This is a genomic window from Myxococcus virescens, from assembly GCF_900101905.1.
GTDB lineage: Bacteria > Myxococcota > Myxococcia > Myxococcales > Myxococcaceae > Myxococcus > Myxococcus virescens.
In genome coordinates this window covers 738,906-854,248 of sequence record NZ_FNAJ01000001.1, presented here as the reverse complement: position 1 = coordinate 854,248, position 115,343 = coordinate 738,906, and the positions used below count along the sequence as shown (strand labels likewise).

Sequence of the window (115,343 nt, the reverse complement as noted above, 5' to 3'; positions counted from 1 at the left end):
CGGGGATGTCCGTCTCCAGCGTGACGCTGTTTCGCGCCGCCATGGAGCGCAGCAGCGACAGGGTGCGTTCGACCAGGCCCAGCACGTCTTCCGGCGCGCGGTGCGGCTTCCTCCGCCGCGCGAAGTCGAGGAGCTGACGGATGATGGCCGTCATGTGCTGGGCCTGCTGCGAGATGATTTGCGCGCACTCGCCCACTTCCTCGCCCTCCGCCTCGCCGGAGGAGATCATCTTCGCCCGGCCCATGACGACGTTGAGCGGAGTGCCCAGCTCATGCGCCACGCCGGAGGCCAGCTTGCCCACGGTGGTGAGCCGGTCCGCGTGACGCAGGTGGTCCACGGCGGACAGGCGCGCGGCCGTCTCCGTGGCGAGGCGCGAGCGCGTCTCCTCCAGTTGCTCGCCCATGCGGTTCATGGCGCCGGCCAGGGTGGTGAGCTCGTCGCCGCGGCGCTGCGGGAGCGGCACGCGGGCGGTGAGGTCTCCCTCGCCGATGCGGTGGGCCAGGGACACGAGCTGGTCCACCGGCTCGCCCACCAGCCGGCGGCCCATGGCCATGGCGGCTACGATGAAGCCGATGGCCATGGCGGCGGTGGCGGCGAAGGTGCCCATGACCACGGTGTTGACGTACTTCTGCTGTTCGCCCAGCGACTCGGTGATTTCGATGGCGCCCAGCCGGTTGCCGATGAGCACCGGCGTGTACGAATGAAGCAGGCCGGGGTCCACGGCGGGGTCCACCATGGAGCCGTCCTTGCCCTGGAGCAGGGTCGAGAGCAGGCGAGGCGGGAAGCCGGTGAGGGCCGGGGTGCCGGGGCCGCCATCGAGCCACACCCAGCGCAAGTGGACCTGCTCCTGGAAGCGGTTGGCCTGATGGAGCAGGGTGAGCGCCTCGCGCTCCCCGGCGAGCTGCCACGCCTTGCCGATGGAGCCAGCGAGCGTGTGGCCGAGCAACCGGTGGTCGTGCTGCATGTCCAGGGCGGAGCGCTCGAGCTCGCGGCGGACCTGGACGTACTGCAAGCCCGCCATGACGGCGATGGCGAGCAGGACGAGGGCGAGGGTGAACTTGCGGGCGAGTCTCACGGGCGGTTCGAAAGAGGCTGCTCCGGTCCGTGCGCCTCGAGGGGGAGGGAGCGCACGGACCGGAGGTGGGTTCTCACAACGTACCGCGAGTGCTGCAACAAGGAAGGCGGCGTTTGCCGCACGGGCCCGCGCCGGCTGTCGGGACGGGCGGGCCGTGCTTCCTTGGGCTCACGCAAAGCATCCACTGTGCCAACGGAGGCGGGGCGGTGCCTCACTCGGGGACGCGTGTGCCGTATCCCACCCTGAGCGGGGCAGATTGCCCCGGAGAGGGGCAGGATGCCCCGACGCCCCTAGAGCCCCTTCGTTTCGTAGTGGGAGGGGGCGTCGACGTGGAAGGCGAAGTCCACGGTCCGCTTCTCGCCTGGGGCCAGCTTCACCTTCCAGGTCGCGATACCGTCGTTGGACTGGAGCGTGTAGCCGGCCGTCGTCTCGGGTTCCAGCTCCACCTTCACGTCCTCCAACTCGGACACGGGGAAGTGCTCGGAGAGCTCCACCTCTTCCGGGTGCGCGCGCAGGTTGTTCACCGTGAACTGGTAGGCGTACCGGAACCGCTGCGTGTCCTTGAACAGGCCCTTGGGGCGTTGGAGTTCCTCCACCACGCGGCGCTCCACGCGCAGGCCTTCCTCCACGCCGAAGGTCAGCTCGAAGGGAGCACCTTGCGCCACGTGCTCCAGGGGCTGGCGGCCGATGAAGCCCGTGCCACGATAGAGGTCCACATCCCCTGGCAGCAGCGGGAACGCGGCGGCGTTGTTCAAGCGGGCCACGCGGAAGACGACGGGGGACAGCTTGGGGATGGTGCGCCAGTGGAACGCGGCCTTGAGCCGGGTCTGCGCCACCTGCACGCGCACGGCGCTGTCATCGCCAGGGATGCTCACGGGGGTCGGCGCCACCAGTTGCACGGACAGGCCCTGTGGTACGGATTCGAGTCCCTTCGAACGCGCGGTGGTGTCGGTACCTCCCGCGTGGGCGTGCTGTGGCTGCTCGTCGCGGCGCACCAACACCCGGCGCTCTTTCGCCCGTTCCTCCGCGAACACGGTCAGGGGCCGGATTGCCGGAAGCGTCGCGTCCCGTTGCGGCTGCGCCGTGGAGAGCACCAGCTTCGCCTCCGTCCAATCCTCGCCGGTGGCCTGGCGCACCGTGGCCAGCGTCGTCAACTCCATCGTCCGGGTGCTCTCGTTCGCGCGGGCCTCATAGGAAGGTGTCCAGGAAACCTGGCCCACCAGATAGGTCAGCTCCACGCGGGCCCGCGTTCCCTCGGGGCAGGACAGGCGCACCTCCACGCGGCGTTCCTTTCTTTCCGCGTCGAGCCGGAGCGTCTCCAATTCGACTTCCACCTGGGAGCGCCGTTTCTCGAGCGCACGCAGCCTGGCGCTCGCCTCCAGGTCCTCGGTCATCGCTCGCTGCCGCACGGCCAAGGCCGAATCGAGGGCGGCTGCCCAGGCACGTGGGTCGGGTTTTGAAGCCGTCAGTGCCCGGGTGATGCGGTCCACGGCGACATCCGTATAGCCATTCGCGAGCGTTCTCAGGTCGCTCACGTGTGCCACCGCGTCGTTGTGGGCCTTTTCCTCACGGAGGATGGCGTCCAGGCGGGCTTCCAGGCGGGCGCGTTCCTCGCGATGGGCTTCCTCGCGCGTGGACTCCTCGCTGATGAGGCCTTCCACGGTGGCGCCCATGGCGCGGGCACGCAGACTGTCGGGCGCGGCGGCCAGGGGGACGGCTTCGAAGAGGGCGCTGGTGGGACCCCGGCACGTTACGGTCTGCTCGCGCGTGACTTGCGCACGGTCCGGGTACACCACGACAGTGGACACCTTGGCGGACGCGACGAGCGCCCACAGCGTCAGGGACAGGGCAGGCATGGGGCGGTCCTCGGGCTACTTCTGGAACAGACGCCAGCCCTTGGGGCGGCTCAGGGTGTATTGGAAGGCGATGGTGGACTTGCTGGACGGGGGCACCGTCACGTTCCACTGGAGCTTCCCCGTTCCCGTGTCGGGCTGAACGGAGGGCACGGCGCGGACCAGCGCCACCTCCACCTTGCCGTCGGTGTTGAGCGGGAGTTGGTCCATCACGCGCACTGCCAGCGGGAAGGGATAGGGATTGGGAACCTCGATGGTGACTTCGTAGGTTCCCACCTCTTCCTTGGAGATGAAGCCCTTCTCCGCCTCGACGAGCCGCACATTGCGGGCGCTGCGCACCTCGCGGTCGATGCCCAGCGGCAGGGTGAAGGTGCCGCCGGGGACGAGCGTCTCCAACGTCGCGGAGCCGGCCGGGTCGGTCCCCACGAAGAGCGACGCGTCACCGCCGGGAAGCACGGTCCGGGCGGGGCCTTTGAGGGTCGCGACGAGGTATGCGTTCTGCGAGAGCGCGGGGAACACCTGTCGCTCCACCTGCACGGGCCAGGACTCGGAGACCAGGGGCAGACTGCGCTCGCCCTTGCCGCTGAGAAGGGTCTCCCGATGCCGCGAGGTGAAGGTGAGGTTGTAACCCCCCGCGACGGCGACGGGCGACTCCGGGTTGAACGTGGGGGGCCGCCAGGCTGGCGGTGGGCTCAGTCCCACGTCCTGCGGGATGGAATCCTTGTGGGCGAACCCCACGTCAATATTGACGCCCGCCATGGTGGAACCGACGTCGATGATGGGCCCGCGGCCATTGATTCCGATGGTTTCGCGCAGGGAATCGGAAAGCAATTCCACGTTGACGCGGATCGTACGGGCCGGACGGAGTTGGATGTGGCTGCGGGCATAGGGCTTGTTCGCCTCGCGTTCGAACCGCAAGGTGTAGAGGTCCGCGGGAATCCCGGAGATGAGGTACTCCCCCTTGGCGTTGGTCACTGTCAGGTAATCCCCCTCGAGCGAGGGGGCCGTCGCGATGACGACCACATCTGCAAGCGGCTTTCGGGACTGCGCGTCGGTGACGGTGCCCAGGATGGTGCCCCGGCCCTTTTCCCGCGGAGGCTCGGGGGCTTGGGGCTGCGTGGGCGCGGGTTGCTCTCCGGCCTGCGCGCCAGCCAGCAATAGCAACTGCGCGCGCAGTGCTTGGTCGGCCGATGCCGTGACCTTGGGCTGGCTGTCCGGAGCGCCTTGCGCGGGCCGAATGGACTCTTGATGGGGATGGGGCGTGGGAATGAAGCGCTCCCGGACGCCCAGCTTCCAGGTGCTGAGCTTCGGCATCGCGGTGGCATTGGAGGGCAGGGCGGTGCTGAGCGTGAGCCGCGCGCCCTCCCAGTCCTCACCCGTCTCCTGGCTGACGCGGCCGTAAAAGGCCATCTGCATCCGTTGCGACTCGGGTTGGAGCTGCAACTCATATCGGGGATACCAGCGGGCACCGGTGGTGAGGTACGTCAACGTCACCTTCGTGGCGCCGTTGCCCGTGAGCGTGGCGCCCACCTCGACCCCCGGTTCGCCAAACGTCTTGCCCAACGTCGAGGCGCGCTCCTTGTGCTGCTGCTGTTCCTTCTTGAGCGTCTCGGATTGTGCCTCCAGTTCTCGCATCCGAGCGTCGAGCCGCGCGATGTTGTCCACGAGGAAGGCCGCGGCGGTGCTCCAGTTGGAGGGGCTCGTCTGAGCCCGTGCCGCCTCGCCATCGCCCGGCACCGTGGGGCGAATACGCCGGAGCGCTTCAATCTGGATGTGATGGACATTGCGCTCCGCGGCGATGCGCGCGAGCGCGACGTCGACGTCTTCCAGCCTCGCGATGAGCTTCCGGGCTTCGTCATGGGAGAAGGACTCTCCCTTCACGATGCGCACGTCGACGTGGGACACCTCCGCGCCTTCGGCTTCGACGCGGATGGAGTCCGTATCCACGTTCTTGGGCAGCCGGGGAAACGTCACCCGCCGCGAGCCGGAAACCGTGAGGCTGCCGGAGCGAACCACCTGCGCCTGGTCGCTGTAGACCGTGACTGACGTGACGGGGGCGTCGAGCGACGCCCCCAGCACGCCTACTGCCATCAACCCGAGTCCGAGGATGAGCATGCGTCCATGCTGGCGACGGACGCATGGACAATCACGTCATGGTTCCCGCACGAAATCCTCACGGAGGAACCGGCGCCGGAGCGTGCGCGTGACCTCCGCGTCCCACCGGGCGGAGAACACCTCCACGAAGGTCCGGCGGAATCGCAGCGCGCACGCCAGACACAGCAGCGTGGTGGCCAGCCCGATGACCGCGTTCTGCCAGGAGGCGAGGTTCCACTGCCCCTCCCAGAACCACTCCCGCATGCTCGTGGGCCAGTAGTAGTAGATGGGCCAGCCCGGGCCGCTGCCCGCGAGGTCGCAGAGCAGGTGCAGGTGAAAGGTGAACAGGGACAGGGCCGCCACCCGCAGCCGCTGCCGCGCCAGCGCCGCGCAGGCCACCGCCGTGACGATGGCACCCACGTAGCCATGGAAGATGACGTGGTGATAGCGGAAGTAATACGCCTCGCCCGCGAGCAGCGTGAGTCCGTCCAGGTCCGGCGCCAGTCCCGCGCAGGTGACGAGGATGCGGTCCCTGCGCTCCTTCAGACCCTGCGCCGCGAGCCAGGCCAGCTCGGCATGGACAATGGGATTCATGCCCACAGCCTATGTCGCTGCCCGGCCTCACTTCACCTCACCCGACCACGGGCGCGCGCCGGGGCGTGCCGAGCAGCTCCAACGTGCGCATCGCCACGTCCACCAGGGAGGAGGCACACGGGTGGCAGCCTCCACCGCAGCAGCCCGGCCAGTCACCCTCCGGGTCGCGAAGGAGGGGATACACGCAACCCCGCAGCGAGTCCGGCAAGCCGACCTCCTCGCACGCGCGGCGCAGGGCCGTCTGCACAGCGGCGTCCTTCACATCCAGCACGGCCTGTTCATAACGCCCGGGCCAGCGGGCGCCAGCCCACGGTGCGGAGCGCGCCCTTTCTGATTGCCTAAAATCATTAGGAGCCTTACGAGGCCTGTGCCGTGCCTACTCGACCTCCCACTTCCCCGACGCCCGCGGCGATGCCGCGCTACGAGCGGCTCCAGCGCCTGGCGCTGCGCTTCCCCGAGCTCGACGCCAGCGCCATCGAGACGTGCATCACGTTGCTGCGGGCCTCGCACGACTTGTCGGGGGCCTATGAGGCGCACCTGGGCCGTCACGGGCTGTCGATGGGGCGCTTCATGGTGCTGGTCCGACTGCTCACCACCGAGGACGACGACGTGGAGCGCGTGAGTGGGCTCACGCCCGCGGACCTCGCGGAGAGCTCTGGCGTCAGCCGGGCCACGATGACGGGGCTGCTGGACACGTTGGAGAAGGATGCCCTCATCTCCCGCGAGGACCATCCGGAGGACCGCCGCATGTACACGGTGCGCCTCACGCCCAAGGCCCGGCAACTCATCGAGAGCGTGTTGCCGGACCACTACCGGCGGATTGCCGCGCTGATGGCGCCCTTGAGTGAAGAGGAGCGCACCACGCTGCGGATGTTGCTGGCCAAGGTCACCTCAGGGCTCCCCCTGCTCAAGGAGCCCTGACGCGCGACCTTGCCGCGCGGGGCCTGCCGTATCACCGACACGCCCCGCGATGCCGAGGCCGCTCAGCGCTTCGCGTGGGCGCGAGCCTGTGCTGGCTTGCGGCGGCGGGCGAACAGCGCGGCGAAGGAGAGCAGGCCCACCGCGGCGGTGATGGGCACGCCCGCCGTTCCGCCGCCGGAGGCATTGCAGCCCCGCGCCCCGTCGGCGCCCAGCGGACGCTCCCCGGAGAGGATGTCCTCGGGGGTGGTGACGCCCCAGCGGGTCTGCGGCTGCGTGTCGGGCGTCCGGGCGATGGGCACGTCGGGGAGCTCCTCGGACGGCGCGTCCTCACCTGGCTGCTCCGGCGCGGGAGGGGTGGGCTCGGGCTCCGGTGCGGGGGGCTCGGGGGCCGGCTCCGGTGTCGGCGGCGGCGGCATGACCTCCTCCAGCGTCGAGGCCATGGTGAAACCGTCGTGGTACACGCTGGCCTCGGGACGGATGGCGTCATCGCGGTACAGGCCCAGCTTCAGGTAGTTCATCTCCTTGCCGAACTGCGTCGCGACGTAGGTCTTCGGCACGACGACCTCGTTGTTGTGCCAGAGCTGGACGAAGCCCGTCTTCGCGTTGGGCGACCACTTCACCTGCAACACGAAGTCGCTCCAGTCACCGCGCTTGAGCGGGGCCGTCCACAGCACCTTGCCCTTCGCGCCGCCCACGCGCATGTGCATCGCTTCGCCGCGCACGTAGAACTCCAGCGGTGGTGAGCCGCAGCAGCCCTCCTGGTGCCACTGCGCGAAGACCTGCCAGCTGTCATCGAGCGGGTAGTTGGTGGGGAAGAGGGTGCTCCACTTGTAGTACCAGGTGGAGTCCGTCTTCTCCTGGCTGATGTAGAGCAGTTCATTGCGGTTGCCACTGGCGTTGATGGGGTCATCGCCCTGGCGCACCGTGGCCTTCAGCGCATAGCGGCCCTCGCGGACCACATCCGTCACCACCTGGAGACGGCTGTTGGAGACGCTCTGACTGCGCGTCCACTGCGAGGTATTGCCCGTCTCGAAGTCGCCTTTCCACGCCACGTCCGCGGAGGCGAACGAGGGAATCAGAGACACCAGGGCGGCGAGTCGAAGCAGCTGCGTCAAGCGAGGTCCTTTCGTTCCAGGTTGGCGCAGTGGGACACTCAGGCGGACGTGCTACTTCCCGCTCGTGCCCTCTCGTAGAACCCTCGGGCGGGCGTGGCCCCGCCGTCTCATGCGGAGGGCTGCCTGACGGGCGGGCCCCTGGCGTCAGGCTGGCTTTTTCCTCCGAGGAGACAGTGATTCCGGAGGGATGCGCGGAGGACCTGCACTCAAGGTTTTCGGCGCAAGCCGTCTCCAGGTCAGGCCGCCTGGTTCACGGCCTGACCACCTGGCGAATCGTGGGCGGGCAGTCGGGGAGGTGGGTTGGAAAAAGCGGGAGAAATGCCGCGGGTGGCGATGAGCCAGGCGTCTGTTTCTGGTTGCCCAGCCTCCGCTGGAAGTCGGTGGGGAACGGTGGATGGTGTACAACGCGGTAGTTGGGCGACTGCTTGGGGGATGGCGCCCGAGGGGGCAGTATGTTGAAGCCGGCGTACGACAAAGTCCTGGTCCTGGCGCTGGCCACGCCCGTCTTGGTGTTGACCGTCCTTCTTGCCCGCACGCCCTCCAAGGGAAGCGGGGCACCTGTATCCGCGCAGTTCTGGGCGGAGCGCCGCTCCGCGTCACGCATCGAGGCCCGGCTCACGCACCCCGAAGCGGACCGCTACCGGCCACGCATGTCGGCGGGCGGCTGCCCCGTCGCGCCCGAACCCATCCCGCTGCGAGACCTCGCCCGGCTTGAGGAAGCGGGCGACCTGTCCGGTATCGCCTCCGCGTATGCCCTTCAGGGCGAGTGGAACCAGGCGGCCTCGTTCCTGGAGCGCATGCCCGCCTCTCCGGACCGCGACAGTGATTTGGCCGCGGTGTACCTCGCTCGCGGCGCGCATGAGCAGGCCTTGCGGTTGCTGGACGGCGTGCTGAAGGCGCAGCCGAAGCATGCGCAGGCCATGTGGAACCGCGCGCTGGTGCTCCAGGCGATGGGGCTCACGATGAAGGCGGCGGACACCTTCGAACAGGTGGCGCTGATGGGTGAGCCGGGCTGGAGCCGCGAGGCGAAGGCCAACGCTCGCGAGCAACGCGACGCCACGATGGAGCGCGCCCGCCGGTGGAAGGAAGCACGCGAGGCCACGCTGGCGCTGGTGGATGACCCTCAGGCACCGCTCCCACTGGAGGCGGCCCGCAAGGACCCGGGCATCGTCCGGCAGGCTTTCTATGAAGTGGTCCGCGCGGCGCCGTCGAAGGAGCGCGTCCTGGCCCTGCTGCCCCTGGCGCAGGAGCTGGACCGCGGCCACGGTGGCTCCACGCTGGCGGACTACGTCAAGCGGGTGAGCGGCCGGAACTTCACGCGCCGCGGCGCGCTGTCGCGCGAGTACGCGTCGCTGGTGCGCGGCAAGCTGAACAAGCCGGACAAGCTGCTGGAGCGGGTGCTGGCGTCGGGAGAGGACGACCTCTTCCTGGGCACGGCCCAGCACACGCGGGCCACGCGCCGCATGTTCTCGCAGGTGGTGGAGCGGGCGAAGCGCCAGAACGACCCCTGGTTCAACCTCTACATCGAGCGTGAGGAGGCCATCCGCGAGACGGCCGAGGGCCAGTGGTGGAAGGCCGAGCAGCGCATCTTCAACGCGCTCCAGCGCTGCCGCGAGGGCGGCCTGTCCGCGCGCTGCGTGGACCTGGAGCTGCGCCTGGGCATCCTCTACGCCGACCTCCAGCGCCTCACCGAGGGCGAGCAGCACGCCCGCGCCGCCTGGGCCTGGGCGCGCCAGCTCCGGGAATGGGACATGGAGTTCACCGCCCTGGAGGCGCTGGCCGCCATCACCCGCTCACGCGGGGACTTCGCCAGCTCGCGTGCCTATGTAGAGGAGTGGTCCGCCCGCGGGCACGTCAACTGCGTCTGGCCCCGGGAGAACCTGGCCCATACGTACTACCTGGACAACCGCATGGACGACGCGCGCCGCGAGGTGGACGCGAACGCCGCCTGCAAGAACGAGCCGTTGAGCCTGCTGTTCGCCGTCAACCTCGCGGAGCTGTCACGCACCCGGCCGAAGCCTGGGGATGAGGCGTTGCTGCGGCAGGCCCTCACGTGGGCCGACCACAGCAACCCCATGCCCAGCGACGCGGTGTATGCCCGTTACGTGGAGGGCCGCTTCCTGCTGGACTCCGACAGAGCCCGGGGGCTGGCGCTGCTGCGGCAGACCATCACCGAGGCGGAGGCGTTGCCTCGGGGGGATTCACTGGCGCGCGAGGCCTGGGCGCTGAGCTATTCGTCGCTCGTCACGGACGCGGGCAGGGCGGGCGAGTACACCCAGGCGCTGGAGTTGATGGCCGCGCAGCTCGGCACGCCCGTGCCCCAGCGCTGCGCCCTGGCGGCGGCGGTGCATGGCGAGCGCACGGTGCTGGTGGCGCGCGGGACGCAAGGCCAGGTGCTGGGCCACTACGAGACGGACCGGCAGGGGCCATTCATCCGCGCGGACACCTCGCGGCTGGTGCCGGATCGGCTGCGTGAGGTGTTGCGTGGCTGCGAGCGCGTGGACGTGCTCGCCTGGCCGCCCGTCTTCGGCCGCACGGACCTGTTGCCGCCGGAGGTGCCGTGGAGCTTCCGGCTCGGCCGCACGGCCCAGCCGCGCACCACGCCCACGGCCCGGCGGCTCGTCGTCTCCAGCGTGGATGCGCCCGCGCTGCTCCAACTGCCGCGGCTGCCGCAGTGGTTGCCCTCGCAGGAGCCGGAGGCGGTGCCGCTGCAGGTGCTGTCCGGCTCGGACGCCACGCCCGCGCGCGTGCTGGCGGACATGCGGGACGCCACCGAAATCGAAATCCATGCCCACGGCATCATGGACCCGGCGCTCTCGGATGCGTCGCTGGTGGTGCTGTCCCCAGAGACGAGCGGCCGCTACGCGCTCACCGCGGACGTGGTGCGGCAGCAGAAGCTCACGGGGGCGCCCATGGTGTTCCTGGCGGCGTGCAGCGCCGGACGCGCGGCGAGCACCACCACCAGCCACGAGCCCTTCAGCCTGCCCGCGGCCTTCATCGACGCGGGCGCGCGGGCGGTGCTGGCCTCCACGGTGGACATCCCGGATGCCGCCGGCCGCTTCTTCGATGGGGTCCGGCGCCGCATTCGCGAAGGGGCCGCGCCGGCGGTGGCGCTGCGGGACGAGCGTCAGCGCTGGCTGGAGCGGGACAGCCGTGCCGGGTGGACCCGGCACGTCATCCTCGTGGAGTCATATTGAGCGCAGGCGGCCGCGCGGTGCGGCCGTCTACTGCGGAGTCCTCAGGTGCGTGTTGCCTCCCGGGAGCTGGAAATGATGGAACGTGACAGTGGCGCTCACGTCCAGTGCGCGCACCCAGTGCCACCACCCCACGGGCAGGAAGAGCAGCTCGCCTGGCTCCACGACGCCCTCCAGGACGGTGGCCTCGCCGTAGAGCGGGAAGCGCGCCGCGTCCGGGCTCGCCGCGTCCACGGAGCTGAAGGTGCCGTGGCGCGGGTAGACGAGGTGGCGCTGGAAGGACGGCACCAGCCGCACGTGCTTGCGGCCCATCACCTGGCCCAGCAGCACGTTCATGTTGTCATGGTGGAGCGGGGTGACGGTGCCCGGCGGTCCCAGCAGCAGCGTCGTCATGTCGGGACGCAGCTCCGGGTCGATGATGCCGGCGGGCGCGCGGATGTCCTCGCGCAGCCGGGCCAGTCCGTCGCGCTTCCAGTTCTCGTTGCGCGGCACCATGTAGAAGTCATTCGTCTCGCCGCCCGTCTCCATCCGCTGGACGTAGTCGCGCAGCTTCACCACCTGGCGGTGTTTGTCGGGCTGCGAGGCATGGTCCGGGTTGGCGTCGCGCCCGGACATGATTTCCACCTCCACGTCCCCGAAGCGCTCCCGGAAGTCCGCGAGCGACCAGCGGCGCATCGCCGGCCAGTCCTCCATGAAGCCTTGCAGCACCACCGGCCGGTGACCGAAGTAGTAGCGGGTGAAGAACTCCTCCGGGCTCACCCCTCGGCGCTTCTCCAGCGTCACCGCGCCGGACTGGCGGTGCAGCTCCGCGTAGAGGTCCGCCAGCGCCTCCAGCCACTCGTAGCGCCGGCCAATCCGCCGCGCCGCCACCACGTAGGGGTGCGCCTGTGCCGCGGCGATTTCCCGCTGCGCCAGCGAAGCCTCCACGCCCGCATCCACGAGCACCCGCTGCGCGTCCTCCGCGCTCACGCCCAGGGCGAGGTTCTCCGCCAGCCAGGTGTGCCACTCCAATGCCAGGCGCGAATCTTCCCTGCTCATTCAGAACTCCGTGAATTCCATGTCGCGAGTTGCCCCGTCAGATGCGCGGGGTTGGCGCGTGTCATGATAAGGACTGTACGTGTTGCCGTATCATCCATGTCTAGCTTTCAGACCATCCCCATCGCGAGGTGCGAGCGCTCATGACGCCCGTCGAATCCCTTATGGCCGGTAGCTTGGATTCCGAATCCGGTGAAGCCCATGTCAAGAACACCTACGTCAACTGCGACACGGCCAGCGTCGCCCCGCGCAAGCGGCTCCCGCTGCCGTCGCCGGCGGTTCCTCCCCTGGTCGGGCCGGAGCATCCGAACGCCAGCCAGGTCCGCTGATCTCCAGGCCCGGGCAGGGTTTTTCACCCTCCCGGGCATTTTTCTGTCCAGGTCCTTCTTTTTTATTCTCAAGGATTGGACGGCTGCGCGTCTTTGACTGGGTAACGCGCAGGCGCGCATGTGAGTGGGGCTGCATGTCCAACCTCTTCAACCGGGACCGGAGGCGCTTCGAAGCGTTCATCCGTCAGCATCGGCCCAGCCTTCTGGGGCTGGCCCGCCGGTTGTGTGCCCGCTCCAGCCTGGAGCCGGAGGACCTCGTCCAGGAGACCTTCGAGCGGGCGATGCCGGAGTTCGAGCATCTGAAGGACCGGACGGACTCCGCGGCGGCTGCGTGGCTGTGTACGACGATGACGAACCGCTTCCTGGACTACTGCCGCCGCCAGCGGACGGAGTCCCGGGGCATGCCGCACCTGGCGCTGGTCCAGGATTTGGCGGTGTCACCAGAGGAGACCCAGGAGAACTGGGCGCTGGTGAGCACCGACGCCTTCCAGAAGGCCATCGAGCGGCTGAAGCCGCACCTGCGTGACGCCTACCGCCTGCACGCGGAGGGCAAGCGCTACAACGCCATCGCCGAGCATTTCAATGTTCCCGTGGGCACCGTGGGCAGTTGGCTCACCCTGGCCCGTAGGGATTTGAAGGAACTGCTGCTGCCCCAGGTGGCGGTAGCCCGGGAGCAGGGGGCCACGAGCTCATGACGACGCCATGCACCAATCTGCACCTCTTCGTGGACGGAGAGCTGTCCGCTCCCGACGCGGAGGTCTTCCGCCAGCACCTGGGGCGCTGCCCTGAATGCGAGGCGGGGCTGAGGGAGCTGCTTCAGTTGGAGCTGCTGGCCTCGCGCGCCCTGGGGGGTAGCGCCAGCGTCGCCGAGCCGCCGCCCGCGAAGGTGACGCCGCTGCGGCCGTGGATGCAGCGGATGTCCCGCACGGTGGTGCCGGTGGCGTTGGCGGCGGGGTTGGCGGCGGTGGGCGTGTTCCGTCTCCAGACGCAGCCGGAGGCCCCCACCGACGTGTGGTTGGCGGGCGCGGACGTGCGGACCTTGGAGGCGCGGCTCAGCCACCCGATGGCGGACCGCTTCCGGCCCTACGAGCCGATGCGCGGCACGTCCGGCGCCGCGAACCCGCTGCCGCTGCGTCCCCTGGCGGAGCTGGAGGAGCAGCAGGACTTCCGGGGCATCGCCGCCGCCTATGCGCTGCGCGGGGACTGGCAGCAGGCGGAGTCCTTCCTGGCGCGGGCACCGGCCTCGGCGGACCGGGACAATGACCGCGCGGTGGTGGCCCTCAGCGGTCAGCGGTGGGAGGAAGCGCTGAACCTGCTCGGCGGCGCGCTGCGACAGGAGCCGCGGCATGCGCAGGCGCTGTGGAACCGGGGGCTGGCGCTGCGGGGGCTGGGCCTGCTGAAGCAGGCGGAGGCGTCGTTCCGCGACGTCGCGTCGCTGCCGGGCCAGGCGGCGGGCTGGCAGGTGGCCGCGGAGAAGCGCGCGGACGAGATGCGTGCGCTGCGTGACGCGGAGGCCGCGCGGTGGCAGCGCCAGGTGCGGGAGACGTGGACGCAGCTCACCGAGAAGACGGCGGATGCGGCGTACCTGGTGCGGCAGCAGCCCGCGGTGACGCGAGCGGCCCTCTATGAAGCGGTGCGTACGGCCACTTCGGCGGACGCGGTGGCCTCACTGTTGCCGTTCGCCTCGGCGTTGGATCGGCTGGGTGAAGGCACGGTGCTCCAGGACTACGTCCGGGATGTGGCAGCCCGCGACTTCAAGGTGCGTGCGCCGCTGGCGGAGGACTATGCGCGGCTGGTGAAGGGGGCGCTGGTTCCGGGGCTGCTGGAGCGACTGCGCGCCTCCCAGGAGACGGACCTGTACGTCGGCGCGTTGCTCCACACGGGCGAGGCCGCCCGGGATGCGGAGTCGCTCAAGGCCCTGCAGCGCTACGCCCACGGCTCCAGGGACCCGTGGCTCAACCTGCTGGCCGAGCGTGAGCGGGCCCGGAGCGAGGAGGCGTCCGGCCGCGCGGCCAACGCCGAGCACCTGCTGCTGGCCACGCTTCGCACGTGTGGTGCGTACAACACGCTCTTCCCGTGCGCTGAAATCAACTGAGCGCTCGCTTCGGATGACGTCGCGCGGAGGCCGGCCTGTGACAGGGCCGGCCTCTTGCTTTTGTGGGCTTCGTGCAGGCGCGTGTCCGGGACCGGGCGAACGCGGGACTCGTGAAGGACGTCCCTGGCGTGCCGTGGCAGGCTCTGGCGGTTGGTTTCTTCCGCCCAGGAGTCGGCCACCATGCCCCTGTCACCCCCTCGGAACATGAAGGACTACGAGGCCACCCGCCGGGACTTTCGCTGGGAGCGGCCCGAGCACTTCAACTTCGCGGCCGACGTCATCGACCGGCACGCCGCCGAGCGCCCGGAGGCGCTGGCCCTGCTGTGGTCCGACGAAGCGGGGCAGACGCGGCGCTTCACATGGGAGGACTTGCGGCGGCGCTCGCTGCACGCGGCCCGCTTCCTGACGGAGCAGGGGCTTCGCCGGGGGGACCGGGTCTTCATCATGATGCCGCGCGTGCCGGAGTGGTGGTTCCTGGTGCTGGGCTGCATTCGCGCGGGCATCGTCTTCATGCCGGGCACGCCCATGCTCACGCCGAAGGACATCCGCTACCGGTTGGAGGTGGCGGAGGCCCAGGCGGTGATTGCGGACGTGAGCTGCCTGGAGCGCTTCGACGGCCTGGTGGGGACGGCGGGCAAGGTCCGCACCTGGGTGTCGGTGGGCGAGGGCGCGCCGTCGCCGTGGGGGCGCTACGTGTCCGGCGTCGCGGAGGCGGAGGCGGGCGCGGCCTTCGAGCCCTCGCGCGCGGATGCGCCGCTGCTCATCTACTTCACGTCTGGCACCACGGGCATGCCGAAGATGGTGCTGCACACGCAGGCCAGCTACGGGCAGGGGCACGTGATTACCGGCCGCTACTGGCTGGACCTGACGCCGGAGGACCGGCACCTGACGCTCAGCGACACCGGCTGGGCCAAGTGCGCATGGGGCAAGCTCTTCGGCCCGTGGAGCCAGGGCGCGTGCAACGTCGTCCATGACTTCCGTGGCCGCTTCGAGCCCGCGAAGCTGTTGAAGGTGTTGGAGACTCAGAAGGTCACCACCTTCTGCGCGCCGCCCACCGCGTGGCGGGCGCTGGTGCTCCAGGACTTGAAGGACTTCGACCTGTCCTCGCTGCGGCACACGGTGAGCGCGGGCGAGCCGCTCAATCCGGAAGTCATCGACACGTGGAAGGACGCCACCGGGCTGCACATCCATGAGGGCTACGGGCAGACGGAGACGGTGATGATTGTGGGCATGTTCCCCTCCATGGCGCCGCGCGTGGGCTCCATGGGCAAGCCATCCCCGGGCTTCACGGTGAGCGTCATCGACGACCAGGGCCAGGAGGTGGCGGACGGGCAGGAGGGGGACATCGCGGTGCGGGTGGCGCCCGAGCGGCCCGTGGGGTTGTTCCAGGGCTATCTCGGGGATGACGCGGCCAACGCGGCGTGCCGGCGTGGTGACTGGTACGTGACGGGAGACCGGGCCGTGCGCGACGCGGACGGCTACTTCTGGTTCGTGGGGCGCGCGGATGACGTCATCAAGACGTCGGGCTACCGCGTGGGGCCCTTCGAGGTGGAGTCCGCGCTGCTGGAGCACGACGCGGTGGCGGAGTCGGCCGTCATCGGCGTGCCGGACGAGAAGATTGGCCAGCGGGTGAAGGCCTTCGTGGTGCTGGCCCCGGGGCATACGGCATCCCCGGCGCTCGCGCAGGCGTTGCAGGAGCACGTGAAGCGGACGACGGCGCCCTACAAGTACCCGCGCGAAATCGAGTTCGTCACCGAGCTGCCCAAGACGGTGAGCGGGAAGATTCGCCGCGCGGAGCTGCGCACCCCGCGGACGTAGCGGGCGCGCCGTCAGGCTTCGAAGAGGACGGGGAAGCCCAGGAGCGCGCTGCCTTCCTGGGTGAACCAGCCCTCCGCCACGGCCGCGTGCTGGGTGAGGGTGTGGATGTCGCGGAAACGGCGCTGGAGCGATGCGCCATCGCGCACAGACGTGGCGCCGCCCGCGTGGTAGCAGGCCGTCACGACCTCGGCGGCTGTCTCCACGGCCCACGTCAGGGTGGAGGACACCTGCGGCGCGAGGGCGAAGGCCTTCACCGGGGACTGCTGGCAGGCATCCCAGAACACCTCACCCATGCGGCGGAGGGCGTCGTGAGCGGCGCGGGCGCCCGTCTCCGCGCGGCCCAGCCGGTTGCGGAACACAGGGGAGTCCACGAGCGAGGTGCGCGCATACAGCCGGCGCTTGCCCGAGCGGGCCAGGGTGAGCAGGTCGTCCACCGCGCCCTGGGCGATGCCCACCGCCACCGCGCCGATGTGCATGGCGTAGTGCAGCACCGGCACCACGAAGTTGGCGCCCGGCACGGAGGGCTGGCCGGTGAAGATGTCGAAGGTGCGTTGCTGGGGGACGAAGGCGTCGATGGCGATGTCGTGGCTGCCGGTGCCGCGCAGGCCGAGCACGTCCCAGTGCTCGATGATGCGGACCTCGTTGGCGGGGAGCAGCATGGCGCGCGTCTCGGGCATGCCCTCGGCGGGGCCAGGGCGGGGCTTGCCGTCTGGGCCAAGGACGACACAGTTGCCGAACAGCCATTCACTCTGGCGGCAGCCGGTGGCGAAGTTCCAGTGGCCGGTGACGCGGTAGCCGCCGTCCACCTGCACGGCCTTGCCCTGGGCATTGAAGGCGCCGCCCACGGTGGCATTGGGCCCGGCGGCGTAGATGGCATCGAACTCCTCGCGGAGGAGAAGGGCGAAGAGTTGGGGGCTCTCCGTGGCAATCATCATCGTCCAGGCGGTGGAGGCGTCCGCGCGGGCCAGCTCGGAGAGCACGTCCAGCCCGGTGACAAGATTCAGCTCCAGCCCGCCATGGCTGCGAGGGACAAGCATCCGGTAGACGCCGATGTCCTTCAGCGTGGCGATGAGGTCCAAGGGGAGCTGCCGTGCCTGCTCAATCTCCCCACTGCGAGCGGAGAGGGCAGGGGCCAACTCACGTACCGCATGCAGCAGGTCCGCTCCGGCATCCAGCGTCATGGTCGAGGCTCCGGAAAGAGAGCTTCAAAGATGCCTGATGCTCGATGTCTGTGAAAGGTGCAGTGCGCTAAGGGTTTCTGGTTCCGCGCGCCAGGGTATTCAGTGAGCAGGAATTGCCGTGTCCGCGGCCCGGGCGTCCGGCTGCGCGCCCGGGTCATGCAGGCCCCTTGCTACTTGCCCCACTCCGTGTGGACGAAGCCCGCTTCCGGTCTGTCCTTGCGCTGATAGGTGTGTGCGCCGAAGGCGTCACGCTGTGCCTGGGTGAGGTTCTGCGGCAGCTCCGCGGTGCGGTAGCTGTCCAGGTACGCCAGCGAGGAGCTGAACACCGGCACGGGGATGCCCACGCGCGTGGCGACGCCCACCACCTGCCGCCACGCGGGGGCCATGCGCTCCAACACCGGCGCGAAGGCGTCGGACACCATCAGGTTGGGCAGCGTCGGCTGCTGCAGGAAGGCCTCACGCAGGGGCGTGAGCAGCTTCGCGCGGATGATGCAGCCCCCCCGCCAGATGCGCGCCAGCTCCGCCAGGTTGATGTTCCACTGATACTCCTGGGACGCCGCCTGGATGAGCCGCATGCCCTGCGCATACGTCACCACCCGCGCCGCGTAGAGCGCGTCATGTGTCCACGCCGCCAGCTGCGCCCGCTCCTCCTTGCTGAGCTGCCCCACCGGGCCGTTCAGCTTCGGCGCGGCGGCCACGCGTTCGTCCTTCATGGAGGACAGGATGCGCGCGTCCAGTGACGCGGCGATGGAGGGAATCGGGACGCCCAAATCCAGCGCCACCTGCACCGTCCATTTGCCGGTGCCCTTCTGGCCCGCCTTGTCCAACACCAGGTCCACCAGCGGCTTGCCCGTCTCCGGGTCCTTCTGGCGCAGCACCTTGATGGTGGTCTCCAGCAGGAACGAGCCGGCGATGCCATGGTCCCACTGGGACAGCAGGTCCGCCAGCGCGTCCGCGTCCAGCCCGAGCCCGCGGCGCAGCACGTCGTACGTCTCCGCGAGCAACTGCATGTCCGCGTACTCGATGCCGTTGTGCACCATCTTCACGAAGTGCCCGGCGCCGTCCGCCCCCACATAGGTGACACACGGCCCCAGGTCCGTCATCGCGGCGATGGCTTCGAACACCGGACGCACCAGCTCGTACGCCGCGGGGGCACCGCCCGGCATGATGGAGGGGCCGTTGCGCGCGCCCTCCTCGCCGCCGGACACGCCGACGCCCAGGAAGTGGATGCCCTTGGCCTTGCACTGCTCCTCGCGGCGGCGCGTGTCCAGGAACCACGAGTTGCCGGCGTCCATGATGACGTCGCCTTCCGCCATCAGCGGCAGCAGGCGCTCCAGCATGGAGTCCACCGCCGCGCCCGCCGTCACCATCAGCAGCACCTTGCGCGGGCGCTCCAGCCGCTGAACGAAGGCCTCCAGGGACTCGGTGCCCCAGACCTCGGGGTGTCCGTGCTTGCGGTGCATCTCATCGATGCGCTCCGCATGCCTGTCCCACACGGCCACCCGGAAGCCGTGGTCCGCGATGTTGAGGGCGAGGCTCGCCCCCATGACGCCCATTCCCGCCACGCCGAACTGCGCGCCCGTTGCCTCACTCATCGTTGGTTCCTCCTGGAAGGTTCGCGACTGGGAGCCCTCATCGCCCGGCGGCGGCGGGGTCCAGCATCCACTCCGAATTCGTCACCCGGGCGGCGGGGAGGCTCAGGTCCCCCGCCAGCGCCCGGCGCACCGTGTCCTGCTTGCCCGCCCCCGATACGAGGGTCAGCACGTGCCGCGCGGACCGCAATACCGGCAGCGTCAACGTCATCCGCCAGGGCGGCGGCTTGGGCCCCACCACCGCCAGGACGCGCTGCTCGGATTCCTCGAGCGCGGGGTGGCCGGGGAAGAGGCTGGCCGTGTGCCCGTCCTCTCCCATGCCCAGCAGCACCACGTCCAGGGCAGCGGGCAGCTTCGCCGCGTAGTCCTTCGCGGCGGCGTCCCGGTCCTCGCGCTCACCCTCCATGCGGAACACCTGCGACGGCGACAGCCGAAGAGGACGCAGCAGCGTGTCCTCCACCATCCGGTAGTTGCTGTCCGCGTGGTCGGGCGGAACGAAGCGCTCGTCCACGAAGTAGACGTCCACGCGCTCCCAGGGAAGCACCTGCGCCGCCAGCGCCCGGTACGCGGGGCCCGGCGTGCTGCCGCCCGACAGGGCCAGGCTGACGCGACGCTGGGTGGCGAGCGTGTCCTGGAGCGCGCGTGCCATCCACACCGCGGCTTCCCGGGGCAGGGACTCGGTGGGCACGACGTGCGTGCGCGCGGCGCTCATAGTCCGGTCCACCGGCGGCCATCCCGGGCCAGCAGCGCGGCCGCGGCATCCGGGCCCGCGCTGCCACCGGGGTAGGCGTGCGCCGGTCCGCCCTCGCCGGACTCCAGGGCTTGGAGGATGGGCGTCACGAAGGTCCACGCCTGCTCCACGCTGTCCTGCCGGGCGTAGAGGGTGGCGTTGCCGCGCATGCAGTCCAGCAGCAGGCGCTCGTAGGCCTCGGGGACTGGCCGCTGGAAGGTCTCCTGGTAGTTGAAGTCCATGGTGACGCCCGCGATGTTGACATCCTCGCCGGGCACCTTGGATTCGAAGGAGAGCGCGATGCCTTCCTGGGGCTGGATGCGCAGCGTGAGCACGTTGGGCTGCAGCCGCTGGCAGGTGGCGCCTTCCCCGGAGAAGAGGCTGATGGGCACCGATTTGAAGTGGATGGACACCTCTGTCACGCGCCGCTTCAGCTTCTTGCCCGCGCGCAGATAGAAGGGCACGCCCGCCCAGCGCCAGTTGTCGATGTTCATCTTCATGGCGACGTAGGTCGGCGTGCGCGAGCCGGCCTTCACGCCCTTCTCCTGGAGGTAGCCCTCGTACTGGCCGGCCACCACCGCGCGGGACACCTCGCGGCCCTCCATCGGGCGCAGCGCGCGGATGACCTTGTTCTTCTCATCGCGGATGTCCTCGGCGCCGAAGGACACGGGCGGCTCCATTGCGCACAGCGCGAGCACCTGGAGCAGGTGGTTCTGCACCATGTCCCGGATGACGCCCGTCTCGTCGTAGAAGCCGCCGCGCCCCTCCACCCCCAGCGTCTCCGCCGCGGTGATTTCCACGTGGTCGATGTGTTGCCGGTTCCACAGCGGCTCGAAGATGGCGTTGGCGAAGCGGAAGACGAGGATGTTCTGGACGGTCTCCTTGCCCAGGTAGTGGTCGATGCGGAATATCTGCCGCTCGTCCAACACCGCCGCCAGCTCGCGGTTGAGCGCGCGGGCGCTCTCCAAATCGTGGCCGAAGGGCTTCTCGATGATGAGCCGCTGCCACGGGCGCGGGTCGGCCTGTTCCTGGCGCTTCAGCAACCCCGACTCCGTCAGGCCCTGGAAGATTTGGGGGAAGGTGGAGGCCGGGGTGGCCAGGTAATAGAACTGGTTGCCCTGGGTGCCGAACTTCTGGGCGACCCGGTCGAGCTCCTCGCGCAGGCGCACGAAGGACTTCGGGTCGTCATAGCCGCCGGAGATGAGCTCCAGGCGCGGGGCGAAGTCCTTCCAGACGGCCTCGTCCAGGGGCTGGGTGCGGGCGAACTTCAGCAGGGACGCCTTCACATGCTCGCGGAAGGCCTCGCTGTCTCCTTCGGAGCGGCTGAAGGCGACGACGGCGAAGTTCTCCGGCAGCAGGTGGTCTCGCGCCAACTCGAAGAGGGCCGGGAACAGCTTGCGCTGGGCCAGGTCTCCGGTGGCGCCGAACAACACCAGCGCGCACGGGTCGGGCCGCCGGGCGCGAACCAGCGGGTCTCCTTCTCGAGGATGGGTCTCGATATGCAGGCCCTGATGCGCGTCCATTCGCTGCCTCCCTCCGGGTTGGGTCCGGCGGGCACCTTACGCCTTCCGCGCAACCACCGGGCAAGGGAGAGTGCGGGCAGTGACGCCGGTCCGACACGTTGGGGAGCGCGCCTGCTCCGCGCCCTTCAAGGCAGGCAGAGCAACTGGTACCGCTGGGTGTCGTGCTGCTTCACTTCGCGCAGGTCGACACGGCACGCCTGTTCAATGTCTTCGAAAGGCGACACCCGACCCCACAGGCGGCGCAGGTGGCTCTGCTTCGCCTTGAAGTCGTCGGGGGACACGTAGGCGCGGATGTTCCGGTAGTGACCTTCCAGCACCTCGCAGACGCGGCGAGGGTCGGCTCGCGCATACTCACCCCGTCCGTGGACCTTGATGTAGAGGATGGGCTTGTCCGGACGTTCGAGCGTGGCCCTCATGCCGGCCAGCACGTCCAGCTCGAAGCCCTCCACGTCGACCTTCACGAAGTCCACGCGTGACAGGCCCTGCTTCTGGACGAAGCCGTCCACGGTGACGACCGGGACGGTGATACCCCCCGCGCCCTCTTCGGGAACGTGTCCGTTGAGGCCCGTGGCGAAGGTGATGACGCCTTCCTGCGAGCCCACCGCTGCCTGGATGGCCTGGCAGTTGCGCAGGTGGTTGTTCTGGAAGTTGGCGTTCAGCTCCGCGTAGTTCTCCGGCTCGGGCTCGAAGCTGAAGAGCTGTCCCAGCGGGCCGATGCGGCTGCGCAGGTACATGGACAGGTAGCCGATGTTGGCTCCCACGTCGAAGGCCACCATGCCCGGCCGCAGATGGGGGGCGATGAGCGGGAGGTCCGACAGGAAGTCGTCGCCCTGCAGGTACAGCAGCATGTGCGTCGTGCTGCGGTGGGCCTTCAATGTCAGGTCATAGCCAAACAGCCTGCGCTGGACCTCGAGCGGCTGCTGACCGTTCAGCTCCAGCAGCAACCGCGCCGTGCGCAGCTGGCTGAAGGGGACGAACGTGTGGGTGAGTCGGGCGGCTCGGAGCGCGGGGGCGATGGGACGCATGGGAGCACTCCCGCCTTTATGGCAGCGGCAGGTCCACGGGCAAGGAGCGGCGAATTGCCCTTGGGGGCTGGTCTCCATGGCGCCCCCCGGGCCGGTCGGCTGGATGGGAGGGGCGCGGCCGTGGGAATGCAGGACCGTCAGGAGGGGAGCGTGGGATGGGCCCGAAGGTGGTATGCCTGGGGCCTCGCCATGAAGTACGCCGTCACGCTCTGGTTCTGGGTCGTCTTCCTGCTCACCGCCCCGGTGCTGTTCACCCTGGGCGCGCTGCTGCTCGTCGTCACGTACCCGTTCGACCGGGACCGGCGGCTCTTGCATTCACTGGTCTGTCGTTGGTGCTACGGCCTGTGGCTGCACGCATCCCCGGGCTGGCGCACGCGAATCGAAGGCCGTGAGCGCATTCCGCCCGGGCCCTGTGTGATGGTGGTCAACCACCAGTCCGCGGCGGACATCCTCGCCGTCATGGGCCTGTTCCATCCCTACAAGTTCGTGGCGAAGGCGTCGCTGTTCTCGCTGCCCCTGGTGGGGTGGATGATGACGCTGCTGGCCTACGTGCCCATCGTCCGGGGCTCGTCCACCGCCATGAACCAGCTCCTGGACCCGTGCCGGCGCTGGCTTCGTCGTGGCATGCCGGTGCTCATCTTCCCGGAGGGGACGTACTCCAAGGGCGGGCAGTTGCTGCCCTTCAAGCGGGGCGCCTTCCAGCTCGCGCTGGAGGAGCATGTGCCGGTGGTGCCCGTGGTGGTGGAGGGCACGCCCGGGCTGCTGGACGGAGACGGCCCCTGGATGAGTCCCACCGCCTCCATCCGCGTGCGCGTGCTTCCCGCGCTGCCGCCGGAGTCCTTTGGTCCGGACTCGCAGGCGTTGGCCACGCAGGTTCGCACGCTGTTCGAGCAGACGTTGGCGAAGACGGGCTGAGTGGCCCCACGCACGCGCCTGTCCACGAGCAAGCCCACCCTGGTGCATCCAATGGGGGGCGGAAACACTGACACAATCCAATACAGGATGGGTGCGCCCTCGCGAACGTCTCATGCGTGCTGAGGGGGGACATCGCGCTATCCTCAACACACATGCGCTCTATTTTGATGTTACTTGGGTTGTTGGGGCTGTCTTCGCCCGCCTGGGCCGCGGTGCCCTCCGGCTTCGTGGAGACGCCCTTCACCTCCAATACCCTCACGCAGGCCACGGGGATGGCATGGGCGCCGGACGGTTCAGGCCGCCTGTTCATCACCCTCAAGACGGGCGAAATCCGGGTGGTGTCGCTGAAGGATGGCCAGCCTGAAACGCAGCCAGGGAACAGCACACTGGTGACACAGGTGTTCGCGACGGAGGAGCAGTTCGTCTACACCCATAGCGAGTGCGGCCTCATCGGTATCGCGTTCGACCCGAACTACGCGGTCAATCGCTACGTCTATTTCTTCGTCACCGTCTCCGCGTCGGAGCAGCAGATTGTCCGTTACACGGATGCGGACGGGAGGGGCACGGCGCGCACCGTCATCGTCAGCCGGCTGCCCACGCGGGGCGCGAACAATGACGGCGGCGCCATTGGCTTCGGCCCGGACGGAAAGCTCTACTGGGCCATTGGCGACCTGGGCAACGGCACGGGCGTCAATGCGGACCTGACGTCGATGGCGGCCAAGGTGAGCCGCGCGAACCCGGATGGCACGCCCGCCAGCGACAACCCCTTCAACGACGGCGTGGGGCCCAACAACGAGTACATCTGGGCGCGCGGCCTCCGCAATCCCTTCACCTTCACCTTCCAGCCCACCACGGGCCGGTTGTGGGTGAACAGCGCGGGCACCGACTACGAGCAGGTCTTCGTCGTCAGCCGCCGAAGCCATGCCGGCTACAGCGACTACGAGAACAACCAACCCAGCACCAACGACTTCATCACTCCCGTCGTCAAGTACCGCACCAACGGCGCCGACACCCGCAACCTCGCAGCGGGCGGCGCGATGCGCAGCAGCGGGGTGGCCACCTTCACCACCACCGGGAACCATGGCTTCCGCAAGGGTGAGCGGCTCACGCTCAGCGGTGTGGAGGATGCGAGCTTCAATGGCCTGTTGCGGGTGGCCAGCGTTCCCTCCCCCACGACCTTCACCGTGGCGCAGCCTTCGCTGCCAGACGCGGCGAGCAGCGGGGGAACGGCCACGACGCAGGAGCTCGGTGGCTCCATCACCGGTGGCACCTTCTACGACGCGACCCTGTTCGACGAGGCGTACCAGGACAACTTCTTCTTCGGGGACTTCAACACCGGTCAGCTGACGAGAGTCACCCTGGAAGAGGACCACTCGGTGGCCACGGTGGATGAATGGGCCACCGGCTTCACCTCGCAGGTGGACATGTCGGTGGGGCCGGACGGCGCGCTCTACACCATCGGCGCGTCGGGCGGCGTCCTGCGGCGCATCACGCCCGCGACGCCGGGACAGAAACTGGTGGTGTCCGGGCTACAGCCGCGCGTCGAGGAGGGCGGACGCGCTGCCTTCACCGTGCGCCTGGCCGAAGCGCCGGTCTCCGATGTCTCCGTGCAGGTCTCCCGGGCGCTGGGCGGCTCCGAGGACCTGAGCATCGTCAGCGGCGCGGCGCTTACCTTCACCGCGTCCAACTGGAGCGTTCCCCAGGTGGTGACGCTCACCGCGGCGGTGGATGAGGACACGACGCCGGATGTCGCCACCTTCATGGTCGTGGCGGACGGGCTGCGGGAGGTGGCGGTGGTGGCCACCAGCATCGACAACAACTCGCCGCGCCTGGTGCTGACCGAGTCGCAGGTGACGGTCGTGGAGGGCGGGACGGCGACCTTCGGCGTGTCGCTCTCGCAGCGGCCCCCGCGCAGCGTCACGGTGACCGTGGCGCGCACCCGCGGGGACGAGGACCTCACCGTCCAGTCCGGGGCGACGCTGAGCTTCACCACCTCCGACTGGAACACGCCCAAGGACGTCACCCTGACCGCCGCGCCGGACGCGGACGGCGAGGACGGCACGGCCATCATCACCGTGGCCGCCCCGGGCGTGGACGCACGTGCGGTGGAGGCCTTCGAGCAGGACACGACGCCCCTGCCGCCCGTCATCCTCTCCGAACCGGTGACCCGCGCGGTGGTGGGCAGTCCGTACCGGTATGCGGTGCAGGCGACGGCTCGGCCCGCGCCCACGTATGCGCTGGTGAGCACGGTGCCGGGCATGGGCATCGATGCCGCCACTGGCGTCATCACCTGGGAGCCCACCGAGACGGGCACGGTGGAGGTCTCCGTGCGCGTGAGCAACGGCGCCGCGCCGGACGCCGTGCAGGACTTCACCATCACGGTGAGCCCGGACGCGCCGCCCACCGCCATCCTCACGCGTCCCGAGGACGGTGAGCGCGTGTCCGGCACCACGGCGGAGTTCTACGGCGACTGCCACGACGACGTGGGCTGCACGCACGCGGAGTTCTACGTGGACGACGTGCTGCGCTACACCGACGAGCGGACCGAAAGCCCCTACTCCTACGGCGGCGAGCCCAGCCGCTGGGACACCACGGGCCTGACGCCGGGCTGGCACCGCGTCCGCTTCGTCGTGGTGGACTCGACGGGGCAGCAGGGCTCCGCCGAAGCGACGGTGTGCGTGGGGGATCTCCCCTGTGCGCCGCCGTCGTCGGATGGGGGGACGGATGCCGGAACCGACGCGGGCACCGAGCCTCCGCCTCCCAACGAGCCGGGCGGCTGCAACTGCAACGCGATGCCGCTGGCGCCGTTGGCCTGGGGCTCGCTTGCGTGGCTCGTGCTCCAGCGGCGGCGGTCACGTCGCAGCTGAGCGCGCCTGGCTGCTCTTGCGCGCGCGGCCCTGCTCGGACACCTCGTGCAGGGCACCCTTGAGCAGAAGCGCTGGCGTCATCATGGACTCCAGCGCTTCGACGCTGTCGGGCCTGCCGAGCGTCACCGCCTGACGCCGCTCGTCCTCGAGGGTGACGTTCCCGAAGCGGCGGCAAATCATCATGAGCGGATGCCGCACGCGCGGGGCCCGCGGCGTGTCAGCAGGGTCTCCCGCTTCAGGACGGGGTGCCTTCCTGTCCGGTGCCCTCCGACCGCCACTGGGTATGGCCGCGCGTGCCCTGCACGGCGTCGGCCAGCTCACGCACGGGCGTCAGCAAGCCGTACAACTCGACGGAGGTGCATGGGACTTCGTTTATCACCTCCGCCGACAGGACGCCGTTCTCGATGGAGAAGGCCTCGAAGGCGAGGGCCAGGTTCAGCAGGGGGCGCCGCATGCCCGCGCTGAGGAGGATGGCGCGGGCCTGAGGGGTGACGTTCTTCAGGTCCAGCACGGCGTCGAGGCCGGCATCGCCAATTTGCTCGTCCTGTACGCCGAACAGCTTGAGGAACTTGTCGCCCAGCCCCTCGGGCCGGATGACGACCTCGCGCGGAAAGTCGTCGCCGAGCTCGTGCCGGATGATGGTGGCGATGCGGTACGCCTTCTCCTGGTGGCGGTACTCGGTCTCCAGGGTGAGCGGACGCCCGGCGTAGCTGCCCTCCATCTTCAAGGTCCCCGCGGAGTACATGAACCTGCCGGGCGTCGGCATGAAGGACCAGCCACGGGTGGTCGCGAAGTCCTGCCAGACCTGGATTTGCTGCTTCCAGCGGCGCCAGCGGAAGTAGCCAACGATGCTCGAGACGCCGACGCCCGCCCCGAGGATGCCGGCGAAGATGCCAATTTGTAGCCCGGTCATTCCCGCGAGCATCTCCGCTCGGAGCGTATTGGCCAACCCCCTCCGTGCGTGAGGGCCTCCAGAGGGGACGTGGCGGGGCGTCTTCTCCTGAACGGCCAGGAATTACAGGAACTTGCGCGCATGTCAGGGTGAGGGAGTAAGGGAGCAGGCGCCCGCCGCTTGGAGCGGGCAGCCCCTCTGTTGGAGGCTGCCCGCTGGCCAGAGCGCCACGGGAAAGAGGGAGGGTGGACGCCTGATGCGCCTGCTGCACACGTCGGACTGGCACCTGGGACACACGCTGTACGACGTCTCGCGGGATGCGGAGCACGCGGCCTTCCTGGCCTGGCTGCTGGAGACCCTGGAGGCGCAGGCCGTGGACGCGCTGCTGGTGGCCGGGGACATCTTCGACACGGCGAACCCCAGCGCGGAGGCGCAGGCGGCCTGGTACCAGTTCGTCGCGAAGGCTCGGCGGCGGATGCCCCGGCTGGACGTGGTGGTGATTGGCGGGAACCACGACTCCGCGGCGCGGCTGGACGCGCCGGACCCGCTGTTCGCGGCGCTGGGCGTGCACGTGGTGGGCGGACTGCCGCGGACCCGAGGCGCCATGGACCAGGAGCGGCTGCTGGTGCCGCTACACGACGCGAAGGGCCGGGTGGGGGCGTGGGTGGCGGCGGTGCCGTACCTGCGTCCCTCGGACCTGCCGCCCGTGCCCGGGGACATGGGAGACCGGCTGGTGGAGGGGGTGCGCGCGGTGTACGCGGAGGTGCTGGCCGCGGCGCGGCGCAGGCGTCAGGCGGGACAAGCGCTGGTGGCCATGGGGCACTGCTACATGACGGGCACGGAGCTGTCCGCGTTGAGCGAGCGGAAGATTCTCGGCGGCAACCAGCACGCGCTGCCCGTGGACCTGTTCCCGGACGACGTGGTCTACGCGGCGCTGGGGCATCTGCACAAGGCCCAGCGGGTGGGTGGACGCGAGGGGGTGCGTTACAGCGGCTCGCCGTTGCCCCTGTCGCTGTCGGAGGCGGGCTACCGGCATCAGGTGCTGCTGGTGGAGCTGGAAGGCGACGCGCTGCGCGAGGTGCAATCCCTGCCCGTGCCCCGGACCACGGACATGGTGCGCGTGCCTTCGCGGGACGCGGCGCCCCTGGACGCGGTGCTGACGCAACTGGAGGGCTTGCCGGCGCACGACGCGGACACGCTGGAGTGGCGGCGGCCCTACCTGGAGGTGTGCGTGTCGTTGCCCCGGCCGGAGCCCGCGCTGCGTCAGAAGGTGGAGAAGGTGCTGGAGGGGAAGGCGGCGCGGCTGGTGAAGCTGACGCCCGCCTATACCGGGACGGGCGGCGCGCTGGCGGAGGTGCAGCCGGGTCTCTCCCTGAAGGAACGCACGCCCGAGGATGTCTTCCGCGCGCGTTACGCCCGTGACTTCGAGGAGCCACCCGCACTGGCGCTGCTGGAGGCCTTCCATACGTTGCTGACCGACGTGCAGGAGGAGTCGCCGTGAAGGTGCTCGCGATTCGCGGTTCCAACCTGACGAGCTTCGCGGGGGACTTCGCGCTAGAGCTGGACCAGCCGCCGTTGGACCGGCTGGGCCTGTTCGCGATTACCGGCGCCACGGGTGCGGGCAAGAGCACGTTGCTGGATGCCCTGTGTCTGGCGCTGTTCGACCGCACGCCCCGGCTGGGGGGACGCGGCGGCGCGCCGGTGGGCCGCGCGGACGAGGACGAGGACGCGCGGCTGTCCGCCTACGACGTGCGCGGCATGCTGCGCCGGGGCGCGGGCGAGGGCTACGCGGAGGTGGACTTCCTGGGCAAGGACGGGCGGCGCTACCGGGCGCGCTGGTCCGTGTGGCGCGCGCGCAACCGCGCCGAGGGACGCTTCCGGCCCCAGGAAATGCAGTTGATGGACGTGGTCACCGGGCAGCTCACGGGCCGGACCAAGGGCGAGGTGCTGGCCGCCATCCAGGAGCGGCTGGGGTTGTCGTTCGACCAGTTCCGTCGCTCGGCGCTGCTGGCGCAGGGCGAGTTCGCGGCCTTCCTCAAGGCGGATGCCAGCGAGCGCGCGGAGCTGCTGGAGCGGATGACGGGCACGGAGGTGTACAGCCGCTTGTCCATGGCCGCGCATGAGAAGAACAAGGCGGAGCAGGAGTCGCTGGCGAAGCGGGCGCAGGGATTGGCGGCGATTGCCCTGATGCCAGAGGCGGAGCGCGCGGCGGCGGCGGCGGCGCACGGTGCGGAGTCCCGGGCGCGTCAGGCGGTGGAGGCGCTGCTCAAGGACGCGGAGGGCGCGGCGGCGTGGCATGTCGCGCGGGCGGGGCTGCGGGAGGCGGAGCTCGCGGCGGAGGCGAAGGCGCAGGCGGCCAGGACGGCCCTGGAGGAGGCGGCGCCGCGCGCGGCACGGCTGGAGGCGGTCCGCGAGGCGGAGGCCTTCCGGGGGCCGGTGGCGGCGGCGGAGGCCGCGGAGCGCCGGTGGGCGGAGGCGGAGGCGGCGCAGGTGGCGCGGGCGTCGGAGGTGGAGGCGGCGCTGTCGGAGGTCTCGGCGCGGCGGGTGGGGCAGCTGGAGGCGGAGACCGCGCGCGCCGCGGCGCAGGAGCGGGAGGTGGCGACGCGTCCCGCGCTGGAGGAGGCGGCGCGACTGGATGCGCGGCTGGAGGGTGTCTCCCGGGAGGCGCGTGAGGCGCGGGCGCGGGCGGAGACGTCCCAGGCGGCGCTGGCGGAGGCGAAGGCGGAGCTGGATGCCGTGCTCGTGCGCGAGGCCGAGGCACGGGACAAGGGGGAGGCCGCGAGGCACTGGCTGACGGAGAAGGCGCACTGGGTCGCGCTCACGAGCGAGTGGCCGCGCTGGCATCGCGAGCTGGAACGCTACGAGGGGGCGCAGGGCGAGCGGCGCAAGGCGGGTGAGGAGTCCGGACGGCTGCTCGGTGAGGTGGAGGGACTGCGCGAGACGGTGGGCCTTCGGCGGGGGGAGCGGGATGCCGCGGTCCGTGCGGAGGAGATGGCCCTGGCCGCGGCGACGCATGCCGAGGCGGCCGTGGGGACGGAGACGGGCGCGCAGCGGCGGGCGCAGCGTGAACGCCTGTTGGCGCGGCAGGAGGCCGTGCGGGTCTTGAAGACGGCTCACGAGGGGCTCGTCGCGGATGAGGCCGAGGCTCGCGAGGCGGGCACGGAGGTGAAGGCGGCGAAGGCGGAGGTCGAGGCCGCGACGGCGGAAGTGCGCGCGGCGGAGACCCGGCGGACGCAGGGGGAAGCCGCGCTCAAGGAGGCGCAGCGCTCGCTGTCGCTGGCGCAGGCGACGCAGGGCTATGCGTCCCACCGTGCCTTGCTGAAGGACGGTGAGGCGTGCCCGTTGTGTGGCGCGGAAGAGCACCCCTACGCGCGCGAGGTGTCCGCGCTCGAGGGGCTGGTCGCGGAAGCCGCTTCGCGTGTGGAGACGCTGGAGACGGAGCGGACCGCGGCCACCCAGGCGGAGGTGGCGGCGAGCGCTCGGCGCGCGGCGGCGAATGCGCGCGCCGGACAGGCGGAGGCGCGCAGGCAGTCCGCGGAGGCCCGCGCGGAGGCGCACGGTGAGGCCTGGCGGAAGGGGCGTGCCTCGTGGCTGGAGTCCATTCGGGAAGAGGGCGTGGAAGTGTCCTCCCGTACCACCTCCGTGCCGGAGTCTGATGGCAGCGCTCGAATGTCCAGTGTGGACGGGGGCGCCGAGGCTGCGCGGTCGTCGGCGCGAGCCGGAGGCGCTGACGCGTCGCCACCGGCCGCAGGGGGCTCGCCCGAGGCGGGAGCGTGGCTCGACGCGGCGCGTGCCGAGGTCGCGGAGCGGCTGGCGGCGCTGAAGGCCGACGAGCAGGCCGACGAGTCACTGGCCCGCACCGCGCGAGAGGCCCGCGCGGCGCTGGAGACGCAGCGCACGCGGCGCGAGGTGGCGGCGGAGTCGCTGCGCCGGGCGGAGGAGGCGCTGTCGCGCGCGGAGTCGGTGCTCAAGGACGTCCATGCCCGGCTCGAGACCGCGGAGCAGACGTTGCGGCAGGTGCTCGCGGAGGTGTCACCCGTCTTCACCGCGGACGTGGGCTGGGAGCGGAAGCTGGAGGAGGACCCGGCCACCTTCCGCCGCAAGTGTGGAGAGCGGGTGGTGATGTGGAAGGGGAAGGAGGAGGCCCGCCTGAAGGCGGAGGAGCGCGAGGCCGAGGAGCAGCGTCATCGCGCCCGGGCGCAGGGATTGGTGGAGGTGAGCACCCGCCACGCCGAGGAACATCAGGCCTTCGCCGTGCGCAAGGAGCAGGAGCGCGGCGAGCTGACCCGCGCACGCGCGGCCCTGCTGCACGGCCGTCCCACGGCGGAGGTCCGCGCCGAGCTCCAGGCACGGCTGGAGGCCACGGAGTCGGCCTTCGAGCAGGCACGTGAGCGCGCCGAGGCGGCGCGTCAGGCGGCGCAGGTCGCCACCGCGCGTGCCGAGGATGCCGTGCGCGCCAGGACGGAGGCGCTGGCCCTGCGTGAGTCGGAAGGCGCCGCGCTGACAACGCTGCTCGCCGCGCGTGGGACCACGCTGGAGGCGGTGCGGACGCTGCTGGCCTTCGACGCGGCCTGGCGTGAAGCAGAGGCTCGCGCATTGTCGGCCCTGCGCGAGGCGCTCGCCCAGGCGACCGCCGTGCTGGCGGAGCGAAGCGAGCGTCGCGCGCGGCACGAGGACTCAGGACCTCCGGCGCTCTCCGAGCAGGACGCGGGCGCCGAATGCGAGCGGCTGCGCGCGGAGGTCGAGGCCCGTCGTCATGCCGAGGCCGCGCTGCACGCGCGCCTGGAGGCGGACGACACGGCGCGGGCGCGGCACGGCACCGAGGCCGCGGCCCTGGAGGAGGGCCGCCGCGCGGCGGAGGTGTGGAAGGTGTTGGGCGACCTCATCGGCTCGCACGATGGCAAGCGCTTCAAGGTCTTCGCCCAGAGCCTCACGCTGGACGCCTTGCTGCTGCACGCCAACGCGCACCTGCGGGAGCTCGCGCGGCGCTACCGGCTGATGCGCGTGCCCGGACACGACCTGGACCTCCAAATCGTGGACGGGGACATGGGCGACGAGGTCCGCAGCGTGGCCAGCCTGTCCGGCGGTGAGAGCTTCCTGGTGTCCCTGGCGCTCGCGTTGGGGCTGGCGTCCCTTTCGTCGGAGACGACGCAAGTGGAGACGCTCTTCATCGACGAGGGCTTCGGCACGCTGGACCCGGAGACGCTGGAGGTGGCCCTGGCCACGCTGGACGCGCTCCAGGCCACGGGCCGGCAGGTGGGCATCATCTCGCACGTCAGCGGCATGGCGGAGCGCATCGGCGTGCAGGTGCGCGTGGTGAAGCAGGGCGGCGGGCGCAGCCGGCTGGTGGTGGAGGGCGACCCGGGCATGGTGCCTCCTTCCATGGGACAGCAGGAGGTGGCGTAGCGACCCCTGGCGGGCTCAGGTCTCCATCAGTCCGCGCACCACCGCGGCCACGGCCAGGGGCGTGGCCACGCGGTCATCGCTCAGCGGCGCCAGGGCCCGGGCGAACTGCTCCGCGGAGCCGAAGCGCTGCGAAGGGACGGGCGCCAGCGCGCGATCCAACACCAGCGCCAGCGCGTCGGGGACGCCGGGCACACGCATGCGCACGGGCGTCACCCGGCCGCCGCGGATGGAGGACTCCACCTGCTCCTCCGGGCCGGAAGGGAAGGGCGACTCCAGCGCCAGCAGCTCGTAGAGCAGCACCGCCGTCGCCCACAGGTCCACCGCCACGGACACGTCGCCCGCGAGCAGCTCCGGGGAGCGGTAGTGCTGCTTGCCCAGCCGCCGGGTGTCCTGCACCGCGCCCGCGCGGGAGCGCGCCACGCCGAAGTCCGCCAGCTTCACCTCACCGGTGCGGGACAGCAGCACGTTGTGCGGGGACACGTCGCAGTGCACCACGCCCAGGGGGCGGCCCGTGGTGCTGACGGCATGGTGCGCGTGCGACAGGGCCTCCAGCACCTGCCGGACGATGAGCACGGAGATGTCGATGGGCAGCTCGATGCGGCGGCGGCGGCACCGCGCCAGCACGCGGCCCAGGTCGGGGCCTTCCACCAGCTCCAGCGCCAGGTAGCCACCGTCCGGCAGCTCGCCGTACTCCACGAAGCCGACGATGTACGGGTGGCGCAGGCAGCGGGCGAGCTCGGCTTCGTGCAGGAGCTGCTCGTGGGCCTCCGCGTCTCTCAGTCGCTCGGGACGCACGCGCTTGAGGGCCACCTGCGCTCCGGCATGTGGGCCCTGCTGCATCCGCGCGAGAAACACCTCCGCCATGCCGCCGCGTCCCAGCCGGGACATCAACTGGAAGCGGCCATGGTCGCGAGGCCAGATTTCCCGCACGTTCTCCATCACGTTCAGCCCACGCCACCCGCGAGGCTCGCCAGGTAGTCGTCCAGCGTCTGGGAGAAGGTGGCGTCGTCGTTGAGGAACGCCAGTCCCACGCCGCCCGTGTACGGGTCGTCCACCACGTGGACCACCACCGCGTCGCCCTGCAAGCGTTCGCCGTTGGGCAGCTTCACGTCCACGGTGACGACGCTGTCGGGGAGGGGCCGGTGCGCGGTGCGCACGAAGAGGCCGCCATTGGAGATGTTGAGGGCGTGCTCACGCACGAAGTCCAACTCGGTCCGGAACTCCATTTCCAGCTTCACGGCGAAGCGGCGACCGCGACGCTGAGGCCCCTCCGGCGGACGGACGAGCACCTGGTGCGGCTGGTTGCTGGGGGAGGGAGCGGGCGCCTCCATGGGCTTCGGGCTCGGTTGAGGCACGGAGGCCGCGGCGCCACCCACGGTGGGCCCCGCGGGACGCACGCTGCTGACGGGCAGCGTGGTCAGGTGCTGCTGAAGCACCCGCGCCGCGGCGGAGCATTCGTCTCCCCGGAAGGGGGTGCCGCCCCCGAAGGCCGCCGCGCGAAAGGCATCTCGCTCCGCCTTGGGCAGACGCCACAGCTCCACGAACGTGCCGCCGCTGCGCTTCGCGTCCTCCGCGAGCCGCTCCACGGCGGAGCGTGGATAGCCTGGAGCCTCCACCTTCAATTCAATGCCTGCTTCCTCGGGGCGCAGGGCCACCACGAGCTGGAGTGACTGCGCGGAGGTGAGCACCTCGCCAATCCCTTCCACCCAGGCCGCCACGCGCTCCGGGGGAGCCGAGCCATTCCACAATGCCGCAAGACCGAAGACGGGCACGGGTGCGACGATAGCCGAGCCCTCTCAACCCGCGAACCCCGTTTACCAACAGCCTGGGCACAATCCAGCCACGTCACTGGACTGGGATCATCCAGACCCCGACTCCGAGTTGCCCCAGGGGAACAGGTACTCGGAAACTCCCGCGTTGTTCTCTATTATGGAAGTCTGCTTCGACTCACCCCCCACTTGGAGTCGGAGTCATTGGAGTCAAAGACGATGCGCAACTCCCTGATGCGGTATTTCACCTGCGCGTTGCTGGCAGCGTCGTTGCTGACTGGCTGCGGCGGTGGGAAAGACCCTGACCCCAATCCACAACCGAACACCGATGCTGGCCCCGGTGGCGACGGGGACGGCGGTACGGATGCCGGCCCGCTTGAAGAAGACGCGGGCGTGATTCCGGATCCGGACCCTGACCCGGGTGAGGTGCCCACGGATATCGATGACCCTGACAACTCGACGAAGGACTCCGACTGTGACGGCCTGACGGACGCGGAGGAGTTCGCGACCATCTATCCCGGCGGCGCGAAGACGAACCCCGGCCTGCGTGACACGGATGGCGACGGCATCCGCGACGGCGTGGAGGTGGGCCGCACCTCGAGCCCCGACCCCCGCTGCAACTTCCCCGGTGACCAGGACACGACCACGCGCACCTCGCCGGTGCTGGCGGACACGGACGGCGACGGCATCCCGGACGGCCTGGAGGACCTCAACCGCAACGGCCGGAGGGACCCGGGCGAGACGGACCCGAACGCCATCGACTCGGATGCTGACGGCCTGTCGGACGGTGCGGAGGACGCCAACCGCAACGGCGTGGTGAGCCCCGGTGAGACGGACCCGCGCAAGCGCGACACGGATGGCGACGGCCTGGATGACGGCCTGGAGTCGCGCACCGGCACCAACCCGCTCGCCCCGGATTCGGACGGCGACACCTGCAGCGACGGTGACGAGGACATCAACCGCAACGGCATCGTGGACGGCAACGAGACGGACCCGCGCGTGGCGGACTGCGCCGCGTCGATTCCGGACGCCGACTTCGACGGCATCCCGGACTCGGTGGAGGTTGCGACGGGCACGGACCCGAACAACGCCGACACGGACGGTGACGGCATCCAGGACGGTGTCGAGGACAAGAACCGCAACGGCCGCGTGGACGCCGGTGAGACGGACCCCCGCCTGGCGGACACCGACTGCGACGGTCTCCAGGACGGCCCGGGCCGCAATGGCTTCCGCGGTGAGGACACCAACGGTAACGGCCGCGTGGACCCGGGCGAGACGGACCCGACCAACCCCGACACGGACGGTGACGGCCTGCTGGACGGCCTGGAGCTGGGTGTGACGACGGCGCAGGCGCCGCGTCAGAACTGTGGCTACGTGGGCGACGCGGACCCGACGACCACCACGTCCCCGACGAACCCCGACAGCGACGGTGACGGCATCCAGGACGGCGCGGAGGACGCCAACCAGAACGGGCGCGTGGACGAGGGCGAGCTGAACCCGAACGACTCCGCCGACGGCGCGGCTGGGACGCCGGCGGGCCAGGCCTGCCGCACGTCCAACCTGCGCACCGTCACCTTCAAGGAAGAGAACGGCGCGGACCTGCGGCTGGCGCTGCCCTCCACCTTCACGGACGCCAACCTGCGCACCATCCGCGATGGCAACAACGCGGTGGGCATCATCGGCTGGGACGCCACCAAGCAGGTGACGCTGATTGCGTACAAGCGCGGCCGCGTGGGCACGTCGTCCAACCCCACGAACGACGAGGCGGGCATCCGCTCCGCGTCGTTCAACTCCGCCACGCGTGACTTCCAGCAGACCTTCACCACCTGGGACGGCTACGCCGCGCTGTCGGCGCGCTACGCCCTGTCGGGTAGCGCGGACCTGAAGACGTTCACCAACACCCTGACCCGCTCGCTGGTGCCCGGAAGCACGGGAGAGCTGACGGGAACGGCCGGCATCACCGGGCCCTTCACCATGCAGGCGCAGTACGTGCACCGCTCCGACCAGAGCGTGGTGGTGGTGATGGCCATCACCCCGACGTCTCGTTACAACGAGGCGGGCAGCCTCTTCACGACGGCGGACACGGCGGGTGGCTCGGCGCTGGCGCAGTTCGGTGACGCGGACGCGGTGCAGTGCGAGAAGTTCACCGTGCGGCAGGCGGTGGTGGACTTCCTCTTCGTGGTGGACGACAGCGGCTCCATGGCCTCGTCGCAGCAGTCGCTGGCCAACGCGGCCTCGGCCGTGGCGGCCAAGCTGGCCAACGCGACGCTGGATTACCGCCTGGCGATGGTGAGCACCACCTATACCTATGGCAGTGGTTCGAACTCGGGGCTGCTGCGTGGCTTCACGCAGAACATCAACCAGTTCCGGGCGTGGCTGACGCAGAACAGCACCTGCGGCAACAACGGCCAGTGCACCACCGTCACCATCCCCACGGGGACCCAGCCCACCACCTGTTCGTCCAACGCGCAGTGCTGGGTGGGGCAGAGCGGAAACGGCACGGAGCGTCCGCTGGATGCGGCTCGCGCCGTCATCAACCTGCTGGGCTCCTCCGGTGGCACGACGGAGACGCGCTTCCGCACGGGCGCCAAGGTCGTGGTCGTCATCCTGACGGACACGCGGGACCAGTCCACCGACAGCATCGACACCTACACCCAGTACTTCCTGGGCACGGGCAACACCTCGGGGACGAACCGCAACCCCCTGAACCAGCCCATCGACGTGCACGGCATCCTCTGCCCGCACGAGAACGCCACCAGCGACACCAGCACCTGGTGCCAGACCCAGGAAGACCCCCGGAACCCGCGGCACCTGGACATCATCCAGGCCACCGGCGGCGTGTACGGCAGCATCCGGGACTCGAACGCCATCACCACCACCATCAACGCCATCATCGATAGCGTCATCGCGTCGGTGGGTTACCGGACGCAGAAGCCGCCCATCGGCGCCTCGCTGAAGGTGGCCATGGACGCGGTGACGAACATGTCGCAGTGCCCCACGCCGGGAGACCTGCCACGCAGCCGCACTCACGGCTTCGACGTGGACGGCATCAGCCGCGCGGTGTCCTTCTACGGCGGGTGCCGCCCGCAGAACGCGGGGACCACCCAGGCGGCGCTGTCCTACCGCTACTGGACGGACCGCACGACGAACCCGAACGGCATCCCCGCGCCGTGCGCGGCGGACCCGTACCACGACCCGAACGACCCGGACTTCTGCGAAGGCAAGCTGACGTGCAACCGCACCACGGACCAGTGCGAGTGCCCGGCGGACTGCGGCGGCGGCGGTGACCCGGGCCAGGTGTGCAACACGGACCCCGCGGTGTGCGCCTTCACCTGCGCGCCGGACTGCGGCGGCACGTGCGGCACGTACGAGACGTGCAACACGGACACCTGCTCGTGCTCGTGCGTCCAGTCGGCCACCTGCGCGCCGGGCTTCAAGTTCGACTCGAACGCGTGCGGCTGCGTGTGTGACACGGCCGCGCTGAACTGCGGTGACCGGTACCAGGCGGACCCCAACACGTGCGCCTGTGCCTGTAAGTCGGACTGCGGCGGCTGCGGTCCGAACGCGGTCTGCAACCAGAGCTACTGCGCCTGCGAAGGCATCATCGGCTGATGATGCGGAAGCGCTCCGGCCTTCGTTGAAGAAGGAGGCCGGAGTCAGCAGGGCTGAATGAAAAACGCCCCGGGGCCTGCTGGCTCCGGGGCGTCTTCATTTCATGGCCAGACTTCCTATGGCTTCGCCGGCTTCCCCGCCGCCAGCCCCTGGGGCGCGGCCTGGATGCGCAGCACGGGGTAGACGCGGAGCTGGACGTCGCGGGCCGGGTGGCGCTCATAGAAGAAGCGCAGGCGGGCGCGCGCGTCCTTGGCGAAGGCCGGGTCCTTCAGCTTCGCTTCCCACTCCGCCTTCACCGAAGCGTCCTTCGCGAGCAGCTCCCGCGCGAAGGGCTCCAGCACGTAGTCCTCCACGTACTCCTTCTGCTCGAAGTGGGCGTTGAAGAAGCCCCAGGACAGCAGCGAGTCCGGCCCGGTGGGCTCAAACAGGTGCGCCACCAGCTCCACGCCCTCCTGCGCCACCGGCACGTACAGCGTGCCCGCGGGGAGGGCCTGTGACTGTGGCTCCCACGCGCCCTTCACGTTGAGCGTCTGCCGGTTCTCCACGGACTGGATGCTCCACTTCGCCTCGGTGGCGCGGAAGCGCTCCACCGCCGCGCTGGCCACGGGCTTGGAGAGGCGCTGCGAGCGCAGGCCGTGCGTGGCCAGCTTCGCCTCCACCCAGGCGGCGTGCGCGGGCGGCACCAGGTAGCCCCCCGCGGGCAGCGGGGCGGTGAGCGCGGGCTGAATCTCCTCGAAGTAGGGCACCTTCCAGACCTGGGGCTTCGTGTCGTCGTAGCGAATCCACGTCTGGCCAGACACGTCGGAGGCGCCCCGCTCATAGGCGTAGCCCCGGAAGTCGATGGTCCGCTGCTGCTCCGTGTTCTTCCACGCGAGCACCACCTCGCGCGTCTTGCCGGCCGCGTCCGTCGCGTCCGCTGCCTTCACCGCCGCGCGCAGGGCGGCGCCGTCACGAGCCACCAGCCGCAGCAGGCTGGCCACGACATGCCGCGTGGCCTTCACGCGCTCCGCATAGGGCTTCCACGAGTGCGTCTCCACCAGCACGCCGAAGCGGCGGTGCGCGGCCCAGTAGGCATGGCTGAAGCGCGGCGGCGGCACGCCGTAGGCGAAGCCGGAGCTGGGGTCATCGTCCTCGATGAAGGACGGGTAGAAGGGCACGGGCAGGTGCTGCTGGGACTCCAGCTCGGTGAAGAGCTCCTCGCGCAGCTTCACGCCCAGCTCGCGCAGCGCGGCCGGTCCGGACTTCTGCGGCTCGATGCCCACGGACACGTCATGCTCGAACTTGGCGCCGTTGGTGGCGTGCAGGTCGGCGTAGACGAGCGGGTCCCACGCGTGGAGGTACTTCAGCAGGGCCACCATCTCCGGGGCCTCCGCCTTGGCGTAGTCGCGGTTGAGGTTGAGGTTCTGCGCGGTGGCGCGCCAGCCCATCTCCTCGGGGCCATTCTGGTTGGGACGGTGGTTGGGGCCGAAGCGCTCATGGCCGTCCACGTTGAAGACGGGGACGAAGACGGCGGTGACGCGCTTGAGGACGCCGGGCTGCTCCTTCCCGGCGAGCAGGTCGCGCAGCAGCCAGAAGCCAGCGTCCTTGCCGTCAATCTCACCGGAGTGGATGCCGCCCTGGAAGAAGACGACGGGGCGCTGCTTGCGCGCCGCGGCGGCGGGCGTGAGGGTGCCATCCGCGCTGGCGACGAGCGCGAGCAGCGGCCGGCCTTCCGGCGTGGTGCCAATCGTGTCGCAGCGGACCTTGCCTGGGAATGCCTTGGGGAAGGCGCGGCAGAGGGACTCCACTTCCGAGTAGCGGCCCGTGCGCGTCCAGCCGCTCTGTTCGGAGACGGTGGTGAGGGACGACGGTGCCTGATGCAGCGTCATGGCGAGGAGGGTGGGCAGGAGCATGCCCTTCCCACAACATAGCCCCTGGTGGGTTTCAACCGTGGCGCACGGTGAGTGTTCCACCTACCGGCAGCACTTCGACGCGCTCACGCGCCAGGCCCCGCCGGGTCCACTCCGCGTCCAGGCGGCGGGGCGGCTCGTCGAGCGGCTCGTCGGTGAGCTTGAAGGTGCCCCAGTGCATGGCCAGGAAGCGCGCGGCGCCCAGGTCCTCGAAGGCCTGCACGGCTTCCTCGGGGTTCATGTGCTGACGGCGCATGAACCAGGCCGGGTCATACGCGCCAATGGGCAGCATCGCGGCGTCGATGCCCGGGTAGCGCAGGCCAATCTCCTTGAAGCCCTCGAAGTAGGCGGTGTCGCCGGAGTGGAAGACGCGGGCGCTGGAGCCTTCGATGACGAAGCCACCCCAGAGCATCTCGTTGACGTCGTTGAGGCCGCGCCGGCTCCAGTGCTGCGAGGGGACGAAGTGCACCGTGACGGCGCCCACCTGCGTGGAGCGCCACCAGTCCAGCTCCGTGACGCCCAGGCCCGAGCCCCGGAACACCGGCGCATGGCCCAGGCCGGTGACGATGGGCGCGCCCACCTTCTCCAACGTGGGCAGGTCCAGGTGGTCGTAGTGGTTGTGGGAGACGAGGCTGGCGGTGATGGGCGGCAGCTTCTCCATGGGGACGCCGGGCGGGACGTTGCGCCGGATGACGCCGCTGATGGTGTCGCGCAGCACCGGGTCGATGAGCAGCGACAGTCCGTCCAACTGCACGAGCCAGCTCGCATGCCCCAGCCACGTCAGCCGCGCGCCTTCTCCCGTCGCGGGCGGCGTGGCGAGCAGCGCGAGGTCGGGCTTCACGCGGGGGACCTCGGCGCGGGCTGGGGCCTTGCGGCGGCGGCCGGCGAGCTTGTCGGCCACGGCCCACTTGAAGATGCTGCTGAACGGCTGCGGCCCGCTGCCATCGAGGTTCTTGAACCGCAAGGCCATGTGCTCGCTCCCTCGTCTGGCGGGGCTGGGAGGGCCCCGCGCGCGTGCCCCTGTCATGCTCGGACCGGGCACGGCGCGCAAGGAAGACGTGGCATCCGTCAGAAGGCGGGCACCACCGCGCCGCCGTAGGTGGACTCGATGTAGCGGCGCACCTCGTCGGACTGGAGCGCCTTCACCAGCGTGCGCACCTCGGGGCGCTGCTCGTCACCCTGACGCACGGCGAGCACGTTGGCGTAGGGGTTCTCCCGCGCGGCCTCGCGGGCCAGCACCTTCGCGTCCAGCTTCAGGTGCTTCTGGGCCTCCAGGAAGTAGTTGCCGTTGATGACGGCGGCGGCCACGTCCTCCAGCGTGCGGGGCTGCTGCTCCGCATCAATCTCCCGCAGGTCGAGCTTGCGCGGGTTGCCCACCACGTCCCGCACCGTCGCCGTGGCGCCCGCGTCCTCGCGCAGGCGCAGCAGGCCCTGGGCTTCGAGCAGGCGCAGCGCCCGCGCCAGGTTGCTGGGGTCGGCGGGCAGCGTCACCTGCGCCCCCTCCGGCAGCTCCGCGAGCTGACGGTACTTCGTGGAGTAGAGCGCCAGGGGCTCCAGGTGCACCGGGCCGGCGCTCGTCAACGCGAGCTTCCTGTCTCCGGCGAAGCGCTCCAGGTAGGGCACGTGCTGGAAGTAGTTGGCGTCGAGCTGTTTGTCGGAGAGCGCGATGTTCGGCTGGACGTAGTCGGTGAACTCCACCACGTCGACGCGCACGCCCTCGCGCAGGGCCACGGCGGCGGCGGCGCGGAGAATCTCTCCGTGGGGCACGGGGTTGACGCCGACCTTCAACGTGCGGACGCCGGAGGACTCGCCCGAGGACGCCTCCGGCTTCTGGCAGGCCGTGAGCAGCAGCGTCACGGAGAGCAGCAGCGGGGTGAGCAGGGAACGAGAGGGGGACTTCATGTCGGAAGACTCCAGGGACAACGGGGAGGAGAGGGCGCGTCAGCGCGACGAGCGCGCGCCGGTGTGGTCGAAGCGGGAGGCCAGCGCGTCACCCAGCCATTGGACGAGCTGCACCAGCACCAGCAACACCACCAGGCAGCCCAACATGACGTCGGTGCGGAAGCGCATGTAGCCGTACTTCACCGCGAGGTCGCCCAGGCCGCCGCCGCCCACCGCGCCCGCCATGGCGCTGTAACCCAGCAGGCTGATGATGACGAGCGCGGTGCCGCGCACGAGCGACGGCAGCGCCTCCGGAATGAGGACGTGGAAGACGATGCGGCGGTGGGTGGAGCCCATGGCGATGGCGGCCTCCACCAGCCCGGCGTCCACTTCGCGGAGGCTCTGCTCGACGACGCGGCCCATGAAGGGAATGGCCGCCACGACCAGGGGGACGATGGCGGCGGTGGTGCCGATGGTGGTGCCCACCAGCAGGCGGGTGAGCGGGACGATGGCCACCATGAGGATGATGAACGGGACGGAGCGGCCCACGTTGACGAGCGTGCCCAGCACCCGGTTCAGCGCCGGGCGTTCCCACAGGCCACCCCGGTCCGTGACGACCAGCAGCACACCCAAGGGCAGTCCCACGAGGAGGACGAGCGCCGCGGCCACGGACGTCATGTAGAGCGTCTCACCGGTGGCCACGCCCAGCAGGCGCGGAAGCTGGCTATCCATGTGCGGCCTCCTCGAGCGTCAGTCCCTGCTCGCGCAGGTAGGCGAGTGCCTGGCTCACGGCATCGGCGGAACCCTGGAGGTCGACGAGGAGCCTCCCCACGCGGGTGTTGCCCACGCGCTCCATGGCGCCTTCGACCAGCAGGGCGTCCACGTCGAACTGGCGCGCCAGGGTGCCCAGGAGGGGCCGCCGGGCGTGCTCGCCCGCGAGCGTCAGCGCCACGCGGCGGCCCGAGGGCGCGTCCGTTGGTGGGGCGAAGGCCGGAAAGCACAGCTGATGCAGTCGGGTGCTGGGGTGGGCGAGCAGCTCCGTCACCTTGCCCTGCTCCACGAGCCGCCCCCGCTCCAGCACCGACGCCGAGTCGCAGATGGCCTTCACCACGTCCATCTGATGGGTGATGAGGAGCAGCGTCACGCCGAGCTTCTGGTTGATGTCACGCAGCAACCCCAGCACCGAGCGCGTCGTCTCCGGGTCCAGCGCGGAGGTGGCCTCGTCGGAAAGCAGGACGCGAGGCCGGGGCGCCAGCGCCCGCGCGATGCCCACCCGCTGCTTCTGTCCGCCGGAGAGCTGCGAGGGGTAGGCCTGCGCCTTGTCGGACAGTCCCACGAGCGACAGCAGCTCCTCTACGCGCTCGCGGATGGCCTCGCGTGGGGCGCCCGCCACTTCCAGCGGGTACGCGACGTTCGCCGCCACCGTCTTCGAGCCGAAGAGGTTGAAGTGCTGGAAGATCATCCCGATGCCCTGGCGTGCCTTGCGCAGTGCCTCCGGACTGAGGGCCAGCAAGTCCTGTCCGTCGACGGAGACGGAGCCCTCGGTGGGGCGCTCCAGGAGGTTGGCGCAGCGGATGAGTGTGGATTTGCCGGCGCCGCTCTGTCCCAGCACGCCGTGGATTTCACCGGCCTCCACCCGGAGCGACACGTTCCTCAGCGCCGCGACCTCCCGCCCGCCCGCCGTATAGACTTTGCTGACTCCGCGAAACGCAATCACGGCGTGGCGCTCCGGCTGGGCGTGGCTCGCGCGGGCCCAGGGGGCCGCTGCTCATTCGTGTCCGGGGTGCCGCGCATGGACTGCTCCTGGGGACTGCGAAGGTGGGACGGGGGGCTCGCACGAGGTGCGCGAAGGACGGCCCGTGCCTGGACGAAGCAGGCAACGGGCCGGGAGGAACGTCGGTTCGTTTCGTGAGGGAGGCTCAGCGCGCGCGAACGGACGGACCCGTGGGGGCATGACAACACATGCCTCCGCGACAGAATCCGAACATGGCGCAACCAGCGAGCATCGGCACAGACAGGTAATGGAGCCGACGCGCCATGTCAACCTGACGGCCTATGCCGCCGCGCGGGCTGCCTGCGTGAATGCCCGCACGAAGTCCTCTTGCAGGTCCTCCAGGTCCTCCAGTCCCACCGAGAAGCGGATGAGTCCGTCGGTGATGCCTCGGCGCTCCCGCTCGGCGACGGGGACGGAGGCGTGGGAGTGCCGCGCAGGGACGGTGACGATGCTCTCCACCGCGCCCAGCGACACGCCCAGCAAGGGAATCTGGAGCGATTCCACGAAGGGCGCCGCCAGCGTGTCCTGGGCCAGCCGGAACGACACCACCGCGCCCGTGCCCGGATAGAAGACCCGCCGCACCTCCGGCCGCTCGGTGAGCCACTTCGCCAGGGCTCCCGCCGTGCGCACCTGCCGCTCCAGGCGGACCTGCAGCGTCTTGATGCCCCGCTGGAGGAGGAAGCAGTCCTGGGGGCCCAGCACCGCGCCCACCGCGTTCTGGAGGAAGCCGAGCTCCTGCGCGAGCGCGGGCGTCTTCACCACCACCGCCCCGGCGACGACGTCACTGTGGCCGCCGAGGTACTTGGTGGCGGAGTGGATGACGATGTCCGCGCCTTCGGTCAGCGGACGCGAGAGGGCCGGGGACAGGAACGTGTTGTCCACGATGAGCAGCGCCCCATGCGCCTGGGCCACTCGCGCCATCGCGGGGATGTCGGTGCGCTTGAGGAAGGGATTGCTCACGCTCTCCACCAGCAGCGCCCGCGTGTTGGGGCGGAGGGCGGCGCGCACGGCGTCCGGGTCGCTGGTGTCCACGAAGGTGGCCTGCAGGCCGAAGCGGCTGAAGACGCGCGTGAGCACCCGGTAGGTGCCGCCGTAACAGTCATCCGTCACGACGACGTGGTCTCCCGCGCTGAAGAGCATCAGCACGCTGGACACGGCGGCCATGCCGGAGCCGAAGGCAAAGGCCGCGTGGCCTTCGTCCAGCGCAGCGAGCACGCCCTCCAGGGCCTTGCGCGTGGGATTGCCGGAGCGCGCGTAGTCGAACTCGCCGGGCGTCTCCAGGCCCGGCTGGTCGAACATGGACACCTGGTAGATGGGGACAGCGGCGGCGCCCGTGATGGGGTCCTGCTCATGCCCCGTGTGCAGCAGACGGGTCGCGAAGCGCGTGGGCCAGGTCGGCGATGATGTCATGGGAGTCCTCGATTCCTACGGAGAGCCGGAGCAGCCGGTCGGAGATGCCCAGCGCCTCCCGGCGCTCGGCAGGGATGTCAGCGTGGGTCTGCGTGGTGGGGTAGGTGATGAGCGTCTCCACGCCGCCGAGCGACTCGGCGAAGAGACACAACCGCACGGACGCGAGCACCTGGGGCACCAGGGCCACATGGGCGACGGTGAAGGACAGCATCCCGCCCACGCCGGGATAGAAGACGCGCTCCACGCCCGGGTGGGCGCGCAGCCACGCGGCCACTTCCCGCGCGTTGGCCTGGTGCCGCTCCATGCGCAGGGCCAGCGTCTTCAGGCCGCGAATCACCAGGTACGCGTCCTGCGGACCGAGAATCGCGCCGATGCCGTTCTGGAGGTACGCGAGCCGCTCGCCCAGCGCGGCGTCCTTGACGACCAGCGCGCCCGCGACGACGTCGTTGTGTCCGGCCAGGTACTTCGTCGCGCTGTGCACGACGATGTCCGCGCCCAGCTCCAGCGGGCGCTGGAGCCACGGCGTGAGGAAGGTGTTGTCGACGATGAGCAGCACCCCGGCCTTGCGGGCAATGGCCGCCAGTTCGGCGAGGTCGGCGGTGCGCATCATCGGGTTGGTGGGCGTCTCCACGACGATGGCGCGGGTGTTGGGGCGCAGCGCGTCCCGCACGGCGCTGGGGCGCGAGGTGTCCACGAAGGTGCAGGGGACGTGGAGGATGCGGTCCACCAGCCGGTAGGTGCCGCCGTAGAGGTCCTCGGTGAGGAGGACGTGGTCCTCCGGGCCGAAGAGCTGGAGGGCACAGTGCAGCGCCGCCATGCCGGAGCTGAAGGCCAGGCCCCGGCTGCCACCCTCCAGTTGCGCCAGCGCATCTTCCAGCGCGGAGCGGGTGGGGTTTCGCGTGCGCGAGTAGTCGTAGCCGGTGGACTGCCCGAGCGCGGGGTGCTGGAAGGTGGCGGATTGGTAGATGGGGACGGCGACCGCGCCGGTGGTGGGGTCGCGGCGCACGCCGGCGTGGACGAGAGCGGTGGCGAGTTTCATGAGAGGAGCCTTTCGGTGGCGCGCTCAGCGACCGCGCAGCGTCTGGGAGATGCGGAGGATGTCCGCCAGCACGCCGGACGCGGTGACGGCGCCGCCCGCGCCCGCGCCCCGGACGGTGAGCGGGAAGTCGCTGTGGCGGGTGGTGGTGAAGGAGACGAAGGACTCGGAGCCGCGGAGGTCCGCCGCGGGGTGGCCCGCTTCGACGCCTACGGGGCCCACGCGGATGACGGGACTGCCCGTGCCCGCCTTCGATGGGTCGATGCGTGCCAGGTAGCGCAGCACGGTGCCGGCGTGGCGGCAGCGGGCCACGCGCTCCGCGTAGGCCGCGTCCTGCGTGGCGAGCACCTGGAAGAACGAGTCCACGCTGGCGCACTCGTCCGTGGCGATGAAGGGCTCCAGCGCCACGTCCGACAGGGAGAGCGGCAGGCCCAGCTCCCGAGCGAGGATGAGCGCCTTGCGCGCGACGTCCGTGCCGCTCAGGTCCTCGCGAGGGTCCGGCTCCGTGAAGCCGCGCTCCCGGGCGGTGCGGACGGCCCGGGACAGGGGCACGCCGGCCGTCAGTTCGTTGCAGATGAAGCCCAGGCTGCCGGACAGGGACGCGGTGATGAGGCGAACGGTGTCACCGGTGCGCACCAGGTTCGCCAGCGTGTCGATGACGGGCAGGCTGGACGCCACCGTCGTCTCGTAGTGGTACGCGACGTGGTTGCGGCGCGCCGTGTCCACCAGCGCTTCGCGGGCCTCCCATGGCAGCGCCAGCGGCTTCTTGTTGGCCGCCACCACGTGGATGCCGCGCTGGAAGGCCTCCGTGTAGAGCGCCTCCAACCCGCCCGCGGCGGTGCAGTCGACCAGGATGGGGACGGGCAGCCGCCGGAGCGCGTCCAACAAGGGGACCAGGGTGCGCGCCTGGGGCGCTTCGGGCGTCACGCCTTCGAGCCGCGCCTCCACGCCGTCGAGCGTGAGCCCCGCCGCGTCGAAGAGCGCGCGCTTGCTGTCCGCCAGCCCCACGACGCGCAGCGCGATGCCGTGCCTGTCCCGGAGCAGCGCCTGCTGGGCGCGCAGTTGGGCCAGCAGCTGTCCGCCCACCGTGCCTCGGCCGAGGACGAAGAGGCTCACCTGCTGATGGGCCAGGTTGAAGGCCGCGTGCGTGGTGCGCGCGGCGACGGCGGTGTCCGCCGCGTCGACGACGCATGAAAGGGAGCGGGAGCTGGCACCCTGGGCGCTGGCGCGCACGTTGACGCCCACCGCACCCAGCGCGCTGAAGAAGCGCCCGGCCACGTTGACGCCGTGGCCCATGGTCTCCGCCACCAGCGTCAGCAGCGTCACCGGCTGGCGGACCTCCAGCGGTTCCACTTCGCGGCGTGACAGCTCCTGCGCCAGCTCGGCGGCGAGCACGGACCGCGCGTGCTCCGCGTCGGGGCGGGGCACGACGACAGCCAGTGACTGGCCATTGGCGGACTGCGCGGTCATCCACACCGTGACGCGCGCTTCTCGCAGTGCGGCCAGCACGCGCTCCCCCAGTTGGAACTGGTCGGACAGCTTGCGCACCTCGATGCCGAGCAGCGCCAGGTCCTCGCGCGTCGCGATGCAGGCGGGACGCTGGCCGTCGCGCGAACCGATGGCGTCGATGAGCGTGCCCGGGTGCTCTGGCTCCATGGTGTTGCGGATGCGCAGGGAGATTCCGGACTCGATGAGCGGAATCATCGTGCGCGGGTGCAGCATGCGGGCGCCCACCGCCGCCAGCTCCAGGCCCTCGCCGTGGGTGAGGTGCGCCACGGGGTAGGCGTCCGTGACCAGCTCCGGGTCGGCGGTGTGCAGGCCGAGCACGTCCGTCCACACCGTGACTTCCGACGCGCCCAGGCCCTGGGCCACCAGCGCCGCGGTGTAGTCAGAGCCGTTGCGGCCCAGCGTGGTGGTGCGTCCATCCGGCGTGGCGGCGATGAAGCCGGGGAGCACGGGCACCTCGACCCCCCACGTCTCCCGGGCGGCTTGGAGTCGCTCCCGCGTCCGAACCAGGTCCACCCGCGCCGCGCCGAAGCGGTCATCCGTCACCAGGAGCTGGCGCGCGTCACGGAAGGTGGCGGACGTGCCATGGGCCGTGAGCAGCTCCGCCAGCAGCGTGGCGGACACCAGCTCACCGAACGACAGCACCCGGTCTCTCGTGGGGGCGGAGCACTCTCGCGTGAGTGAGACGCCATGGAGCAGCTGACGCAGCGGCGCGAGGAGCCCGTCGACACGCTCGGCCAGCGCGGTGGCTTGTCCGGGCGCCAGCGCCGCGGCGTTGGCCTTCGCGAGGTCGGCGATGCGCGTGGCCACCGCGAGCGCGCCTTCCAGGTCACCCTCGGTGGCGAGGCGGGCCGCGTCCAGCAGCCAGTCCGTGGTGTCGCCCATCGCGGAGACGACCACTGCCAGCGGGCCTTGCCGCGCGTGCTTGCCAATCAGCTCCACTACCTGGCGGAGCCGCGTGGGCGAGCCCACGGATGTGCCACCGAACTTCATCACCTGCAGGGACGTGCTGCTCATCGAAGAACCTCGAGGGGGCCGGCGGGCCCTGATTCGAAAGGGAAGGGCAGACGCGGCGCCCTGTGCCGGACACACGCCGGCCAGACGCGGCGCGCGAGCGCCCACGGAGGGAAGAATGAAGGGGTTGGAGTTGGAGCCCTGGCGGACTAGTGCGTGCCGCCGGGCCAGCGCATTCGATGCGTGACACGCGCGCGGCGAAGCACGGGCAACACGGGCGCGGCGGTCAACGGTGCGGGTGCGGAGCAGGTGGATGGAACCACGGAGGTCCTCTCTCACCGAAGCGGGAGGGAGCCCTCCGGCTTCGGACGCTTGGATTGCTCGGGGAGCCCCTGCTCCTCGAACCGCATCGTTTGGACACCTTGGAGGTCCGACTCCAGGTTGTCGGGCCACCGCGCGAGGCGGCGGCCGCTCTTGATGCTGCGCAGGAAATAAGCGTGGACCCGGGTGTCTGTCAATGCCTCGTGTGGTTTTACTTCCGTCACGGCATCTTCCATTCACGTCAGGGTTTGGCGGGAATGCCCGGTGCCCGGGGCGGATGCCGGCGCCAAGGCGTTGAAAACAGGGGGCCGGAATGTGCAGATGACAGGAGGGAAAGGAGCGCGGCGTGACGGAGACCGGACAGCTGAGTGACGAGGTGGTTCGTGCGCTGGTGGACAACCACCGCCAGTTCCTCGCCTTCCTGGAGCGGCGCGTGGGCAGCCGCGCCATCGCGGAGGAAATCCTCCAGGCCGCGTTCGTGAGGACGCTGGAGAAGGGCGGCGCGCTGAAGGAGGGCGAGGGTGCGGTGGCGTGGTTCTACCGGCTGCTGCGCAACGCGCTGGTGGACCACTACCGGCGCCAGGCGGCGGAGGGACGCGCGCTGGAGCGCGAGGCACAGGAGGCGGAGGGGGCCATGGTGGACACGGAGCTGAAGCAAGCCGTCTGCGCGTGCGTGGGGGAGCTGGTGCCCACGCTCAAGCCGGAGTACGCCGACATCCTGCGGAAGGTGGACCTGGCGGAGCGCGGTGTCCCGGACGTCGCGCGCGAGGCGGGCATCACCGCGAACAACGCGGGCGTGCGGCTCCACCGGGCCCGCCAGGCGTTGAAGAGGCAACTGGAGCGAAGCTGCGGCAGCTGCGCCGCGCACGGATGCCTGGACTGCTCTTGCAAGCCATCCCACCGGGCAGGCGAGGCCTTGGCGTCTGGCTCGGCGGACGTCTGAAAGCGCTTGCACCGGGACGGTCCGCTTCGTTAACTCCCACCCAGGTGCCGAGGGGCGCCTGCCCGAAAAGACGACGTCACCCTCGCTTCTCTCCGCCGTTCGACAGTTCCAGATGAGTTCCTTCCACGGCCCACGAACGGGTGAGGGCCGACGCCAAGGGACTTTTCATGCGAACCGTCGTCACCCTCCACGAATGCAAGGTCCGCGCGTCGCTCCTGCTCAAGGCGCTGGCCTCGGCGGATGCGTCGCGCGCGGCCCGGGCAGCGGAGCGGCTGCGCGTCCTGCCCGGCTTCGCGGGACTGCCCTTGGGCGAGGTGCTCGCGCGCAAGGAGACGGTGCAGCGCAAGCATGCGCTGACCGTCATCGCGCGTGAGCAGGGGCACGCCACCTGGGGTGAGTTGAAGCAGGTGCGTGAGCTCGACTTCGAGCACCTGCTCGCCCCCGTGGGCGGCTCCCACCTCAACCGCTGGTTCTCTTCCTATGCGGAGGCCGCTGACTCCCTGCGGACGCAGGGCGGCTTCCTCTTTCCGTTCCGTGAGCAGTTCTTCGTCTGCGAGGCCAGCCTCGTCGAGGCGCTCGGCGTCGACCCCGCGGACGCGGACTGGCCGCTCATGGGCCGCGACTGGATGGCGCCGAAGGATGGGGCCGCGCAGGCCCGGCTCGCTCAGCGCTTCGCCCTGCATTCGCCTTCCCACGCTTCAACTTCCCCAGACACGAGGTCTCCCATGTCCGCTGGCTCCCGCCGCTCCGAATTGAAGCGTTCCTACCGGGAAACACCGCCTCCCATGGGCGTGTACGCCGTGCGCTGCCTCGCCAATGGCAAGGTGTTGGTGGGCGCGAGCGCCAACGTCCAGGGCATGCTCAATCGCATCCGCTTCGAGCTGTCCACGGGCATGGACCGCCTGCCCACGCTGCTGGAGGACTGGAAGCGCTACGGGGCGGAGCAGTTCACCTTCGAGGTGCTCGACGTGCTGAAGCCTTCCGACGAGCCCGTGGTGGCGCCGGAGGAGGATCTGAAGGTGCTGGAGGCACTCTGGTTGGACCGGCTCAAGCCTTACGGCGAGGCGGGCTACAACGTGCAAGGCGGCTGAGGTGGGCCGCCTGTTTCCTTCCATGGGGCAAGTACAGCGGCCTGTGGCAACTTGCCACGTTCTCCACCCGTCGGGATTGCGTTACGCGGAGACTCCATTCCAAGGGAGTCCGCCATGGTGTCCGCTCATCGTCGTGCCGTCCGTCTGCTTCCCTTCGCGCTGCTGGGCGTCCTGGGCTGTGGCGACGGTATGGAAGTCGTCATCCCCTTCGAGGCCCGGGTGGGCAGCGAGCCCTTCGCATGTGGCCGCAGCTACACCGGGGTGGGGACAACGGGGACGACGTACGAGCCCATGGACCTGCGCGTGTACCTTCACGATGTCCGGCTCGTCACGGCCGAGGGCGCTGAGGTGCCACTGAAGCTCGAGCAGGACGGGCGGTGGCAGACACAAGGCACGGCGCTGCTCGACTTCGCGGACAAGACGGGCCTGTGCACCAACGGCACGGAGGCGACGAACCTGCGCATCACCGGCACGGCGCCCGAGGGTGTCTACACCGGCCTGCGCTTCAAGCTGGGCGTGCCGGAGACGCAGAACCACCTCGACGTGTCCACGGCGCCCTCGCCGCTGAACGACACGAGCCTCTACTGGAGCTGGCGCTCGGGCTATCTCTTCACGCGCATCGAGGGCCGGACGACGGGACTTCCCGAAGGGCACGTCATGCACCTGGGGAGCACGGACTGTGCACCGCCGCCAGAGGGGCGGACGAACGGCACCGCGGGATGTACGTTCGGCAACCGTCCGGAGGTGGCTCTGGACTCGTTCGACCTGGCGTCTGGCAAGGTGGTGCTGGATTTGGGGGCGCTCTTCTCAGGCTCGAACCTGGACGAGAACGCGGAGGTGCCCAACACCTCCGTGGGGTGTATGTCGCAGCAGGCGGACCCGGACTGCGCGCCCATGTTCGGCCGGATGGGGCTGACGCACCGGAGCCAGGAGATGGCACCGGGGCCTCAGTCATTCATCAAGGCGGAGTAGGAGGGGGACGTCATGGTGTGGCGCGTGGGAAGACGAGCAGGGGTGCTGGTGGTGCTGGCCTGGCTGGGCGCTGGCTGTGGCAGCAAGGACAGCGAGGCGGAGCGCTACGTGTGGAAGCTGCCCACGGGGTTTCCCACGCCGCGAGTGCCGGCGGACAATCCGATGACGGAGGAGAAGGTGCAGCTGGGCCGGAGGCTCTTCTTCGACGTGCGCCTGTCACGGAACGAGACACAGTCCTGCGCGTCCTGCCATGACCCGGCGCGAGCCTTCACCGAGCCCCTGGTGACGTCGCAGGGCAGCACGGGCGAGACGCACCGCCGCAACTCCCAGGGGCTGGCCAACGTCGCCTATGCCACGAGTCTCACCTGGGCGAATCCCTCGCTCACGACGCTGGAGGCGCAGGCGTTGGCGCCCTTGTTCGGCAAGGAGCCGGTGGAATTGGGCTTCGGCGACAGGGAAGAGGAGTTGCTCGGCCGGCTGCGCGCGGTCCCGGGGCTGGAGGCGGAGTTCCAGCGCGCGTTTCCGGAGGCCGTGGAGCCCGTGTCCGTGGCCACGCTGACGCGGGCGCTGGCGTCGTTCCAGCGCACCCTCATCTCCGGTAACTCGGCGTATGACCGCTATGTGTATGGCAATGAAGTGGAGGCCATGACGCGGCAGCAGAAGCGGGGCATGGAGTTGTTCTTCTCGGAGCGGCTGGAGTGTGACCACTGCCACTCCGGCTTCAACTTCCAGGACGCCACGGTGCACGAGACGACGGTCGAGCCCATCCTGCCCTTCCACAACACGGGCCTCTACAACGAGGACGGCCAGGGCGCGTACCCGGCGAAGGACCCGGGCCTCATCGAGCTGACGGGCCGTCCCGAGGACATGGGCCGCTTCCGCGCGCCGTCCCTGCGCAACGTGGCCGTCACCGGGCCGTACATGCATGACGGCAGTCTGGCCACGCTGTCGGACGTGCTGGACCACTACGCCGCGGGAGGACACGCGCGGATGGTGAGCGGCGGCGAGGCCAGTCCGCTGCAGAGTGGCTTCGTGAGAGGCTTCACGCTGACTGCGGAGGAGAAGGAAGACGTCTTGGCGTTCCTCGAGTCGCTCACCGACACGGAGTTCCTGACGGACCCGCGCTTCTCGGACCCGTCCACCGTGCCGTGACGCCAGGAGAGGCGGGATACACGAATCCCGTCTCTCCTGGGGCCTGGAGTCGTCGATATCAGAGATATGTCTAGGCAGGAAGGGTGCGTTTGGTTTTCAGGATTCGAATTGACGCCCAGTCCCACTGGCATAAAGCCTTCTCAGATGCCCTGGCATTGGAGGCCAGTCGACGAAAGGCGTTCGAGCTTAGAGGCTGACGAGAGTGCACGGCCCGCCGCAGCTGTCCACGCAGTCAGCGCGGACGTAGGGAGCGGTCTGCTCGATGCCGCCGGCGCACGCAGGCGCATAGAATTCGAAACGGACGTCAGGATTGCTCGGACAGTAGTAGTAGCCTCCCGGGCCGGGGCAGAGCAGCGCGGCGGTGTTCTCGCCAGTGGCGGGAGCCTCAGGCGAGTCCACCTGCTCAGGACCACAGGCCGTCAGTCCGAACATGGTCGAAAATGCCAGCATCAGCGAAATGGTTGTGCGCTTCATGGCTGTGAATATCCTTTCGGGCTGAAAGTCTGCTTAAATGCCTGCTTCATTGCAGGCATTCTCTGTCTATTCGATCTTGTCGATGAAAAGCCAGTCAATTCAGATTGGTTGTGAGGAGTTTGTGGGTGGCGTTATTGTTTGATGTTGATGTCTTTGCAGGGCCACCTGTCGGGGACTCCTCTTCGTGACATGGGTAATAGGCGTCGCTTGCGGCGTAGGCGTAAGGAATTTGCTTTCTTGCGGTGAATTCTTGTTCACAATCGGTGGGCGCGTGTGGCGGATGGGAATTCGGTACCCCAGGGACATTGATCTGTCGGGAAATTCCGACACGGGGTTCCTGGTGGACCCGCGCTTCGCAGATCCGTCCTCCGGCTGTGAGGAGCGAAGTGCTTACTGTGAGGCGCTCAGCGCCTCTGTCGCGAGGAATCGCTCGGTTGTCAGTACATGGAGAAAAGCGAGGAGGGCGTCTGCTTCCGAGTCATTCAAAGACAGATCCGGCTGCCCTTCACGCAGGAACGCGGCGTCCAGCGTGGTGGATGGCACCATGCCGCTGCGGTAGTGCTTCAGCACGTCCTCCAGGGGCGCGAGCCGTCTGTCATGCATGTACGGCGCGGTGACAGCCGCGTTGCGCAGGGGGGGCTTGACTCGGCCCGCGTCCTCGGGGAGTTGGGTGACGCGCCCCCCTCCTCGCGACTCCGCTTCGCCTTCGCCAAAGGCCGCGTCTAGATCTAGCCCATTGTTGTGGCAAGCGTTGTCGGTAAAGAACTCCGTGACGTGGCATGTGGCGCAGTGCCGCTGGACGAGCGCCAGTCCGTGTTGCTCCTGGGCTCAGGTTTGCTCCTGGCTCGCCCTGAAGCCACCTGTCATAGCGGGAGTCCGCGGAGACGAGAGTCCGTTGGAACTGCGCCAGGGCGCGCAGCAGGTTCCCCAGGGTGAGTCCGCCAGGGCCGAAGGTGGTCTCGAAGCGCTCGACGAACTCCGGCTCCGAGGACAGCCGCGTCATCATGAGCGGAGCTGGCTATTGCCCATCTCGTCCGGGTGCTTGAGCGGCGCCAGCGACAGGGATTCCAGGTTCTTCGTGCCACCGTCCCAGATGAGTCCTTCCACCCACGCCAGGTTGATGAGCGCGGGCGCATGCCGGGCCAAGGGGCGCCCGCTGACGCCGCGTTGGGTGAGCGCCGCGTCGTCAGCGAAGGCGCGCGCTTGCTCATGGCAGGTGGCACAGGAGACCTGTCTGTCGGAGGACAGATGTGGTGCGTAGAAGAGCCAACGCCCCAGGGCCACTCCCTCGGGGGTGAGGGGGCGAGGGAATGGACGATAGGCAGGTGCCGCGGGAATGGGCCCTCCGCGTTTGGCGAGGAGGGGCCTTTTCCACATGCGCCCATCAGGAGCAAGCCCAGGGACGCGGCGGCCATGCCCCGAGGCGTGGCGGGGCTCATCGGTCGGCGTTCTCCACCGACACCAGGGCGAACATGTTGGCGAAGCCGTCCGACAGCGTGGCGCTCTCGGTGCTCTGCGTGGCGCCGATGCTGGGCGTGGTGCTCGGGTTGAGCGACGCGAACAGGGGCGCCACGTTGGCCTGAAGGTTCACCGTCAGGCGCTTCTGGGAGTTGACGGTGACGGTGATGGGGAACGGCAACTCTACCGTGCGGTAGTTGGCGTTGGTGCCAGTGTCCCAGGCGAAGTCGCCCTGCGTGCCCTGGGCCGTCACGTAGGTGCCGTGCGTCTTGGTGAAGATGTAGCTGGTGAACCACATCCAGCTTACGGACGCCATGTTCTGGAGGACGTGCAGCTCACCCGCCTGGCGGCTCAGGTCGTCGTTGTAGGTGGGGTCCACGCCGATGCTGAACCGGATGCCCGAATAGGTGTCCGCGGGAACCGCGCGGGCCTGGACGCGCTCGCGGCGGTTGGCGGGAAGCGTCACGGGGTTCGAGGTGCCGTCCAACTCCTGCGCGTTGATGACCTCCATGAGGTGGTAGCTGTCGGTGAGTGCCCTCGTGGTGCCGTCCTGCTTGAGCAGCGTCACGTTGGAGAGCCAGTAACGGACCTGGGAGAAGGTGACGGTGTCTCCGCCCGCGGTTGCGTACGTCTGGCCCAGGACGAATGGCGCGGTGCCGAACACGAAGGCCGCGTTCAGCTCCAGGCTTCCGTTCATGGCGGCCAGCTGGGTACGCAGCGCCGCGAGTTCCGCGCGCACCTGGGTGAGCTGTTGATAGACGCCCTCCCAGTCCTGCGATGCCACCAGTTCCCGTGCCTCTTCGAGCTGCTGGGTGACGTCGGCCAGCTCCGCCTGAGCTGTTTCCGCATCCTGCTGCTGCCGCGCGAGCTGGGCTTCGAGCCGGGTGACCTCTGCCTCGAGCTCCGAGACCTGCTGCTCGAGTTGGCGGCGTTGATCCTCCGATGCCTGGAGTTGCTCGTTGGTCGCGCCGTCATCACCACGGGCGGGCAGTGCCAGGAGTGCGATGGCGGCCAGGGCCAGCATCCGGCCCAAAGCGGAGAGTGAAGAGAGCGAAGTGTGCTTTTTCATGGCACGGCACTGTGCCGAGTGCACGGCTGGGCGGGGCTGTGGCTGGGTTGCGGGTGGCTCACATGACCATGTGACGCCAGTTGAGGGGCATTGGGTCGTGTATGACTCTTGTGCCGGCCTCAATGTGTGGAGTTTGATTGATTGGGAATGGTTGAAAACTCCATGAAAAAGTGCTGAACTACGTGGGTCTTCTCAGGTGAATGCGCGGACGCAGTGCTCGCCCCGGGGGGGGGAATGAACAGAAAAATCGTGTTGTGTGTCGTCGTGTTTGCGCTGGCTGGCTGCGGGCATCGTGGGTTTTACGCCCATGTTCCCATTGCGAGCGCTGCGCTCGTCCACGCTTGCGCTGTTGCGGAGACGGACTTCCATTTCCAGAAAGCAGGAGGAAGCCTGGCTCGAAAGCTTGAGATGGAAATGGCGGCTGGTGGCGAGGCCACTTCGACAGTGGAGATTGAGGTCTCAAAGGCGACGCCTGGATTTGAATCGACCGCTTCGTCCGCCAAGACGCTCAAGTTCGAAGTGGCCACCATTCCTTCATTGGATGCCTGCCTCAAGTGGGGGTATCTGCCTCAACTGGGTCTTAATGGTTGCCTTCCGAATGGCGGTAAATCCGCCCCTTGTACCTCGGCGAATGCACGCGATTTGCTTGCATCGCTCCAGAATGAAAAGGCGATTCAGCAGAGGGCGAGCGTTGACCTGGCATGTCCAGCAGGTCCCGTCTTGGTGAGTTTGATGGGGTTTTCACCCAAACAGGGTGTCTACAAGGCTGAGGGATGTGGGAAAGCCGCGCGTTACGTCGTCGCTAATGCAGCGGGAGGGCCCCAATCTCAGCAGGGAGCAGACAGCCCCATGCGAGAGATTCGGAGGGAAATCGAGCCGGGGACGGGAGTATCCCAGGACAGTCTCTAGGGAGGCTCGTCCTCGGCGTCGAAATGTGAGGCGGGACCTGAACGCGTTGATCACGCATTCGCGACAGGTTCCACCGCCACCGCCTCCTCGCGGCGCTGCTCGTTGTAGACGGACAGCCGCAGCGTCAGCACGTAGGTGACGCAGCAGGCGAGGACGGCGGGCGGGCCATACGCGGAGCCGAACACCTCCAGCACCAGGGCAATGGCCGCCAGCGGTACGCCGACCACCGCGACCAGTGCGGAAGCGATGCCCACCACCACGAACACCGTCACGTCCGCCGGCCCCGTGCCCGTCACCGACGCGAGCATCTGCGCCGTGGCCGCGCCCGACACGCCGCCCAGCACCATGCTGGGGATGAGCATGCCCGCCGAGCCACCTGACTGCACCGTGAAGCCCGTGGTGAGCAGCTTCCCACCCACGATGAGCAGCAGGTACCACCATAGCGACAGCGGCCCCGGCGCATCCGCCAACAGCTGGGCGATGGTGTACTCGCCCATGCCCAGCACGTGCCGGAAGTCCATGCCCGCGCCGTAGTAGAGCCCTCCGGCCACCAGGACGGTGCACAGCGCCCCCATGGCACCGCGCAGTACCGGGCTGACGCGCTCCACCACCTGGCGCGTGTGCTTCATGGTCAGGCCGAACAGCAGCGCGACGGGCGCGGACACCGCCACGGCCACCAGCGCGGTGAGGCCGTACTCCCCCAGCGTGTACGTGTGCGGGTGCGGCGGCGCCACGAAGATGGGCTTGAAGCCGAGGAAGCGGTTGTTGAGCGCGTACGCGATGATTCCCGCCAGCAGGCAGTACGCCAGCTTCCGGTAGACAATACGGTTGCCGTAGACGACCTCGAGCGCGAAGAGTGCGGCGGCGAACGGCGCGTTGAGCAGCGTTCCCACCGCCGCGGCGATGCCCGCCAGTTGGCAGGTGCGCAGCGTGTGCTCGGAGCGGGCACGGGTGAGGCGGGCCACGCCCGCGCCCAGGGACTCGCCCACCAGCACCACCGGACCCTCCAGCCCGCCCGATGCGCCGGTGCCCAGCGTGAGCAACGTGGCCACCGCTTTGCGCAGCGCGAGCCGGATGGCGGGCCGTGAGTAGCGAGGGCGCGGGTCGTCCGCCGGATCCTCGTAGGTGATGTGGTAGTTGAAGAGCGCGACATTCACCCCATCCGAGGCCACGTCGCTCCAGCCGGGCCGGCGGTTGAGCAGTCCTCGCAGCAGTCCGCCCAGCAGCAGCACGCCCGCGAGCACCAGCGGCGCCCACCAGAGGCTCCGCCCCGACGCGAACGCCAGCAGCGTGTCACTGGTGGCATGGACGCCATACCGCAACGCCGAGCACACCCCCCAGATGAGCACCGTGCCCAGGACCACCCGGCCCACCGTGCGCAGCACCGTGTCCCACGAGTCGTGAAGGGCACTCTGCTCTTCGTCCAGGGGCTCTCGACGGCCAGCCATGGAGCGAGAGGGAATGTGCTTGGAGGTCAAGATGAATGTCCGTGGCCGGAGGAGCGATTGCCTCTAGAGAAACACCCAGTAGGAGCCGGCCGGGTGCTTCGTTGGCCTGGGCGATTCGTTGGCCTGGGCGAAAGGAGCCTCGAAGCGCCAGGCCCCAACACCCTTCGCACGCGCCGCATTCCCGCGCGCCCCCTCCCTCTCCGGCCGGGGAGGCGCCCGCCATCGACCCCGTTTACGGCATGAAGGTGGACCCGAACGCCCCGAAGGGCGGTCACCCGGAGCACGCCGGGTTGACCTACGCCTTCTGCAATCCCCGGTGCCGGGAGCGGTTTCGCGCGGACCCGGAGCGCTACCTCTCGCCCGCGGAGACCGCGCCGGAACCGACGCCGGCGCCGGGACGGACATCGCGATGGAGAGCGCGGCGGTGACTCTGGTGAAGGGGGACCTTCGGGCCATCGCTAGGGCACGCTGCGCAACATCCGGCAGAACCTCTTCTTCGCCTTCATCGACAACGCCGTGGGTGTGCCGGTGGCGGCGGGCGTGCTGTACCCCGTCTTCGGTCTGCTCCTCAGACCCATCTTCGCCAGTGCCGCGATGAGCCTCTCGTCGGTGTCCGTCATCGGCAATGCGCTCCGGCTGCGGAAGCTGAAGCTGTAGGCCCGGTCGTGAGGGAGGCCGTCTGTACCGGGCTCCCTCCCTCGGGCCGGGGGCGGACGGCCCGCCGAGGCCCACCCGCGCGGCGCTGGGATGCCCACCCTTGAGCTCGAAAGCACCGCACCCTGGGAGAGGTGGACACCATGGCCCTCGCCGAAGTGATGAACGCCGACAGCGACATGCGCCAGTGCATCGAGGACTGCCTGGCCTGTCATCGCATCTGCATGGAGACGCTGACGTATTGTCTGGGAATGGGCGGAAAGTATGCGGAGGCCAGACACCTGCGCTTGCTGATGGACTGCGCGGAAATCTGCCAGACGAGCGCGAACTTCATGCTGCGGGGCTCGGAGCTGCATAGCCGCACCTGCTTCGCCTGCTCGGAAGTCTGCGGGCGCTGCGCGGAGTCCTGCGCGCAAATGGGCGAGGACGTGGTGATGAAGGCCTGCGCGGACATGTGCACCCAGTGCTCGGATTCGTGCTGGAGGATGGGCGGCGGTGTCATGCCGCGGACGCCCAACCCGGAGGCCGCCCAGCGCGCCGCCGACCTCCCCGCGTGAGGGGTCGCCCGGAAGAGTCCAGGCAAGCCGGAACGGCCCTGTCGCGGAGCCCTTCACGCGCCGTCGAGGCCGATTAGAGTGCGCTCCATGAGCTCTCGCGAGGAGGGGCGCACCTCCGGTACGCCCGCTGGACATATCTCCGTCGTCCACCTGCCCAACGCCTGGTTCATCCTCTGTGCTTCGAGTGAGCTGGGAGACAAGCCCCTGGCGCGCACGCTCCAGGGCTCGCCCCTGGTGCTCTTCCGAGGTGAGGGCGGCAAGCCTGCGGCCCTGGTGGACCGCTGCCCGCACCGCAACGTGCCGCTGTCGCTGGGCCGGGTGAAGGAAGGCCAGCTCCAGTGCGGCTACCACGGCTGGCGTTTCGACGGCGCGGGGCAGTGCCGCGCCATCCCTGGCTTCCTGGGCGAGCCCGGCGCGCGTGCTCGCTGTGCCACGGCGCATGCCACGCGTGAGCAGGATGGCTTCGTCTGGGTCTACTCCACGCCGGGCGTCGAGCCCACCACGGAGCCCTACCGCTTCCCGCTTCTGGAGGCGCGCGAATACACCACCGTGCGCCGCACGCTTCGGGCCCCCGGTTCGCTGCACTCCACGCTGGAGAACACGCTGGACGTGCCCCACACCGCGTACCTCCATGGTGGGCTGTTCCGCACCGAGGAGAAGCGGAACGAAATCGACGTGGTGGTGCGCCGGAGCGCGGACAAGGTGGAGGCCGAGTACATCGGCGAGCCGCGTCCCAGCGGGCTCGTGGGCCGGCTGCTCGCGCCGGGGGGCGGGGTGGTGCAGCACTTCGATCGCTTCCTGATGCCCTCCATCGCCCAGGTGGAGTACCGCATCGGTGATACCAGCCACATCATGGTGACCTCCGCGATGACGCCCGTGTCGGACTGGGACACGCTGGTGTACGCGGTGGTGACGTTCCGTCTGCCATTGCCCCGCTGGTTGGTGCGCGCGGCGCTCCCGCTCCTCATGCCCGTGGCGCTCCACATCTTCGGGCAGGACGCGCGCATCCTCCGGCAGCAGACGGAGACCATCCGCCGCTTCGGCACGGAGGCCTATGCCTCCACGGAAATCGACGTGCTCGGTCCCGGCATCCTCCGCCTGCTGCGCGCCGCCGAGCGCGAGAAGCCTGGCGCCGTGGGGGACGCGGTGCATGAAACACGACTGAAGATGCGGACCTGAGAGCCATTGCGACGCGGCGTGTCGTGAGACACGGTGGAGACACTGGGTCTCACGATACCTGGGGCCGCTCCATGTATCTGAATGGAGCGCTGGGCTGAAACACTTGCCTGCTGTTAGCGTGGCGCCCCCTCGCAATTCCCCCGGAGTCCCCATGCGGTTTCCCGTTCGCGCGGCGCTGGCAGGCGCGGCGCTGCTGTTCGCGCCCCAGGCGTTGGCCACCAACTACACCCTGTGGATTCACGGGAAGAACTCCGGAGGCACGAAGCCAGGCAACTACGCCGACTTCTCCGCCTGGGGGCCCGCGTCCACGGCGGCCGGGGTGAACAAGAAGGCCGTCAACTGGGACGGGCGGCAGCGCATTGGCGGGCAGAATGAGCGCATCCGGGATGCACTCGACTGCTACTGCACCGGAGACAACTGGTGCTACATCGCGGTGCACAGCGCGGGGAACCTCCAGATTGGTTACGCGCTGGCGCTGTATGGCGGCTCGGCGCGCTACAAGAAGAACGCGAAACCGAATGCCAACGGTGTGTGTGGCAACACCGATGGGAAGACGCAGACGGGCTGGAACATCAAGTGGGTGAACGTGGCGTCGGGTGCCGCTGGAGGCAGCGAGCTGGCGGACATGGGGGAGTGGGCCGTGAGTGACCCCATCGTCAGTGACCTTGTGACGACCACCGCGCGCGCCATGTACAACCACAACACCACGCGCGGCATCCGCTTCAATATGTTCGCGGGCGCCAAGGGCAAGGTGTACTCGGGGCTCCTCCCGGGGCAGGACGACGACGCGGTGTCGTACCACTCCACGGGCGGCGTGTCGGGCAGCGCGGGCGGGGCCTACTGCAACCCGTCTGACTGGTTCTGCAACGACCTGACCACGGGCACCACCGCCTGTGAGGGTGGCCGTGCCAAGTGGACCAACCACTTCGTGAAGTTCCGCGACGACGGCGAATCCCACGGCCATGGCGCCAACGGGAAGTGGGAAGGCATCGTCGGCAAGGTGCGCGCCGACATGGTCACCAACGCGAAGTAGTCGCAGGTTCGCCGCCGCCCTGCGAGGACAGGGCGGCGGCTCCCCTGGCGGTGCGTCGTCTCAGGGCGCCACTGACGTCTGTGCCCGAGCCGCCTTCCGGGCGGCCATCCGCTGTGCCACCCGCTCCTGCCACCCGTGCACGAAGGCGTAGAAGGTGGGCAGCACCAGCAGGGTGAACAGCGTGGAGGTGACGAGCCCGCCCACCATGACGACGGCCAGGGGGCGCTCCACTTCCGTGCCGTGCAGTGGCAGCACCAGCAGCGGCAGCAGGCCCAGGATGGCGGTGCCAGCCGTCATCAGCTTGGGGCGGACGCGGCCGATGCTCGCCTCTCGAATGGCCTCCTCGAAGGGCTTGCCGTGCTGCATGAGCAGCTTCGTCTGCGCCACCAGCACCAGGCCATTCTGGACGGCAATGCCAAACAGTCCGATGAGGCCCACCAGGCTGGACACGTTCCACGTCTCCCCGGCGATGAGCAGCGCGAGGATGCCGCCGACGAAGGCGTCCGGCAGGGTGGCGATGATGACCAGCGACTCCGCCAGCGAGCCCAGCGCCAGGTACAGCAGGATGAACACCGCGAGCAGGGCCACCGCGATGGCGACCGTCATCGCCTGCGCGGCGCGCTGCTGGCTCTCCACCCGGCCGCCCACGTCCAGGAAGTAGCCGGTGGGCAGCTTCAGCTCCGCCGCCAGTCGCTCGCGCACCTCGGCCGCCGTGCTGCCCAAGTCCCTGCCCGCGACGCTGGCCTCCACGGCGATGCGCCGGCTGCCCGCCTCGCGGCGGATGCTGCCCGCGCCGAACGTCTCCTCGATGGTGGCCAGCTGGCTCAACGGGATGCGCGTGCCGTCATGGCCATCCACCAGCAGGCCCCGGATGGCGGTGGCGTCACCCCGGCGGTGGTCCGCCAGCCGCAGCAGCAAGTCATAGCGGCGCTGGCCCTTCCACACCTGGGAGAACTCCTGGCCCACCATCCCCACCTTCACGGCGTGGATGACGTCTCCGGGTGTCAGGCCCACGCGCGCCACCGCGGCGCGGTTCACGGTGATGCGGAGCTGGGGAAGGCCGGTCAGCTTCTCCGCCCGCAGGTCCTCCACGCCTTCCACCTTCGCCATGATGGCCTGCGCCCGCTCGGCCAGTCCGGCCAGCGTTTCCAGCTCCGGCCCGAAGATGCGCACGGAGAGGTCCGCCGGGCTGCCGCCAAGTCCTTCATCAATGCGCATGCCCAGCGGCGTGGTGAACAGCGTCGACACCCCAGGGACCTGTCCCACCGCCTCGCGCATCGCGGCTTCCAGGTCCTCCATCGAGCGTCCTCGCTCCGGCTTGAGGATGACGAGCACGTCCGACAGCGTGTGCGGCATCGGGTCCTCCGTGCGTTCGGCACGGCCCGTGCGGCGCACCACGTCCTCCACCTCGGGGAACTTCAACAGCGCGTCCTCCACCAGGTGGTTGAGCCGGTCCACCTCCTCCAGCGACGCCTCCGGCGGCAGCACCGTCTGGAGCAGCAGCGCGCCTTCATCCAGCTTCGGCATGAAGTCGCTGCCCACCACGAAGGCCAGTGACAGCGCGGGCACGGTGACGGCCAGGGCCACCAGCCGCACGAGGCCCGCGTGGCGCATGCACGCCTCCAGCATGGGCGCGTAGACGTGCTTGATTTTGCGGATGACCCACACGTCCTCGGGCTGTCCTTCGCGGGGCGCGCGCAGGAAGAGCCCGGACGCCACCGGCACCAGCGTGAGCGCCAGTCCCAGCGACGCCGTCAGGCAGGCCACCACGGCCGCGGCGAGCGGTTGGTACATGCGCCCCTCGATGCCCGTCATGGCGAACAGGGGGATGAACACGGAGACGACGATGAGCGTGGCGAAGGCAATGGGCCGGGCCATCTCCATGGACGCCGCCAGCGCCACGTCGCGCCGCGAAGCCGTGCCCTTCGCTTCACGCAGGCGGTGGACGATGTTCTCCGTGACGATGATGGCCGCGTCCACCAGCAGGCCCACGGCGATGGCCAGCCCTCCCAGCGTCATCGTGTTGATGCCGATGCCGGCGAACTTCAGCAGCACGCCCGCCAGCGCCAGGGACAAGGGCAGGGTGAGCGTGACGATGAGCGCCGCGCGCCAGTCTCCCAGGAGCAGGAAGAGCACGAGCACCACCAGCACCGCGCCCAGCAGGATGGCCCGGCTGACGCCGCCCAGCGCGGAGTCCACCAGCACCGATTGGTCATACACGATGCGAAGCTGCACTCCGGGCGGCAGGCCCTGTTTCAACTCCTGGATGGCGACGCGGATGCCCGCCGTCACCTGCTGTGTGTCCGCGCCGAACTGCTTGATGACCCGGCAGCTCACCACCTCGCCCTTCAGCCGGTGGGCGATGCCCCGGCGCACGGCGGGGGCCTCGCGGATGTCGGCCACGTCACCCAGCAGCACGGGCGTGCTGTCGCGCACGGCGACCACGGTGTCGCGCAGGTCCTCCACGGACTCCGCGCGCCCCACCGCGCGCACCGTCCACTCCATGGGGCCCTGGACCACGAAGCCGCCCGAGGCGTTCAGGTTCGCGCCCTCCAGCGCGTGCTCCACCTGGTTCAGGGTGATGCCGCGCGCCACCATCTGGTCCGGGTCGAGCTGCACCTGGAACTGGCGCAGGTAGCCACCCAGGCGCTCCACACCGGCGACACCGGGCACGGCGAGCAGCCGGTTCTTCACCTCGAACTCAGCCAAATCGCGCAGCGTCATCAGCTCCGCCGCGCCGGGCTCCGCTTCCAGGGTGAACTCGAACACCTCGTTGAGCCGCCCGGTGAGGCTGGAGACCAGCGGCGCGTCCGTGCCGGGGGGGAGCTCGCTCTGCGCCTGGGCCACGCGCTCGACGACGTACTGCCGGCTGCGGAAGTAGTCGGCGTCTGGCTCGAACTCCACCGTGAGCTGGGTGACGCCCAGTTGCGAGGTGGAGCGGATGCGGCGCACCTCGGGCAATCCCGCGAGCGCCACCTCCATGGGGATGGCCACGGCCGTCTCCAGCTCCTGCGCGCCCATCGCCGGGTTCTGCACGATGACGTTGAAGATGGGCGCGGACAGGTCCGGGAACACGTCGCGCGTCAGCCCCTGGAGCGCCACCGCGCCGAAGGCGGAGAGCGCCAGGGCCAGCACCACGGTGAGACCAGGCCGGGCGAAGGAGGCCCGCAGGATGCGGTTCATCCAGGAGTCGGGGGCCTCAGTGCGCATGGCCGTCACTCCCTCCGCCGCTCAACTTCTCCGCCTCCGCCTTGAGGAGGAACGCGCCTTCCACCACCACCTGCTCGCCGGGCTTCAGTCCGGTGAGGACCTCCACGTCGCCGCCCAGCGTGCGGCCCCGGCCCACCTCGCGCCGCTCGAAGACGCCGCGCGCGTCCGTGGGCAGGAAGGCCACCCAGCCACCTTCCAGCCGCTGGAGCGCCGCCGCGGGCACGGCGGTGATGGGCGCTCCCGGGTCCCCCAACGGGATGTAGGCCGACGCGGACATGCCGGGCCGAAGTTGGCCGTCGGCGTTGTCCAGCTCCAGCCTCACGGGGATGGTGCGTGATGTCGCATCCACGCGCTGCCCCACATGGCCCACCTTCGCCATGAACTCCTGGCCCGGAAAGGCCGCGAAGGTGATGCGGGCCTGCGTGCCACGCTGGATGCGCACGGCGTCACGCTCGAAGGCGTGCACCACCAGCCACAGCGAGGACACGTCACCAATGCAGAACAGCGGCAGGTTGGGGTCCGCCATCTGCCCCATCCGCGCGGTGCGTTCGACGACGGTGCCGGACAGGGGGGCGCGCAGGACGAAGCCCGGGGGGACGTTGCCGCCGCGCAGCTCTTCTTCGCTCACGCCCAGGGCCACCAGCTCCGCGCGCGCGGCGGCGACAGCGGCCTCGGCGGCGGCGGCCTCTGCTTCGGCGGCTTGCACGTCCTTGCTCGCGATGATGCGCTCGTCCGCGAGCGTGCGCTTGCGCTCGGCGGCCTGACGCGCGGCCTGGGCCTGGGCCTGGGCCGCTTGCAGCGCCGCGCGCGCCTTGCCCAGCTCGGGGCTGCGCAGGTCCGCGAGCTTTTCGCCTCGCTTCACCGCCTGACCGGTGGTGACGAAGACGGCGCTCACACGGGCGGCGATGGGGGAGGCCACCTCCGCGTAGGCGTCCTCGCTGAAGGTGAGCTCTCCCAGGACGGTGACATTCTCACCGCCCGGGCGCACGCCCACGGGCGCGGTGGTGATGCGCAAGTCTCTCAACATTTCCGACGCGATGCGGACGTGGGGCTCGCCATGGTCGTCGTGGTGGGCAGCTTCCTGGGCGGAGGGCTCGTCATGTCCATGTTCCTGCTCGTCGTGCGGCGCCTCGCGCTTGCAGGCGGTGAGCAGGAGGAGGGCGGCCACCGCGGCGTGGAGGGGCCTCATGGAAGGGCTCCAGTCTCCACGGCCAGTTGGATGCGGGCGAGGGCTGCCTGGAGGAGGCTGTCGAGGTAGGCGGCACGCGCTTCCAGCGTGTCGCGGCGAACGAGGAGGAATTCGGCGAGGCCCATCTCTCCGGCTTCGTAGGAGCGGCGAGCGAGACGCTCGTTGTCATTGAGCAGCGGCAGGGCGTCGGCTTCCAGCAGCGTCACGGCTTCCAGTCGCTTGCGGTGCTGCACGCGCGCGGCCTCCACCTGGACGTCCACTTCCACCCGGGCCGCGGCCAGCAGGGATTGGAGCCGGCGCACGCGGGCATCGCCCGTCACCCGGGCGTTGTCTCCCCGGTCGAAGATCGGCAGCGGCACGCTCAGGGCGCCGAGGTAGGCGGTTTCATCAATCTCCCGCTGGTACAGAAACCCCGCGGTGATGTCCGGCCAGACGCTCGCCCGGCCCATGCGGCGGTCGGCATCCGCCTGGGCAAGCTCCGCTTCCAGCGCGGTGATATCGGGCCGCGCCGCCACGGTGTCTGTCTTCGTCTCCATGACAGGCTGGAGCGCGAGCACTCGCAGCTCACCGCGGATGGCCAACGGATGCGTGAGCGGAAGGCCCAACATCGCGCGCAACTGGTGGAGTTGGACGGCCTCGTCCCCCTCCGCGGTGGCCACCTCCGCGCGCAGGCGGGCCAGGGACACGCGCGCCACGTTGACGTCCACCACGGGCACATCACCGGCCTCGAAGCGCCGCTGGGCGGAGTTCGTGGTCTCCCGGGCGGCGGCCTCGGCTTCCCGCGCGAGGCTCAGCCGCTCCCGCGCGTGCAGCGCCTGGAGGAAGCGCGCGGCGACGTCGCCCAGCACCCGGCGCTCGGCGTCGCGCTGGAGGGCCGTCTCCATCTCCAGACCGGCGCGCGCGGATGCCCGGCGGGCGCCGCCCTTTCCGCCCAGCTCGAAGGCCTGGCTGATGCCCACGCTCAAGTCCAGCCCGCGCACGGCGGGGTTTCCCGGCGAGCCAGGGGCACTGCGCGGGCCCGCCTGGAGCTCGAAGGTGGGGTTGTCGTTCAGCAGCGACGCGGCGGCCGCCACGGGGCCCTGGGCCTCGGCGGCGCGGCCCGCGGCATCCAGCAGCGCGGGGGCGCGCTGGCGGGCCAGGGCCAGGGTCTCTTCAAGGGACAGCGCGGCGTCGGCGGAGCCCGGCTGGGCCGCGGCGACACGTGGAAATAGGAGTGCGGCGGCGAGCCCGAAGGCTGCCACCGTGAGTGGATGGGGCACGGCGATGACCTCGCGAAAGGGAGGCGTGCGTCAGGTGGAGCGTGCCCCGCGATGACACACGGGCACACCTGTCCTGGCGGACGCGAGCGAACGAGACGGCGGACGCGACCTACGCGAGGGGGGCTATGGGGACGTGGAGGATGTCACGCCCGTCGGCCGACAACGGTTCGGCCTTCTCGTAGGCGACGCGCAAGGGCCGCGACACGAGCAGCACGAAGGAAGGCGGCGGGGCATGCGCGGCCACGGTGCGCACGTGGGCGCAGCAGGTGCAGTCGATGCAGTCCGGGGCGCACTGCCCCTGGTCATCATCGTCCGGGCAGCTCTGCGTGCAGACCTCGCCCACCGCGCCAGTGAGGGTGGGCATCAAGCCCCCCAGGCCCGGGGCGAACAGGAACAGGCAGACGATGAGCCAGATTCGGAGCACGCTGGCGACCTTCTACCACGTTTCCAAACGCAATGCGTGCGAGGGACTCACACCGGGTGAGCCTCCTCGCACGCAGGGGAAGACGACTGTCAGGAGATGCCCTTGCGCAGCCGGTTCCAATCGAAGTTGGGCGCCGGGTCGTTCTTGCGGCCCTTGGGAACCGCCACGTCGGCGTGGCCCACGATGTTCTTCATCGGAATGTTGTGCTGCTGCTTCAGGTAGCCGGTGAGCTGGGTGAGCGACTGGTACTGCGCCTCGGTGAAGGGCGTCTTGCCGCTGCCGTCGTTCACGATTTCGATGCCGATGGAGCGGTTGTTGATGTCCGAGGGCACGCCGTGCAGCTCGCCCTTGCCCGCGTGCCAGGCGCGCTTGTCGTCACCGACCAGCTGATAGATCTTCCCGTCGCGGTCCACCATGTAGTGCGCGGACACCTTGCTCTGCGGATTGCGCATCCACGCCAGGTCGCCCGCGCCGTTGTTGGTCGCGGTGTGGTGCATGACGATGGTGTCGATCTTCGTCCCGCCGCGCGAGTTCTGGTTCGGCGAGGGCGCGTTGATGACCGCGGGCTTGGTGAACTTGCCGCCCGGGGTGGTGGGCGTGGTGGGGCCGCTGGTGCCCAGCGCCTTCTTCAGCGCCGCGTGCGTGAGGTCACCGTAGAAGCCGGTGGTGGGCAGCTTGTTGTCCGCCTGGAACTTCTTCACCGCCGTTTCCGTCTGCGGACCGAAGGTGCCGGGGCCCGTCGTCACCTGGGCCTTCGTCATGTAGCCCACCTTCACGAGCGCATCCTGCAGCTGCTTCACCTTGGGCCCGGTGTCGCCCTTGCGCAGTCCCGCGGGCGGCGCGGAGACCGTGGAGGCCGCGGCGGCGGCGGTGCGGGGGGCCTGCGCCTGAGGGGCGCGGAACACGGAGGAGAGCGAGGGCAGGCGAAGGCTCATGAGGGCTTCCAGGGGGTAGAGGCTGCGTGAATCTGCCCGGATTATCGGCACCCAGGCCCCGGGAGTTGCGTAACTCCCGGGGCGAACTCGAGTGTCCAGATTCAGCCAGATTGCACTTTTTCAGGCTGTCTGAGTTTCGGCGGGCAGGGGTGGCTCTCCTGTGCCTTCCTCTGGCTGCTCCTGGGGAAGGTGGCGCCGCTTCCAGAGGGCGAAGATGGCCGGATATACGGTCAGCTCGAGTAAAAACGACGTCACGAGTCCGCCCACCAGCGGCGCGGCGATGCGCTTCATCACGTCCGCGCCCGTGCCGGTGCTCCACAGCACGGGGAGCAGGCCAATCATGTCCGTCATCACCGTCATCAGCTTGGGACGGATACGACGCGCCGCGCCATCAACGATGGTCTCCGTCAGGTCGGCCATGGAGCGCAGCCGTCCCTCCTGGCCCGCCTTCTGATGGGCCAGGGTGAGGTAGAGCAGCATCACCACGCCCGTCTCCGCGTCCAGCCCGGCCAGCGCGATGAGCCCCACCCACACGGCGATGCTCATGTTGTAGTCGAGCAGGTACAGCAGCCACACCGCGCCAATCAGGCTGAAGGGCACCGCCAGCAGGACGATGCCCATCTCCACCACCGACTTCGTGCTGAAGTACAGCAGCAGGCACACCAGCAGCAGGGTGACGGGAATCACCACCTTGAGCTTCTCCGTGGCGCGCTCGAAGTACTTGAACTGGCCGCTCCACTCCACGCGCACGCCGGTGGGCGTCTTCACCTCGCGCGCCACCGCCGCCTTCGCGTCCTTCACGTAGTCCGCGATGGGCCGCGCGGTGTCCACGAAGACGTAGGTGACGAGCTTGCCGCCCTCGCTGCGAATCATCGGCGGGCCCTGCACGAAGCGCACGTCCGCCACCTGGGCCAGCGGCACCTGCGCGCCGGCCGGGGTGGGGACCAGCACCTCCTTCAACAGCTCGGGGCTGTCGCGGTACTCACGCGCGTAGCGCACGTTGATGGGGTAGCGCTCGCGGCCCTCCACCGTCTGGGAGACGTTCTCTCCGCCGATGGCGCCCATCACCACCTCGTTGATGTCCTTCACGCCCAGGCCCAGGCGCGCGGCCTCTTCCCGCTTCACCTCGATGTCCACGTAGAAGCCACCGGTGGAGCGGTCCGCGAACGCGCTGCGCGTGCCGGGCACCTGGGCCACGGCCTTTTCAATGGCCACCGCCGCCTGCTCCAGCGTGTCCAGGTCGTCGCCAAACACCTGGATGCCCAGCGGACTTCGGATGCCGGTGGCCAGCATCTCCGTGCGCGTCTGGATGGGCATCCAGAAGATGTTGGGCATGCCCGGGTACTGGAGCGTCTCGTCCATCTCCGTCAGCAGGGCTTCCCAGGTGAGGCCCTTGCGCCACTCGGACTTCGGCTTGAGCACCACCGTCGTCTCGAACATGGACAGGGGCGCCGGGTCCGTGGCCGTCTCCGCGCGGCCCGCCTTGCCGAAGACGCTGACCACCTCTGGAATGCGCTTCAGCTCCGCGTCCATGGACTGGAGGATGCGCGTGGCCTCGGTGATGGACATGCCCGGCGGCGAGGTGGGCATGTAGAGGATGGCGCCTTCGTTGAGCGGCGGCATGAACTCATGGCCCAGCCGCATGAAGGCCGGCACCGTCAGCGCCATGGCCACCACGGACAGCGCCACCACCACCTTGGCGTGCCGCACCACGAAGCGCACCACCGGCATGTAGAGGGCCACCAGCCAGCGGTTGAGGGGGTTCTCGTCCTCCCGGCGGATGCGTCCGCGGATGAAGAGCACCGCCAGCGCGGGCGTGAGCGTCACCGCCAGCACCGCGGCGAAGCCCATGGAGTACGTCTTCGTGTACGCCAGCGGCTTGAAGAGCCGGCCTTCGGTGGCCTCCAGCGTGAAGACGGGGAGGAAGGCGACGGTGAGCACCAGCAGCGTGCCGAAGATGGAGGGCCCCACCTCCTGCATCGCGGAGATGATGACCTCGCGCCGCTCGCCGGGGCGGCCTTCCGCCTCCCACGCCTCCAGCTTCTTGTGGATGTTCTCCACGATGATGATGGAGGCATCCACCATGGCGCCAATGGCGACGATGATGCCGCCCAGGCTCATGATGTTGGCGGTGAGCTCCTGGTAGTACATGGGGATGAAGGCGAGCAGCACCGCCAGGGGCAGGGTGAAGATGGTGACCAGCGCGCTGCGCGCGTGCATCAGGAAGAGGAAGATGATGAGGCTGACCACCAGCATCTCCTCCACCAGCGCCCGGCTGAGCGTGCTGATGGACTCCTCGATGAGCCCCGAGCGGTCATAGGTGACGACCAGCTCCACGCCCTCCGGCAGGCCCGCGCGCACCTCCTCCAGGCGCTCCTTCACCGCGTCGATGACGGTGAGCGCGTTCTCCCCGTAGCGCATGACGACGATGCCGCCGGCCACCTCGCCCTTGCCGTCCAGCTCCGCGACACCCCGGCGGATGTCCGGCCCCAGGCTCACCGTGCCCACGTTGCGCACCAGCACGGGCGTGCCGTCCCCGCTCACCTTCAGCGGGATGTTCTCGATGTCCTGCGTGGAGCGGATGTAGCCACGTCCTCGGATGATGTGCTCGTGGCCCGCGATTTCCATCACCCGGCCGCCCACGTCCTCGTTGGACTCGCGGACCGCGCGTGTCACCTCGCCCAGCGTCACGCCGTAGGCGCGCAGTTGGTTGGGGTCCACCTGCACCTGGTACTGCTTGACGATGCCGCCCACGCTGGCGACTTCCGCCACGCCGGGCACGCTGGAGAGCGCGTAGCGAACGTTCCAGTCCTGGAGGCTGCGCAGGTCCGCCAGGGAGTGCTTGCCGCTCTCGTCCACGAGCGCGTACTGGAACACCCAGCCCACGCCGGTGGCGTCCGGACCCAGCATGGGCGTCACACCCGCGGGCAGGCGTCCGCGCGCCGTCTCCATGTATTCGAGCACGCGGCTGCGCGCCCAGTACATGTCCGTGCCGTCCTCGAAGATGACGTAGATGAAGGACATGCCGAACATGGACTGGCCACGGACGGCCTTCACCTTCGGCGCCGACAGCAGGGAGGAGGAGATGGGGTAGGTGATCTGGTCCTCGACCAGGTCCGGCCCACGTCCCATCCATTCGGTGAAGACGATGACCTGCGTGTCGGACAGGTCGGGGATGGCGTCCAGCTTGGTGTTGCGAACCGCGTGGACGGCCCACGCCGCCAGGCCGCCCACCAGCAGGAGGGTGAGGAACGGGTTGCGCGCGCACGCACCGATGATGCGGCCGATGAAGCCCTGTCCGCCGTTCTCAGTGGGCTGCATGGCTGCCTCCGAAGTCATCCGTGGCGGAGCGGATGCGGCTCTCCGCCGCGATGAGGAAGTTGCCGCTGGTGACGACGACGTCGCCGGGCGACAGGCCCTCCAGCACCTCGTAGGTGCCGTTGCCCTTGATGCCGAGCTTCACTTCCTGGGGCCGCAGCCGGCCCTCGCCCAGGTCCACGAACACCAGCCGCCGCGGGCCGGTGTAGATGACGGCCGAGTCGGGAATCTGGAGTCGCGGCGCGCCGCCCTGCAGAATGAAGCGGACGTCCGCGTACATGTCCGGCTTCAGCTCCAGCTCCGGGTTGGGCAGCTCGATGCGGATGCGCCCGGTGCGCGTGGCGCCTTGCAGGGACGGGTACACGTAGCCGACGCTGCCCGCGTATTTCTTCCCAGGCAGGTAGGGCAGGGTGACTTCCACCGGATGGCCCGGCTTCACGCGCGCCAGGTCCTGCTCGTACACGTCCGCCTCCACCCACACCTTCGCCAGCGGGGCGATGCGGAACAGGCGCTCACCGGCCTTCACCGCCGCGCCCTCCACCACGTTCTTCTCCAGCACGTAGCCGCTGGCGGGCGCCAGGAAGGGCATGTTCTCCACCGGCTGGCCTCGCTGGGCGACGCGCTCGATTTGCGCCGCGGACAGGCCCCACAGCTCCAGCCGCTTGCGCGCCGCGCCCACGAGCGACGCGTTGGCCGCGCTCTGGCTCTGACGCGCCAGCAGGTACTCCTGCTGCGCGGCGTAGAGCTCCGGGCTGTAGAGGGTGAAGAGGACGTCGCCCTTCTTCACCGGCTCGCCCGTGGCGTTGACGCGCAGCTCGTGGATGTAGCCGTCCAGCTTGAGGGTGACGTCCACCAGCGACTTCTCGTCGAAGGTGACGCGGCCGAGCGCGCGCAGGGACAGGTCCATGGAGGCCTGCTCCACCTTCGCCGTCTTCACGCCGATGCGCTGCCGCCGCAGGTCGTCCACCCGGATGATGCCGCTCGCCAGCTCGGCGCGGCTGACGGGGGTCAGGTCCATGCCGCAGATGGGGCACGCGCCCGGGCTGTGCTGCTTCACGGACGGGTGCATGGGGCAGGTGTAGTGCGCGATTTCACCCTCGCCGTGAGCACCCGCGGGAGCGGCCGAGCGCCACTCGCTGGCGGAGCCACACGCCAGCATGCGCCGGCCCATGTACGGGTTCTCCAGCTTGGGCTCGCGCTGGAGCCACTGATTCACCCCCTCCACCATGGGGCATTCGAAGACGTGCCAGCCTTCCTGGAGCCGCGGATCGGCGGACGCCAGGGCGATGAGCGCTTCACTCACGCGCGCGAAGTGCTGGCGCGCTGCCTCGGCGTCCTTCGCCGAAGCGAGTTGCGCGGCGCCGTCCGCGCCCTGCTGGAGCCAGGCCGTCAGCGGCGTGCCATGACCCTGGGTGGCCTCGGCGGCCTGCTGGAGCGCGGCCTTCAGCGCTCCCGCCCTGGCCTCGAGTCCTTCCAGGGTGTCCTGCGCGAGCAAGGCCCGTGTGGCTTCGTAGGACTCGAAGGCCGCGCGCGTGTACTCCAAAGCGGCGTCGGGCAGCGGCGTGCCCGCGCCGCTGTGAGCCTCATGCGTCGCGGGCGCGGTGCCGGTGTGGGACGTGGAGCCGAAGAACCAGCCCGCGAGGGGCTTCCAGGCCACGGCGACGAGGACGGCGAGGGCAACCACTCCCAGCCAGGGGGCGATGCGGCGGCGGTTCGGGGGGCTCATCGCGTCTCTCCGTTCCGGGGCAGTCCCGGGGTGTGGCCCATGGCCTTGTCCAACTCCGCCCGGCGGCGCTGCACGTCCGCCAGGGCTGTCTGTTCACGCAGCTCCACGCGGCGCAGGCCGCGCTCCGCCTCGATGAGGACCTGGAAGCTGTTCTTGCCGCTCTCGAAGCCCGCGCGGGCGGCGGACACCTGGTCCTTCGCCGCGGGGATGAGCCGCTCCTGGAAGAGCGCCACCACGCGCCGAGCCTCCTCGGCGCGCGAGCGCGCCTGCTCCACCTCGACGCGGATGTCGGAGATGAGCTGCTCTTCCTCCCGGCGCAGGCGCTTCAGGCCGGATTCGGCCTCCCGCACAGCGGCCTTCCGCTTGCCGAAGTCGAGCGGGATGTTGAGGGTGACGCCCGCCATGAACTGGTGGGGCGTGTCCATCCACATGGAGTTGTACTCACCCATCACCATGACATCCGGGTAGTAGTCGCGCTTCGCGAGCCGGACGGCGGCCTCGCCACCACCGAGCCGGGCCCGCAGGCCCTCCAGCTCCGGGCGCAGGCGCAGCGCTTCGTCTTGCAGCCGTTCGGCGGGCACGGACTCCGCGGCATGCGTGGGCATGGCTTCCGGCAGTGGCGGCAGCGGTGCCTGGGGGGCGCGGTGCAGCAGGCCGTTGAGCTGGGCGCGAAGCCGCTCGCGCTCGGCTTCGAACATCACCTGTTCGCGCAGCACCTCGCTCAGCTCCACCTCCGCCTGGAGCGGATCCTGCTGCGAGGCGCGGCCGGTGACGTATTGGGCCTCCGCGCTCTTCTTGAGCTGCCCGAGCAGCCGCAGGTGCTCCGCCGTGACGTCGAGCGAGCGCTCCACGACGAACAAGTCATCGAAGAGCGTGGAGGCCGTGAGGGCCAGGCGCAGACGCAGGGCCTCGCGGTCCTCGCGCATCGCCTGCGCTTCCGCCAGCGCCATCTCCCCTCGCAGGCCGCGCTTGCCGGGGAAGGGGAGCTGTTGGCTCAGCCCCACGACCTGTCCGAAGGGCACGCTGCCCGTGATGCTCAGCGGCGCGACTTCATAGGTCAGCATCGGGTCTTCGAGCGCCGTCTCACGCGGGTAGCGTTCGAGACTGGCGCGCCACGCCTCACGCGCTGCTTCCAGTGAGGGGTTGCGCGCGAGCACCTGCCGCACCAGCTCCGCGCGCTCCAGCACGGTGGCGCTCGTGAAGGGCTCGGATGCCTGTGCCTCCGGTGCCTGCCGGGCAATGGCTTCGAGTTGGGATTGATACCGCTGCTCATTGGCTCCGGCCGCGCCGGGGCCCAGCCACACAGCGACGCCGGTGGCGAGCACGGCCCGCGTGGCGGACCGCCTCCAGGTTCCATGGGACGACATGACTTCCTGCTCCAGATGACGGGATACGAGCCTGTCGCCGGGAGAAGGACGTCACCGGCGGCGGGCGGAATCCGGCCGGTGGACACACGTCCACCCGCCAGGCCTCAGCGCATGCGGGCCGGACGTCTCAAATGAGGTAGGAGCAGTGCTGCAGGTACAGCGGCGGCGCGGTGGCGCGATGCACGCCCCGGATGCGCACCCACGACGTGGGCAGGGCCTCGGGCGCTGGCGGCACCACGGGGACAGCCTGGGGAAGCACCGCCAGGGGCGTCAGCGCCCACGCATGGCGTGCGCTCGCGGTGACGGGCTCTGGCGCCGGGAGCTGCACGGCGAGTTCGCCGCAGCAGTCGTGGTGGTTGCCACGGATGCCCGCTTCCTGAGCGTCGGGCGCGGCCTTCGTCCGCTTCGACTGGGGGCAGACACACGTCAGGTCCAGCTTCACCGTGCCCTGGCAGAGATGGAACAGCCCCTCGGCCGCCCCCGCGATGGGAGGCAGCCCCAGGACCACCAGCAATGTCAGGACTCGGACGAGCATGAGCGTGGGCTTGCCCAGCAGATAGCGCGGCGTGACGGCGCGTGCAACTCCGCACGCGCCGCGCCATTCCCATTCAACTCATGCCGCGCCGCGTGTTGGCACGGGCTTGGGCTGGATGAGCTCGGTGGAGAAGTAGCGCTCCATGCGGTCGGGGAACACCGTCACCACCTGCGCCCCCGGGCCCAGTCGCTTCGCGGCTTCCACCGCGGCGACGTAGTTGAGGCCGGACGACGGCCCCACCGGGAAGCCGCGGCGGATGAGCGCCCTGGCGGTGCTCATGGCGACGTCGTCCGACACGTCGATTTCAACGCGGCCCGGCATGTCCGCCTCGCGGTACAGCCGGGACATGCCATCCACCACGCCCGGGACGCGGGGGCTGAAGCTGCAACATTCGATGTCGCAGCCCAGGCCGGCGATGGGGCGCGCCACGAAGGCCGTCACCGGACAGCCTGCTTCCGCGAAGGCCTGGTACAGGCCCACCACGGTGCCGCCCGTGCCTACGCCGCTGACCACGCCGTGCACCAGCCCGCCCGGGATTTGCGACAGAATCTCCTGGCCCGTCCACACCCGGTGGGCCTCGGCGTTGTCCAGGTTCTCGAACTGACGCGGCGCGAAGGCCTTGCGCTCACGCGCCAGCTCCTCCGCCTTCACGATGGCGCCGTGCACGCCGGCTTCGCGCGGCACCAGCACCACGTCACCCCCATAGGCGCGGATGGTGAGGATGCGCTCCCCGGTGACTCCCTCCGGCATCACCGCCGTGAAGCGCAGGCCCATCTGGGCGCAAGCCAGCGCCAGGGCGATGCTCGTGGAGCCGCTGGACGCCTCGATGACCTCGCCGCCGGGGACGAGCTCCCCCTGGCGCCACGCCTTCTCCAGCATGTAGCGCGCGATGCGGTCCTTGGTGGAGCCGCTGGGGTTGAGGAACTCCAGCTTGCACCAGATGGTGGGGCCCTCCTCGTGGAGACGTACGGGGACGAGCGGAGTGGGACCCACGGCCTGGAGGAAGCGGCCGTCCGCGGGAAGAGGGCGACAGGGAGGACGCATGCGGCCTTCCCTATCGCGAAACGGCGCGTTCGGCACTGGCCATGAACTTTTTGCTGGGTTCCTGGACAGGCGCTTGTCTGCCCGCCCCGACAGCGCGCCTGTTGGTGCCCGTAACATCTGGCGTTCAGGCGGAGGCGCGGCTACGAAAGAGCCTGGCCCACACACCTCCGTATGCCTCCCACTTCCGCGCTCATCCTCAACGTCAACGACGACGCGGCCAGCCGCTATGTCACCTCCCGCGTGCTGGAGCTCGCGGGCTTCCGCGTCGTGGACGCCGCCTCCGGGATGGAGGCGCTTGCCCTGGTGACCGAGGACACGGACCTGGTCATCCTGGACGTGCGGCTGCCGGACATCAGCGGCCTGGAGGTGTGCCGGAGGTTGAAGGAGACGCCTCGCACACAGGGTGTCCTGGTGCTCCACCTGTCCGCACAGGCCGTGGGGCCGGGCGATCGGGCGCAGGGCTTGGAGCGCGGCGCGGACGGCTACCTGGTGGCGCCGGTGGACCCGGAGGAGCTGGTGGCCCAGGTCCACGCGCTGCTCCGGCTGCGCCAGGCCGAGCGCGAGGTGAAGGAGCTGTCCCGCGAGGTGGTGCACCAGCGCCAGCTCCTGGAGTTGGCCATCTCCTGCGCGGCGGACCCCATCGCGCTCTACGACGAGACCGGGCGCGTCCTGTCGGCCAATCAGTCCCTGTATGCCTCACGCGGCAGCCACGCCGTGCATGCACCGGGCAGGACACTGGATGAGCTGCAGGCCGCGGATGGGGCGCTGACGCCGTACCTCGAACAGGTGCGGGTGGCCCTTCGCACGGGGCAGGTGCAGCGCGGCACCATGGTCTTGGGATCGGACCGGGGCCCGCGGTACTTCGACTACGTCCTGTCGCCCGCGCTGGGGGCCGGCGGCGAGGTGCTGGCGGTGATGTCCTCCCTGCGGGACGTCACGGAGTCGCGCAGCGCGGAGGAGTTCCGCGAGCAGTTCATCGGCATGTTGGGGCATGACCTGCGCAACCCGCTCAACGCGCTGTCCATGTCCGCGCAGCAGCTGCGGCGCAAGGGTGGGCTGGACGAGCGCCAGGGCATGCTCACCGAGCGCATCCTCACCAGCGCCGAGCGCATGGACCGGATGATTCGCCAACTGCTGGACTTCGCGCGCTCGCGGCTGGGCGGTGGCATTCCGGTGGTGCGCTCGCCGTGCGACGTGTTCGAGGTGGTGCGCCGCACCGTGGACGAGCTGCGCGCCAGCCATCCTGGCCGGGTGGTGGAGCTGGAGTCCAAGGGCGATGGCCTGGGGAAGTGGGACTCCGACCGCCTGGAGCAGGCCGTGGGCAACCTGGTGGCCAACGCGTTGAAGTACAGCCCGGCGGAGAGCACCGTGTGGGTGGGCGCCGAGGGCTCCGAGCGCGAGGTGGTGCTGCGCATCCACAACCGTGGCACGCCCATCCCCGCCGAGGACCTGCCCCATGTCTTCGGCGCCTGGCGACGGGGCCGGCGCGCGGCCAGTGACGCGGGCGCGCCCAGCGGCCTGGGCCTGGGGCTCTACATCACCCGGCAGATTGTCCGGGCGCATGACGGGGACGCGCAGGTGGCCTCCAGTGCGACGGAGGGCACGACCTTCCTCATTCGCCTGCCACGTTGATGAGTAGCTGACGGTTGGGGCACCTCACGACTCCCCGTTTGGGGTTGCCGCTACCACCTTCCGTGCATGGCGTCAGAGAAGCTCATTTTCGCTCAGTCCGTGGAAGCGCTCTTCGTGCGGGCGCTCGGGCCGTATCTCACCCGGGATGGACGCCAGCGCTTGAAGGCGGTGGGGCTCGACCTGTCGGAGCCGCTGCGCCCCCAGTACACATTGGAGCAGTGGCGCGCCTTCCTGCGCGTGGCGGCGCAGGATGTCTTCCCGACCCTGCCACCGCACGAGGCCAGCTTCGCGTTGGGCGCGCGCTTCCTCCAGGGCTTCCGGCAGACGTCGGTGGGCCGGGCCAGCCTGTCGCTCGTCACGCAGTTGGGGCCGCGGCGCACGCTGGAGCGGGTGCCGTACAACGTCCGCGCCGGCAACAACTTCAATGAGGTCCGCGTGGAGGAGTCCACGCAGGACAGCGCCACGCTGTGGATGAAGGACGTCACGGCGGACACGCCGGACTTCGCGGCGGGCTTTCTGGCGGAGACGCTGCGGTCGGCGGGCGCGGGGCATGTGGAGGTGAAGCCCATCGCCTTCGACGGCACGGCGGCCACCTTCCGCGTCACCTGGTCGAAGGTCGCCAGCCGGGCGCCCGTGGCCGGTGCCGGTCCCCGTCGCGTCCACTGAGGCGGGAGCGCCGCCGCGACGCGCCCTTCCTGCTGGACTCGCTCCGTCTCCGAGTGTCTCGGTTGCCGGTGGAGGCGCTGGAGCACCCGTTCAGGGCGCGCTGGCGCTGGCCCCCTTCCGCGAGCTGTCGCACGATGCCGGCCGGACGCGCTCCCTGTCCGGAAGGAAGTCACCGCATGGCCCGGTTGTTCGTCGAGGACCTCCACGTCCGGCTCGGCGCGAATGACATCCTGAAGGGCATCACCGCCGATTTCCGAGATGGCGAAGTGGTGGCGCTGCTGGGCCGCTCCGGCAGCGGCAAGTCCACGCTGCTGCGCTCCGTCGCCGGACTGGAGACGCCGGTGCGAGGGCGCATCCACATCGGCGAGCGCACAGTGTTCGACGCGGCTGCGAAGGTGAACCTGCCGCCAGAGCGGCGTGACCTGGGGCTGGTGTTCCAGTCCTACGCGCTGTGGCCGCACAAGACGGTGTTCGACAACGTGGCCTACGGCCTGCGGCTGCGCAAGCAGCCCCGCGAGCAGGTGGAGCGGGCCGTGCGCGAGGTGCTCCAGGGTGTGGGCCTGGAGGGGTATGGCGACCGGTTCCCCAGCCAGCTCTCCGGTGGGCAGCAGCAGCGGGTGGCGCTGGCGCGGGCGCTCGTCTACGGGCCGCCGCTGGTGCTCCTGGATGAGCCCTTGTCCAACCTGGACGCGAAGCTGCGGGAGGAGGCGCGCGTGTGGATTCGCGCGCTCATCAAGCGGCTGGGGCTCACCGCGCTCTTCGTCACCCATGACCAGGTGGAGGCCATGGCCATCGCCGACCGCATCATGCTGCTGGACGGTGGGCGGATGGTGCAGGACGGGACGCCGGAGCAGCTCTACACGGAGCCCCGGAGCCTGTTCGCCGCCGACTTCATGGGGGTGAACAACACCTTGTCCGGCCGCGTGGTGGAGCGGCGCGACGGCGAGGCGCGGCTCCAGGTGGGAAGCCAGTCATTGTGGGGCCTGCTGCGTGGGGACGGCTCCGGTGGCGACACGGCCACCGGCGTCATCCGCGTGGAGGAGCTCCAACTGGCATCCGGGCCCGGGGAGAACCGGCTCCCGGCCGCGCTGGTGAGCTCCATCTACGTGGGCGGGCGCTGGGAGCACCAGTTCCATGCCGCAGGGCAGACACTGCGCGCCTCGACGCGCCAGTCGTTGGCCCCGGGGGCCTACACGCTCGCGTTCCCCAAGGAGCGCCTCTGGATTTTCTGAGAGGCGCCGGGGCAGCGCGGTGCCTCATGGCGCGAGCCCGGTGGGCGCTGTCTCGGAGCGCTGCCCCGCGGCGGGCATCAGGGCGGGGAAGGCGGTGTGCCGGTTCTTCCAGAAGGGCGCGTCGGGCCACCGTTGCTCCTCGCGGTAGGTGCAGCTTCGCCTGTGCAGGTGGTCGTCGAAGCGCAGATGAAGCGTTTGCTCGTAGGCGCTGAGCGCATCCGCTTCACCGCGCAGGTATTGCTCCAGGGCTTCGGCGGCGAGGAGCGCGGAGTCCAGCGCGCTGAAGATACCCTGGGCGGACAGCGGGTCATGGGTGCAGGCCGCATCGCCCACGGCGAGCCAGCGCTCACCGTGCATCTGGTCGAGTTCGCCGACGAGCACGGGCGCCGCGACGAGAGGCTCTCCGGCGAAGTCGCAGACCGCCAGCCTCGCCTGGGTGACGGGGGCTTGTTCGAGCAGGGCCGTCCACGGTTCCGGCGTCGCCCAGCGCAGTCCGTGCAAGGAATCTCCATCACCCACCAGGGTGACGGCGACACAGTCCGAGGGCAGTCGCGCGGAGTGCCACCAGCCTTCCGGACAGGATTCCACCAGGGCATCCGTGGGGAACGATTCCCCTGGCCGGAGCTGGAACGTGCCATGAACGGTGAAGCAGCGGTCGCGGATGCGGCGCCGCGCGCCCTGGGTCATGGCGAAGGTGGCTTTCCATCCGGTCGCATCCACGACGAAGCGCGCCCTCAGCGTGAGCGCGCCTGTCTTGCGTTGGGAGAGGTGCAGCCGATAGCCCTCCTTCGCGATGGACTCGACGTCCAGCAGGGTCGTGAGGCGAAGGACGCGGACGCCTTGCCGGGCTGCCTCCAGGCTGAGCCGTTCATCGAAGCGTGCCCGGTCCAGGTGCCAGGCGGAGCCCCAGGGCGACATCCGCATGTCCTGGACGCGGGGCTCCGCGCGGCTCCAGCACGAGGACGTCCCGCGCGAGGCCAGGTGTCCATCGCGCAGGAAGCTGCTCCAGACACCGAGCCGGGACAGGGGAATGCGGAGGTCGGGTGACAAGGTCTCGCCCGGGCGGTGTGTGTCGTAATCCGTGCGCTCGAGCATCACGACGGACAGGAAGGGCGCCAGGTCTCGCAAGGCCACGGCCATGGCCGCGCCCGCTGGGCCGCCTCCGATGATGGCGACGTCGTAGGAGGCTTCGCTCATGGCGCGCCCCTCCGCGCGGCGGCGGGCGTCCCGTTGCGGCAGGGCTCAGGGCGCCTGGTTTCGACGGGGGCCCGGGGAATCTCGTGGGTGGGGCTCAAGCTTTCGCTCCTCATGTTCCGAGGGGCGATGTGCAAGGCACATTCCTCCTGGCGGCGAGGCGCGGCGCCTCCGCGCGTGGGCTCCGCGTCACGGACTTCCGCTGTGTGCGGTGGCTCGTGCCGGGTGGCGGATGACGCGTCACGCTGCTCCCGTGACGTGTCAGCGTCATGCCCGCACGCAAGGATGGCGTCCCGCCGGGCCCCCGCCTGGTGCCGGGAGCACCCGCAGTGGGGGCCTACTCACGACGTTCTGTCGCGTTGACGCCGGGCTGTACCTGTGTTCAGGCTAGCCGTGGAGGTGCCCATGGCCCCGCAAATCAGCCTCGACTTCGCCACGGAGTACGCGGCGCATCCGGCGCTGGCACCGTTCCATCCGGTGGTGCGCCGCTGGTTCGCGGAGCGACTGGGCGAGCCCAGCCGTCCCCAGGTGGAGGGCTGGCCGCTCATCCGGGCGGGCCAGGACGTGCTCATCGCCGCGCCCACGGGCAGTGGCAAGACACTGACGGCGTTCCTCGCCGCGCTGGACGCGCTCTTCCGGCTGGCGCTGGAAGGCACGCTGCCGGACTGCACGCAGGTGCTCTACGTATCGCCGCTCAAGGCGCTGGGCAACGACGTGCAGAAAAACCTGCTCCAGCCGCTGGAGGAGCTGCTCGCCCGGGCCCGCGCGGAGGGCTTCCGTCCGCAGGAGCTGCGTGTCCAGGTGCGCAGCGGAGACACCCCGGCCTCCGAGCGCGCCCAGATGGTGCGCCGTCCGCCGCACATCCTCATCACCACGCCAGAGTCCTTCTACCTCTACCTCACGGCGGAGAAGGCGCGCGCCACGCTGCGCGCGGTGCGCACCGTCATCGTGGACGAAATCCACGCCCTGGCGCGCGACAAGCGGGGCAGCCACTTCGCGCTGTCGCTGGAGCGGCTCAAGGCGCTCACGGACGCGCGGCCCCAGCTCATCGGCCTGTCGGCGACGCAGAAGCCGCTGGACGCCATCGCCGGGTTCCTCACCGGCGCCTCCCACCGGGAGTGCAAGCGGGTGGAGGTGGGCCACCTGCGCCCGTGGGATTTGACGCTGGAGATTCCAGACGCGGAGCTGTCGTCGCTGGCCAGCCACGAGATGTGGGGGCAGGTCTACGACCGGCTGGTGGAGCTGACGGGGACGCACCGCACGACGCTCGTCTTCGTCAACACGCGGAAGATGGCGGAGCGCGTGGCGCACGACCTGGGTGAGCGCCTGGGCGAGGGCACCGTGGCGGCGCACCACGGCAGCATGTCGCGCGAAATCCGTCTGGCCGCGGAGGAGAAGCTGAAGTCCGGGCAGTTGCGGGCCATGGTGGCCACCGCGTCGCTGGAGCTGGGCATCGACGTGGGCAACGTGGACCTGGTGGTGCAGTTGGGCAGCACGCGAGCCATCTCCGTGTTGCTCCAGCGCGTGGGCCGCGCGGGCCACCACAAGGCTGGCATCTCCAAGGGCATCCTCTTCGCGATGACGCGGGACGAGTTGATGGAGTGCGCCGCGCTCCTCAACGCCGTGCGCGAGGGAGACCTGGACGCGGTGCGGATTCCGGAGAAGCCGCTGGATGTGCTGGCGCAGCAGATTGTCGCCGCGTGTGCCTGCGAGGAGTGGGACGAACGCGCGCTCTTCAGCCTCTTCCAGCGCGCGTACTCGTACCGGAACCTCACCTGGGAGGAGTACCAGGGCGTGCTGGAGCTGCTGTCCGAAGGCGTGGCGGCGCGCCGGGGCCGCGCGGGCATCCACCTCCACAGAGACCGGGTGAATCAGCGCCTCAAGGGTCGGCGCGGCGTGCGCATCACCGCGCTCACCAATGGCGGCGCCATCCCGGACACCTTCACCTTCAACGTCACCGCCGAGCCCGAGGGCAAGGTGGTGGGCACGCTGGACGAGGACTTCGCGGTGGAGTCCTCGCCCGGGGACATCTTCCTGCTGGGCAGCACCGCGTGGCGCATCCAGCGCGTGTCGGGCAGCACGGTGCAGGTGGAGGACGCGCGCGGCGCGCCGCCCAACGTGCCCTTCTGGCGCGGCGAGGCGCCGGGCCGCACGGACGAGCTGTCGCTCCAGGTGGGCCGCCTGCGCGAGGAACTCACGCAGCGCGAGGATGCGCCGGCGTTCCTCCAGAAGGAGCTGCGCATGCCGCCGCCCGCGGTGGACGCGCTGATGGGCTATCTGCGCACGGGGCAGAAGATGCTCGACGCGGTGCCCAGCCACACCACCGTGGTGGCCGAGCGCTTCTTCGACGAGGCGGGCGGCATGCAGCTCATCATCCACGCGCCCTTCGGCAGCCGCATCAACCGCGCGTGGGGCCTGGCGCTGCGCAAGCGCTTCTGCCGCTCGTTCGACTTCGAGCTCCAGGCGGCGGCGACGGAAGACGGCATCCTCCTGTCGCTCGGCGAGCAGCACTCCTTCCCGCTGGCGGAGATTTTCGACTTCCTCCACCCGGACCACGTGGAGGAGGTGCTGGTGCAGGCGGTGCTCCAGGCGCCGATTTTCGGCACGCGCTTCCGGTGGGTGGCCACGCGGTCGCTCGCGCTGCACCGGATGATGGGGGGCAAGCGCGTGGCGCCCAACCTCCAGCGCGCCCGCAGCGAGGACCTGCTGGCGTCGGTGTTCCCGGAGCAGGTGGGCTGCCAGGACAACCACGGTGGTGGCGACCTGGAGCTGCCGGACCATCCGCTGGTGAAGCAGACCATGGATGACTGTCTGCGCGAGGCCATGGACGTGGACGGCCTGCGCGAGGTGCTGCGCGGCATGCGTGATGGCCGCATCCGCCTGCTGGCGCGCGACGTGCCGGAGCCCAGCCTCTTCGCGCACGCGATGATTCACAGCCAGCCCTACACCTTCCTGGATGATGCGCCCGCCGAGGAGCGCCGCGTGCGCAACGTGGCCCTGCGCCGCGCCATGCCCGCCGAGGACGTGACGGCCTTCGGCGCGCTGGACGCGACGGCGATTGCCACGGTGGTGGCGGACGCCGCCCCGCCCATGCGCGACGAGGACGAGCTGCACGACGCGCTGTTGCAGCTGATTCTGCTGCCCGCCGAGGAGGTGCCGCGCGGCATGGCGACGCCCCTGTTCGAGCAGGGCCGGGTGGCGTGGATGGACCTGCCCGCGGGCCGCTTCCTGGTGTCGGCGGAGCGGGGCAGCGCGCTGCGGGTGCTCTTCCCGGACGCGCCCATGCAGCCGCCGCTGCCGGTGCTGGCGCATGACCGGCCCGTGGAGCGGGACGCCGCCGTGCTCCAGGTGGTGCGCGGACGCATGGAGATGCTGGGGCCCACCACGGTGGCGGAGCTGGCCCGGCTCGTCGTGTTGGACGAGGACTCCGTCAACGCGGCCATGCACCAGTTGGAGGCCCAGGGCAACGTGCTGCGCGGCCGTTTCCGGCCGCTGGAGGTCCCACTGGCGGATGGGGTCAGCCCGCCGCTGGAGTGGTGCGACCGGCGCCTGCTCCAGCGCATCCACCGGCTGACGGTGGGGCGGCTGCGCAAGGAAATCGAGCCGCTGAGCGCGCAGGACTTCATGCGCTTCCTCTTCCGCTGGCACCACCTGGAGGAGTTGGATGCGCTGCGCGGCTCCACGGGGCTGCTCAAGGCGGTGCGGCTGCTCCAGGGCTATGAGGCGCCGGCCTCCGCGTGGGAGCGCTTCCTGCTGCCCGCGCGCATGCGCGGCTACACGCCGGACCTGCTGGAGCGGGCCTGCTACGCGGGTGAGGTGGCCTGGGGGCGGCTGACGACGAAGGAGGCGAAGCCCGCGCCGGGGCCTCGCCGGGGCGCGCCGGTGACGCCGCCGGAGCCCGCGCCCACGCGCTCGCGAGCGTCGCCCACGCGCAACGCGTCGTTGACCTTCACCCTTCGCGAGGACCTGGAGTGGATGCTCACTGCGGCGCGGCCTCACGCGGTGCTGGCGGACGGGGACGTGTGGACGCCGCCGGACCTGAGCGCAGCCGCCAAGGACGTGGTGGCGGTGCTGGAGCGGCGCGGCGCCTGCTTCTTCCAGGACCTGGTGTCGCGCGCGCGCAGGCTGCCCGCCGAAATCGAGGACGCGCTGTGGGAGTTGGTGGCGCGCGGGCTGGTGACGGCGGACGCGGTGCAGAACCTGCGCGTGCTCCAGAGCCCGGCACACCGCAAGCGGCAGAAGCTGCTCCAACGCGGTGGCCCTGGCCGCTGGAGCCTGCTGACACCCGCGGAGCCGAAGTCGCAAGACGATGTGCTGGACTCGCTGGCACGCCTCTTCCTCCAGCGCTACGGCATCGTCTGGCGCGACCTGGTGATGCGCGAGGCGCTGGCGCCCACGTGGCGCGAGCTGCTCTTCGTGTACCGCCGCATGGAAGCGCGCGGTGAGGTGCGCGGTGGCCGCTTCGTGTCGGGCTTCGTGGGCGAACAGTTCGCCCTGCCGGAGGCGGTGGACATGGCGCGCTCGGTGCGCCGTCAGCCTCCGTCCGGTGTGCGGGTGCAGTTGTCCGGTGTGGACCCGCTCAACCTCACGGGCGTGGTGACGCCCGGGCCGCGAGTACCGGCGATGCCGGGCAACGTGGTGACGTACGTGGACGGCGTGCCGCGAGATGTCGGCGCACTGGACGATGCGGCCGACGGCAACGTTGGAGAGGACACGGAAGACGGCGGCGAGGCGATGGCGAGCTGAGTGGTGAGGCCCCGTCGGGCAGCGGATGCTAGGGTGCCGCCCCTTCCGTTTCTTCCGAGGGGTCGCCCGAATGCGTCGCCTGCTGTTGATGGGACTGTTGCTGCTCTCCGCCACCTCCTGTTCAGGCGATGACGAAGACCCGGGGGAGCCGTCCTCCAGGACCGGGCGCATCCAGGGGACGCTGACGCCTTTCCGGAGCAGTGAACGGTCCGCTGGCGACGGTGCCTCCCAGACGGTGCGCTCGCCGTTTCGCGCGGGTGAGCTGGAGAAGCTGAAGGAGACGCTGCGGGAGATGCACGCGGTGCGCTCGCGCGAGCCTCGGGTGGCGCCGAAGGCCGTGCCGGGGCTTCGCATCATCCCGTCGCAGCCGGGCGCGGCGCCGCTCGAGCGGGCCTCCCGCGAGGCCCCCACGATTCCCGGGGACGTCATCCTCCGCTTCGAGGAAGCGGGCCTGACACCGGAGCGCGTGCTGGCGGCGGTGCGGCGCCCGGGCTTCCGCGCGGTGCACAAGGGTTACGCGAGTGAGTATGTGCACCTGGTGGGCTACGAGCCGCTGGATGGCAAGGCGGTGACGGCCGCGAAGACGCAGGAGTGGGCGGCGCAGCTCGCCCAGGTGCCGGGCGTGACGTACGCGGTGCGCAACGAGCGGATGCGGGCGACGGCGGCGCCGAATGACCGGGGCTACAGCCTTCAGTGGCACTACCCCACGCTCAACCTGCCGGCCGCGTGGGACCTGGTGCCGGACGCAACGGACGTCGTTGTGGCTGTCATCGACAGCGGCATCGTTCCGCACCCGGACCTGACGAATGTGTTGCCGGGTTACGACATGATTTCGGATCCGCAGAACGCGGGTGACGGCGACGGCCGGGACAGCAACCCGAGGGACGAAGGAGGGGACACGCCCAGCGGCGGCTCGTCGTGGCACGGCTCGCATGTGGCGGGCACCATCTCCGCGGACACGAACAACCAGGTGGGGGTCGCGGGCGTGGCCTGGAACGCCAGGTTGCTTCCCGTGCGGGTGCTGGGGAAGAAGGGCGGGAGCAGCTTCGACATCGCCGCGGCCATCACCTGGGCCACGGGCGGCTTCGTGCCGGGCGTGCCGCCCAATCCGAACCCCGCGAAGGTGGTGAACATGAGCCTGGGTGGCAGCGCGCCGCCGCAGGCGCTGTACCAGGACGCCATCGACGCGGCCTTGGGACGCGGGGCCATCATCGTCGTCGCAGCGGGCAACGAAGATGTGGATGCGCGCAACAGCACGCCGTGCAACCAGCAGAACGTCATCTGCGTGGGCTCCACCAGTCTGGCGGGCCAGCGCAGCAGCTTCTCCAACTTCGGCGTGGACGTGGACGTGGTGGCGTCTGGCGGAGAGATGCGCGAGGACCTGAACGGTGACGGCTATCCGGACGGCGTGCTGTCCACGGTGCTGGATGAGAACGGGCAGCCGGCCTATGCCTTCTCGCAGGGCACCAGCATGGCGGCGCCTCACGTCGCGGGCGTGGTGGCGCTGATGGCGGCGTCGCGGCCGGACCTGACGGCCGCGGTGGCGGAGCGCATCTTGAAGGAGACCGCCACGCCGCTCACCAACGCGCAGTGCCCGGAAGGCTGCGGCGCGGGGCTCGTCAACGCGCGCGCGGCGCTGGCCCGTGTCGCCAACGTGGACCCCGGCACGTTGGACCCTCAGCTCAACGTGACGACGTCCACACTGTTCTTCCGGGGCAGCGGGACGCAGCAGCTCATTCTCAGCAACGTGGGCGGCAACCGGGGCGGCGATTTGACGGTATCGGCCAGCGTCAGTGGGCCCAATGCCTCGGCGGTGTCATTCCCGCAGGGCAACACGGTGCGAGTGCCCGCCTTCGGCTCGGCCCCGTTGAGTGTGGCGGTGGATGCATCCGGGCTGGCCGGAGGGGACACCGTGGTGACGCTGAACCTGGTGGGCTCGGGGACGGCGGGCTCGGCGACGGTGGCGGTGAAGATTGGCGTGGCGGGCGCCGCCAATGACCTGGACGCCCTCATTGCGTTCGTGTGGCAGGACGCGCAAGGCGAGTGGCAGGCAGCAAAGGAGGCCATCGCTGTCGCGCGCGCCTCGGCGGACTACGCGTACAGCATCTCCCTGGCGCCGCGGACGTACTACGCGTTGGCCACCATCGACGACGACCTGGATGGCAACTTCTTCGAAGACGGCGAGCGCACCGGCTACTGGCGCAACGTGGACTCCTTCGAGCCGCTGGAACTGGAGGCGGGCGACCGCATCGAGAATGTGAGCTTCGACCTGATTCCCCTGGCGCCCATCGATGATGACCCGGCGCTGGTGGTGGGCAGTGCGTGCGGCTCCAGCGTGGACTGTCCCGGGGGCGTGTGCGTGACGGACTATCCGGGCGGGTACTGCTCCATGGATTGCACCAGCTCCGCGTGTCCGGCGGGTTCGCGGTGCTACATCGTGGATTCCTCCTCGGGCCTCAAGGCCTGTCTGGCGACCTGCACGCGGCAGGTGGGCACGGGGCAGGGGGACTGCCGGCCCGGGTACGTCTGCTACAGTGACGGCACGGGTTCGGGAGCGTGCCAGCCCAACTGCCGCACCTCCGGCCTGACGTGTGGGCTGGGACGGACGTGCATGGCCAGCGGCTTCTGTCTGTGAGATTCGGGGGGGAGGGCTGAGCGATTCAGCGGCACTCCCGCTCCCGGAACACCACTCCGTCCAAATTCAGTCGTGCCGCCACGTCGACGAAGCGCTCCGTGGCGAGGATGACCGTCCATGCGTCTTCCATGCGGAAGAGGTCCGCGCTTGCGGGGAGTGAGGACGCCTGGAGGATGATGGGCTGGGGCAGGTCGAACGGCTCGTTACCGCAGGTCGGGCAGGGGGGCTTTCGGTTTGCCGGGAGGCAGTCGGGATGGAGTCGCCCGTGCAGCTCCAGTTGCAGTTCCATCAGGTCCGGTGGGTTCTTGCCACGGAAGCGGACGTCGACAGCCTGGCCTGTGAGTCCTCGCAATCCGTGGGATTGCAACGCCTCCAAGGTTTCGCGCCGGAGCAGGAAGGTCCAGGGGTTCTGCATATAGAACGGACCGAAGCGGCCCATGCCAGGGCCTGTCAGCGGGCCGAATTGTGCCCCTGGCTCGAGTCGTGCCCATGCCGGAGCGAATGGTCGCACCCGCTCCACGAGCTTCAGCATCGTATCGCGCGGCACGGGCCTGGGGTCGGAGAGGGTTTGTTGCTCCCTGGCAGGGAGGCTGGATAGGTCGACGCAGGGATAGGCGAGGGCGGGGGAGCCGCCTCCCGCGCGGCATGTCGGGCAGGGCTGTACGCCCGGTAGTCCCCAGCGATGAATGGCGTCAATGCTGCCCGTGTAACCGGCGGCCGTATCTTCCTCGACTTCAAATACCTTCACGAGCGTTCCTGGGATGGGGGCTTCCTGGGGCGGTCAGGGGCTTTGGAATTGGGGGCCGTGCTGGTACGGCGCAACGGACGTGTTGTACGGCACCACGGGGCCGGTCAGCTCGAATTGGAAGATGAGCTCGACGGCCTTGCGGTGAAACACTTCGGGAGGAAGGGGCCCGCTTCGTTTGGCCCTCATGAAGTCGCGCCAGGCTTGATTCCACATGCCGCCTCGGCCCGTGCCGCTGTGAATCTGGCGGTGGATGTGTTCCGGAACCAGCATGGTGAACTTGTGGATGTCCACGCCATTCTGCGTGAACCACTGTGCAAGCTCCCTCTGTTGGGGAAACAGGTGGTGCTTCACGAGCTTGCCCGGTACGCGGGGGATGGCGGGAAGAAATCCCTGGCGGTAGCGGAAGTGGAACGTCATCCGCGGCCGTGCGCCCGGATGGATGCCCATGTTTCGCCAATTGCGGAAGGCGGGAGGGCGGTAGGTCCGAGCCAGCTCTACCACAAGGGCTGGAGATGACTGCGCCACCGAGTTGGCATCGACATCCCCGCATTCGAAGATGCCGCACAGTCCCTCATCACACGCAAGCACGACACAATGGCCGTCGTCCGTGGATGCACACGACTCCGCGTGTTCGCCGTCCTCCAGGTCATACGCCGCGGGTGGAGTCGCCGCGCACGCACAGAGGACGAGGAGTGGCAGCAGCGTCATGGCCCTGCGCGAGAAGGATGGCATGGCGTTCGATGCTAGCTGAGGGCGGCAGTGGGGCTTGCTTGAGGCTGGCCGTGACATCTGGTGGTCGCTCGAGAGCCCGTGTCCAGAGCGGCCGAGGGGTAGAGAGGTGGACACTCGGCCACAGTTCCCAATTCCCACCGGGCAGTGACAGCGGCATCGTGCAAGCACCTTGTCCTTGATGCTGCGACTGAAGAGTGAGACGCGCCCGCACCACGAGCGCACCGAGGCCCAGGTGCGATTGATGGATGCGGACCTGACGCCCACGGCGTACCGACGTCACCTGGAAGCGCTTCACGGCTTCTACGTTCCGCTGGAGGCCCGGCTCGCCGGGCTGGGCCTTGAAGCGGTTCCTGGCCTGTCCGTCCACGCGCGTTGGAAGGTACCTCTCCTGAAGGAGGACCTTCGCGCGCTTGGCCATGACGCCGCCTCGCTCGAACGGTTGCCACACTGCGCGGGACTGCCCTCACTGGCGGGCGTGCCCGAGGCCCTGGGCTGCCTCTATGTGCTGGAAGGCTCCACGCTGGGCGGCCAGCTCATCCTCCGGCACCTGCGCCGCCACTTCGACGGCGTGTCCCTGGGCGACTTCTCCTTCTTCCGCGCGTACGGAGATGAGGTCGGGCCCCGGTGGCGTGCCTTCGGTGACGCCGTCAACCAGGCCTCCATCTCCGCGACGGAAGACACCTTCGATGCCCGCGTGGTGACGGGCGCGCAAGACACCTTCGACGCCTTCGCTGACTGGCTGCGACAGGGACAGGCACCTGCCTCCGTCTCCGCCTGACATCGACCTGGGGCAGTGCGTTCGGGAGCCCCCACCTGACTGCTTCGTCGTCGCCCGGCTTCAGCGCGTCACAGGACGGCGGGCGCGCTGCCACGCAGCATGAAGTACACGACGACGCCCGTCGCCGACACGTAGACCCAGATGGGCGCCAGCCACCGCGTCACCTTGCGGTGCCGCACGAAGTCCTTGCGCCACGTGAAGTAGAAGGCCACCAGCGCCATGGGAACCACGGGCATGGACAGCAGCACGTGGCTGGCCAGGATGCACAGGTACAGCCCACGCCAGTCCCCCACGTAGCGCGTGTCGCCATGCACGAAGTGGTAGGACAGGTAGCAGACCAGGAAGAGCGCGGACGCGGTGAAGGCCGAGACCATCAGGTACTGGTGGACCTGCCGCGCGCCTCGTTTGATCGCCACCCACCCGCCGATGAGCAGCGCCGCGGCCGTGGCGTTGAGCCCTGCGTTCACCGCTGGGAGGAAGCGCAGGTTCACCCCCTCCACCGGGCCGCCGCCGCGCACCAGCAGAATCCACCCGATGAACGCCAATGCCAGCGCGGACACCACGGCGGTGAAGATGAAGAAGGCCCGGTCACTCACCCGGGGCGGCAGCGCGGCAGGGGCGGCGTTCGACATGGGCCCTATGTCTCGCGTGGCGGGCTTCGTTGCAACCCTTGCTAACTGGCTGACACTATTAGGGAATACATGTGGGATGAAATGTTCCACTGGGTACTACTGGATACTGAAACTGTAATTCCTGCATACTGAGAACGGTCCCCCCGACCCCCCCTTCCGGAGGTCCCCCGTGCTCCGTGTGCGCTACCTTGCCTGCCTGGCTGGTGCCGCCTTGCTTCTGGCCCTGCCAGCCTCCGCTCAAGAGGAGGCTGTCTGTTCACCAGTTGTCGCGAAGGTGCCCCTGGAACGGCATCTCCGGCAGCTGTCGCTGGACTTGCTCGGCCGTCCTCCCACCTACGAGGAGTACCAGGCCGCCCAGGCCAAGGGCTCCATCGGCGTGGAAGACATCCGCGCCATGATGACGAAGGACGAGTTCAACGCGCGCATCCGCAACTACCACCGCGCGTTGCTGCGCTCGAACCTCTCCGGAAGCCTCAACAACAACCAGAACTCGCGGGTGACGGGCAACGGCATTGCCACCGCCTATGGCGTGGCCGGCAATCCCGCCACGACGCTGCGCGGCGCGAATGGCGCGACGTGTAACTCAGACATCGCGCAGGACCAGTGCCTCACGGCGGAGCAGCCAGACGCGCACGCGGCGCCCCTCACCGAGCGTCCCCGGACGAAGTGCCACGACGACGAGGGCGTGCCGCTGGCCGTCAGCTACGACTACGACACGAACTACTACGCGTGTACGCCGCTCGCGCCGACCACGCCGGATGGCACGGCGAAGTGCTCGGACCTGCTGAGCACCAGCCACCCGAAGCACGAGTACCTCTACTTCTGTGACCAGCGCGGCTCGGGCAGCGGCGCGGGGGCCTTCATCTGCGAGCCGGACCCGACGAAGACCACGACCCGGGCGCTGACGGTGAAGGAGATGGATGGCGCCAAGATCAAGGCGTTCAAGCACCCGAACCCGGACTCCAAGCCGGCGCTCACCGAGCTGAAGCGCTGCACGCTGGACCTGGAGCTGCGCAATGGACTCAAGGGCAACTACGGGGTTCAGCGCGGCTGCGTCCTGCGCGAGGGCTTCGTGAACAAGGCCGCGCCCTACTGGGCCACCGACAAGACGCCGGAGAGCGTCAAGGTGTGCGCCATCGACGCGCAGGAGCGCACCCACAACCCCTGGAACATGGCGTCCTGTGAGACGTCCCGCTTCTCCACCGACCGCAGCTGCGGCTGCGGCGTGGGCATGCGCCGCTGCGAGACGCCCGCCATCACCGCGCAGGACATCCGGGATGTGCACAGCCTGCGCGTGGCCGCCTTCAACGAGGAGCCGCTGCGCATCGCCGAGTCGGTGGTGCAGCGCGACGAGCCCTACTTCAACATCCTCACCACGCGCCGCTCGTTCGTGAACGGCACCCTCTCCGAGTACTTCCGCAGCCAGCAGGGCGTGGGCGTCTTCAACGTGACGACGCCCACCGCGCAGGGCGCCGTGCCGGTGGTGGCCTACAACGACACGGAGGCTTGGGCGGAGTACACGCGTAACGAGGGGCACGCGGGCGTGCTCACCACGCCGTCCTTCCTCTACCGCTTCCCCACGCACCGCGCGCGGGTGAACCACTTCTACGAAGCCTTCCTCTGCAAGACGTTCGCGCCGCCGCCGGGGGCTTCGTCGCCCGCGCCGGAGGACGCGTGCAACCGCGAGAACAACCTGGCGGTGCGCTGCGGCTGCAACTACTGCCACGCCACCATGGAGCCCACCGGCGCGCACTGGGGCCGCTATGCGGAGCGCTCCGCGCAGTTCCTCGCGCCCGACCAGTTCCCTCGCTACGACCCGAAGTGCCGCGACTGCGCCCTCAACAACGACACCAACTGCGGTGGCGAGTGCAGTCAGTACATCATGCAGGCCTACGACGGGGATGGTGCCAGCAGCCTGGGCATGCTCAAGACGTACCTGTACCGCACGGCGGACGAAGAGCAGAACATCGAGGCCGGTCCCGCGCTGCTGGTGCAGAAGATGCTCCAGTCGGGTGACCTGGAGCGCTGCACGGTGCGGCGCATCTGGACCGAGTTCCTCGGCCGCCCGATGACGGCGGAGGAGCAGCGCATGTACCTGGTGCCCTTCGCACAGGACTTCGCGCGCAACGGCCACCGCCTCAAGGCGCTCATCGAGCGCGTGGTGACGTCCGACGCCTACCGGAGGATTGACTGATGCGCCGCCTCGTTTTGACCGCCGCGCTGCTCGCGCTGGCCTCCGGTTGCACGAAGGATGACACGCAGTCCACGGACGGCATCATCGAGCCCATCGCCAACCCGCATCAGCCTGGGGACTTCACGCCCCTGCCGGACCCCGAGGTCCAGGACGGCAGCGTGGGCCGCGCCCCGCGCCGGCTCACCGTGGCCCAACTGGACGCCGCCATCGTCGGGGCGGTGGGGCAGCGCTGGAGCGAACTGGACTCGCGCGCCACGTCCATGGGGCGCGCGGACTATGCCCTGGTGGTGAGCGAGAACATCGAGCCCAACCTGGTGTTCGCCAAGTTCCTGGAGGATGGCGCGCGCAAGGTGTGCATCAGCCAGGCGTCCGCGGAGATGCGCATGACGGACGCGTCGGCCCGCACCATGGGCCGGCTGTTGCCGGAGAAGTGGGATGACCTGACGAAGCTGACCGACGCGGAGGTGCGCGCGCAGCTCGTCTACATGTCCACCCGCTTCTGGGGGGCGCCGCTGTCGGGCGAAGAGCTCACGAAGTGGGCGTCCTTCTTCACCCAGGCCGCGAGCCGGGTGCAGACCCTCTCCTCTTCCAAGCGCCATGAGACGTTGGCCGTGGTGTGTATCGCCATGCTGACGGACCCGCGCTTCATCACCTACTGAAGCTCGGAGTGACCGCGATGAAGAAGAACCGCCACGACGAGAATTGCTCCCAGGGCTGTGCCCACGGGCGCCGTACCTTCCTCAAGGCCACCGCTGGCTTCATGGGTTCCGCCCTGTTGGGTGGGCTGCCCTTCCGCGCCTTCGCCCAGGCGGCGGAGATGGCGCCGGCGGACCGCTGCTTCGTGTTCGTCTACTTCAACGGTGGATGGGACCAGCTGCTGGCCTTCGACCCGAGGGACCCGACCGAGTTCACCGCGGACCGTGCCTCGGAGACGAAAATCCTCCCCGGCTACGACCAGATCAACGACGCCCGCTTCGAATCCCGGCCGCTCATCCCCGCCGAGCTTCCGGGCGTGGGTCGGTCGAACATCGACTTCGGGCCCGCGGTGGGCACCGAGCTGGCCAGGCACTACGATTTGATGACCGTGGTGCGCGGCATCAACATGAACACGCTGGGCCACGAGGTGGGCTACCGCTACTTCCTCACCGGGAAGATGCCCATTGGCAGCGCCGCGCGTGGCTCCTCCACGGCGACTGAAATCGTGGGGCAGATGAAGCCGCGCGTGCCCATTGCCTCCATCTCCTACAACGTGGAGTCGTACAACGACCGGTACGGCGGCTATGCCAACGCGCTGCGCGTCAGCCGCCGGGACGACCTGATTTTGACGCTGAAGGGCAGCGCGGACGCGCTGGACAGCGAACTCGAGAAGCAGCTGCTCGACTTTCGCGGCCAGCCCGTCAACTGCGAGCAGGCGGCCTATGGCGCGCGGGGGGTGGGTACCACCTACTCCAACAGCCAGGAGCAGATGCGGCTCATCCAGTCCCAGGGACTGGACAAGTCGTTCGACTTCCTCGTTGGGCCCAACCAGCCGCACAGCGCGGAGATGGCGGCCATCCGCACGAAGTACAACCTAACCAGCGCCACCGACGTGAATGGCGAGCGCGGCCGCGCCGCCACGGTGGCGACCGCGCTGAAGAAGGGCATCGCCCAGTGCGTCACCATCAACCTCACGGGCGGCCTGGACACCCACTTCGGCAGCCAGCTCACGCAGGCCAACAATCAGCGGCGCGGCTTCGACGCCCTGGCCATGCTGGTGAAGGACCTGCGTGAGAGCGACCATCCCGCGGGTGGCAAGTTCATGGACCACACCACCATCATGGTGTTCTCCGAATTCTCCCGCACGCCGCTCATCAACAGCTCCGGTGGCCGTGACCACCACCTGAGCAACTCCGCGCTGCTGATGGGGGCCGGCATCAAGCACAACTTCGTGTTCGGCCGCAGCGGCGACATTGGCATGGCGCCGGGCACCTTCGACCTGCGCAACGGCGCGTCGGACCCGAACGGCGAGAACATCCTCCCCGAGCACGTCATCGCCACGGTGCTGGCGTCCGCGGGGCTGGACTACAGCATCACCCGCGTCGAACCGCTGCGTCCCATTCTCGCCTGAGCCGTCCATTTCGCATGCGCATCCATCCGAGGGCTTCCGCCTCCGCCGTCCTCTCCCTGCTCTCGCTCGTGGTCCTGGGGGCATGCGGGGAGGACCGTTCGCTTCCGCTCGACAAGCCCGAGCCGACGCCCTTCCAGCCGGTCCAGGTCCCAGCCGTCACGGCCCTGGCACCGGTCTCCGGCTTCGCGGACCAGGCGGGCGGGGGTGTCTTCGCCACCGCCTCGCGCGAGCTGGTCCGGCTGCGGCTGGACGGCACGTACGGGGCGCTGGAGCCACACCCGGACAATGAGGTGGCGGCGGGCGGCATCCTCGGCGTCTTCCGGCTGGGGCCTCACAGCGCCCTGGTGGAGACGCAGACCGGGCTCTTCATGGCGGAGTCGGGGTGGCTCATCGCGCCGCCCTGGCGGGACGCGCTGGGGCAGGGCGTCATCGCCACCGCGCAGTCCGCGGACGGCGCGGTGTGGCTGGCGCACACGCGCGGCCTGTTCCGCCTGCAGGAGGGCACGCTGGCGGAGTTGAAGGTGGACGGCGTGTCGGTGAAGGCCATCACCTCGCTGGCGGCGGCGCCTTCACCGGAGAACCTGCCCGGCGTGTGGTTCCTGCACGACGGCGGGCTGAGCGTCGCGGTGGCCCTCAGCACCACCCACTACCGGGTGCACACCACGAGCGCGCCCCTGGCGGAAGGTGAGTCGCTGCAGGCCCTGGCGGGCATCGGGCCCGCGGTGGGGACCGCCGGTGAGCTGTGGGCGCTCACCAACCAGTCCCTGCTGCGCCGGGGCAAGGACGGCTGGCGCCGCGTGGAGCTGCCGGAGAAGCCGCAGCGGTTGATGGGTTCGGGCCGCTTCCTGTGGGTGAAGACGGGCGGCTCGCTGCTCCAGTACGACGCGGACGCGAACGTCTGGCGCGCGGCCAAGGACGCCGGCGCCGGGGACTTCCATTTCATCGCCGCGGACGAGAGCGGCAGCGTCTGGGTGCAGCAGGGCGGGGTGTCCGTCGCGCTGAGCCACGTGCTGGTGCCGCGCCTCCGGGGGCTCTACCAGGGCATGCAGTTGGTGAATGACGGGCTGGTGGTGCGCGCGGTGATGCCGCCGGGCGGAGCGCCCGAGAGCGTCGTCTACCAGCTGGGCAACTCGGAGATTCCCACGGAGGGGCCGGACTACAGCCTGGGCGGCCTGGAGGCCGACGGGACGCACCGCGCCTACTCCTTCGCGTCGCTGGAGGCCGGCCGCTACGTCCTGTCCGTGGTGGCGCGCTACGCGGATGGTTCGGAGGCGCGGCGCTCGGTGCCGTTCGACTATGCGCCCCTGGCGTCGGGGCCGCTGAGCTGGGACAAGGACATCCGCCCCATCCACGAGGCGCGGTGCCGCAACTGCCACAACAGCTCCAGCGCGGCGCGCTCGCTCGACAGCTATGAGCTGTGGCGGGCCAACGCGCCCATCATCACCGAAGCCGTGAGAGACCAGCGGATGCCCGCCGACGGTCCCATGGACCCCGAGCTCATCTCCCGCATCCAGCGCTGGGCCTCCTCTGGCGCCAGGCCCTGAAGCAACGCGCAGTCTCCCTCGAGGTACCTGACATGTCCCGACTGACCCGCGCGGCCCCCCTCCTCGCGCTCCTTGCCGCGGCCTGCTCGGATGAGCCTGCGCCCGCGCGCGTGGCGCAGCCTCACCAGACGGACCCATGCACGGGCCTGGCCGCGCTGACGCTCACCGCGCAGCCCGCGCGCGTGCGTGTGTCGAGCCCCGTGGCCCTGGTGGCCACCGGCGGCAGCGGTCATTACACCTACCTGCTGGAGCCGGGAGGCTCCTCGGGTGAGCTGGTGGGCAGCCGCTTCCTGGCGGGGCGCACGCCGGGCACGGACACGCTGGTGGTGGAGGACGCGCGCTGCCCGGGCGTGAGCGCCACCACGCAGGTCAACGTGGCGGCGACCTTCAACGTCGCGCCCGTGCGCGCGGAGCTGCGGCCGGGCACCTCCTTCCAGGTGGCGACGGACGGCGTGCTGGGCTCGGCCATGTACCTGCTGTCGGCTGACGGCTCCGGCGCCACGCTGTCGCCTGGTGGCCTCTACACGGCCGGCACGCGTGAGGGCCTGGACGTCATCACCGTGCGCGACACCCAGACAGGGGACGAGGTGGTGCTCCAGTACGAGGTCCGCACCCATGCCCGGCTGACCGGAGCGCCGGCCTTCCTCGCCGTGCCCTCGGGTTCGTCCGTGCCGCTGGCCACGCGCGGTGGCAGTGACCGGGTGAACTGGACGAAGGAGTCCGGCCCCGGGACGCTGGCGGGCGGCCGGCTGACCCTCGAGCCCGGCGCTACCGGCGTGGCGGTGCTCAACGCGGCGGACCCCTTCACCGGGGACACGGCGCGGGTGTCGGTGCGCGTGCTGGACGAGCTGACGCGGCCGGGACTGCCGCACGGCCGTCTGTCCGACGCGGCCACCCTGGTGACGGCGGACTTCGACGGCGACGGCCACCTGGACCTGGCGGTGGGGCAGCGCGAGAGCGACCTGAACGAACCGTCGGGCGGCGCCGTGTTCATCTTCAAGGGCGGCAGCGGTGGCCTGCCGACGGAGCCCACGTGGGTGCTCACCGGCACCACGGAGACGGCGCAGTTCGGTGACGCGCTGGCCGCGGGCGACCTGGATGGGGACGGGCGCGCGGAGTTGCTGGTGTCCTCGCCGGGCGCGGACGTGGCCGTCACCAACGCCGGCGCGGTGTACCTCTACACCTTCCGAAGCGGGGCGCCGGCGCCGCTGCGCCAGCAGCTCACCGGCCTGCTCCGCAACGCGGCGTTCGGTTCGGGCATGGCCATCGCGGACTTCGAGGGCGACGGCGACCTGGACGTGGTGGTGGGCTCGCCGCTGGGCGACCTGGCCCCCACCAACGCCATCCGCAACCGCGGCACGGTGGACATCTACGCGTCGACGCGGAGCTCGCCGGTGCCGGACCTTCCCACGGTGCGGTTGGGCGGCTGGGATTTGACGCCAGACGGCGCCCTGGTGTCGCGCAGCAGCACCGAGCTGGGCCGCGCGATGGTGACGGGCGACCTCAACGGGGACGGCCTGGTGGACCTGGCGGCGCTGAGCCGGGTGTCCCGGTACAACGCGTCCGGAGCGGTGTCGGGCGCGCAGATGGCCATCTCCGTCTTCCTGGCACGCGCGCAAGGCGCGCGCTTCCGGGCCTCGCCGGACGTGTACGTGCTGCCGGCCAACACGGCGGACAGCAACGAGGGCACGTGGCGGCTGGGCGTCATCCCCGCCGAGGGCACGCGGCCTCCGCTGCTGCTGGCGGTGGCGGACCGGGCGGACTCGCCGGACCTGCGCTCGAGCGGGGGCCTGCAGTCCGGCAGCGATTCGGGCGGCGCGCTGCTGTTCGATTTGACGGGCTACTCCGCCACCGGCGAGCCCGCCAACCGGCCGCCCCAGGTGACGCGCGAGGCGGCCTTCGCTCGCATCTACGGCGAGGCCAGCGGCATCAACGCGGGCCGGAGCTGGGCGGTGATGGACGTCGACGGTGAGCCGGGCCTGGAGCTGCTCCTGGGCGCGCCGTACGCGTCCGCGCCTTCGGGGGTGGGGAGCGGCACGCTGCGCTGGAGCGGCAAGATTCTCGTCTATCCCCTGGCCACGCTCACGCAGGGCAGCATCCTCAACCGGCCGCTGACGGTCATCAACGGGACGGCGGTGTCGGACACGCTGGGCTCGGGGCTGGCGACCTGGGGCCCCGCGGCGAACCCGTCGCTGGTGGCCTTCGCGGGCCGGTCCTCTTCGCCTCAGGGGGCCTTCACCGGCAGCGTGGAGCTGTACCACCGTCAAGGCGCGTCGGTGACGGAGTGGACGCGCACCAGCGTCCGGGTGCCGGCGAAGCCGAGCGTGGAGCGCTTCGGCGAGGCGGTGGCGATCGCTCAGGGCCCGCAGGGCCGTCCGCTGGTGCTCACGGGCGCGCCGGGCTGGTCCGGCCCCGGCACCAGCAATGACGGCAACGCCCTGACCATTGGCCGTGCCTACGTGCACGACGTGTCGGCGCCCGCGCAGGCCACCGTGGTGGAGGAGGGCCTGCCCTCGCCGCACCAGGCGGGCCGCAACGTGGGCGTGGACGTGGCCTTCTCCGACTTCAACGGCGACGGGCGTCCAGACCTGGTGGTGGGCGCGTCCAACTTCTACGTGCCGGGCACGGGCACCACGAGCTCCAACAACGAGCTCAACAACACATACACGTCGGTGCCCGCCGCGTGTGTCACCAGCGGCACCCAGTCGGTGGGCGGCGCCCTGGTGTCACTGGGGCAGCCGGACGGCAGCTTCAAGCCGGCGTACCGGCTGTTCGCGCCGAACGTCATCGCGGACTGCACGTTGGAGCCAGAGGCCCTCTGCCGGCGCACCGGCATCGGGCGCGGCGTGGCGGGTGGGTTTGATTTGAACGGCGATGGCCGCCAGGATGTGGGCCTGCTGCGCAACGACGGCATGGAGGTGTTCCTGGGCCGCGCGCCCGAGGACGCGTCGCTGGCGAAGCTGAGCATGATGTGTGAGCCCGTCTACACGATGCCGTCCATGGACATTCAAACGTTCGCGCCGGTGTCGCTGGGCGACCTCAACGGCGACGGCTGTGACGAACTGGCCTGGCGCTACGCGGAGGGCTCGCGGTCGGGCGTGGCCATCCTGCTGGGCTTCGACGCGAGCGGCTCGCGCTGCGGCGGGCGCAGGACGGCCACCGTGTGGCGCATCGCCGGTGACAGCGAGGTGCAGCTCACCAACATGGGCCTGGGCCTGAGCATGACGCGCGCGGGCCGGTTCCTGGGCGACACGCGCGACTTCGTGGCCATCAGCGCCACCAGCGTTCCCTTCAACGGCGTGACGCAGCCGGTGGTGCTGCTCTTCGACAAGACGGTGCTGGTGAACCGGATGCAGGCGCTCCAGTCCGCGGGCTCGCCGCTGGTGGTGGGCGCGCTGGGCGACGGCCTCAATCCCCTTGTGCTGGTCCACCGCCACCGCGCGGTGAACTTCGGCGCGCGGCTGGTGGGCGGCACGGACCTCACGGGCGACAACATCCCCGACCTGCTGGTGAGCGCGCCGGGCGCCTCCGAGGCGTCCGACGGCGGTGGCGCGGTGTTTCTCTATGCTGGCGGGGTTGGCCAGCAGGGCGCGCTTTCACCGTTCCTCATGGTGGTGGGAGATGGCTCGGAGCGCTCGGCGCTGGGGCAGGCGATGTCGATGATGCCGGGCAGCGGCAGCTCGCCGCCCATGCTCGTCATCGGCGCGCCGCGCAGCTACCGGACGGGGACGCAGAACGGCACGGCCTTCGTGTTGCCGCTCGGCTTCTGACGGTCCGCACCGGGAGGCTGTTGGGTCCACGCTGGGGCCGGGGCTATCCTGGCGCCTGTCTCAGCGTGGGAGGCCCATGAGCCTGAACCGGGAGTGGCGTCACGGCGAGCAGCAAGCGTGGTTCGAAGCGCCGGACATCCTCTGGGCGCGCTTCCGGGGCGGCATCACCCTGGAGACGTCGGTCTGGTCGTGTGGCGTGTACCGGGAGATGGCGGACGCGCAGCGCTTCTACCTGGCCGCGGACATCACGGACTCGCACCTCAGTCCGGAGTCGCGCCGCTACCTGGTGGACCACGCGCAGGCGGGCTGGTTCCTGGGCGTCGTCTACATCGGCGCGGCGATGGAGCAGAAGGCCACCACCAAGAGCCTCATGGTGGGCGCGATGCTGAGCGGCGGGATGCGGCTCGACACGGCCTACGTGGATTCGGCTGAAGAGGCGCGGGCATGGATTGCGCGACACCGCGAGGCGGCGGCGCGGACAGGCTGAGCGCGGTGGGCGGTCCGGTGGGGTGACGGGCGTGCTGCACACGGCAGGGCGCATGCACATCGTCTGTGGCCAGGAGGGTGCATGGGGGCCGAAGCCCTGGGTTGGTTCAGTTCATTCGTCCTGCTGTTGACCATCACTGTCCAGGTCCACAAGCAGTGGAAGTCAGGCTCGAGCGAGGGTGTGTCCAAGTGGCTCTTCGTGGGGCAGATGACGGCCTCCGTGGGGTTCACGCTCTACAGTTGGAAGGTCGGCAACTGGGTCTTCGTGGTGACGAACGCGCTGATGCTGTTGAGCGCGGTGCTGGGGGCGGTGATTGTCCTCAAGCATCGCCGGGCCGCGCGGAGGAAGCACGCCGCCCAGCCGCGCGCGCCCTCTGACGCCGTGCACGCCTGAGGACCTGGGCCCTGGCTGTCCGCCTGCCCCAGGGGCGGACAGCCAGCGCGTCCAGGAGGTGGGTTGGTTTGCGGGAACAGCCTTCTCACATTGCCCGAGCCCCTTAGCGCAGGAGTTCGACATGGCCGACAAATCGGAAGTGGCCCGGCTGCGCAGCCTGGCCCAGCTCGACGCGGATGCCGTGGGTGCCTACGACGCGGCCCTGGCCCGGATTCCGGAACCGTTGGTCCGCGAGCGGCTCAATGGATTCCGAATCGACCACGTCCGGCACGTACAGGACCTGAACGCCCTCATCCACGAGGCGGGCGGGACGCCGCTGGAGCTGCGCCTGGACCTCAAGGGAACGGCGATGGTGGGCCTGACGGCGATGTCCAGCATGATGGGCACCGAGGCCGCGCTGGTGGCCATGCTCGGCAACGAGGAGTTCTCCAACCGCGCCTATGACGTCGCCCTGCGCTTCGACTGGCGCCCCGAGGTCCGGGCGCTGATCGAAAAGCACCGGGAGGACGAGCGGCGCCACGTGATGTGGATTCGCGACGCCGTCCGGACGCGTCCCTGGGAGCGGGCACGCGCCATCGCCGAGGAGGGCTCCGAAGCCCCCGCCTGAGCCGCCCTCCCGGGCCGATATGTCGGGGCCCGGTCCTCGTTTACGCTCCCGCTGGGGCTCTACGAGGAGACGGGACGAATGCGCTCGGTGGTCTTCGCGGCGGTTGTGTTGGCGGGCCTGATGACGGGCTGTGCCCATCAGGCTGGCACCTATAGCGACCTCTTCATCCCGGATGGGGAGGCCATCTACGAGCGGCCGGTGGAGGAGATGTGGCCGGAGGTGCGCAAGTACTTCACGGAGGCCAACCTGCCCTTCCGCGAGGACCGGGGCAGCATGGTGCTGGAGACGGAGTGGCGCCAGGAGTTCGGTGGCTCGAAGGTGTCCGGCTTCTTCCACCGCTACATGGTGATGGGCAAGCGCGAGTCCCCCACCCAGAGCAAGCTGTGGATCATCCGCATCACCAAGAGCCGCAACAAGGCGCTGGCCCCGGCGGGTCGTGAGCTGGACTGGGGGGTGGCGCGCATCATCGGTGACAAGGCAGGAGGTGGCTCCTCGGCCCCGGGCCTCTCCGTGGAGGATTGGGAGGATCGGCTGGATGCGCCGGTGGGGGAGAACTCCTTCTACGCGGAGTCGGGGCAGGGCTCGCGGGACCTGGTCATGGAGTGGCGGGTGTTCCGCGCCATCTCTCCCAAACTGATGAAGGAGGAGAACGCGCCCAAGCCGGTGAAGGTGGCGATGGCGCCTGACGCGGAGGGAAGCGCGGCGGCCATGGACTTCGAATGCGGCCTGCCGATTCTGGGTCTGGGCAAGCAGGTGAAGCCGGGTGGGGTGCTGCTGCTGGGGGAGATGCACGGCACGCAGGAAGTGCCGCGCTTCATCGCGCAGGCGGCCTGCCAGACGGCGGTGGCCGGCATGCCGGTGACGGTGGGGCTGGAGCTGCCGCTGGAGAGCCAGACGCGGGTGGACACCTTCCTGGACAGCGCGGGGACGGAGGATGACTGGCTGAAGCTGATGGAGGCGCCCTTCTGGCGCAGCCCGTATCCGGATGGCCGCAGCAGCGAGGCGGTGGCGAACATGCTGGACCAACTGCGTCAGCTGCGCTCGCGCGGACTGGACGTGGACATCTTCGTCTTCGACCACCCGAAGGCCCAGGGGCAGGCGCGCGAGGACGCGATGGCGGCCACGGTCCGGCACCAGGTGGAGTCGAGCCCGGGGCGCTTCCACGTCATCCTGTCGGGCAACATCCACTCGCGCACGAAGAAGGGCCTGCCGTGGGACAAGTCCTTCCGGCCGATGGGGATGGTGCTGAAGGACGAGCTCGACAGCGTGGTGGCGCTGGACATGGCGTACAACAGCGGGTCGGCGTGGATTTGCGCGGTGGACAGCAAGGGCGTGAAGGACCAGCTGGCCTGCGGCATCCGAGAGGCGAAGGGCCGGGACAACGGCGACCGCTTCTTCCTGCACACGTGGGGGGGCACCAATGGCGACGGCTACCATGGTGTCTTCTACGTGGGGCCGGTGAGCGCGTCGGCGCCAGCGGTGCACAAGGGGCTGGGGCGTCCGGGTGGGGGAGACAACTCGGGTGTTCCGACGGAAGACCGGACTCCGACGCTCGCGCTCCACTGACGTCTGGCATTTCACGGGGCGCGCCGCGGCTGCTGCGCGCCCCGTGGCGCTGGCGTAAGTTGCCGGCGTGAGCGACATCACTGTCTATCAGCCGGAGCTCCTCTACACGGGCGGCCGGTTCCACGAAGGGCGCGGCCTCGCGGTGAGCGCCGATGGCCGCATCCTGGCCCCGGAATCCGTCCCCGCGGGCGCGCGCACCGTCGCGCTGCCGGGAAGGGCCTTGCTGCCGGGGCTCGTCAACGGACACTCCCACGCGTTCCAGCGGCTCATCCGCGGGCGTACGGAGTACGTGGCATCGGGCCGGGAGGCGGACGACTTCTGGAGCTGGCGCGAGGCGATGTACCGCGCCGCCGAGTCGCTGAGCCCGGAGGACCTCTACGTCGCCTCGCGGCAGGCCTTCGTGGAGATGGCGCTCGCGGGCATCACCACCGTGGGGGAGTTCCACTACGTCCACCACCAGTCCGATGGCACGCCGTACGCGGACCGCAACACGTTGGCGCACGCGGTGATTCGCGCCGCGCGGGACGTGGGGCTGCGCATCTGCCTGCTGCGCGTGGGGTACGCCCGTGCGGGCTTCGGCGTGGCGGCGAATCCGCGGCAGCGCCGCTTCATCGACCCGGACGTGGAGACGTTCCTGGGTTCGGTCGAGGCGCTGGCCCGCGAGGTGCGCTCTGACGCGGCGGTCAGCGTGGGGCTCGCGCCGCACAGCGTGCGCGCGGTGCCTCGGGAGTGGCTGGCGGCGCTCGCGGGGGCGTCCGTGCGGAGCCTGCCCGTCCACATGCACGTGGCGGAGCAGCCGAAGGAAATCGAAGCCTGTCTGGCGGAGCATGGCCGCAGGCCCGTGGAGTTGCTGGCGGACCTGGGCCTGCTGGGGCCCAGCTTCACGGCGGTCCACGGGGTGCACCTGACGGACGAGGAGGTGTCGCTGTTGGGCCGGGCCGAGGCCACGGTGTGCGCGTGTCCTTCCACGGAGCGGAACCTGGGCGACGGCATCGTTCCCGCGGATGCGCTGGTGAAGGCGGGCGCGCGCATCAGCCTGGGCTCGGACAGCCAGGCCACGGTGGACCTGCTGGATGAGGCGCGACAGCTGGAAGGGCACTTGCGGCTGTCTCGGCTGCGGCGCGCCGTGCTGGACCCGGGCGGGGGCGCCATGGATGGGCTGGCGGCGCGGCTGCTGGACATGGCCACCGTGGACGGCGCGCGGAGCCTGGGGCTCGCCACGGGCGTCCTGGAGGCGGGCGCGCCCGCGGACTTCTTCACGGTGGACCTGCACCATCCGTCGCTCGTGGGCGCCTTGCCCGCATCGCTGTTGCCCGCCATCGTGTTGGGCGCGGAGAAGGCGGCGGTGCGCGATGTGGTGGTGGGCGGACGCGAGGTCGTCCGTGAGGGCCGGCATGCGCTCGCGGAGGAGAGTGGCCGCGCGTTCCAGGTGTTGTCTCGTGGGCTGTACGCCTGAGCGTCGGTTCTTCTCCGATATGGCATTGGGGCGCGGCACGTTCCCCCCGGGAGTTCATTCCCGGAGGGGCCGATGCGCGCGAAGTGGTTCGCGGTGGTGACGTTGATGTGCTTCCAGGTGGGCTGCGCGGCCCGACAGGGAAGCACCTTCAGTGACTTGTTCATCCCGGATGGCGAGGCCATCTACGAGCGGCCCCTGGAAGAAGTCTGGCCCGAGGTGCGGCAGTTCTTCACGGAGAACAAGCTGCCCTTCAAGGAGGACAAGGGGAGCCTGGTGCTGGAGACGGACTGGCGCCAGGAGTTCGGCGGCTCGAAGATTTCGAGCTTCTGGCACCGGTACATGGTGCTGGGAAAGCGCGAGACGCCGACGAAGAGCAAGCTGTGGATCATCCGCATCACCAAGAGCTCCAGCACCGCGCTGAGTCCTCCGGGCCGTGAGATTGATTGGGGGCCGGGCCGTGGCCTCACAGGCGGGAGTCTTTCCGAACGGCAAGCGGCCGTGGAGACAGAGAGTATGATGGGGGCGACAGGGGGGGGCGCGTCGGACCCCACGCTCAGCGTGGAGGACTGGGAGGCCCGCCTCGCCGCGCCGCGGGGAGAGAACTCCTTCTACGCGGGTTCGGGTCAGGGCTCGCGGGACCTGGTCATGGAGTGGCGGGTGTTCCGCTCCATCTTGCCCAAGCTGATGAAGGAAGAGAACGCGCCCAAGCCGGTGCAGGTGGCGACGACGCCCAGTGCGAACGCGGGCGCGGAGGCCATGGCCTTTGAATGTGGCCTGCCCATCCTGGGGTTGGGCAAGCAGGCGAAGCCAGGTGGCACGTTGCTGCTGGGGGAGATGCACGGCACGCAGGAAGTGCCGCGTTTCGTGGCGCAGGCGTCATGCCAGGTGGCGGTGGCTGGCATGCCGGTGACGGTGGGGCTGGAGCTGCCGCTGGAGAGCCAGACGCGCGTGGGGGCGTTCCTGGAGAGCGCGGGGGCGGAGGATGACTGGCTGAAGCTGATGGAGGCGCCGTTCTGGCGCAGCCCGTACCCGGACGGCCGCAGCAGCGAGGCGGTGGCGAACATGCTGGAGCAACTGCGCCAGCTGCGCTCGCGCGGGCTGGACGTGGATGTGTTCGTCTTCGACCACCCGACGATGCAGGGGCAGGCGCGCGAGGACGCGATGGCGGCGACGGTTCGGCACCACGTGGAGTCGGGCCCCCAGCGCTTCCACATCGTCCTGTCCGGCAACATCCACTCGCGCACGAAGAAGGGGCTGCCCTGGGACAAGTCCTTCCGGCCAATGGGGCTGGTGTTGAAGGACGAGCTCGACAGCGTGGTGGCGCTGGACATGGCGTACAACAGCGGGTCGGCGTGGATTTGCGCGGTGGACCGCAAGGGCGTGAAGGACCGGCTGGATTGCGGCGTGCGTGACGCGAAGGGGCGTGACAACGGCGACCGCTTCTTCGTGCACACGTGGGGCGGAACGAACGATGACGGCTACCACGGTGTCTTCTACGTGGGGGCGGTGAACGCGGCTGCGCCCGCGGTGCACAAGGGCCTGGGACGGCCTGGGGCGGGGGATAACTCGCTGTCTCCGCTGGAGGAGGCCGCGCCCCAGGTGGCGTCCGTTCGCTGAGGAGACATGGGGGAGGGAAGGGCCTTCCGGGGGCTGGCGTGCCGTGGCATGACCCGTCCCCGGAGGTCTTACCCATGAGTGACACGCTGCCCGCGCTGCGGGCCACCCTGACGGAGTTGGTGGCGATGGACACCACGTCCTTCCGCCCCAACGTTCCGCTCATCGACTACGCGCAGGCGCGCTTGGAGGCCGCGGGCTTCAGCGCGGAGCGCCAGAAGTTCCTGGACGACGCGGGCGTGGAGAAGGTGAACCTCGTCGCGGTGAAGGGCGGTTCTGGCTCCGGCCGCGCCGCGCTGGCCCTGGTGGGGCACTCCGACTGCGTGCCCTACGACGCGGCCTGGACGGACGCGCTGCGGCTGACGGAGAAGGACGGGCGGCTCTACGCGCGCGGCGCGTGTGACACCAAGGGCTTCATCGCCTGCGCGCTGCACGCGGCGTTGAACGCCAAGCAGTTGAAGGCCCCGCTGATGGTGGTCCTGACCGCGGACGAGGAAGTCGGTCTGACGGGCGCGAAGAAGCTGGTGGAGGCGGGACTGGGCCGCGCGCGGCACGCGATTGTCGGCGAGCCCACGCGCCTCATTCCGGTGCGCGCCAACAAGGGCTACTGCCTGGCGGAGGTGGAGGTGCGGGGGAAGGAAGGGCATAGCGCGTACCCGGACTCGGGCGCGTCGGCCATCTTCCGCGCGGGCCGCTTCCTCCAGCGCCTGGAGCACCTGGCGCTGACGGTGCTGCGCGAGGACCTCGACGAGGGCTTCCAGCCGCCCTTTACTACCGTGAACGTGGGCGTCATCCAGGGCGGCAAGGCGAAGAACGTCATCCCCGGTGCCTGCCGCTTCGTCGTGGAGTGGCGGCCCATTCCCGGGCAGCCGCCGGAGCGCGTGTCTCAGTTGCTGGAGACCATCCGCCAGGAGCTGGTGCGGGACGAGCCCGCCTTCGAGGCGCAGATTCGCGTGGTGCGCACGGACCGGGGTGTGAATACGCGGGCGGACGCGGAGGTGGTGCGCTTCCTCGCGGAGGCCAGCGGCAACGCGCCGGAGACGGTGTCCTTCGGGACGGAGGCGCCGCAGATGACGGAGCTGGGGGCGGAGGCGGTGGTGTTCGGCCCCGGCGACATCCGCGTGGCGCACCAGACGGGCGAATACGTGCCCGTGGAAGACCTGGTGCGCTGCGAGGCCGTCCTGGCTCGCGCCGTGGCCCACTTCTGTGGCGGGCGCTGAGCCTGAGTGACTGCGCTTGGGCGGAAGCACCCGCCTCAGCGCACGGCCTCGGCGGCGGAACGGCCGCCGAGGTCCGCGCCTACGCCTGCGGCAGTGCGCAGTGGCTCAAATCCCTCAGCACCTTCTTGGCCTCGGAGATGAGGTCCTGGCCACTGGCGCCCTGTGGCGCGCGGGCGATGAGCTTCATGTCCGGGGTGAGGCGGTAGACGCCCTTGGAGCGCTGCACCAGCCCCGCCACCTTGGAGCCATCCAGCAGCGCGTCCGCGCCCAGCGTCACCACCAGCCGGGTGGTGCCCACCTCCAGCCCGCGCAGGCGCAGGTCGCGCATGTCGATTTTCAGCAGCGTCAGCTCGGACAGGTGGTCCACCTCGTCCGGGGCTTCGCCGTACCGGTCCACCAGCTCGGCGCGCAGGTCCGTGACTTCGTCCGGGTGGCTGGCCTGGCTGAAGCGCTTGTAGAAGACGAGCCGCTGGTGGACGTCGCTGACGTAGTCGTCCGGGATGAGCGCCGGCATGGGCAGCGTGACGTCCGGCTCGATTTGCACCTTGGGCGGCTGGCCCTGCATCTCCGCGACGGCTTCCTCCAGGAGCTGCGCGTACATGTCGAAGCCAATCTCGGCGATGGCGCCCGACTGCTTGTCGCCCAGCAGGTTGCCCGCGCCGCGAATCTCCAGGTCATGGCTGGCGATGGAGAAGCCCGCGCCCAGCTCGGTGAAGTTCTGGAGCACCTCCAGGCGCCGCTGCGCGTCCTTCGTCACCGCGCGCCGCGACGGCACCAGCAGGTACGCATACGCGCGCTCCTTGGACCGGCCCACGCGGCCGCGGAGCTGGTAGAGCTGTGCCAGGCCGAACTGGTCCGCCCGGTTCACAATCATCGTGTTGGCGCTGGAGATGTCGATGCCGCTCTCGATGATGCTGGTGCACAGCAGCACCTGGTACTTCTTCTCCGTGAAGGCGAGCATCACCTTCTCCAGCTGCCCTTCGCCCATCTGCCCGTGCGCCACGCCGATGCTGACCTGGGGAACCAGCGCGCGCAGCTGCGTCTCGATGGAGGGCAGCGACTCCACGCGGTTGTGGACGAAGAACACCTGTCCGCCGCGCGCCACCTCGCGCTCAATCGCCTCCTTCACCACCGTGTCCTCGTACTTCATCACGAAGGTGCGGATGGCCCGGCGGTCCTGCGGCGGCGTGGCGATGATGCTCATGTCGCGCACGCCGGACATGCTCATGTGCAGCGTGCGGGGAATGGGCGTGGCCGTCAGCGTGAGCACGTCAATCTGGGAGCGCCACTTCTTCAGCGACTCCTTCTGCTTCACGCCGAAGCGCTGCTCCTCGTCGACAATCATCAGGCCCAGTTCCTTGAAGGCCACCTCGCCGCCCAGCAGCTTGTGCGTGCCGATGAGGATGTCGACCTTGCCTTCCTTGGCGCGCTTGAGGATTTCCCGCACCTCCGGCGCCTTCTTCATCCCGGAGATGACCTCCACCGTGACGGGGTAGTCCGCGAAGCGCTTCTTGAAGGACAGGAAGTGCTGCTGCGCCAGCACCGTGGTGGGCACCAGCACCGCCACCTGCTTGCGGTCCAGCGCGGCCTTGAAGGCGGCCCGCATGGCCACCTCCGTCTTGCCGTAGCCGACGTCGCCGCAGACGAGCCGGTCCATGGGCTCCGGCTTCTGCATGTCCGCCAGCACGTCCTCAATCGCCTTGGCCTGGTCCGGCGTCTCCTCGAACTCGAAGTCCGCTTCGAACTGGGCGAAGTACCGGTCCGGCGCGCTGAAGGCATGGCCGGGGTGCGCCTTGCGCGCGGCGGCAATCTGGAGGAGCTCCGCCGCCATCTTGAGCAGCTGCTCCTTGACGCGCTTCTTCGTCTTCTCCCAGCTCGTGGTGCCCAGCTTGTCCAGCTGCACCTGCGTGGGGTCGCCGCCGGAGAACTTCTGGATGAGCCGCATGCGGCCCACCGGCAGGTAGATTTTGTCCCGGCCCGCGTACTCCAGGACGAGGAAGTCCCCGGGCACGCCGTTGACCTCCATCTTCGTCAGGCCCGCATAACGGCCGATACCGAAGTCGGTATGGACGATGAGGTCGCCTTCCTTCAGGTCCCCGAAGCCGGAGCCGAACGCGTCCAGCTTCTTGCTGCGCTTGGGACGTCGGCGCGCGCGCGCGCCGAAAATCTCCTCGTCCGCCAGCACCGCGAGCCCGCCCGGCCCATCCACGAAGCCGTGGCTCACCTCGCCCGTGAAGAGGTGCGCGCGGATGGACGGCTCATACAGCGCCACAGCGTCTTCCAGCGGCTCCGTGTGGACCTTCACCATCACGTTGCGGTCCATCAGCAGCCGCTTCAGCCGGTCCGCCTGGCTCAGCGTGCCGCACGCCACCACACAGGCCACGCGCAGCTCGCGCCAGCGCTCCAATCGCTCCACCAGGGGGGACAGCGCGCCCTCTTCACCGTGGTGCGCCAGGATGGCCTCGCGCAGGTCCTGGGTGCCGCCGAAGCTGAAGTGCACCGGCGGGCGCTCCGTCTGCGCCAGCGACAGCCCACCGCCCTCCAGCACGCGGAAGGACTGCAGCCGCTGGTTCACGTCCTCACGGGAGAGGAAGTGCTCCAGCGGCGGACAGATGAGCTCCTGCCGGGCCTCGGCCGCGCCGTGCGAGCGCTCCAGCTCCTCCCACAGCGTGTCCGCCGCGCGGTCCTGGCCCAGCGGGTCGTCCAGGTAGATGACGGGCGCCTCGGGGCTCCAGTCGCGCAGGAAGTCGAACAGCGTGGACAGCCCGTCCTCGAAGAATCCGGGCAGCAGGCCCTCCATCCCGAAGCCGGGCAGGCCTTCGCGCAGGGCGTCCAGCTGCTCGCGCAGCTTGATGGTGGGCAGGTTGATGCGGTCAGCCACCGCGCGGGCGGCGGACTCGGCGCGCGGGCGCGTCTCGTCGGTGAGCAGCACCTCGCGCGCGGGGACCAGGTCCACTTCCTTCAGCGCGTCCACCGTGCGCTGGGACTGCGGGTCGAAGGCTCGGATGGACTCGATGGTGTCGCCGAAGAACTCCAGGCGGACGGGCTTGTCGTAGAGGGGGCTGAAGACGTCCAGCAGGTCGCCGCGCACGCTGAACGTGCCCACGTCCTCCACCAAGGGGCTGTTCTGGTAGCCCATGCGCACCAGCCGGCGCGCCAGCGAGTCCCGGTCGAAGTCCTGCCCCACGGCCACCCGCGCGGCCAGCGCGCGCATCACCGCCAGCGGCAGCACCTTGCGGTGCAGCGCGCGCACCGACAACACCAGCGCGGGGAAGCGCGTGCCCTGCCCCAGATGGAAGAGGGCGCCCAGCCGCTCTGTGACGGCCGCAGCGTCGGGAGACACCTCGTCGTAGGGCAGCACCTCGTCCGCGGGCAGCCGCAGCACGCGCGGCGCCAACAGGCTGCCCTGGCCGCCCAGGAAGAAGGACAGGTCGGCGGCGAGCGCGTCGGCGGCTTCCTCGTCCACTGCCACGCAGACCAGCGGCGCTCTCAGCGCGCCATGCAAGCGGGCGAGCACATGCCCGCGCGCTGCCCCCTTGAGCCCTTGCGTCCGGACGCGCTGCCCCGCCCGAAGTCCGTCAACCACCTGGGCGAAAGGGTCGCCCGCCGCGCCGCCGTCCTGCGTCTGTGTGATGGAAGTGTCCATGAGTGGACCCTGAGGGCCCCAGGGTAATTAGGAGTCTCACCCTGTCAGGTCAACGACGGAGCGCTTCGGCTGTCGAGCGAAACAGGAGAAATCGGAAGCTCTGGTTAGCTCGGGCACTGTTAAGCCACCCCGGGGACCGGTTGGCCCCACCCCCTGCTGCGGGGTTAGGGTGGCTCACAACGGCAGCATCGGGGGCCACGCCGACATGTCATCTGGCCGTGGAATCAACAGGTGCCAGGGCACCGAAGGGGACGAACCTCTTTCCGAGGCGGTGGTCGTCTTGCGGAGCGTGCGCTCCGCGGTCGGCGGCATCGTCGACTTCGAGTGTGTCTCCGCCAACGTGCAGGCGGAGCGCTGGCTCGGCGGAGAAGAGGGCAGCCTGGTGCACAACCGGCTGCTGGAGGAAGCGCCGTGGGCGTGGGACGGCGGCCTCTTCAGTGCGTGTGTCCGCGTGGTGACACGCCGCGCGCCAGAAATCGCGCGGGTGTCCCGGCAGTCGCCCATGGGCACCGTGTGGCTCCTGGCGCGCGTATCCCCGTATGACGACGGCGTGGTGCTCTTCCTGGAGGACCTCACCGAGCGCATGGCCGCGGAAGAAGCCCTGCGGCGCGACCATGACCTGCTGCACGCCGTCATCGAGAGCGCCACCGACGCCATCTACGTGAAGGACGTGTCGGGCCGGTACATCCTCATCAATCCCGCCACCGCGAGCGCCTTCCACCGGGCTCCGCGCGAAATCCTGGGCCGCACGGACGCGGAGCTGCTGGGCGCCGACCGGGCCGCGCCGACGCTGGCGCACGACCGCGAGGTGATGAGCTCCGGGCACACGGCCACGTACGAAGGGGCGGAAGGCGGCCCGGGGACGGACCGCATCTGGCACACGACGAAGGGCGTGCTTCGCCGCGGAGACGGCACCGTGTACGGCCTGTTCGCCATCTGCCGGGACGTCACCGCGCGGCGGCGCCAGGAGCTGGAGCGCGAGGAAGAGGCGCGCTTCCAGGAGCGCTTCATCGGCGTGCTGGGCCACGACCTGGGCAATCCACTGGCCGCGGTGCGGCTGTCCTCCGCTGCCCTCCTGGCCCGGGACACGCTGCCCCCGGAGGTCCGGCGCGTGGTGGCTCGCATCGACGGGAGCGCTGAGCGGATGGCGCGGCTGGTGAAACAGCTGCTCGACTTCACGCGCGCTCGCATGGCGGGTGGCATCCCGCTGCGTCCCCATGAGGTGTGCATGGAGGACGTGTGCCGGCGCATCATCTCCGAGCTGGAGCCCGCGCATCCGGAGTGCTGCGTCCGCCTGGAGGTGGACGGCGAGTCACGCGGCATCTGGGACGAGGAGCGCCTGGGACAGGTGCTGTCGAACCTGCTGGGCAACGCGCTTCAACACAGTCCGGAGGGGAGCTCGGTGCGGGTGCGGCTGGCGGCGAAGGACTCGCTCTTCCAGCGCGTGGAGGTCCACAACGGTGGGCCGCCCATCCCCGAGTCGTTGCGCCCGCGCCTCTTCTCGCCGTTCCACGGGGTGCCCCCCGAGCCGGGTCAGCCGAAGCCGAAGCACCAGGGCCTGGGGTTGGGGCTCTACATCGTGTCGCAAATCGTCACGGCGCACGGAGGCTGGCTGGACGTGGCGTCATCGGCGGACACGGGGACCTGCTTCTCGGTGACGCTGCCTCGCGTCACCCGGCCGCTGGGCGGGCCGCCAGGCAAGCCTGCCTGAGGCCCGGCCCGTGGCCTGCTGCTAGCGCTGGCCGAACTTCACGGCGGCCTGCAGGCGGATGACGTCCGTCAGCGCGCCCGGGTCCACCAGCTCCATGGCCGCCTGCTGGGACAGGCCGGCGTAGCGGCGCTTGCGGTACTCCTCCTCGTCCTCCTCACCGCCGCCCTTGTCGCCCTTGTCGTCACCGCCGCCCTTGCCGTCATCCGGGCGGAGGGACAGCGACTGCGCCGGGGACAGCCCCTTCTCGATGTGCACCGATGAGAGCGCGTCCGCGCGCAGCGAGGTGAACAGGCTGGCCATGGAGAGGCAGAAGACGACGGCGACGGTGAGGTTCTTCATGGGGGGGCTCCGTTTCTCTTGCGGGGGATGACGCGCGGCCTCGAACGGAAATTCAAGGGGCCGTCGGCGCCTTCATGGTGCGGATGTATCCCACCAGTGCGTCAATCTGCGCTGGGGTGAGCTTGTCCTTGAAGGGCTTCATCTTGCTGTTCCGCGGATCGCCGTCGGCAATCACCTTGCGGATGTCGGCGTCCGTCCGGGACTGCTGCCAGGCGGGCCGGCTCATGTCGCCGATGGACTCCTTCTGGCCCATCTTCGTCTGCGCCTTGCCGTCGCCGCCGTGACACACGGTGCACTTCGCCTTCCACACGTCGGCCACGGCGTCCGCGTGGGCGCCGGTGGCTCCACTCAGGCTCAGGACCAGGACCAGCCGCTTCATCATCGTCGGGGGCTCCTCGCGGACGGCATGCCGGGCCTGGGCCCGGGCCCCCGAGCATACGCCGAAGGGACCCGTTCGCACGCGCGACGACGGCGGCGCGGACGCCGCCTACAGGCAGCCTGGGGTGGAGGCGTGCTTGTCACAATCCATGGGGCGTACGGCCGCCGTCAGGCCATCCGCCTGGAATACCAGCTCCGGTTTCCAGTCCGGCGCTTCGAGCGTCCCCCCGTTGCGCAGGAGGACGAGCCGCTCCGTCGGGGGCAGCGGGGCGTTCTGTTCGCACACCCTTCCGCCGGGCGCCGGCGGAGCCACGACGGGCGCGCCGGCGCCGGGGTTGCCCAGCCAGCACAGGCCCACCAGCAGGTCCACGTCGAGCTTCGGCGGGATGACCAGCTCCGGCCCCAGCTCCGCGCATTCGCAGCCGCCCACGCCGCAGGCGTTCTCCTGGCACGCGGGCATGGGACACACCGTGCCCCAGGCATCACTGCACGCCAGTGCCTCCCAGCGCATGCGCGTCACCTGGACGCCCTGCTCATCCATGACGCGCGTGCCCAGCCGCACGGGCTGGTGGGTCGCGCGTGCTTTCTGACGGGCCTCCTGCATCATCAGCACCAACTCGCGCTGCGCGGCGCTGAGTCGCTGGCGCTCCGTCATGCCCTGGAAGCTGGACACGGAGAGGGTGGCGAAGAGGCCAACCAGGGCCACCACGACCATCACCTCCAGCAGCGTCATGCCTCGGTTGCGTGGCCGCATGTCAGCCCCCCGTTCCCACGAACGCGAAGTTGCGAGGCGCCAGGCGGATGACGCTGTGCCGGCGCTTGTAGCCATCCCGGAGGTTGCCTTCGTCGTCTCGCGCTCCGGGCGCTTCGTTCCCCGTCAGCTCGGCGCGCTGCGAGCGCGCGGTGATGGACAGCTCCACCACGCGCATGTGGCGCATCAGTTCGTCACCCGCGCTGCCCGGGC

General features: G+C 69.8%; 88 protein-coding genes, 1 pseudogene and 1 riboswitch (2 of these 90 cut by a window edge). Of the genes and pseudogenes, 40 read left to right on the top strand and 49 right to left on the bottom strand.

The genetic code is table 11. From position 1 onward, the window contains the following. From BLU09_RS03480 to BLU09_RS03460, 5 genes are all read right to left on the bottom strand, one after another. Nucleotides 1–1,075, bottom strand: partial view of a sensor histidine kinase gene (locus BLU09_RS03480; protein ID WP_090485352.1) — the 5' portion only. Its footprint begins 404 nt before the window's first position; the window shows 1,075 of its 1,479 coding nt (coding positions 1–1,075); it begins with the start codon at nt 1,073–1,075; its stop codon lies off the left edge, out of view. 290 nt (nt 1,076–1,365) lie between these two features. Further along, the gene (locus BLU09_RS03475) at nt 1,366–2,931 is read right to left on the bottom strand and encodes a mucoidy inhibitor MuiA family protein (protein ID WP_090485349.1); all 1,566 of its coding nucleotides are present in this window, start codon (nt 2,929–2,931) and stop codon (nt 1,366–1,368) included. A gap of 15 nt (nt 2,932–2,946) precedes the next feature. Further along, complete coding sequence (locus BLU09_RS03470; protein WP_090485347.1) at nt 2,947–5,043, bottom strand: mucoidy inhibitor MuiA family protein; 2,097 nt, start codon at nt 5,041–5,043, stop codon at nt 2,947–2,949. 36 nt (nt 5,044–5,079) lie between these two features. Beyond that, the gene (locus BLU09_RS03465) at nt 5,080–5,616 is read right to left on the bottom strand and encodes a metal-dependent hydrolase (protein WP_090485344.1); all 537 of its coding nucleotides are present in this window, start codon (nt 5,614–5,616) and stop codon (nt 5,080–5,082) included. Nucleotides 5,617–5,653: 37 nt separating this feature from the next. After that, the gene (locus BLU09_RS03460; protein ID WP_090485340.1) at nt 5,654–5,887 is read right to left on the bottom strand and encodes a hypothetical protein; all 234 of its coding nucleotides are present in this window, start codon (nt 5,885–5,887) and stop codon (nt 5,654–5,656) included. 101 nt (nt 5,888–5,988) lie between these two features. On the opposite strand from BLU09_RS03460, the gene BLU09_RS03455 reads away from it, so the two are divergent. Then, on the top strand, nt 5,989–6,537 hold the full coding sequence (locus BLU09_RS03455) for a MarR family winged helix-turn-helix transcriptional regulator (protein ID WP_090485337.1): 549 nt from the start codon (nt 5,989–5,991) through the stop codon (nt 6,535–6,537). A 62-nt stretch (nt 6,538–6,599) separates the two neighbouring features. On the opposite strand, the gene BLU09_RS03450 is transcribed toward BLU09_RS03455, so the two are convergent. Beyond that, nucleotides 6,600–7,652, bottom strand: a complete 1,053-nt coding sequence (locus tag BLU09_RS03450; RefSeq protein WP_090485334.1) for a polysaccharide lyase family 20 protein — start codon at nt 7,650–7,652, stop codon at nt 6,600–6,602. 452 nt (nt 7,653–8,104) lie between these two features. On the opposite strand from BLU09_RS03450, the gene BLU09_RS03445 reads away from it, so the two are divergent. Then, nucleotides 8,105–10,849 carry a CHAT domain-containing protein gene (locus tag BLU09_RS03445; protein ID WP_090485331.1) on the top strand — a complete coding sequence of 915 codons (2,745 nt, stop codon included), beginning with the start codon at nt 8,105–8,107 and terminating at the stop codon, nt 10,847–10,849. 27 nt (nt 10,850–10,876) lie between these two features. On the opposite strand, the gene BLU09_RS03440 is transcribed toward BLU09_RS03445, so the two are convergent. Continuing rightward, nucleotides 10,877–11,884, bottom strand: a complete 1,008-nt coding sequence (locus tag BLU09_RS03440; protein ID WP_090485329.1) for a cupin-like domain-containing protein — start codon at nt 11,882–11,884, stop codon at nt 10,877–10,879. 140 nt (nt 11,885–12,024) lie between these two features. Here BLU09_RS03440 and BLU09_RS38080 point away from each other — a divergent pair, with 140 nt between their 5' ends. The 4 genes from BLU09_RS38080 (at nt 12,025) to BLU09_RS03425 (ending at nt 16,123) form a co-directional block, all read left to right on the top strand. Then, complete coding sequence (locus tag BLU09_RS38080; protein ID WP_143043102.1) at nt 12,025–12,210, top strand: hypothetical protein; 186 nt, start codon at nt 12,025–12,027, stop codon at nt 12,208–12,210. Between the two features lie 134 nt (nt 12,211–12,344). Then, nucleotides 12,345–12,905 carry an RNA polymerase sigma factor gene (locus BLU09_RS03435; RefSeq protein WP_090485326.1) on the top strand — a complete coding sequence of 187 codons (561 nt, stop codon included), beginning with the start codon at nt 12,345–12,347 and terminating at the stop codon, nt 12,903–12,905. Beyond that, nucleotides 12,902–14,305: a zf-HC2 domain-containing protein gene (locus BLU09_RS39810; protein WP_090485323.1), complete on the top strand. Its 1,404-nt coding sequence runs from the start codon at nt 12,902–12,904 to the stop codon at nt 14,303–14,305. Before BLU09_RS03435 ends, BLU09_RS39810 begins: the two co-directional genes overlap by 4 nt. Before the next feature lie 180 nt (nt 14,306–14,485). Then, nucleotides 14,486–16,123 carry an acetate--CoA ligase gene (locus BLU09_RS03425; protein ID WP_186817667.1) on the top strand — a complete coding sequence of 546 codons (1,638 nt, stop codon included), beginning with the start codon at nt 14,486–14,488 and terminating at the stop codon, nt 16,121–16,123. Nucleotides 16,124–16,134: 11 nt separating this feature from the next. On the opposite strand, the gene BLU09_RS03420 is transcribed toward BLU09_RS03425, so the two are convergent. The 5 genes from BLU09_RS03420 to BLU09_RS03400 form a co-directional block, all read right to left on the bottom strand. Beyond that, nucleotides 16,135–17,304, bottom strand: coding sequence for an acyl-CoA dehydrogenase family protein (locus BLU09_RS03420; RefSeq protein ID WP_090485318.1), 1,170 nt, complete (start codon nt 17,302–17,304; stop codon nt 16,135–16,137). A gap of 170 nt (nt 17,305–17,474) precedes the next feature. Beyond that, nucleotides 17,475–18,899, bottom strand: a complete 1,425-nt coding sequence (gene gndA, locus BLU09_RS03415) for an NADP-dependent phosphogluconate dehydrogenase (protein WP_090485315.1) — start codon at nt 18,897–18,899, stop codon at nt 17,475–17,477. A 37-nt stretch (nt 18,900–18,936) separates the two neighbouring features. Then, on the bottom strand, nt 18,937–19,608 hold the full coding sequence (gene pgl / locus BLU09_RS03410) for a 6-phosphogluconolactonase (protein ID WP_090485312.1): 672 nt from the start codon (nt 19,606–19,608) through the stop codon (nt 18,937–18,939). Further along, a complete protein-coding gene (gene zwf / locus BLU09_RS03405) occupies nt 19,605–21,149 on the bottom strand; it encodes a glucose-6-phosphate dehydrogenase (RefSeq protein WP_090485309.1) in 1,545 nt (514 codons plus the stop codon). The genes pgl and zwf overlap by 4 nt, the downstream gene beginning before the upstream one ends. Before the next feature lie 125 nt (nt 21,150–21,274). Continuing rightward, nucleotides 21,275–22,174: an FkbM family methyltransferase gene (locus tag BLU09_RS03400; RefSeq protein ID WP_090485306.1), complete on the bottom strand. Its 900-nt coding sequence runs from the start codon at nt 22,172–22,174 to the stop codon at nt 21,275–21,277. Nucleotides 22,175–22,363: 189 nt separating this feature from the next. On the opposite strand from BLU09_RS03400, the gene BLU09_RS03395 reads away from it, so the two are divergent. After that, on the top strand, nt 22,364–23,089 hold the full coding sequence (locus BLU09_RS03395; protein ID WP_090485303.1) for a lysophospholipid acyltransferase family protein: 726 nt from the start codon (nt 22,364–22,366) through the stop codon (nt 23,087–23,089). Nucleotides 23,090–23,241: 152 nt separating this feature from the next. Then, a complete protein-coding gene (locus tag BLU09_RS03390) occupies nt 23,242–25,956 on the top strand; it encodes a PQQ-dependent sugar dehydrogenase (protein ID WP_167371018.1) in 2,715 nt (904 codons plus the stop codon). On the opposite strand, the gene BLU09_RS03385 is transcribed toward BLU09_RS03390, so the two are convergent. Both BLU09_RS03385 and BLU09_RS03380 read right to left on the bottom strand, forming a co-directional pair. Next, nucleotides 25,942–26,139 (bottom strand): hypothetical protein, encoded by a 198-nt coding sequence (locus tag BLU09_RS03385; RefSeq protein WP_143043101.1) that lies wholly within the window; start codon nt 26,137–26,139, stop codon nt 25,942–25,944. The two genes, BLU09_RS03390 and BLU09_RS03385, sit on opposite strands and share 15 nt — an antisense overlap. A 52-nt stretch (nt 26,140–26,191) precedes the next feature. Further along, a complete protein-coding gene (locus BLU09_RS03380) occupies nt 26,192–26,869 on the bottom strand; it encodes a hypothetical protein (protein WP_244171378.1) in 678 nt (225 codons plus the stop codon). Nucleotides 26,870–27,104: 235 nt separating this feature from the next. Here BLU09_RS03380 and BLU09_RS03375 point away from each other — a divergent pair, with 235 nt between their 5' ends. Both BLU09_RS03375 and BLU09_RS03370 read left to right on the top strand, forming a co-directional pair. After that, entirely contained in the window at nt 27,105–28,349 is a 1,245-nt protein-coding gene (locus tag BLU09_RS03375) for an exonuclease SbcCD subunit D C-terminal domain-containing protein (protein ID WP_090485294.1), read from the top strand. After that, nucleotides 28,346–32,254: an AAA family ATPase gene (locus BLU09_RS03370; protein ID WP_090485292.1), complete on the top strand. Its 3,909-nt coding sequence runs from the start codon at nt 28,346–28,348 to the stop codon at nt 32,252–32,254. The genes BLU09_RS03375 and BLU09_RS03370 overlap by 4 nt, the downstream gene beginning before the upstream one ends. Before the next feature lie 15 nt (nt 32,255–32,269). Here BLU09_RS03370 and BLU09_RS03365 read toward each other — a convergent pair whose 3' ends face one another. Both BLU09_RS03365 and BLU09_RS03360 read right to left on the bottom strand, forming a co-directional pair. Further along, nucleotides 32,270–33,193, bottom strand: coding sequence for a serine/threonine-protein kinase (locus BLU09_RS03365; RefSeq protein ID WP_090485289.1), 924 nt, complete (start codon nt 33,191–33,193; stop codon nt 32,270–32,272). Nucleotides 33,194–33,198: 5 nt separating this feature from the next. Then, nucleotides 33,199–34,026: a TIGR02266 family protein gene (locus tag BLU09_RS03360; RefSeq protein WP_090485286.1), complete on the bottom strand. Its 828-nt coding sequence runs from the start codon at nt 34,024–34,026 to the stop codon at nt 33,199–33,201. Nucleotides 34,027–34,242: 216 nt separating this feature from the next. Between BLU09_RS03360 and cglD the strand changes: the two genes are divergently transcribed. Further along, nucleotides 34,243–37,635, top strand: coding sequence for an adventurous gliding motility lipoprotein CglD (cglD, locus tag BLU09_RS03355; protein ID WP_090485282.1), 3,393 nt, complete (start codon nt 34,243–34,245; stop codon nt 37,633–37,635). Between the two features lie 116 nt (nt 37,636–37,751). Here the strand turns inward: cglD and BLU09_RS03350 are convergent, their stop codons facing one another. From BLU09_RS03350 to thrA, 8 genes are all read right to left on the bottom strand, one after another. After that, nucleotides 37,752–39,527, bottom strand: coding sequence for a M14 family metallopeptidase (locus tag BLU09_RS03350; protein ID WP_090485279.1), 1,776 nt, complete (start codon nt 39,525–39,527; stop codon nt 37,752–37,754). Between the two features lie 31 nt (nt 39,528–39,558). Continuing rightward, nucleotides 39,559–40,494: an MBL fold metallo-hydrolase gene (locus BLU09_RS03345; RefSeq protein ID WP_090485276.1), complete on the bottom strand. Its 936-nt coding sequence runs from the start codon at nt 40,492–40,494 to the stop codon at nt 39,559–39,561. A 98-nt stretch (nt 40,495–40,592) separates the two neighbouring features. Continuing rightward, entirely contained in the window at nt 40,593–41,426 is an 834-nt protein-coding gene (locus tag BLU09_RS03340) for a MetQ/NlpA family ABC transporter substrate-binding protein (protein WP_090485273.1), read from the bottom strand. Between the two features lie 39 nt (nt 41,427–41,465). Beyond that, nucleotides 41,466–42,137: a methionine ABC transporter permease gene (locus BLU09_RS03335; RefSeq protein ID WP_090485270.1), complete on the bottom strand. Its 672-nt coding sequence runs from the start codon at nt 42,135–42,137 to the stop codon at nt 41,466–41,468. Continuing rightward, entirely contained in the window at nt 42,130–43,122 is a 993-nt protein-coding gene (locus BLU09_RS03330; protein WP_090485267.1) for a methionine ABC transporter ATP-binding protein, read from the bottom strand. Before BLU09_RS03330 ends, BLU09_RS03335 begins: the two co-directional genes overlap by 8 nt. Before the next feature lie 336 nt (nt 43,123–43,458). Continuing rightward, nucleotides 43,459–44,589: a trans-sulfuration enzyme family protein gene (locus BLU09_RS03325; protein WP_090485263.1), complete on the bottom strand. Its 1,131-nt coding sequence runs from the start codon at nt 44,587–44,589 to the stop codon at nt 43,459–43,461. Beyond that, a complete protein-coding gene (locus BLU09_RS03320) occupies nt 44,528–45,628 on the bottom strand; it encodes an aminotransferase class I/II-fold pyridoxal phosphate-dependent enzyme (RefSeq protein WP_090485260.1) in 1,101 nt (366 codons plus the stop codon). The genes BLU09_RS03325 and BLU09_RS03320 overlap by 62 nt, the downstream gene beginning before the upstream one ends. A 24-nt stretch (nt 45,629–45,652) precedes the next feature. Beyond that, a complete protein-coding gene (gene thrA, locus BLU09_RS03315; protein ID WP_090485258.1) occupies nt 45,653–48,148 on the bottom strand; it encodes a bifunctional aspartate kinase/homoserine dehydrogenase I in 2,496 nt (831 codons plus the stop codon). Nucleotides 48,149–48,448: 300 nt separating this feature from the next. Next, nucleotides 48,449–48,571, bottom strand: a riboswitch (SAM-I-IV-variant riboswitch). Nucleotides 48,572–48,752: 181 nt separating this feature from the next. Between thrA and BLU09_RS03305 the strand changes: the two genes are divergently transcribed. The 4 genes from BLU09_RS03305 (at nt 48,753) to BLU09_RS03290 (ending at nt 52,564) form a co-directional block, all read left to right on the top strand. Continuing rightward, nucleotides 48,753–49,349: an RNA polymerase sigma factor gene (locus tag BLU09_RS03305; protein WP_090485252.1), complete on the top strand. Its 597-nt coding sequence runs from the start codon at nt 48,753–48,755 to the stop codon at nt 49,347–49,349. A gap of 167 nt (nt 49,350–49,516) precedes the next feature. Then, nucleotides 49,517–50,440, top strand: a complete 924-nt coding sequence (locus BLU09_RS03300; RefSeq protein ID WP_186817668.1) for a GIY-YIG nuclease family protein — start codon at nt 49,517–49,519, stop codon at nt 50,438–50,440. Between the two features lie 114 nt (nt 50,441–50,554). Then, the gene (locus tag BLU09_RS03295; protein ID WP_167371016.1) at nt 50,555–51,412 is read left to right on the top strand and encodes an MbnP family copper-binding protein; all 858 of its coding nucleotides are present in this window, start codon (nt 50,555–50,557) and stop codon (nt 51,410–51,412) included. Between the two features lie 12 nt (nt 51,413–51,424). Continuing rightward, nucleotides 51,425–52,564 carry an MbnH family di-heme enzyme gene (locus BLU09_RS03290; RefSeq protein WP_090485243.1) on the top strand — a complete coding sequence of 380 codons (1,140 nt, stop codon included), beginning with the start codon at nt 51,425–51,427 and terminating at the stop codon, nt 52,562–52,564. A gap of 186 nt (nt 52,565–52,750) precedes the next feature. On the opposite strand, the gene BLU09_RS03285 is transcribed toward BLU09_RS03290, so the two are convergent. The 5 genes from BLU09_RS03285 to BLU09_RS03275 all read right to left on the bottom strand — a co-directional run bounded on the left by BLU09_RS03285 (nt 52,751) and on the right by BLU09_RS03275 (nt 55,565). Continuing rightward, nucleotides 52,751–53,038, bottom strand: coding sequence for a hypothetical protein (locus tag BLU09_RS03285; protein WP_090485240.1), 288 nt, complete (start codon nt 53,036–53,038; stop codon nt 52,751–52,753). 390 nt (nt 53,039–53,428) lie between these two features. Then, nucleotides 53,429–53,608 (bottom strand): hypothetical protein, encoded by a 180-nt coding sequence (locus BLU09_RS39205; RefSeq protein ID WP_244171377.1) that lies wholly within the window; start codon nt 53,606–53,608, stop codon nt 53,429–53,431. A 25-nt stretch (nt 53,609–53,633) separates the two neighbouring features. Then, the gene (locus BLU09_RS39805; RefSeq protein ID WP_261770649.1) at nt 53,634–54,041 is read right to left on the bottom strand and encodes a cytochrome-c peroxidase; all 408 of its coding nucleotides are present in this window, start codon (nt 54,039–54,041) and stop codon (nt 53,634–53,636) included. Continuing rightward, nucleotides 54,041–54,322, bottom strand: coding sequence for a cytochrome-c peroxidase (locus BLU09_RS39800; protein WP_261770641.1), 282 nt, complete (start codon nt 54,320–54,322; stop codon nt 54,041–54,043). Before BLU09_RS39800 ends, BLU09_RS39805 begins: the two co-directional genes overlap by 1 nt. Nucleotides 54,323–54,473: 151 nt before the next feature. After that, nucleotides 54,474–55,565: an MbnP family protein gene (locus tag BLU09_RS03275; RefSeq protein ID WP_090485237.1), complete on the bottom strand. Its 1,092-nt coding sequence runs from the start codon at nt 55,563–55,565 to the stop codon at nt 54,474–54,476. Nucleotides 55,566–55,799: 234 nt separating this feature from the next. Between BLU09_RS03275 and BLU09_RS38075 the strand changes: the two genes are divergently transcribed. Continuing rightward, a complete protein-coding gene (locus BLU09_RS38075) occupies nt 55,800–56,474 on the top strand; it encodes a hypothetical protein (protein WP_143043100.1) in 675 nt (224 codons plus the stop codon). 50 nt (nt 56,475–56,524) lie between these two features. Here the strand turns inward: BLU09_RS38075 and BLU09_RS03270 are convergent, their stop codons facing one another. Next, the gene (locus tag BLU09_RS03270; protein WP_090486977.1) at nt 56,525–57,922 is read right to left on the bottom strand and encodes a chloride channel protein; all 1,398 of its coding nucleotides are present in this window, start codon (nt 57,920–57,922) and stop codon (nt 56,525–56,527) included. Between the two features lie 35 nt (nt 57,923–57,957). Between BLU09_RS03270 and BLU09_RS39795 the strand changes: the two genes are divergently transcribed. The 5 genes and pseudogenes from BLU09_RS39795 (at nt 57,958) to BLU09_RS03245 (ending at nt 61,345) form a co-directional block, all read left to right on the top strand. Next, a complete protein-coding gene (locus tag BLU09_RS39795; RefSeq protein WP_261770642.1) occupies nt 57,958–58,350 on the top strand; it encodes a YHS domain-containing protein in 393 nt (130 codons plus the stop codon). Beyond that, nucleotides 58,308–58,579, top strand: a pseudogene (locus tag BLU09_RS03260) (copper-transporting ATPase); the annotation flags it as partial. The gene BLU09_RS39795 and the pseudogene BLU09_RS03260, both read left to right, overlap by 43 nt. Before the next feature lie 140 nt (nt 58,580–58,719). Then, a complete protein-coding gene (locus tag BLU09_RS03255; RefSeq protein ID WP_090486974.1) occupies nt 58,720–59,133 on the top strand; it encodes a four-helix bundle copper-binding protein in 414 nt (137 codons plus the stop codon). Nucleotides 59,134–59,220: 87 nt separating this feature from the next. Then, nucleotides 59,221–60,312: an aromatic ring-hydroxylating oxygenase subunit alpha gene (locus BLU09_RS03250; protein ID WP_011551102.1), complete on the top strand. Its 1,092-nt coding sequence runs from the start codon at nt 59,221–59,223 to the stop codon at nt 60,310–60,312. Nucleotides 60,313–60,463: 151 nt separating this feature from the next. Further along, complete coding sequence (locus BLU09_RS03245) at nt 60,464–61,345, top strand: hypothetical protein (RefSeq protein ID WP_167371015.1); 882 nt, start codon at nt 60,464–60,466, stop codon at nt 61,343–61,345. A gap of 60 nt (nt 61,346–61,405) precedes the next feature. Here BLU09_RS03245 and BLU09_RS03240 read toward each other — a convergent pair whose 3' ends face one another. From BLU09_RS03240 to BLU09_RS03195, 10 genes are all read right to left on the bottom strand, one after another. Next, nucleotides 61,406–64,555 (bottom strand): efflux RND transporter permease subunit, encoded by a 3,150-nt coding sequence (locus BLU09_RS03240; RefSeq protein ID WP_244171375.1) that lies wholly within the window; start codon nt 64,553–64,555, stop codon nt 61,406–61,408. Continuing rightward, the gene (locus BLU09_RS03235; RefSeq protein WP_090485228.1) at nt 64,545–65,744 is read right to left on the bottom strand and encodes an efflux RND transporter periplasmic adaptor subunit; all 1,200 of its coding nucleotides are present in this window, start codon (nt 65,742–65,744) and stop codon (nt 64,545–64,547) included. Before BLU09_RS03235 ends, BLU09_RS03240 begins: the two co-directional genes overlap by 11 nt. After that, nucleotides 65,741–67,003 (bottom strand): TolC family protein, encoded by a 1,263-nt coding sequence (locus BLU09_RS03230; protein ID WP_090485225.1) that lies wholly within the window; start codon nt 67,001–67,003, stop codon nt 65,741–65,743. The genes BLU09_RS03235 and BLU09_RS03230 overlap by 4 nt, the downstream gene beginning before the upstream one ends. A gap of 109 nt (nt 67,004–67,112) precedes the next feature. Continuing rightward, nucleotides 67,113–67,427, bottom strand: coding sequence for a hypothetical protein (locus BLU09_RS03225; protein WP_090485222.1), 315 nt, complete (start codon nt 67,425–67,427; stop codon nt 67,113–67,115). 89 nt (nt 67,428–67,516) lie between these two features. Beyond that, the gene (locus BLU09_RS03220; protein WP_090485219.1) at nt 67,517–68,362 is read right to left on the bottom strand and encodes a peptidoglycan recognition protein family protein; all 846 of its coding nucleotides are present in this window, start codon (nt 68,360–68,362) and stop codon (nt 67,517–67,519) included. A 120-nt stretch (nt 68,363–68,482) separates the two neighbouring features. Then, nucleotides 68,483–71,683: an efflux RND transporter permease subunit gene (locus tag BLU09_RS03215; RefSeq protein ID WP_090485217.1), complete on the bottom strand. Its 3,201-nt coding sequence runs from the start codon at nt 71,681–71,683 to the stop codon at nt 68,483–68,485. Beyond that, nucleotides 71,670–73,406, bottom strand: a complete 1,737-nt coding sequence (locus BLU09_RS03210) for an efflux RND transporter periplasmic adaptor subunit (RefSeq protein ID WP_186817669.1) — start codon at nt 73,404–73,406, stop codon at nt 71,670–71,672. The genes BLU09_RS03215 and BLU09_RS03210 overlap by 14 nt, the downstream gene beginning before the upstream one ends. Further along, nucleotides 73,403–74,773: a TolC family protein gene (locus BLU09_RS03205; RefSeq protein WP_090485214.1), complete on the bottom strand. Its 1,371-nt coding sequence runs from the start codon at nt 74,771–74,773 to the stop codon at nt 73,403–73,405. The genes BLU09_RS03210 and BLU09_RS03205 overlap by 4 nt, the downstream gene beginning before the upstream one ends. A 127-nt stretch (nt 74,774–74,900) precedes the next feature. Next, nucleotides 74,901–75,308, bottom strand: coding sequence for a hypothetical protein (locus BLU09_RS03200; RefSeq protein ID WP_090485211.1), 408 nt, complete (start codon nt 75,306–75,308; stop codon nt 74,901–74,903). A gap of 78 nt (nt 75,309–75,386) precedes the next feature. After that, nucleotides 75,387–76,352, bottom strand: a complete 966-nt coding sequence (locus tag BLU09_RS03195) for a PLP-dependent cysteine synthase family protein (RefSeq protein WP_090485208.1) — start codon at nt 76,350–76,352, stop codon at nt 75,387–75,389. A 171-nt stretch (nt 76,353–76,523) separates the two neighbouring features. Between BLU09_RS03195 and BLU09_RS03190 the strand changes: the two genes are divergently transcribed. From BLU09_RS03190 to BLU09_RS03180, 3 genes are all read left to right on the top strand, one after another. After that, a complete protein-coding gene (locus BLU09_RS03190) occupies nt 76,524–77,984 on the top strand; it encodes a sensor histidine kinase (protein WP_090485205.1) in 1,461 nt (486 codons plus the stop codon). Nucleotides 77,985–78,050: 66 nt separating this feature from the next. After that, nucleotides 78,051–78,650, top strand: a complete 600-nt coding sequence (locus tag BLU09_RS03185; protein WP_090485201.1) for a DUF2378 family protein — start codon at nt 78,051–78,053, stop codon at nt 78,648–78,650. A gap of 176 nt (nt 78,651–78,826) precedes the next feature. After that, the gene (locus BLU09_RS03180) at nt 78,827–79,882 is read left to right on the top strand and encodes an ABC transporter ATP-binding protein (protein ID WP_090485198.1); all 1,056 of its coding nucleotides are present in this window, start codon (nt 78,827–78,829) and stop codon (nt 79,880–79,882) included. A gap of 24 nt (nt 79,883–79,906) precedes the next feature. On the opposite strand, the gene BLU09_RS03175 is transcribed toward BLU09_RS03180, so the two are convergent. Beyond that, entirely contained in the window at nt 79,907–81,079 is a 1,173-nt protein-coding gene (locus BLU09_RS03175; protein WP_090485195.1) for an FAD-dependent monooxygenase, read from the bottom strand. Nucleotides 81,080–81,481: 402 nt separating this feature from the next. Here BLU09_RS03175 and BLU09_RS03170 point away from each other — a divergent pair, with 402 nt between their 5' ends. Continuing rightward, nucleotides 81,482–85,822 carry a DEAD/DEAH box helicase gene (locus tag BLU09_RS03170; protein ID WP_186817670.1) on the top strand — a complete coding sequence of 1,447 codons (4,341 nt, stop codon included), beginning with the start codon at nt 81,482–81,484 and terminating at the stop codon, nt 85,820–85,822. A gap of 70 nt (nt 85,823–85,892) precedes the next feature. Continuing rightward, complete coding sequence (locus tag BLU09_RS03165) at nt 85,893–88,457, top strand: S8 family serine peptidase (RefSeq protein WP_244171374.1); 2,565 nt, start codon at nt 85,893–85,895, stop codon at nt 88,455–88,457. A gap of 25 nt (nt 88,458–88,482) precedes the next feature. On the opposite strand, the gene sitI6 is transcribed toward BLU09_RS03165, so the two are convergent. Then, nucleotides 88,483–89,205 carry a SitI6 family double-CXXCG motif immunity protein gene (gene sitI6 / locus BLU09_RS03160; RefSeq protein ID WP_090485186.1) on the bottom strand — a complete coding sequence of 241 codons (723 nt, stop codon included), beginning with the start codon at nt 89,203–89,205 and terminating at the stop codon, nt 88,483–88,485. A gap of 33 nt (nt 89,206–89,238) precedes the next feature. Further along, on the bottom strand, nt 89,239–89,937 hold the full coding sequence (gene sitA6, locus BLU09_RS03155) for a SitA6 family polymorphic toxin lipoprotein (protein ID WP_090485183.1): 699 nt from the start codon (nt 89,935–89,937) through the stop codon (nt 89,239–89,241). A 178-nt stretch (nt 89,938–90,115) separates the two neighbouring features. Here sitA6 and BLU09_RS03150 point away from each other — a divergent pair, with 178 nt between their 5' ends. Further along, on the top strand, nt 90,116–90,715 hold the full coding sequence (locus BLU09_RS03150; RefSeq protein WP_090485181.1) for a biliverdin-producing heme oxygenase: 600 nt from the start codon (nt 90,116–90,118) through the stop codon (nt 90,713–90,715). A 68-nt stretch (nt 90,716–90,783) separates the two neighbouring features. On the opposite strand, the gene BLU09_RS03145 is transcribed toward BLU09_RS03150, so the two are convergent. After that, nucleotides 90,784–91,347 (bottom strand): DUF420 domain-containing protein, encoded by a 564-nt coding sequence (locus BLU09_RS03145; protein ID WP_011551121.1) that lies wholly within the window; start codon nt 91,345–91,347, stop codon nt 90,784–90,786. Between the two features lie 169 nt (nt 91,348–91,516). Between BLU09_RS03145 and BLU09_RS03140 the strand changes: the two genes are divergently transcribed. From BLU09_RS03140 to argE, 12 genes are all read left to right on the top strand, one after another. After that, a complete protein-coding gene (locus tag BLU09_RS03140) occupies nt 91,517–93,541 on the top strand; it encodes a DUF1585 domain-containing protein (RefSeq protein WP_090485178.1) in 2,025 nt (674 codons plus the stop codon). Further along, nucleotides 93,541–94,200 carry a hypothetical protein gene (locus BLU09_RS03135; RefSeq protein WP_090485176.1) on the top strand — a complete coding sequence of 220 codons (660 nt, stop codon included), beginning with the start codon at nt 93,541–93,543 and terminating at the stop codon, nt 94,198–94,200. The genes BLU09_RS03140 and BLU09_RS03135 overlap by 1 nt, the downstream gene beginning before the upstream one ends. Nucleotides 94,201–94,217: 17 nt before the next feature. Continuing rightward, entirely contained in the window at nt 94,218–95,648 is a 1,431-nt protein-coding gene (locus BLU09_RS03130; protein ID WP_090485174.1) for a DUF1501 domain-containing protein, read from the top strand. 14 nt (nt 95,649–95,662) lie between these two features. Continuing rightward, nucleotides 95,663–97,192 (top strand): hypothetical protein, encoded by a 1,530-nt coding sequence (locus BLU09_RS03125; protein WP_090485172.1) that lies wholly within the window; start codon nt 95,663–95,665, stop codon nt 97,190–97,192. Between the two features lie 32 nt (nt 97,193–97,224). Then, nucleotides 97,225–100,962: an FG-GAP-like repeat-containing protein gene (locus BLU09_RS03120; protein ID WP_090485170.1), complete on the top strand. Its 3,738-nt coding sequence runs from the start codon at nt 97,225–97,227 to the stop codon at nt 100,960–100,962. Nucleotides 100,963–101,038: 76 nt separating this feature from the next. Continuing rightward, complete coding sequence (locus BLU09_RS03115) at nt 101,039–101,449, top strand: hypothetical protein (protein WP_090485168.1); 411 nt, start codon at nt 101,039–101,041, stop codon at nt 101,447–101,449. Between the two features lie 81 nt (nt 101,450–101,530). Then, nucleotides 101,531–101,842, top strand: a complete 312-nt coding sequence (locus tag BLU09_RS03110; RefSeq protein ID WP_090485166.1) for a hypothetical protein — start codon at nt 101,531–101,533, stop codon at nt 101,840–101,842. A 121-nt stretch (nt 101,843–101,963) separates the two neighbouring features. Continuing rightward, on the top strand, nt 101,964–102,449 hold the full coding sequence (locus tag BLU09_RS03105) for a ferritin-like domain-containing protein (RefSeq protein ID WP_090485163.1): 486 nt from the start codon (nt 101,964–101,966) through the stop codon (nt 102,447–102,449). Nucleotides 102,450–102,527: 78 nt separating this feature from the next. Next, nucleotides 102,528–104,015, top strand: a complete 1,488-nt coding sequence (locus tag BLU09_RS03100) for a TraB/GumN family protein (protein ID WP_090485161.1) — start codon at nt 102,528–102,530, stop codon at nt 104,013–104,015. Nucleotides 104,016–104,082: 67 nt separating this feature from the next. Beyond that, complete coding sequence (gene hutF / locus BLU09_RS03095; protein WP_090485159.1) at nt 104,083–105,471, top strand: formimidoylglutamate deiminase; 1,389 nt, start codon at nt 104,083–104,085, stop codon at nt 105,469–105,471. Between the two features lie 72 nt (nt 105,472–105,543). Further along, complete coding sequence (locus BLU09_RS03090; RefSeq protein WP_090485156.1) at nt 105,544–107,088, top strand: hypothetical protein; 1,545 nt, start codon at nt 105,544–105,546, stop codon at nt 107,086–107,088. A 74-nt stretch (nt 107,089–107,162) separates the two neighbouring features. After that, complete coding sequence (gene argE / locus BLU09_RS03085; RefSeq protein WP_090485154.1) at nt 107,163–108,305, top strand: acetylornithine deacetylase; 1,143 nt, start codon at nt 107,163–107,165, stop codon at nt 108,303–108,305. Between the two features lie 79 nt (nt 108,306–108,384). Here argE and mfd read toward each other — a convergent pair whose 3' ends face one another. Beyond that, nucleotides 108,385–111,951, bottom strand: a complete 3,567-nt coding sequence (gene mfd, locus BLU09_RS03080; protein WP_090485152.1) for a transcription-repair coupling factor — start codon at nt 111,949–111,951, stop codon at nt 108,385–108,387. Nucleotides 111,952–112,222: 271 nt separating this feature from the next. On the opposite strand from mfd, the gene BLU09_RS03075 reads away from it, so the two are divergent. Further along, complete coding sequence (locus tag BLU09_RS03075; RefSeq protein ID WP_090485150.1) at nt 112,223–113,662, top strand: sensor histidine kinase; 1,440 nt, start codon at nt 112,223–112,225, stop codon at nt 113,660–113,662. A 21-nt stretch (nt 113,663–113,683) separates the two neighbouring features. On the opposite strand, the gene BLU09_RS03070 is transcribed toward BLU09_RS03075, so the two are convergent. The 4 genes from BLU09_RS03070 to BLU09_RS03055 all read right to left on the bottom strand — a co-directional run. Continuing rightward, nucleotides 113,684–114,001: a hypothetical protein gene (locus tag BLU09_RS03070; protein WP_090485148.1), complete on the bottom strand. Its 318-nt coding sequence runs from the start codon at nt 113,999–114,001 to the stop codon at nt 113,684–113,686. 52 nt (nt 114,002–114,053) lie between these two features. Further along, nucleotides 114,054–114,383: a c-type cytochrome gene (locus BLU09_RS03065; RefSeq protein WP_090485146.1), complete on the bottom strand. Its 330-nt coding sequence runs from the start codon at nt 114,381–114,383 to the stop codon at nt 114,054–114,056. Nucleotides 114,384–114,488: 105 nt separating this feature from the next. Beyond that, on the bottom strand, nt 114,489–115,133 hold the full coding sequence (locus tag BLU09_RS03060) for a pilus assembly FimT family protein (protein WP_090485144.1): 645 nt from the start codon (nt 115,131–115,133) through the stop codon (nt 114,489–114,491). Between the two features lies 1 nt (nt 115,134). Then, nucleotides 115,135–115,343: the end of a PilW family protein gene (locus BLU09_RS03055; protein WP_090485142.1), read on the bottom strand. Its footprint extends 997 nt past the window's final position; the window shows 209 of its 1,206 coding nt (coding positions 998–1,206); its start codon lies beyond the right edge, outside the window; the stop codon is at nt 115,135–115,137.

What these genes read in the sequence shown, in the direction of transcription:
- BLU09_RS03440 (WP_090485329.1), bottom strand. Translation starts at nt 11,884, where the DNA reads ATGAGCAGGGAAGATTCGCGCCTGGCATTGGAGTGGCACACCTGGCTG.
- BLU09_RS03180 (WP_090485198.1), top strand. Translation starts at nt 78,827, where the DNA reads ATGGCCCGGTTGTTCGTCGAGGACCTCCACGTCCGGCTCGGCGCGAAT.
- BLU09_RS03250 (WP_011551102.1), top strand. Translation starts at nt 59,221, where the DNA reads ATGAGCTCTCGCGAGGAGGGGCGCACCTCCGGTACGCCCGCTGGACAT.
- BLU09_RS03170 (WP_186817670.1), top strand. Translation starts at nt 81,482, where the DNA reads ATGGCCCCGCAAATCAGCCTCGACTTCGCCACGGAGTACGCGGCGCAT.
- cglD (WP_090485282.1), top strand. Translation starts at nt 34,243, where the DNA reads ATGCGCAACTCCCTGATGCGGTATTTCACCTGCGCGTTGCTGGCAGCG.
- BLU09_RS03295 (WP_167371016.1), top strand. Translation starts at nt 50,555, where the DNA reads ATGGTGTCCGCTCATCGTCGTGCCGTCCGTCTGCTTCCCTTCGCGCTG.
- BLU09_RS03445 (WP_090485331.1), top strand. Translation starts at nt 8,105, where the DNA reads ATGTTGAAGCCGGCGTACGACAAAGTCCTGGTCCTGGCGCTGGCCACG.
- BLU09_RS39795 (WP_261770642.1), top strand. Translation starts at nt 57,958, where the DNA reads ATGTCCGTGGCCGGAGGAGCGATTGCCTCTAGAGAAACACCCAGTAGG.
- BLU09_RS03475 (WP_090485349.1), bottom strand. Translation starts at nt 2,931, where the DNA reads ATGCCTGCCCTGTCCCTGACGCTGTGGGCGCTCGTCGCGTCCGCCAAG.
- BLU09_RS03145 (WP_011551121.1), bottom strand. Translation starts at nt 91,347, where the DNA reads ATGTCGAACGCCGCCCCTGCCGCGCTGCCGCCCCGGGTGAGTGACCGG.
- BLU09_RS03285 (WP_090485240.1), bottom strand. Translation starts at nt 53,038, where the DNA reads ATGAAGCGCACAACCATTTCGCTGATGCTGGCATTTTCGACCATGTTC.
- BLU09_RS03255 (WP_090486974.1), top strand. Translation starts at nt 58,720, where the DNA reads ATGGCCCTCGCCGAAGTGATGAACGCCGACAGCGACATGCGCCAGTGC.
- BLU09_RS03385 (WP_143043101.1), bottom strand. Translation starts at nt 26,139, where the DNA reads ATGATGATTTGCCGCCGCTTCGGGAACGTCACCCTCGAGGACGAGCGG.
- BLU09_RS03125 (WP_090485172.1), top strand. Translation starts at nt 95,663, where the DNA reads ATGCGCATCCATCCGAGGGCTTCCGCCTCCGCCGTCCTCTCCCTGCTC.
- BLU09_RS03065 (WP_090485146.1), bottom strand. Translation starts at nt 114,383, where the DNA reads ATGATGAAGCGGCTGGTCCTGGTCCTGAGCCTGAGTGGAGCCACCGGC.
- BLU09_RS03245 (WP_167371015.1), top strand. Translation starts at nt 60,464, where the DNA reads ATGCGGTTTCCCGTTCGCGCGGCGCTGGCAGGCGCGGCGCTGCTGTTC.
- BLU09_RS03110 (WP_090485166.1), top strand. Translation starts at nt 101,531, where the DNA reads ATGGGGGCCGAAGCCCTGGGTTGGTTCAGTTCATTCGTCCTGCTGTTG.
- BLU09_RS03435 (WP_090485326.1), top strand. Translation starts at nt 12,345, where the DNA reads ATGTCCAACCTCTTCAACCGGGACCGGAGGCGCTTCGAAGCGTTCATC.
- BLU09_RS03090 (WP_090485156.1), top strand. Translation starts at nt 105,544, where the DNA reads ATGCGCGCGAAGTGGTTCGCGGTGGTGACGTTGATGTGCTTCCAGGTG.
- zwf (WP_090485309.1), bottom strand. Translation starts at nt 21,149, where the DNA reads ATGGACGCGCATCAGGGCCTGCATATCGAGACCCATCCTCGAGAAGGA.
- BLU09_RS03270 (WP_090486977.1), bottom strand. Translation starts at nt 57,922, where the DNA reads ATGGCTGGCCGTCGAGAGCCCCTGGACGAAGAGCAGAGTGCCCTTCAC.
- BLU09_RS03390 (WP_167371018.1), top strand. Translation starts at nt 23,242, where the DNA reads ATGCGCTCTATTTTGATGTTACTTGGGTTGTTGGGGCTGTCTTCGCCC.
- BLU09_RS03150 (WP_090485181.1), top strand. Translation starts at nt 90,116, where the DNA reads ATGCTGCGACTGAAGAGTGAGACGCGCCCGCACCACGAGCGCACCGAG.
- BLU09_RS03420 (WP_090485318.1), bottom strand. Translation starts at nt 17,304, where the DNA reads ATGACGCTGGATGCCGGAGCGGACCTGCTGCATGCGGTACGTGAGTTG.
- BLU09_RS38075 (WP_143043100.1), top strand. Translation starts at nt 55,800, where the DNA reads ATGAACAGAAAAATCGTGTTGTGTGTCGTCGTGTTTGCGCTGGCTGGC.
- argE (WP_090485154.1), top strand. Translation starts at nt 107,163, where the DNA reads ATGAGTGACACGCTGCCCGCGCTGCGGGCCACCCTGACGGAGTTGGTG.
- BLU09_RS03120 (WP_090485170.1), top strand. Translation starts at nt 97,225, where the DNA reads ATGTCCCGACTGACCCGCGCGGCCCCCCTCCTCGCGCTCCTTGCCGCG.
- BLU09_RS38080 (WP_143043102.1), top strand. Translation starts at nt 12,025, where the DNA reads ATGACGCCCGTCGAATCCCTTATGGCCGGTAGCTTGGATTCCGAATCC.
- pgl (WP_090485312.1), bottom strand. Translation starts at nt 19,608, where the DNA reads ATGAGCGCCGCGCGCACGCACGTCGTGCCCACCGAGTCCCTGCCCCGG.
- BLU09_RS03115 (WP_090485168.1), top strand. Translation starts at nt 101,039, where the DNA reads ATGAGCCTGAACCGGGAGTGGCGTCACGGCGAGCAGCAAGCGTGGTTC.
- BLU09_RS03105 (WP_090485163.1), top strand. Translation starts at nt 101,964, where the DNA reads ATGGCCGACAAATCGGAAGTGGCCCGGCTGCGCAGCCTGGCCCAGCTC.
- thrA (WP_090485258.1), bottom strand. Translation starts at nt 48,148, where the DNA reads ATGAGCAGCACGTCCCTGCAGGTGATGAAGTTCGGTGGCACATCCGTG.
- gndA (WP_090485315.1), bottom strand. Translation starts at nt 18,899, where the DNA reads ATGAGTGAGGCAACGGGCGCGCAGTTCGGCGTGGCGGGAATGGGCGTC.
- BLU09_RS03300 (WP_186817668.1), top strand. Translation starts at nt 49,517, where the DNA reads ATGCGAACCGTCGTCACCCTCCACGAATGCAAGGTCCGCGCGTCGCTC.
- BLU09_RS39805 (WP_261770649.1), bottom strand. Translation starts at nt 54,041, where the DNA reads ATGACGCGGCTGTCCTCGGAGCCGGAGTTCGTCGAGCGCTTCGAGACC.
- BLU09_RS03100 (WP_090485161.1), top strand. Translation starts at nt 102,528, where the DNA reads ATGCGCTCGGTGGTCTTCGCGGCGGTTGTGTTGGCGGGCCTGATGACG.
- BLU09_RS03470 (WP_090485347.1), bottom strand. Translation starts at nt 5,043, where the DNA reads ATGCTCATCCTCGGACTCGGGTTGATGGCAGTAGGCGTGCTGGGGGCG.
- BLU09_RS39810 (WP_090485323.1), top strand. Translation starts at nt 12,902, where the DNA reads ATGACGACGCCATGCACCAATCTGCACCTCTTCGTGGACGGAGAGCTG.
- BLU09_RS03195 (WP_090485208.1), bottom strand. Translation starts at nt 76,352, where the DNA reads ATGCGTCCTCCCTGTCGCCCTCTTCCCGCGGACGGCCGCTTCCTCCAG.
- BLU09_RS03175 (WP_090485195.1), bottom strand. Translation starts at nt 81,079, where the DNA reads ATGAGCGAAGCCTCCTACGACGTCGCCATCATCGGAGGCGGCCCAGCG.
- BLU09_RS03375 (WP_090485294.1), top strand. Translation starts at nt 27,105, where the DNA reads ATGCGCCTGCTGCACACGTCGGACTGGCACCTGGGACACACGCTGTAC.
- BLU09_RS03190 (WP_090485205.1), top strand. Translation starts at nt 76,524, where the DNA reads ATGCCTCCCACTTCCGCGCTCATCCTCAACGTCAACGACGACGCGGCC.
- BLU09_RS03060 (WP_090485144.1), bottom strand. Translation starts at nt 115,133, where the DNA reads ATGCGGCCACGCAACCGAGGCATGACGCTGCTGGAGGTGATGGTCGTG.
- BLU09_RS03320 (WP_090485260.1), bottom strand. Translation starts at nt 45,628, where the DNA reads ATGAAACTCGCCACCGCTCTCGTCCACGCCGGCGTGCGCCGCGACCCC.
- BLU09_RS03425 (WP_186817667.1), top strand. Translation starts at nt 14,486, where the DNA reads ATGCCCCTGTCACCCCCTCGGAACATGAAGGACTACGAGGCCACCCGC.
- BLU09_RS03185 (WP_090485201.1), top strand. Translation starts at nt 78,051, where the DNA reads ATGGCGTCAGAGAAGCTCATTTTCGCTCAGTCCGTGGAAGCGCTCTTC.
- BLU09_RS03350 (WP_090485279.1), bottom strand. Translation starts at nt 39,527, where the DNA reads ATGCTCCTGCCCACCCTCCTCGCCATGACGCTGCATCAGGCACCGTCG.
- BLU09_RS03275 (WP_090485237.1), bottom strand. Translation starts at nt 55,565, where the DNA reads ATGAAAAAGCACACTTCGCTCTCTTCACTCTCCGCTTTGGGCCGGATG.
- BLU09_RS03130 (WP_090485174.1), top strand. Translation starts at nt 94,218, where the DNA reads ATGAAGAAGAACCGCCACGACGAGAATTGCTCCCAGGGCTGTGCCCAC.
- BLU09_RS03400 (WP_090485306.1), bottom strand. Translation starts at nt 22,174, where the DNA reads ATGCGTCCCATCGCCCCCGCGCTCCGAGCCGCCCGACTCACCCACACG.
- BLU09_RS03365 (WP_090485289.1), bottom strand. Translation starts at nt 33,193, where the DNA reads ATGGAGAACGTGCGGGAAATCTGGCCTCGCGACCATGGCCGCTTCCAG.
- BLU09_RS03395 (WP_090485303.1), top strand. Translation starts at nt 22,364, where the DNA reads ATGAAGTACGCCGTCACGCTCTGGTTCTGGGTCGTCTTCCTGCTCACC.
- BLU09_RS03215 (WP_090485217.1), bottom strand. Translation starts at nt 71,683, where the DNA reads ATGCAGCCCACTGAGAACGGCGGACAGGGCTTCATCGGCCGCATCATC.
- BLU09_RS03220 (WP_090485219.1), bottom strand. Translation starts at nt 68,362, where the DNA reads ATGAGCCTTCGCCTGCCCTCGCTCTCCTCCGTGTTCCGCGCCCCTCAG.
- mfd (WP_090485152.1), bottom strand. Translation starts at nt 111,951, where the DNA reads ATGGACACTTCCATCACACAGACGCAGGACGGCGGCGCGGCGGGCGAC.
- BLU09_RS03135 (WP_090485176.1), top strand. Translation starts at nt 93,541, where the DNA reads ATGCGCCGCCTCGTTTTGACCGCCGCGCTGCTCGCGCTGGCCTCCGGT.
- BLU09_RS03240 (WP_244171375.1), bottom strand. Translation starts at nt 64,555, where the DNA reads ATGCGCACTGAGGCCCCCGACTCCTGGATGAACCGCATCCTGCGGGCC.
- sitA6 (WP_090485183.1), bottom strand. Translation starts at nt 89,937, where the DNA reads ATGCCATCCTTCTCGCGCAGGGCCATGACGCTGCTGCCACTCCTCGTC.
- BLU09_RS03165 (WP_244171374.1), top strand. Translation starts at nt 85,893, where the DNA reads ATGCGTCGCCTGCTGTTGATGGGACTGTTGCTGCTCTCCGCCACCTCC.
- BLU09_RS03290 (WP_090485243.1), top strand. Translation starts at nt 51,425, where the DNA reads ATGGTGTGGCGCGTGGGAAGACGAGCAGGGGTGCTGGTGGTGCTGGCC.
- BLU09_RS03235 (WP_090485228.1), bottom strand. Translation starts at nt 65,744, where the DNA reads ATGAGGCCCCTCCACGCCGCGGTGGCCGCCCTCCTCCTGCTCACCGCC.
- BLU09_RS03210 (WP_186817669.1), bottom strand. Translation starts at nt 73,406, where the DNA reads ATGAGCCCCCCGAACCGCCGCCGCATCGCCCCCTGGCTGGGAGTGGTT.
- BLU09_RS03380 (WP_244171378.1), bottom strand. Translation starts at nt 26,869, where the DNA reads ATGACCGGGCTACAAATTGGCATCTTCGCCGGCATCCTCGGGGCGGGC.
- BLU09_RS03345 (WP_090485276.1), bottom strand. Translation starts at nt 40,494, where the DNA reads ATGGCCTTGCGGTTCAAGAACCTCGATGGCAGCGGGCCGCAGCCGTTC.
- BLU09_RS03340 (WP_090485273.1), bottom strand. Translation starts at nt 41,426, where the DNA reads ATGAAGTCCCCCTCTCGTTCCCTGCTCACCCCGCTGCTGCTCTCCGTG.
- BLU09_RS03070 (WP_090485148.1), bottom strand. Translation starts at nt 114,001, where the DNA reads ATGAAGAACCTCACCGTCGCCGTCGTCTTCTGCCTCTCCATGGCCAGC.
- BLU09_RS03335 (WP_090485270.1), bottom strand. Translation starts at nt 42,137, where the DNA reads ATGGATAGCCAGCTTCCGCGCCTGCTGGGCGTGGCCACCGGTGAGACG.
- BLU09_RS03205 (WP_090485214.1), bottom strand. Translation starts at nt 74,773, where the DNA reads ATGTCGTCCCATGGAACCTGGAGGCGGTCCGCCACGCGGGCCGTGCTC.
- BLU09_RS03200 (WP_090485211.1), bottom strand. Translation starts at nt 75,308, where the DNA reads ATGCTCGTCCGAGTCCTGACATTGCTGGTGGTCCTGGGGCTGCCTCCC.
- BLU09_RS03325 (WP_090485263.1), bottom strand. Translation starts at nt 44,589, where the DNA reads ATGACATCATCGCCGACCTGGCCCACGCGCTTCGCGACCCGTCTGCTG.
- BLU09_RS03465 (WP_090485344.1), bottom strand. Translation starts at nt 5,616, where the DNA reads ATGAATCCCATTGTCCATGCCGAGCTGGCCTGGCTCGCGGCGCAGGGT.